105 protein-coding genes, 1 pseudogene and 1 riboswitch (1 of these 107 cut by a window edge) are annotated in these 110,438 nt (G+C 73.1%); of the genes and pseudogenes, 56 read left to right on the top strand and 50 right to left on the bottom strand.

From position 1 onward, the window contains the following. The first annotated feature begins 31 nt into the window (after window positions 1–31). Together WAB15_RS05885 and WAB15_RS05880 are read left to right on the top strand one after the other, a co-directional pair. Window positions 32–2,359: a heavy metal translocating P-type ATPase gene (locus tag WAB15_RS05885; RefSeq protein ID WP_407289175.1), complete on the top strand. Its 2,328-nt coding sequence runs from the start codon at window positions 32–34 to the stop codon at window positions 2,357–2,359. Further along, on the top strand, window positions 2,356–2,829 hold the full coding sequence (locus tag WAB15_RS05880) for a copper chaperone PCu(A)C (protein ID WP_399147391.1): 474 nt from the start codon (window positions 2,356–2,358) through the stop codon (window positions 2,827–2,829). Before WAB15_RS05885 ends, WAB15_RS05880 begins: the two co-directional genes overlap by 4 nt. 77 nt (window positions 2,830–2,906) lie before the next feature. On the opposite strand, the gene WAB15_RS05875 is transcribed toward WAB15_RS05880, so the two are convergent. Then, a complete protein-coding gene (locus WAB15_RS05875) occupies window positions 2,907–3,500 on the bottom strand; it encodes a sigma-70 family RNA polymerase sigma factor (protein WP_399147392.1) in 594 nt (197 codons plus the stop codon). A 49-nt stretch (window positions 3,501–3,549) separates the two neighbouring features. On the opposite strand from WAB15_RS05875, the gene WAB15_RS05870 reads away from it, so the two are divergent. After that, entirely contained in the window at window positions 3,550–3,828 is a 279-nt protein-coding gene (locus WAB15_RS05870; protein WP_399147393.1) for a zf-HC2 domain-containing protein, read from the top strand. 222 nt (window positions 3,829–4,050) lie between these two features. Here the strand turns inward: WAB15_RS05870 and WAB15_RS05865 are convergent, their stop codons facing one another. Both WAB15_RS05865 and WAB15_RS05860 read right to left on the bottom strand, forming a co-directional pair. Further along, window positions 4,051–4,824 (bottom strand): PE-PGRS family protein, encoded by a 774-nt coding sequence (locus tag WAB15_RS05865; RefSeq protein WP_407285569.1) that lies wholly within the window; start codon window positions 4,822–4,824, stop codon window positions 4,051–4,053. Window positions 4,825–5,097: 273 nt separating this feature from the next. After that, window positions 5,098–6,444, bottom strand: a complete 1,347-nt coding sequence (locus WAB15_RS05860; RefSeq protein ID WP_407285568.1) for a hypothetical protein — start codon at window positions 6,442–6,444, stop codon at window positions 5,098–5,100. A gap of 421 nt (window positions 6,445–6,865) precedes the next feature. Between WAB15_RS05860 and WAB15_RS05855 the strand changes: the two genes are divergently transcribed. From WAB15_RS05855 to gdhA, 9 genes are all read left to right on the top strand, one after another. Beyond that, window positions 6,866–8,230 (top strand): tetratricopeptide repeat protein, encoded by a 1,365-nt coding sequence (locus WAB15_RS05855; protein ID WP_407285567.1) that lies wholly within the window; start codon window positions 6,866–6,868, stop codon window positions 8,228–8,230. 126 nt (window positions 8,231–8,356) lie between these two features. After that, window positions 8,357–9,433, top strand: a complete 1,077-nt coding sequence (locus tag WAB15_RS05850) for an ACP S-malonyltransferase (RefSeq protein ID WP_407285566.1) — start codon at window positions 8,357–8,359, stop codon at window positions 9,431–9,433. After that, entirely contained in the window at window positions 9,405–11,285 is a 1,881-nt protein-coding gene (locus WAB15_RS05845; protein WP_407285565.1) for an acyl-CoA dehydrogenase, read from the top strand. The genes WAB15_RS05850 and WAB15_RS05845 overlap by 29 nt, the downstream gene beginning before the upstream one ends. Continuing rightward, window positions 11,282–12,379, top strand: coding sequence for a 3-oxoacyl-ACP synthase III family protein (locus tag WAB15_RS05840; RefSeq protein ID WP_407285564.1), 1,098 nt, complete (start codon window positions 11,282–11,284; stop codon window positions 12,377–12,379). Before WAB15_RS05845 ends, WAB15_RS05840 begins: the two co-directional genes overlap by 4 nt. Further along, on the top strand, window positions 12,376–13,215 hold the full coding sequence (locus WAB15_RS05835; protein WP_407285563.1) for an SDR family NAD(P)-dependent oxidoreductase: 840 nt from the start codon (window positions 12,376–12,378) through the stop codon (window positions 13,213–13,215). Before WAB15_RS05840 ends, WAB15_RS05835 begins: the two co-directional genes overlap by 4 nt. A gap of 33 nt (window positions 13,216–13,248) precedes the next feature. Then, window positions 13,249–14,355, top strand: coding sequence for a beta-ketoacyl-ACP synthase III (locus tag WAB15_RS05830; protein WP_399147401.1), 1,107 nt, complete (start codon window positions 13,249–13,251; stop codon window positions 14,353–14,355). After that, window positions 14,328–14,597 carry an acyl carrier protein gene (locus tag WAB15_RS05825; RefSeq protein ID WP_399147402.1) on the top strand — a complete coding sequence of 90 codons (270 nt, stop codon included), beginning with the start codon at window positions 14,328–14,330 and terminating at the stop codon, window positions 14,595–14,597. Before WAB15_RS05830 ends, WAB15_RS05825 begins: the two co-directional genes overlap by 28 nt. Continuing rightward, a complete protein-coding gene (locus tag WAB15_RS05820) occupies window positions 14,594–15,910 on the top strand; it encodes a beta-ketoacyl-[acyl-carrier-protein] synthase family protein (protein WP_399147403.1) in 1,317 nt (438 codons plus the stop codon). The genes WAB15_RS05825 and WAB15_RS05820 overlap by 4 nt, the downstream gene beginning before the upstream one ends. Next, on the top strand, window positions 15,911–17,290 hold the full coding sequence (gene gdhA, locus WAB15_RS05815; protein ID WP_399147404.1) for an NADP-specific glutamate dehydrogenase: 1,380 nt from the start codon (window positions 15,911–15,913) through the stop codon (window positions 17,288–17,290). Window positions 17,291–17,341: 51 nt separating this feature from the next. On the opposite strand, the gene WAB15_RS05810 is transcribed toward gdhA, so the two are convergent. Then, a complete protein-coding gene (locus tag WAB15_RS05810) occupies window positions 17,342–18,253 on the bottom strand; it encodes an alpha/beta fold hydrolase (protein WP_407285562.1) in 912 nt (303 codons plus the stop codon). Between the two features lie 122 nt (window positions 18,254–18,375). Here WAB15_RS05810 and WAB15_RS05805 point away from each other — a divergent pair, with 122 nt between their 5' ends. Further along, the gene (locus tag WAB15_RS05805) at window positions 18,376–19,014 is read left to right on the top strand and encodes a TetR/AcrR family transcriptional regulator (RefSeq protein ID WP_407285561.1); all 639 of its coding nucleotides are present in this window, start codon (window positions 18,376–18,378) and stop codon (window positions 19,012–19,014) included. Window positions 19,015–19,139: 125 nt separating this feature from the next. On the opposite strand, the gene WAB15_RS05800 is transcribed toward WAB15_RS05805, so the two are convergent. Further along, window positions 19,140–19,883 (bottom strand): SOS response-associated peptidase, encoded by a 744-nt coding sequence (locus WAB15_RS05800; protein WP_399147407.1) that lies wholly within the window; start codon window positions 19,881–19,883, stop codon window positions 19,140–19,142. Between the two features lie 96 nt (window positions 19,884–19,979). On the opposite strand from WAB15_RS05800, the gene WAB15_RS05795 reads away from it, so the two are divergent. Then, on the top strand, window positions 19,980–20,273 hold the full coding sequence (locus WAB15_RS05795) for an ArsR/SmtB family transcription factor (RefSeq protein WP_399147408.1): 294 nt from the start codon (window positions 19,980–19,982) through the stop codon (window positions 20,271–20,273). Next, window positions 20,270–20,659 (top strand): VOC family protein, encoded by a 390-nt coding sequence (locus WAB15_RS05790; protein ID WP_407285560.1) that lies wholly within the window; start codon window positions 20,270–20,272, stop codon window positions 20,657–20,659. Before WAB15_RS05795 ends, WAB15_RS05790 begins: the two co-directional genes overlap by 4 nt. Window positions 20,660–20,702: 43 nt before the next feature. On the opposite strand, the gene WAB15_RS05785 is transcribed toward WAB15_RS05790, so the two are convergent. Next, on the bottom strand, window positions 20,703–21,383 hold the full coding sequence (locus WAB15_RS05785; RefSeq protein ID WP_399147410.1) for a DUF899 family protein: 681 nt from the start codon (window positions 21,381–21,383) through the stop codon (window positions 20,703–20,705). 334 nt (window positions 21,384–21,717) lie between these two features. Here WAB15_RS05785 and WAB15_RS05780 point away from each other — a divergent pair, with 334 nt between their 5' ends. Next, a complete protein-coding gene (locus WAB15_RS05780; protein WP_407285559.1) occupies window positions 21,718–22,206 on the top strand; it encodes an EF-hand domain-containing protein in 489 nt (162 codons plus the stop codon). Window positions 22,207–22,611: 405 nt separating this feature from the next. Here WAB15_RS05780 and WAB15_RS05775 read toward each other — a convergent pair whose 3' ends face one another. Beyond that, window positions 22,612–22,836, bottom strand: a complete 225-nt coding sequence (locus tag WAB15_RS05775) for a DUF6480 family protein (protein ID WP_407285558.1) — start codon at window positions 22,834–22,836, stop codon at window positions 22,612–22,614. Window positions 22,837–23,157: 321 nt separating this feature from the next. On the opposite strand from WAB15_RS05775, the gene WAB15_RS05770 reads away from it, so the two are divergent. Then, window positions 23,158–23,331: a CsbD family protein gene (locus WAB15_RS05770; protein WP_393492834.1), complete on the top strand. Its 174-nt coding sequence runs from the start codon at window positions 23,158–23,160 to the stop codon at window positions 23,329–23,331. Between the two features lie 157 nt (window positions 23,332–23,488). Here the strand turns inward: WAB15_RS05770 and WAB15_RS05765 are convergent, their stop codons facing one another. Continuing rightward, window positions 23,489–23,704 carry a ferredoxin gene (locus WAB15_RS05765; protein WP_399147414.1) on the bottom strand — a complete coding sequence of 72 codons (216 nt, stop codon included), beginning with the start codon at window positions 23,702–23,704 and terminating at the stop codon, window positions 23,489–23,491. A gap of 8 nt (window positions 23,705–23,712) precedes the next feature. After that, complete coding sequence (locus tag WAB15_RS05760; RefSeq protein WP_399147415.1) at window positions 23,713–24,903, bottom strand: cytochrome P450; 1,191 nt, start codon at window positions 24,901–24,903, stop codon at window positions 23,713–23,715. 115 nt (window positions 24,904–25,018) lie between these two features. On the opposite strand from WAB15_RS05760, the gene WAB15_RS05755 reads away from it, so the two are divergent. The 3 genes from WAB15_RS05755 (at window position 25,019) to dacB (ending at window position 27,885) form a co-directional block, all read left to right on the top strand. Next, complete coding sequence (locus tag WAB15_RS05755; RefSeq protein ID WP_407285557.1) at window positions 25,019–25,678, top strand: TetR/AcrR family transcriptional regulator; 660 nt, start codon at window positions 25,019–25,021, stop codon at window positions 25,676–25,678. 54 nt (window positions 25,679–25,732) lie between these two features. After that, window positions 25,733–26,047, top strand: a complete 315-nt coding sequence (locus tag WAB15_RS05750; RefSeq protein ID WP_399147417.1) for a hypothetical protein — start codon at window positions 25,733–25,735, stop codon at window positions 26,045–26,047. 263 nt (window positions 26,048–26,310) lie between these two features. Then, window positions 26,311–27,885: a D-alanyl-D-alanine carboxypeptidase/D-alanyl-D-alanine-endopeptidase gene (dacB, locus tag WAB15_RS05745; RefSeq protein ID WP_407285556.1), complete on the top strand. Its 1,575-nt coding sequence runs from the start codon at window positions 26,311–26,313 to the stop codon at window positions 27,883–27,885. A gap of 6 nt (window positions 27,886–27,891) precedes the next feature. On the opposite strand, the pseudogene WAB15_RS05740 reads toward dacB, so the two are convergent. The 4 genes and pseudogenes from WAB15_RS05740 to WAB15_RS05725 all read right to left on the bottom strand — a co-directional run. Then, window positions 27,892–28,164 (bottom strand): annotated as a pseudogene (locus tag WAB15_RS05740) (PPOX class F420-dependent oxidoreductase); the annotation flags it as partial. Window positions 28,165–28,179: 15 nt separating this feature from the next. Then, entirely contained in the window at window positions 28,180–29,412 is a 1,233-nt protein-coding gene (locus tag WAB15_RS05735) for an SPFH domain-containing protein (protein WP_399147419.1), read from the bottom strand. Window positions 29,413–29,516: 104 nt separating this feature from the next. Next, on the bottom strand, window positions 29,517–29,741 hold the full coding sequence (locus WAB15_RS05730) for a hypothetical protein (RefSeq protein ID WP_399147420.1): 225 nt from the start codon (window positions 29,739–29,741) through the stop codon (window positions 29,517–29,519). 95 nt (window positions 29,742–29,836) lie between these two features. Continuing rightward, entirely contained in the window at window positions 29,837–30,154 is a 318-nt protein-coding gene (locus WAB15_RS05725; RefSeq protein WP_399147421.1) for a hypothetical protein, read from the bottom strand. A gap of 162 nt (window positions 30,155–30,316) precedes the next feature. Between WAB15_RS05725 and WAB15_RS05720 the strand changes: the two genes are divergently transcribed. From WAB15_RS05720 to WAB15_RS05710, 3 genes are all read left to right on the top strand, one after another. Continuing rightward, on the top strand, window positions 30,317–31,432 hold the full coding sequence (locus WAB15_RS05720) for a hypothetical protein (protein ID WP_407285555.1): 1,116 nt from the start codon (window positions 30,317–30,319) through the stop codon (window positions 31,430–31,432). 39 nt (window positions 31,433–31,471) lie between these two features. Then, a riboswitch (ZMP/ZTP riboswitch) is annotated at window positions 31,472–31,560 on the top strand. A gap of 21 nt (window positions 31,561–31,581) precedes the next feature. Next, entirely contained in the window at window positions 31,582–32,436 is an 855-nt protein-coding gene (locus WAB15_RS05715) for a bifunctional 5,10-methylenetetrahydrofolate dehydrogenase/5,10-methenyltetrahydrofolate cyclohydrolase (protein WP_407285554.1), read from the top strand. Window positions 32,437–32,562: 126 nt separating this feature from the next. Continuing rightward, window positions 32,563–33,390, top strand: a complete 828-nt coding sequence (locus tag WAB15_RS05710) for an SDR family NAD(P)-dependent oxidoreductase (protein ID WP_407285553.1) — start codon at window positions 32,563–32,565, stop codon at window positions 33,388–33,390. 29 nt (window positions 33,391–33,419) lie between these two features. On the opposite strand, the gene WAB15_RS05705 is transcribed toward WAB15_RS05710, so the two are convergent. Both WAB15_RS05705 and WAB15_RS05700 read right to left on the bottom strand, forming a co-directional pair. Beyond that, the gene (locus WAB15_RS05705; RefSeq protein WP_407285552.1) at window positions 33,420–34,589 is read right to left on the bottom strand and encodes an NAD(P)/FAD-dependent oxidoreductase; all 1,170 of its coding nucleotides are present in this window, start codon (window positions 34,587–34,589) and stop codon (window positions 33,420–33,422) included. After that, entirely contained in the window at window positions 34,586–34,906 is a 321-nt protein-coding gene (locus WAB15_RS05700; protein WP_399147426.1) for a bifunctional 3-phenylpropionate/cinnamic acid dioxygenase ferredoxin subunit, read from the bottom strand. Before WAB15_RS05700 ends, WAB15_RS05705 begins: the two co-directional genes overlap by 4 nt. Before the next feature lie 168 nt (window positions 34,907–35,074). On the opposite strand from WAB15_RS05700, the gene WAB15_RS05695 reads away from it, so the two are divergent. From WAB15_RS05695 to WAB15_RS05675, 5 genes are all read left to right on the top strand, one after another. After that, entirely contained in the window at window positions 35,075–35,878 is an 804-nt protein-coding gene (locus tag WAB15_RS05695; protein WP_399147427.1) for an IclR family transcriptional regulator, read from the top strand. Window positions 35,879–36,067: 189 nt separating this feature from the next. Further along, on the top strand, window positions 36,068–37,153 hold the full coding sequence (locus tag WAB15_RS05690) for an S-(hydroxymethyl)mycothiol dehydrogenase (protein WP_407285551.1): 1,086 nt from the start codon (window positions 36,068–36,070) through the stop codon (window positions 37,151–37,153). A gap of 87 nt (window positions 37,154–37,240) precedes the next feature. Continuing rightward, window positions 37,241–39,682: an FAD-dependent oxidoreductase gene (locus tag WAB15_RS05685; protein WP_407285550.1), complete on the top strand. Its 2,442-nt coding sequence runs from the start codon at window positions 37,241–37,243 to the stop codon at window positions 39,680–39,682. 86 nt (window positions 39,683–39,768) lie between these two features. Further along, complete coding sequence (gene solA, locus WAB15_RS05680; RefSeq protein ID WP_407285549.1) at window positions 39,769–40,956, top strand: N-methyl-L-tryptophan oxidase; 1,188 nt, start codon at window positions 39,769–39,771, stop codon at window positions 40,954–40,956. 11 nt (window positions 40,957–40,967) lie between these two features. Continuing rightward, complete coding sequence (locus WAB15_RS05675; RefSeq protein WP_407285548.1) at window positions 40,968–42,140, top strand: aromatic ring-hydroxylating oxygenase subunit alpha; 1,173 nt, start codon at window positions 40,968–40,970, stop codon at window positions 42,138–42,140. 173 nt (window positions 42,141–42,313) lie between these two features. Here WAB15_RS05675 and WAB15_RS05670 read toward each other — a convergent pair whose 3' ends face one another. Beyond that, the gene (locus WAB15_RS05670) at window positions 42,314–42,481 is read right to left on the bottom strand and encodes a hypothetical protein (protein WP_407285547.1); all 168 of its coding nucleotides are present in this window, start codon (window positions 42,479–42,481) and stop codon (window positions 42,314–42,316) included. A 786-nt stretch (window positions 42,482–43,267) separates the two neighbouring features. Between WAB15_RS05670 and WAB15_RS05665 the strand changes: the two genes are divergently transcribed. Beyond that, window positions 43,268–43,417 carry a hypothetical protein gene (locus WAB15_RS05665; protein WP_407285546.1) on the top strand — a complete coding sequence of 50 codons (150 nt, stop codon included), beginning with the start codon at window positions 43,268–43,270 and terminating at the stop codon, window positions 43,415–43,417. Between the two features lie 118 nt (window positions 43,418–43,535). Here WAB15_RS05665 and WAB15_RS05660 read toward each other — a convergent pair whose 3' ends face one another. After that, entirely contained in the window at window positions 43,536–45,545 is a 2,010-nt protein-coding gene (locus WAB15_RS05660) for a heavy metal translocating P-type ATPase (protein WP_407285545.1), read from the bottom strand. A gap of 95 nt (window positions 45,546–45,640) precedes the next feature. Between WAB15_RS05660 and WAB15_RS05655 the strand changes: the two genes are divergently transcribed. Together WAB15_RS05655 and WAB15_RS05650 are read left to right on the top strand one after the other, a co-directional pair. Next, a complete protein-coding gene (locus tag WAB15_RS05655; RefSeq protein WP_407285544.1) occupies window positions 45,641–46,018 on the top strand; it encodes an ArsR/SmtB family transcription factor in 378 nt (125 codons plus the stop codon). Window positions 46,019–46,121: 103 nt separating this feature from the next. Next, the gene (locus tag WAB15_RS05650) at window positions 46,122–46,748 is read left to right on the top strand and encodes a GntR family transcriptional regulator (RefSeq protein WP_399147436.1); all 627 of its coding nucleotides are present in this window, start codon (window positions 46,122–46,124) and stop codon (window positions 46,746–46,748) included. A 33-nt stretch (window positions 46,749–46,781) separates the two neighbouring features. Here the strand turns inward: WAB15_RS05650 and WAB15_RS05645 are convergent, their stop codons facing one another. The 7 genes from WAB15_RS05645 to WAB15_RS05615 all read right to left on the bottom strand — a co-directional run bounded on the left by WAB15_RS05645 (window position 46,782) and on the right by WAB15_RS05615 (window position 55,145). Further along, window positions 46,782–47,576 carry a carbon-nitrogen hydrolase family protein gene (locus WAB15_RS05645; protein ID WP_399147437.1) on the bottom strand — a complete coding sequence of 265 codons (795 nt, stop codon included), beginning with the start codon at window positions 47,574–47,576 and terminating at the stop codon, window positions 46,782–46,784. Window positions 47,577–47,744: 168 nt separating this feature from the next. Then, entirely contained in the window at window positions 47,745–49,208 is a 1,464-nt protein-coding gene (aspA, locus tag WAB15_RS05640; protein ID WP_399147438.1) for an aspartate ammonia-lyase, read from the bottom strand. Window positions 49,209–49,293: 85 nt separating this feature from the next. Further along, complete coding sequence (locus WAB15_RS05635) at window positions 49,294–50,340, bottom strand: asparaginase (protein WP_407285543.1); 1,047 nt, start codon at window positions 50,338–50,340, stop codon at window positions 49,294–49,296. Between the two features lie 26 nt (window positions 50,341–50,366). After that, the gene (locus WAB15_RS05630) at window positions 50,367–51,857 is read right to left on the bottom strand and encodes an amino acid permease (RefSeq protein WP_399147440.1); all 1,491 of its coding nucleotides are present in this window, start codon (window positions 51,855–51,857) and stop codon (window positions 50,367–50,369) included. Window positions 51,858–51,930: 73 nt separating this feature from the next. Continuing rightward, window positions 51,931–52,668: a FadR/GntR family transcriptional regulator gene (locus tag WAB15_RS05625; protein ID WP_399147441.1), complete on the bottom strand. Its 738-nt coding sequence runs from the start codon at window positions 52,666–52,668 to the stop codon at window positions 51,931–51,933. A gap of 111 nt (window positions 52,669–52,779) precedes the next feature. Then, complete coding sequence (locus WAB15_RS05620) at window positions 52,780–53,472, bottom strand: response regulator (RefSeq protein WP_399147442.1); 693 nt, start codon at window positions 53,470–53,472, stop codon at window positions 52,780–52,782. Continuing rightward, the gene (locus tag WAB15_RS05615; protein ID WP_407285542.1) at window positions 53,469–55,145 is read right to left on the bottom strand and encodes an ATP-binding protein; all 1,677 of its coding nucleotides are present in this window, start codon (window positions 55,143–55,145) and stop codon (window positions 53,469–53,471) included. Before WAB15_RS05615 ends, WAB15_RS05620 begins: the two co-directional genes overlap by 4 nt. Window positions 55,146–55,369: 224 nt before the next feature. Here WAB15_RS05615 and WAB15_RS05610 point away from each other — a divergent pair, with 224 nt between their 5' ends. Genes WAB15_RS05610 through WAB15_RS05600 form a run of 3 tightly spaced genes read left to right on the top strand, consistent with a single transcriptional unit; the run spans window position 55,370 to window position 58,136 of the window. Next, the gene (locus WAB15_RS05610; RefSeq protein WP_399147444.1) at window positions 55,370–56,185 is read left to right on the top strand and encodes an ABC transporter ATP-binding protein; all 816 of its coding nucleotides are present in this window, start codon (window positions 55,370–55,372) and stop codon (window positions 56,183–56,185) included. Beyond that, window positions 56,175–57,050, top strand: a complete 876-nt coding sequence (locus WAB15_RS05605; protein ID WP_399147445.1) for an ABC transporter permease — start codon at window positions 56,175–56,177, stop codon at window positions 57,048–57,050. The genes WAB15_RS05610 and WAB15_RS05605 overlap by 11 nt, the downstream gene beginning before the upstream one ends. 45 nt (window positions 57,051–57,095) lie before the next feature. Next, entirely contained in the window at window positions 57,096–58,136 is a 1,041-nt protein-coding gene (locus tag WAB15_RS05600) for an ABC transporter substrate-binding protein (protein ID WP_407285541.1), read from the top strand. A 24-nt stretch (window positions 58,137–58,160) separates the two neighbouring features. On the opposite strand, the gene WAB15_RS05595 is transcribed toward WAB15_RS05600, so the two are convergent. From WAB15_RS05595 to WAB15_RS05575, 5 genes are read right to left on the bottom strand one after another with little or no spacing between them, the layout of a single operon-like run. Further along, a complete protein-coding gene (locus WAB15_RS05595) occupies window positions 58,161–59,228 on the bottom strand; it encodes a trypsin-like serine peptidase (protein WP_399147447.1) in 1,068 nt (355 codons plus the stop codon). 27 nt (window positions 59,229–59,255) lie between these two features. Next, window positions 59,256–60,389, bottom strand: coding sequence for a trypsin-like peptidase domain-containing protein (locus WAB15_RS05590; protein WP_399147448.1), 1,134 nt, complete (start codon window positions 60,387–60,389; stop codon window positions 59,256–59,258). Continuing rightward, window positions 60,386–64,492, bottom strand: coding sequence for a hypothetical protein (locus WAB15_RS05585; RefSeq protein ID WP_407285540.1), 4,107 nt, complete (start codon window positions 64,490–64,492; stop codon window positions 60,386–60,388). Before WAB15_RS05585 ends, WAB15_RS05590 begins: the two co-directional genes overlap by 4 nt. Before the next feature lie 7 nt (window positions 64,493–64,499). Next, on the bottom strand, window positions 64,500–65,435 hold the full coding sequence (locus tag WAB15_RS05580) for an alpha/beta fold hydrolase (RefSeq protein WP_407285539.1): 936 nt from the start codon (window positions 65,433–65,435) through the stop codon (window positions 64,500–64,502). Window positions 65,436–65,453: 18 nt separating this feature from the next. After that, entirely contained in the window at window positions 65,454–66,347 is an 894-nt protein-coding gene (locus WAB15_RS05575) for a DNA/RNA non-specific endonuclease (RefSeq protein ID WP_399147451.1), read from the bottom strand. A 198-nt stretch (window positions 66,348–66,545) separates the two neighbouring features. Here WAB15_RS05575 and WAB15_RS05570 point away from each other — a divergent pair, with 198 nt between their 5' ends. Next, window positions 66,546–67,346 (top strand): caspase family protein, encoded by an 801-nt coding sequence (locus WAB15_RS05570; RefSeq protein WP_399147452.1) that lies wholly within the window; start codon window positions 66,546–66,548, stop codon window positions 67,344–67,346. Window positions 67,347–67,436: 90 nt separating this feature from the next. On the opposite strand, the gene WAB15_RS05565 is transcribed toward WAB15_RS05570, so the two are convergent. After that, window positions 67,437–67,628 carry a DUF6381 family protein gene (locus tag WAB15_RS05565; RefSeq protein WP_399147453.1) on the bottom strand — a complete coding sequence of 64 codons (192 nt, stop codon included), beginning with the start codon at window positions 67,626–67,628 and terminating at the stop codon, window positions 67,437–67,439. A gap of 298 nt (window positions 67,629–67,926) precedes the next feature. Here WAB15_RS05565 and WAB15_RS05560 point away from each other — a divergent pair, with 298 nt between their 5' ends. After that, complete coding sequence (locus WAB15_RS05560) at window positions 67,927–69,009, top strand: hypothetical protein (protein ID WP_399147454.1); 1,083 nt, start codon at window positions 67,927–67,929, stop codon at window positions 69,007–69,009. Between the two features lie 97 nt (window positions 69,010–69,106). On the opposite strand, the gene WAB15_RS05555 is transcribed toward WAB15_RS05560, so the two are convergent. The 7 genes from WAB15_RS05555 to WAB15_RS05525 all read right to left on the bottom strand — a co-directional run bounded on the left by WAB15_RS05555 (window position 69,107) and on the right by WAB15_RS05525 (window position 77,618). Then, window positions 69,107–69,457: a PRC-barrel domain containing protein gene (locus tag WAB15_RS05555; RefSeq protein ID WP_407285538.1), complete on the bottom strand. Its 351-nt coding sequence runs from the start codon at window positions 69,455–69,457 to the stop codon at window positions 69,107–69,109. A gap of 16 nt (window positions 69,458–69,473) precedes the next feature. Further along, window positions 69,474–69,734, bottom strand: coding sequence for a hypothetical protein (locus tag WAB15_RS05550; RefSeq protein WP_407285537.1), 261 nt, complete (start codon window positions 69,732–69,734; stop codon window positions 69,474–69,476). A gap of 38 nt (window positions 69,735–69,772) precedes the next feature. Then, entirely contained in the window at window positions 69,773–72,334 is a 2,562-nt protein-coding gene (locus tag WAB15_RS05545) for an ATP-dependent Clp protease ATP-binding subunit (protein WP_407285536.1), read from the bottom strand. Between the two features lie 170 nt (window positions 72,335–72,504). Beyond that, window positions 72,505–74,757, bottom strand: coding sequence for an FUSC family protein (locus WAB15_RS05540; RefSeq protein ID WP_407285535.1), 2,253 nt, complete (start codon window positions 74,755–74,757; stop codon window positions 72,505–72,507). A gap of 7 nt (window positions 74,758–74,764) precedes the next feature. Then, entirely contained in the window at window positions 74,765–75,745 is a 981-nt protein-coding gene (locus tag WAB15_RS05535) for an alpha/beta hydrolase (protein WP_407285534.1), read from the bottom strand. After that, on the bottom strand, window positions 75,742–76,494 hold the full coding sequence (locus WAB15_RS05530; protein ID WP_407285533.1) for a glucose 1-dehydrogenase: 753 nt from the start codon (window positions 76,492–76,494) through the stop codon (window positions 75,742–75,744). The genes WAB15_RS05535 and WAB15_RS05530 overlap by 4 nt, the downstream gene beginning before the upstream one ends. Continuing rightward, window positions 76,491–77,618, bottom strand: a complete 1,128-nt coding sequence (locus WAB15_RS05525) for an LLM class flavin-dependent oxidoreductase (protein WP_407285532.1) — start codon at window positions 77,616–77,618, stop codon at window positions 76,491–76,493. Before WAB15_RS05525 ends, WAB15_RS05530 begins: the two co-directional genes overlap by 4 nt. A gap of 154 nt (window positions 77,619–77,772) precedes the next feature. On the opposite strand from WAB15_RS05525, the gene WAB15_RS05520 reads away from it, so the two are divergent. After that, on the top strand, window positions 77,773–78,393 hold the full coding sequence (locus tag WAB15_RS05520; RefSeq protein WP_407285531.1) for a PadR family transcriptional regulator: 621 nt from the start codon (window positions 77,773–77,775) through the stop codon (window positions 78,391–78,393). Next, the gene (locus WAB15_RS05515) at window positions 78,390–78,701 is read left to right on the top strand and encodes a VOC family protein (protein ID WP_407285530.1); all 312 of its coding nucleotides are present in this window, start codon (window positions 78,390–78,392) and stop codon (window positions 78,699–78,701) included. Before WAB15_RS05520 ends, WAB15_RS05515 begins: the two co-directional genes overlap by 4 nt. Before the next feature lie 40 nt (window positions 78,702–78,741). Here WAB15_RS05515 and WAB15_RS05510 read toward each other — a convergent pair whose 3' ends face one another. Next, window positions 78,742–79,212 carry an SRPBCC family protein gene (locus WAB15_RS05510; protein WP_407285529.1) on the bottom strand — a complete coding sequence of 157 codons (471 nt, stop codon included), beginning with the start codon at window positions 79,210–79,212 and terminating at the stop codon, window positions 78,742–78,744. Window positions 79,213–79,283: 71 nt separating this feature from the next. Further along, a complete protein-coding gene (locus WAB15_RS05505) occupies window positions 79,284–80,060 on the bottom strand; it encodes an SDR family oxidoreductase (RefSeq protein WP_407285528.1) in 777 nt (258 codons plus the stop codon). 133 nt (window positions 80,061–80,193) lie between these two features. Here WAB15_RS05505 and WAB15_RS05500 point away from each other — a divergent pair, with 133 nt between their 5' ends. Continuing rightward, a complete protein-coding gene (locus tag WAB15_RS05500) occupies window positions 80,194–80,862 on the top strand; it encodes a TetR/AcrR family transcriptional regulator (protein ID WP_407285527.1) in 669 nt (222 codons plus the stop codon). A gap of 157 nt (window positions 80,863–81,019) precedes the next feature. On the opposite strand, the gene WAB15_RS05495 is transcribed toward WAB15_RS05500, so the two are convergent. The 3 genes from WAB15_RS05495 to WAB15_RS05485 are packed head-to-tail and all read right to left on the bottom strand — an operon-like array spanning window position 81,020 to window position 84,068. Beyond that, window positions 81,020–82,018, bottom strand: a complete 999-nt coding sequence (locus WAB15_RS05495) for an acyl-CoA dehydrogenase family protein (RefSeq protein ID WP_407285526.1) — start codon at window positions 82,016–82,018, stop codon at window positions 81,020–81,022. Beyond that, complete coding sequence (locus WAB15_RS05490) at window positions 82,018–83,184, bottom strand: acyl-CoA dehydrogenase family protein (protein ID WP_407285525.1); 1,167 nt, start codon at window positions 83,182–83,184, stop codon at window positions 82,018–82,020. Before WAB15_RS05490 ends, WAB15_RS05495 begins: the two co-directional genes overlap by 1 nt. Continuing rightward, a complete protein-coding gene (locus tag WAB15_RS05485; RefSeq protein ID WP_407285524.1) occupies window positions 83,184–84,068 on the bottom strand; it encodes an enoyl-CoA hydratase in 885 nt (294 codons plus the stop codon). Before WAB15_RS05485 ends, WAB15_RS05490 begins: the two co-directional genes overlap by 1 nt. A gap of 269 nt (window positions 84,069–84,337) precedes the next feature. Here WAB15_RS05485 and WAB15_RS05480 point away from each other — a divergent pair, with 269 nt between their 5' ends. From WAB15_RS05480 to WAB15_RS05470, 3 genes are read left to right on the top strand one after another with little or no spacing between them, the layout of a single operon-like run. Further along, window positions 84,338–85,120, top strand: a complete 783-nt coding sequence (locus WAB15_RS05480; protein WP_407285523.1) for an SDR family oxidoreductase — start codon at window positions 84,338–84,340, stop codon at window positions 85,118–85,120. Further along, window positions 85,113–85,697, top strand: coding sequence for a TetR/AcrR family transcriptional regulator (locus tag WAB15_RS05475; protein ID WP_407285522.1), 585 nt, complete (start codon window positions 85,113–85,115; stop codon window positions 85,695–85,697). Before WAB15_RS05480 ends, WAB15_RS05475 begins: the two co-directional genes overlap by 8 nt. Before the next feature lie 36 nt (window positions 85,698–85,733). Then, window positions 85,734–86,891, top strand: coding sequence for an acetyl-CoA C-acetyltransferase (locus tag WAB15_RS05470; RefSeq protein ID WP_407285521.1), 1,158 nt, complete (start codon window positions 85,734–85,736; stop codon window positions 86,889–86,891). Window positions 86,892–86,912: 21 nt separating this feature from the next. Here WAB15_RS05470 and WAB15_RS05465 read toward each other — a convergent pair whose 3' ends face one another. Genes WAB15_RS05465 through WAB15_RS05450 form a run of 4 tightly spaced genes read right to left on the bottom strand, consistent with a single transcriptional unit; the run spans window position 86,913 to window position 90,320 of the window. Further along, a complete protein-coding gene (locus WAB15_RS05465) occupies window positions 86,913–87,956 on the bottom strand; it encodes an NAD(P)H-dependent flavin oxidoreductase (protein WP_407289174.1) in 1,044 nt (347 codons plus the stop codon). An 11-nt stretch (window positions 87,957–87,967) separates the two neighbouring features. After that, entirely contained in the window at window positions 87,968–88,714 is a 747-nt protein-coding gene (locus WAB15_RS05460; RefSeq protein ID WP_399147472.1) for a CoA-transferase subunit beta, read from the bottom strand. Continuing rightward, window positions 88,711–89,550, bottom strand: a complete 840-nt coding sequence (locus tag WAB15_RS05455; RefSeq protein ID WP_407285520.1) for a CoA transferase subunit A — start codon at window positions 89,548–89,550, stop codon at window positions 88,711–88,713. Before WAB15_RS05455 ends, WAB15_RS05460 begins: the two co-directional genes overlap by 4 nt. Then, window positions 89,547–90,320, bottom strand: a complete 774-nt coding sequence (locus tag WAB15_RS05450; RefSeq protein ID WP_399147474.1) for an enoyl-CoA hydratase family protein — start codon at window positions 90,318–90,320, stop codon at window positions 89,547–89,549. Before WAB15_RS05450 ends, WAB15_RS05455 begins: the two co-directional genes overlap by 4 nt. An 82-nt stretch (window positions 90,321–90,402) precedes the next feature. On the opposite strand from WAB15_RS05450, the gene WAB15_RS05445 reads away from it, so the two are divergent. Both WAB15_RS05445 and WAB15_RS05440 read left to right on the top strand, forming a co-directional pair. Further along, on the top strand, window positions 90,403–91,209 hold the full coding sequence (locus tag WAB15_RS05445) for an SDR family oxidoreductase (RefSeq protein ID WP_407285519.1): 807 nt from the start codon (window positions 90,403–90,405) through the stop codon (window positions 91,207–91,209). A 1-nt stretch (window position 91,210) separates the two neighbouring features. Beyond that, a complete protein-coding gene (locus WAB15_RS05440) occupies window positions 91,211–92,122 on the top strand; it encodes an SDR family oxidoreductase (protein WP_407285518.1) in 912 nt (303 codons plus the stop codon). A gap of 118 nt (window positions 92,123–92,240) precedes the next feature. Here WAB15_RS05440 and WAB15_RS05435 read toward each other — a convergent pair whose 3' ends face one another. From WAB15_RS05435 to WAB15_RS05425, 3 genes are all read right to left on the bottom strand, one after another. After that, on the bottom strand, window positions 92,241–93,032 hold the full coding sequence (locus tag WAB15_RS05435; protein WP_407285517.1) for a uracil-DNA glycosylase: 792 nt from the start codon (window positions 93,030–93,032) through the stop codon (window positions 92,241–92,243). 97 nt (window positions 93,033–93,129) lie between these two features. Then, entirely contained in the window at window positions 93,130–94,377 is a 1,248-nt protein-coding gene (locus WAB15_RS05430) for an MFS transporter (protein WP_407285516.1), read from the bottom strand. 46 nt (window positions 94,378–94,423) lie between these two features. Continuing rightward, window positions 94,424–96,106, bottom strand: a complete 1,683-nt coding sequence (locus WAB15_RS05425) for an AMP-binding protein (protein ID WP_407285515.1) — start codon at window positions 96,104–96,106, stop codon at window positions 94,424–94,426. 349 nt (window positions 96,107–96,455) lie between these two features. On the opposite strand from WAB15_RS05425, the gene WAB15_RS05420 reads away from it, so the two are divergent. The 11 genes from WAB15_RS05420 to WAB15_RS05370 all read left to right on the top strand — a co-directional run bounded on the left by WAB15_RS05420 (window position 96,456) and on the right by WAB15_RS05370 (window position 108,491). Then, on the top strand, window positions 96,456–97,718 hold the full coding sequence (locus tag WAB15_RS05420; protein WP_407285514.1) for a condensation domain-containing protein: 1,263 nt from the start codon (window positions 96,456–96,458) through the stop codon (window positions 97,716–97,718). Window positions 97,719–97,912: 194 nt separating this feature from the next. Beyond that, window positions 97,913–100,357 (top strand): ATP-grasp domain-containing protein, encoded by a 2,445-nt coding sequence (locus WAB15_RS05415; RefSeq protein WP_407285513.1) that lies wholly within the window; start codon window positions 97,913–97,915, stop codon window positions 100,355–100,357. 120 nt (window positions 100,358–100,477) lie between these two features. Beyond that, window positions 100,478–101,746 carry a pyridoxal phosphate-dependent aminotransferase gene (locus WAB15_RS05410; RefSeq protein WP_399147482.1) on the top strand — a complete coding sequence of 423 codons (1,269 nt, stop codon included), beginning with the start codon at window positions 100,478–100,480 and terminating at the stop codon, window positions 101,744–101,746. 2 nt (window positions 101,747–101,748) lie between these two features. Next, the gene (locus WAB15_RS05405) at window positions 101,749–102,462 is read left to right on the top strand and encodes a maleylpyruvate isomerase family mycothiol-dependent enzyme (RefSeq protein ID WP_407285512.1); all 714 of its coding nucleotides are present in this window, start codon (window positions 101,749–101,751) and stop codon (window positions 102,460–102,462) included. Between the two features lie 35 nt (window positions 102,463–102,497). Beyond that, the gene (locus WAB15_RS05400; RefSeq protein ID WP_407285511.1) at window positions 102,498–103,424 is read left to right on the top strand and encodes a hypothetical protein; all 927 of its coding nucleotides are present in this window, start codon (window positions 102,498–102,500) and stop codon (window positions 103,422–103,424) included. Window positions 103,425–103,454: 30 nt separating this feature from the next. Continuing rightward, entirely contained in the window at window positions 103,455–103,733 is a 279-nt protein-coding gene (locus tag WAB15_RS05395) for an acyl carrier protein (RefSeq protein ID WP_407285510.1), read from the top strand. Then, window positions 103,730–104,878: an acyl-CoA dehydrogenase family protein gene (locus WAB15_RS05390; protein ID WP_407285509.1), complete on the top strand. Its 1,149-nt coding sequence runs from the start codon at window positions 103,730–103,732 to the stop codon at window positions 104,876–104,878. The genes WAB15_RS05395 and WAB15_RS05390 overlap by 4 nt, the downstream gene beginning before the upstream one ends. After that, window positions 104,875–105,507: a 4'-phosphopantetheinyl transferase family protein gene (locus tag WAB15_RS05385; protein ID WP_407285508.1), complete on the top strand. Its 633-nt coding sequence runs from the start codon at window positions 104,875–104,877 to the stop codon at window positions 105,505–105,507. Before WAB15_RS05390 ends, WAB15_RS05385 begins: the two co-directional genes overlap by 4 nt. Window positions 105,508–105,775: 268 nt before the next feature. Beyond that, a complete protein-coding gene (locus WAB15_RS05380; protein ID WP_399147488.1) occupies window positions 105,776–106,675 on the top strand; it encodes a dihydrodipicolinate synthase family protein in 900 nt (299 codons plus the stop codon). Window positions 106,676–106,686: 11 nt separating this feature from the next. After that, the gene (locus tag WAB15_RS05375) at window positions 106,687–107,688 is read left to right on the top strand and encodes a proline racemase family protein (RefSeq protein ID WP_407285507.1); all 1,002 of its coding nucleotides are present in this window, start codon (window positions 106,687–106,689) and stop codon (window positions 107,686–107,688) included. Window positions 107,689–107,774: 86 nt separating this feature from the next. Further along, window positions 107,775–108,491, top strand: coding sequence for a GntR family transcriptional regulator (locus WAB15_RS05370; protein WP_399147490.1), 717 nt, complete (start codon window positions 107,775–107,777; stop codon window positions 108,489–108,491). 11 nt (window positions 108,492–108,502) lie between these two features. Here the strand turns inward: WAB15_RS05370 and WAB15_RS05365 are convergent, their stop codons facing one another. After that, a complete protein-coding gene (locus tag WAB15_RS05365; RefSeq protein WP_407285506.1) occupies window positions 108,503–109,894 on the bottom strand; it encodes an aminopeptidase P family protein in 1,392 nt (463 codons plus the stop codon). Between the two features lie 149 nt (window positions 109,895–110,043). Between WAB15_RS05365 and WAB15_RS05360 the strand changes: the two genes are divergently transcribed. Then, window positions 110,044–110,438 carry the beginning of a collagenase gene (locus tag WAB15_RS05360; protein ID WP_407285505.1) on the top strand. 1,930 nt of this gene lie beyond the right edge of the window, so 395 of the gene's 2,325 nt are visible here — the first part of the coding sequence; it begins with the start codon at window positions 110,044–110,046; its stop codon lies off the right edge, out of view.

Genomic DNA, 110,438 nt, shown 5'->3' with positions numbered 1-110,438 from the left:
CGACCGCACCACCACCCTCACCATCGGCGGGATGACCTGCGCCGCCTGTGTGGGGCGGGTCGAGAAGAAGCTCGGCCGGCTGGACGGCGTCGCGGCCTCGGTGAACCTGGCCACCGGGCGGGCGACGGTCAGCCACCCCGCGGCGGTCCCCGTCGGCGAACTGATCAGCACCGTCGAGGCGGCCGGATTCACCGCGCGGCTCCCCGAGCCGGTCGCCCCGGAGCCGGGCGACGAGGAACGGCCGCCGTCCGCCGGGCACCCGGACGATGCGGACGACGACCACGCCACCCGCGCCGAGCGCCGCCGGTTGCTGCTGACCGCCCTGCTCGCACTGCCCGTCCTGGCCCTGTCGATGGTGCCCGGCTGGCAGTTCCGCAACTGGCAGTGGCTGTGCTTCGTGCTCGCCGCACCCGTCGCCGTATGGGGCGCCGCGCCCTTCCATGCTCGGGCGCTGCGGGGCCTGCGGCACGGCGCCGCGACGATGGACACCCTGGTCTCCCTCGGCGTCGCTGCGTCCTTCGCCTGGTCCAGCTATGCGCTGTTCCTCGGGGGAGCCGGCGCGCCCGGTATGACGATGCCGCTGCGCCTGCTGCCCACGGCGGGCGACGGCAGCGCACACCTCTATCTGGAAGCCGCCGTCGGCGTACCGCTGTTCGTGCTGGCCGGGCGCCGGATGGAGGCCAGGGCCCGGCGCGGCACCGGCTCCGCCCTGCGGGCGCTGGCCGAACTCGCCGTCAAGGACGTCACCGTACGGGCGCCCGGCGGCGAGCCGGGGCTGCCCCCGCGGGAGGGAGAGGGGCAGTGGCGCAGCATTCCGGTGGACCGGTTGCGGGCCGGTGACCGCTTCCTGGTGCGCCCCGGCGAGCGGGTCGCCACCGACGGCACCGTCGTCGAGGGCAACTCCGCCCTGGACCTGTCCCTGATCACCGGGGAGAGCCGCCCGGTCGAGGTCGGCCCGGGCTCGGCCGTCGTCGGCGGCGCGGTCAACTCGGGCGGTCTGCTGGAGGTACGGGCCGACGCGGTCGGCGCCGACACCCAACTCGCCCGGATCACCCGGCTCGTCGAGGACGCCCAGACCGGCAAGACCCATATCCAACGGCTCGCCGACGCGGTGGCGGCCGTCTTCGTCCCCGCCGTACTGACCGTGTCGGTCAGCGTCCTGGGATTCTGGCTCGGCGCCGGAGCCGATCCGCAGGCCGCGATCACCGCCGCGGTCGCGGTCCTCGTCGTGGCCTGCCCGTGTGCCCTGGGGCTGGCCACCCCGACCGCGCTGCTGGCCGCCACCGGCCGCGGCGCCCAGCTCGGGATCCTGGTCCGCGGCCCGCAGGCGCTGGAGCGGCTGCGCCGGATCGACACCGTGGTCCTCGACAAGACCGGCACCCTCACCACGGGGCGGATGAGCGTCACCGACCTCACCACCCGCACCGACGGCCTCGACGCCGCCACCGCGCTGCGCCTGGCCGCCGCCGTGGAGCAGGGCTCCGAACACCCACTGGGCCGCGCGATCACCGCACACGCCCGCGCGGCCCACCCGCAGGGCGAGCAACTCCTGCCCGCGGTGCGCGACTTCAGCGCCACGCCCGGGTACGGCGTATCCGGCACGGCCGACGGGCGCCGGGTGGAGGTCGTCCGCCCCGGCGATCTCACCGGTCTGCCGGCGCCCCTCCCGGACGCGGTGCGCGCGGCCGAGACCGCCGGCCACACCCCGGTGCTGGTCACCGTCGACGGCACCCCGGAGGCCGTCCTCGCCGTCGGCGACGCGCTGCGCCCCGACTGCTACCGCGCCGTGGACCATCTGCGACGCCTGGGCCTGCGGCCCGTCCTGGCCACCGGCGACCGCGCCGCCACCGCCCGCGCGGTGGCCGGCCGGCTCGCCATCACCGAGATCCACGCCGAGGCCCGCCCCGAGGACAAGGCCGCCCTCGTCACGGCGCTGAAGGAGCAGGGCGGCCGGGTCGCCGTCGTCGGCGACGGCGTCAACGACGCGGCGGCCCTGGCGCTCGCCGACCTCGGCATCGCCATGGGCGGCGGCACCGACGCCGCGATCGGCGCCGCCGATGTCACCCTCGTCCGCGAGGACCTCCAGGCCATCGCCGACGCGGTACGCCTCGCCCGCCGCACCCTGGCGACCATCCGCGCCAACCTCGTCTGGGCCTTCGGCTACAACCTCCTCACCGTGCCGCTCGCCGCCGTCGGCCTGCTCAACCCGATGCTGGCGGCCGCCGCGATGTCCGCCAGCTCCCTGCTGGTCGTGGGCAACAGCCTGCGGCTGCGCGCCTGGCAGCCGGGCGGCGGTGCGCGCAGGTCGGCCCGCCGGCCCGAACGAGCCCGTACCCCGGCCCCTGGAGGGATCGCATGAACCGGCTGCCCGTAGCGGCCGTCGCCGTACCGCTGCTCACCTGCCTGGCGACCCTCGGCACGCTCACCGTGTGGACCGCGACCGGCAACGCGGGGACGCCCGCGCGGCTGAGTGTCTCCGAGGGCCGGGTGCTGGTTCCCACCGGCTCCGAGGCCACCGCCGCGTTCTTCACCATCCGCAACACCGGCGGCGCGGACGACGTCCTGACGGGCGTCACCGGACCCGCCGGCCACCGGGCGATGCTCAGCCGCACCGTCGACATCGGCCACAACGCCCGGAGCATGGCGATGGTCCGGGCCGCCACCGTCCCGGCCGGCGGCACACTGCGGATGACGCCGACGGAACTGGACATCATGATCAGCCCGCCGCCGGCGCTCGCACCCGGCGACCGGCTCACCTTCACCCTCCACTTCCGCGACAGCCCGCCGCGGACCGTCCGGGCACGGGCGGTGCGTCCCGGCGGAAGGTGAGAGGCAAGAGCAGGGGGGCTCATGGACGAGCGGCAGCGCCGTCCATGAGCCCCCTTCGCCGTACCGGGCGTCGACCGTCAGGCCACGGCGCCCGCGAGCGCCCGCGGTTGCTCGGCCGGCTCCGGCCGCTCCGCCTCCGCCAGCAGCGCCACCAGCGTCTCCCGGGCGCGCGCCACCCGGGACCGTACGGTCCCCACGGGGCAGCCCATCACCCCGGCGGCCGCCGCGTACGGCAGCCCCAGCAGCTGGGTGAGGACGAACGCCTCCCGCCGCTGCGGTGCCAGGGCCGCCAGCAACTCGGACAGCGCGACGCCCTCGTCGAAGCCCGGCACCCCGCGCGGCTGTACCCGCTCCGCCGCCGACTGCCAGTCGTCGGTCGCGGCCAGCCGCGGCCGGACCGCATGGGACCGGATCCGGTCCGCCACCACCCGCCGGGCGATGGTCAGCAGCCAGGTACGCGCCGAGGAGCGGCCCTCGAACCGCGGCAGGCTGCGCAACGCCCGTACGTAGGTGTCCTGCACCAGGTCGTCGGTCGCCTGCGGATCGCCGCTCAGATGCGTCACATAGCGCCGCACATCGAGCTGGGTGGCCCGTACGAACTGCTCCACGGCCCGCTCGTCACCCGTCCGGGCGGCCAGCGCCCAGCCGGTCACCGCCTCGTCATCCCGCATACCGCGACCGCCCCTCGCCGCACCGCGGTGCTTCGGGGAGGATGGACCCATGCACTGCTCGCGCATCCGTACGGCCCTCTCCGCCCGCCTCGACGGGGAGGAAGCGCCACCCGGCGTCACCCCCGGCGGGCTCGCCGCGCACCTCGCCGACTGCCGCGACTGCCGGCAGTGGGAAGCCCGGGCGCGGGTCCTGACGGCGCATCTCGACCGCACCGAGGACGACCCGGCGGCCGTCGACGCGCTGCTCGCAGGCCTGCGCTCGGTGTCCGCGGAGCCGGCGCCGGTACGACCCGGTGCGGTGGACACGGACGGCGGACGGGCCGGCTGAGCGGGCGGTGCGCGGGCGCCCGCGCCCACTGACCGATGTGCCGGCGTCGGATACCGGCAGCGGCGCCACCGGCATCCGGACAGGATTCATCATCTGGAGTCCTTCGCATGATCCGGTCGCCGCACGCGGGCGGCGACCGGTGAAAACGGAGCCGGGACCCGGGCGCCCGCGCTCAGCGCTCAGCGCCCGGCCGTCCCTCGGCTCGGGAATTCGACCGTGCTGTCAGCCGACAGCCGACTCATACGGCGGACCCCGTAGCGACATCACATGGGCCAGCAGCAGCTTCTGCACCGCGCGCCGAGGCTCCTGCCGGGCGGCGCGCACGGCGGGCGGCGCCTCGGGCAGCACCCCGCGCAGAACGAGCACCAGCGGGGCGAACAGCCAGGACTCAACGCTCCGCACGAGCCGGAACGCCGCCCGCTCACCGCCCCACAGCCACCACGCGCTGAGCAGCGCGACCAGCAGGTGGGCCGCCAGCATGCCGGTGGCACCGCCGTGCATCCCGGCCATCTGACCGGAGGGATCCAGGTGCGGCATCTGGCCGGCATGCTCCGCCGGGGACATCCCCGGCATCCCGGAGGCGCCGTGCGTCCCGTGCAGGGAGGCCATCTGCCGCTGCATCAGCTGCGTCATCTGCGCGGTGGCGCCGTCGGAGAGCCGCATGCCCTGCGCGCCGCACATCCAGGAGTCCGCCCACTGCCGCGCGAGCGACAGCGGCTCGCCGCCACCGCCGGAGCGGGCCACCGTCTGGCCGAACGAGAAGGCGCTGTGCAGGGCCGCCTGGGTGCCGACGGTCAGCAACCCCACCAGCAGCGGGCCGCGTTCCCGGCCCGCGAAGCACCAGGCGCCGGCCGCGGTTCCCACGCCGGCGGAGAGCAGCATCCACGCGGGCACCGCGGCATCGGACATCACCGCATGCCCCAACGCAGCGAGCAGCACACACACCGCGGCGAACACCGCGGCCCGTAGCCCCCTGAGAACCTGCCCCGCATCCATGACAGGCCCATCGTCGCACCCCGCCTCAGGAGCGGATCACGAGGGGCACCGCAGGCCGGGCGTGCGTATGGGTGAAGCCGGTGGTGAGGCGGGTGTGCCGAGGTTAGAAGTCGGCGCCCGAACGCACGTATAGAGCTGTGACAGACCCTTTTGACGTGGCGATGCTGATGCTTGCCCGCTCAGAGCCTGTTTCTGACCTGACGCGCGACGGCGCGGCTCCGGAGCCGACGACCGTGCGCCCGTCTCCATCGGGGGGAGAGGCCCACGGCGCCGTCACCGCGGCATCGCGCGCAGACGCTCGCGGAAGGCTCTGACGCGGGGATGCCTCTGATAGGGGGCGAGCCGCTGGACCAGCCGGGGGAGCGTGCCGTGCACGGAACCCGTGGCGAGCTGCTGGTAGTGGCCCAGAGCGTGGAAGCAGTGCTCGACGGCCGCCTCCACCTCGTGCGTGCCCAGCAGGACCTGCGCGAGCTGGGCGTGCAACAGCGTACGGGCCTTGTGGTGGTCGGCCGGCCGGCCGGCCAGCGAGCGGGCCAGCTCGGCCGCCGCGCCGTTGTGGTCCCCCAGCCGCGCGAGCACCTCGGCCCGCTGGTAGCGCAGAGCGGTCTCGGGATAGCTGGTGAAGGGGCCCTCCGGACCCGTGGCCAGGGTGAGCTGCCGCTCCGCCGCCACGAGATCCGCGGCCGCCGGGCGGTGTCCGCCGGCGCCGGCGCGCACGACGGCCCGCCCGGCGTGCAGGAAGGCACGGGTCGCGTGGGGCACGGCGGTGCCCGCGACGCCGAGTGCCGCCTCGCCGAGCTCGACGGCCTGGCGGTGGTCGCCCAGTCGATGCGCCTGCACGCTCAGACAGCGCAGGGCGATCGCGTAGGCGCCGCGGTCCTCGGCCGCGTGGGCGAGGGAGAGGGCGACGTTGTAGTAGTGCAGCGCGAGGGCGGTGTGCCCCACGTCGGACGTCATGGCGGCGAGCAGCAGCGTCAGATGGGCCGCGCCGGTGAGCAGGGAGGAGCGGACCGCCGGATCGGCGGGTGCGGTCAGCAGCGGCACCACGTCGTCGGAGAGGTACAGCGCCAGTGCGGGCCGGCCGTGGGCGCCGCCGTATTTCTCCCCCATCAGCGCGCTGTAGGACGCCATGGTCGTCAGCCGTGCCGCGTCCGCCGAGGTCGCCTGCCGCCCGCCGTCGGTGGTCCGTACGACCGGCGGCGGGCTCTTGTCCCAGCCGCGGAGCACGGGAGGCGGGGCGGAGACGACCGAGCGGGCCAGTGGCGCCCGACGGGTGGGGTCGGCGTCCGCTCGGCACAGCGCGGCCAGCCGCCGTACCGGATCGTCGCTGCGCAGCACGGCCGCGACCGTGTCACCGCCCGCATCCGGTGCGTCGAACCCGGTGTCGGCGGGCGTCAGCCGCCGGCCGACCCGGCGGCCCAGCGCCTGCCCCACCAACTCGTCGACCGGTGGCCGGGGGCGCGATCCGTTCAGCCAGTGGGCCACGGAGGTCCGGTCGTAGCGCAGGGTCAGGCCATGTGCCGTGCCCAGGAGGTTGACGGCGCGGGCGAGATCGCCGGCGGACCAGTCGGCTTCGGCCAGCAGAGCGGCCAGCAGACGATTCGGTCGCCGGCCCTTCATGATCCGTCTTTCATGATCCGTCTTCCTTCCCCGGAGCCGACGCACCGCGACCAGGTGCGGGGACGTTCAACACGTTCACGGACCCACCGCGGGACGGACGTTCCCACCCGACCGGATTCATGGTTCCGTTAAGAGGCGGACGTCGGCTATGCCCCAGGTTCTGGAAGGCGGATTTCCGGACACTGGCCGGCTCGCGCGCCGGTGAATTCTGCGCCGAATGCGCTGCGACGGTCCGCACCAGGACCCCTCACGCACAACTGCAGCACCAGGCGCGGCATATGGCACCTCCAGAAACCTTTCGGCAGCAGTATTCCCGCAGTTCCTCCCCCTGCTTCACTCGCGGCCCGTCCGCGGAATTGGCCAGGAACGAGCGGCCCACCACCGTTGGCCGTCCGGTCGACTCTCCGCCTGGGAGCGAAAAGTGCCGCAGACACGACGCCGCAATGAAATCCTGCGGGCCCTGCTGGCGGAGGCCCGCTGGACCCAGGCCGCGCTCGCCCGGTCGGTCAACGCGCTCGCCGCGGAGATCGACCTGGACCTGACCTACGACCGCACGGCCGTCTCCCATTGGCTGAGCGGTACGCAGCCGGCTCCGCCGGTGCCCGAACTGATAGCGGAAGCGCTGACCAGACGCCTGGGCCGGTCCGTCTCCCCGAGTGCGGCAGGACTCGGACGCGCCCCTTCCGGGCCGCCGGGTGGGCGGCTGCCCGACCATGTCTTGCCGGCCGAATCGGCGCTCACCGATCTGTGCAGCATGGAGCGCGACCCCGCCCGCCGGGTGTCCGCACGACTCCAGCCGTACCGGGAATCGGACCTCGCGGGCGCGCAGGCCCAACCCCGCTCCTGGACGACGCGTCCCGCGGTGCGGCGCGCGGAGAACGAGGACGAACTCGCCGTCGTCCGGCTCGCGGTGCGCTTCTACGCGGCGTCCTTCAACGCGCACGGCGGCCGGCGGGCCCGCTCGACGCTGGCCACCTACCTGGCGGACGACGTCGTTCCCCGGCTGCGGGAGACGACGGACCAGGACACCCACCGGGGCCTGCTGGTGGAGACCTCCCGACTCACCTTTCTGCTCGCGCGGATGTACCAGGACGCGGCCGTCCACGGACTCGCCCAGCGCCACTTCCACACCGCCCTGCGACTCGCCGCCGAGTCCGCGGACGCCACCGCCTGGGCCGTCGTCCTGCGGGGACTGAGCGCCCAGGGACTCGCGCTGGGCCACCGGCGGATGGCGCTCCAGGCCGCCGAGGCCGCCGCCTCCACCGCCGTCGCGCCGGACGGCGGCACCCGGGCGTTCCTGTTGTCCCAACTCGCGGTCGCCCAGGCCGCCTGCGGTCTGCGCCATGCGGCCCTCACCTCCCTGGGCACGGCCGAGCGCGCGGCCGAGTCGGGCGCGCGGAGCGGGGGCGCGCCGGGTCCCTTCCACACCTACGCACCCTCGGCGCTGGAGTTCCAGAGCGCCGAGGTCCTCCGACACCTGGGAGATCTGCCGGCCGCGCAGGCGGCCATGCTCCACTCCTTGGCGCGGCGTTCGGGCGACGACCACCGAGGGCTGGCGCTGAGTCATGCCCGGCACGCCGAGATCCTCGTCGGTCTCGGCCATGTGGAGGAGGCCTGCACCGCCTGGAGTTCCTTTCTCGATCAGTACGTCCATGTGCGGTCGGGTGCGGCGGATCTCGCGGTGAGCCGGCTACGGCAGCTCCTCGCCCCCTTTCGCCCGCTCCCCGCGGTGACCGCGATTCTGCACCGTACGTCGGCGCTGACATCCGTTTATCCGCGACCCTGAACTATTCGACCAGCTGTGCGTTTTCACGCCTTTCAACATCTCTGCGTATCGCGGAATCGCCATCCTCGCCAAAGTTCACTGTTCAATCGAAGGGAAGGCACCGCGGGACGGAAAGGGGCGGTGAGAATGCGCCATGCCACCGGCATTTACCCGGGTGAAAGCGAGACGTTACCCCGTCAGGTCGTCCACCTCTTTCCGGGGCAGGGCGACTTCGCCGTCAGCCCACTCGTCCGGGTGGCCCGCGCACACGACTGCGTACGCACGGCGGTGGCCGAGGTGTTCGGGGAAGTGGCGGAGGTGGGCCGGGAGTTCGGTATCGCGCCCCTTGCGAAGCCGCTGCTCGGCGACTCGCCCCCCAGTGGCCGCGACCTCGCCGCCGCCACCGTCGGTACCGCCCAACTCGCCCTGTTCTGCTCCTCGATGGCGGTCCACCGCGCACTGTGCGCCATCGGGAGGGCACCCGACCAGGTCCTCGGGGTAAGTTTCGGGGAGATCGCGGCGCTCACCGCGGCCGGTGTCTTCGACCTCGCCGCCGGAGCCCGGATCGCCTGCCTGCTGGCACAGCAGCTGACGCGCTGCGCGGGCGGGATGACGCTGATCGGCGCCTCGGAGTGCCGCACCCATGCGCTGCTGCGCGAGGCCGGCTCCGTGGAACTGGCCCTGGCCTGTGTGAACGACCCCGGCGAGACCGTGGTCAGCGGGCCCGTGGCGGCCCTTGCGGCCCTGGAGGAAATCGCCCGGCGCCAGGGGCTGCCGGCCTCCCGGTTGCGGCTGCCGTTCTCCTCCCACCACCCGTCGCTGACCGGACCGGCGGACGCCTTCGCGGCCTCCATCCGGCGACTCGCCGCCCGACCCGCCCGGATGCCGGTGCTCTCCGCCGTCCACGGCGGCCCCTACGGGCCCGGCGACGATGTGCACCGCGGACTGGCGAACTGCCTGATCCGCCCGGCACGGCTGCCCAAGGTGCTGCACCAACTGACCACCCGCGGTGCCGCGTTGCTCCTGGAGGCGGGAACCGGCCGCGCGCTGACCCGCAACGCCCGGCACACCCTGCCGCCCGCCGCGGCCACCGCCCACGCACCCCTCGCCGATCCCGGATTCCCCTGGCCGCCCGCCGCCCAGGCCACCACCACGCCGACCGGCCGTCCCCCCACCGCCACTTGGAGCAGTCCCGATGACCACACACCTGCCACCACGCGGTGAACTGCACGACCTGATCAACGGGACGTCTCCGGACCCGCTGCGCGGCCGACTGCGCGCGGCCCTGACGGCCACCGACGAACCCCCGCCAGCGGACTCCGAGGAGCGCGCCCACCGCATCCACCGGCGGCTGCGCCGGCTCGCCGACACCCTGCCGCCGGCCGCCGAGCTGCTGTCCGACCCCCGGCGGCTCGCGCTGCTCGGCGAGTGCGTCGCGGTCGCCGATCCGCCGCTGTACATGGCCACCCTCTCCCACTACGCGCTCTGCCTGGGATCGGTCATCGCGCTGACGGACGACCCGGTCCGCCTCGGAAGCCGGTGGGAGGCGCTGGCGAGCGCCCGCGCCAAGGGCGTGTTCATGGTGACGGAGATCGGCGACGCCAGCAGCCACCTGGGCATCCGCACCACCGCCCAATTCGACCCGCAGGCCCGGGAGTTCCGGCTCAGCACGCCCGACGCGGGGGCGGCCAAGTTCTCCAGCGTCGGCTCCTCGCGGATGCCGCAGACGGCCGTGGTGTGCGCACGGGTACTGGCCGGCGGGGCGGACCGCGGGGTGTTCTCCTTCGTGGTGGACCTCACCGACGAGCACGGCCCGCTGCCGGGCGTGGAGATCTCCCGCAGCGTCGAGCTGCCGGCCCTGCCGATGGACTACGCGCTGGTGCGCTTCCACGGCGTGCGGCTGCGCCACGAGCAGTGGCTCCGGGACCGCGCCCGCATCGACGACGCAGGGGCGTTCCACGATCCGCTCGGCAGCCCGGACGCCCGGCTCCAGCGGACCCTGTGCGTGGGGCAGGTCCTGTGGGCCACGCTGCCCTCGGCGATGGCCGCCATGGCACGGGAGTGCGCGGTACAGGCGCTGCGCTTCTCCGCGCACCGGCGGACCCACGGCCGGCTGGCCCCGGGGGCGAGCGTGCTGACCTACCGCAACCAGCAGCACGCGCTGCTCGGTTGCCTGGCCGAGTCCTTCGCCCTCACCTGCGCCGGCCGGACCGCCCGCGAGATCTGGACCAGAACGCGCGCCGTGGCCGCCCGCCGCACCGCGACGGGGGGCCGGGCGGACGGGATGACCTTCGCGCCGTGGACCGCGGTCGACCGGCCCCTCGCGGTGCTCAAGGCGCTCACCGTGCGCGGCACCGCGCGGGTGGCCGCCGAGTGCCAGCACCGGTGCGGGGTCGCGGGCTTCCTGCAGCCCAACCTGCTGGCGGGGTACCACGGGTTCGCCCATGCCTTCGACAGCGCCGGCGGCGACAGCCAGCTGATCCTGCTGGACGCCGGCCGGGCCCTCGCGGCGGAGGGCGCCCACCACGGGCCGTACGCCGCCGGCCGGGGCACCGCACCGGCACCCACCGTCCCAGCGGATCACCCCGCGTGGTGGCCGGCGGTCACCCGGGCCCAGGAGGCCCGGCTGGCGGGGGAGTTGCACCGGACCCTGGAACAGCGGACCCAGGCCGGACTCGCGGGCCTGGAGCTGTGGAATCCGCTGCTGGACGCGGCCCGCGAACTCGGCGAGGCGTACGGGAGCCGGCTCGTCGCCGAGAGCCTGGCCGGCGCCCTCGCGGCGGTCGACGACCCCGGACTGCTGGCGGTGCTGCGTCCCCTGGCGGCGCTGTACGGGGCGGTCGAGGCGCGCCGCCTGGCCGGCGGCCTCCAGGCCACCGGCGTGCTGGGCGCGGCCGCGGTGCGGGCGCTGCCCGCGGTGCTGGACGGCCTGTGCGACCGGCTGCTGCCCCATCTCCCCCTGCTGGAGGAGGCCATGAGCGCCGTGGGCGGTGTGCTGCCCGTCCCTCTGGGCGCCGACGACTACGCCGCGGCCCTGACCGAGTCCCTCGACCCGCGATCGGAAAGGCCGTCATGAGCCACACCTGCCCGAGGACGCCCCGTATCGGAGTGGTGGGCATGGGCACCTACCTGCCCCGCACCACCCGGACCAACCAGGACGTCGCGGCGGCGGCGGGCGTCACACCCGAGTGGATCAGCCGGCGCACCGGTGTGCACACCCGGCATGTGGCCGACCCGGCAGAGGCCGCCTCCGATCTGGCGGCGGCCGCGGTGCGGGCCGCGGTGGCCGCCGCCAACATCGACATCGACCAGGTCGACGTGCTGATCGCGGCCACCTCCACCCCCGACGAGCTGGGCCCCTCCACCGCCTGCCGGGTCCAGGCCCTGACCGGCGCCCGCCACGCGGTGGCGCTGGACGTCAGCGCGGCCTGCGCCGGCTGGCTGTTCGCGGCCCGGGTCGCCCACGACTGGCTCCGCGGCAACCGCGGCTCCCGGTACGCGGCGGTCGTCGGCGTCGAGGCGTACTCCAAGTTCATCGATCCCGCGGACCGCGGCACCGCGGTGCTCTTCGCCGACGGTGCGGCCGCCGCGATCCTGGGCCCCGTCCCGGGCGGCGGCGGATTCACCGACTTCCGCCTCGGCTCCGACGGTACCGGCGCCCACCACGTGCTCATCCCCGCGGGCGGCAGCCGCATCCCCGCCAGCCCCGCCACGCTCGGTGCGCACCGGCACCACATCCACATGGACGGCCGTGCGGTCCGCGATTTCATCGCCCGGATCTTTCCGCAGCTGGTCAACGAGGCCCTGGTCCGCAACCGGCTCCGGCTGGAGGACATCGACGCCTACATCACCCACCAGCCCAACCCCGTACTGCTGCGCGACCTCGGCGAGCGCATCGGCATCCCGCCGGAGCGGCTGGTCATCGTCGGCGACGAGGTGGGCAACATCGGTGCCGCCAGCGCCCCGTACGCACTGGCCACCGCCGCCTCCCGCGGTCTGCTGCCGCGCGGCGGCCGGATCCTGCTCGCCGTCTTCGGCGCCGGAGTGACCTGGGGCAGCGCCCTGCTGACCTGGACCGGCGCACCCGCCATCCGGATAGCGCCGGCCCGCACCCCGCACACCGCCGCACCGCCCGCCCGCACCCCCGCTGTGCAAAGGAGTTCCCGATGACCGCACTCGCCTCGTTCCGGCTGGACGGCGCCCGCACTCTGGTGACCGGTGCCTCCCGCGGCATCGGCAAGGCCGTGGCCGTGGCGCTCGCCCAGGCCGGCGCCGACCTGGCGCTGTCCGCCCGGACCTCGGCCGCGCTGAAGGAGACCGCCCGACTCGTCGCGGAGGAGGGGCGCACCGTGGCCCTCGTGCCGGGCGACCTCGCCGAGCCGGGGGCCGCGGACGCCGTGGTCGACGACGCCGCGGCGCAGCTCGGCGGGCTCGACGTCGTGGTCCACAACGCGGGCATCCTCTCCTCCCGGCCCGACGGCAGCCCCACCATGGACACGTTGCAGGACTCCGACCAGGACGACTGGAACCGGGTGCTGTCGGTCAACCTCAACGCCACCGCCGCCCTGTGCCGGCGCGCGCACCGCCACCTGGTCGCCTCGCCGCGGGCCGCCGTGGTGCTGATGTCGTCCCTCGCCGGTGTGGTCGGCACACCGAGGATGGAGGCGTACGCGGCCTCCAAGGCGGCGCAGATCTCGCTGGCCCGCAGCCTTGCGGTCGGCTGGGCCCGTGCGGGCATCCGGGTCAACGCGCTGTGCCCGGGCTGGACCCGTACGGACATGACCGCGTTCGCCTACTCCACGGGGCCGCTGTCCGACTGGCTGATGGCCCATGTCCCGCTGGGCCGTTGGGCCGAGCCGCACGAGGTGGCCTGCGCCGCGCTCTACCTCGCCTCGCCCGCCGCGTCCTACCTCACCGGTCAGGCGCTGGTGCTCGACGGCGGCGCCGGTGTCCCCGACGGCGGGCTGGCCGGAATCCCCAAACCCCCCTCCCCGTTCGCCGCCTGACCCGACTACCCCACGACCTGAGGACTGCCGACCATGACCAAGGTGAGCCCCACCGCCGTGATCCACGGCATCGGGACCTGTCTGCCCCCACGCGTGCTCTCCAACGAGGACGTCAAGCGCCGTGGTGTGCTGGACACCACCGACGAGTGGATCCGCTCCCGCACCGGCATCCTCCGACGCCGGGCCGCCGACGACGGCACGAGCACCGGCGACCTCGCGGTGGCCGCCGGCCGGGCCGCGCAGGCCTCCGCGCGCGCCCGCGCGGACCTGGTCCTGGTGGCCACCACCACCCCGGACCGCCGTTGCCCGGCCACCGCCCCCGAGGTCGCCCACCGGCTCGGCCTGGGCACGGTCCCCGCCTTCGACCTGGCGGCCGTGTGCTCCGGCTTCGTCTACGGGGTCACCGTCGCCACCGCACTGGTCCGCACCGGGGTCTGCGCCCGGCCGCTGGTGATCGGTGCCGAGAAGTACTCCAGCATCATCGACCCGCTGGACCGGGACACCGCGGTGATCTTCGGTGACGGCGCGGGGGCGGTCCTGCTGCGCGCCGGGGACCGAGCCGAGCCGGGCGCCGTCGCCGCCGTCGACTGGGGCTCGGACGGCGGGGGCAGCGACCTGATCGCCATCGCCGCCGGCGGCTGCCGCCAGCCCGACACCTCGCGCCATCTGTGCCGCGAGGACCGCTACTTCCGGATGAGCGGCCGCGAGGTGTACGGGCAGGCCGTCCGCCGGATGACCGAATCGTCGCTGGCGGTGCTGGGACGGGCCGGCTGGCAGCCCGACAGCGTCGGGGCGTTCATCGGACACCAGGCCAACCAGCGCATCCTCGACTCGGTCGCCGACCGGGTGGGCATCGCCCGGCGGCACCGCTTCGGCAACATCCGCGACGTCGGCAACACCGCCGCCGCCTCCATCCCGTTGGCCCTCGCCGACACCGCCCGCCGCAAGCTCGTCCGCCCCGGGACGCGCACCCTGCTGACCGCGTTCGGCGGCGGACTGACCTGGGGTTCGATCGCGCTGAACTGGCCCTCCGCGCTGCCCTGGGCGCACGAACCCGAACCTCGCACCACCACCCACACCACCACCCACCCCGCGCACCGGAGGAAGCAGCCATGGAAAGTGTCTACGACCACCTCGTGACCGTACTTGCGGACAAGTTCGAGGTCGACGCCGACGCCATGCGGCCCGACAGCACACTGGCCGGCCTCGAACTCGACTCGCTCGCCGTCGTCGAGCTGTACGTCACGCTCCAGGAGCACTTCGAGATCCCCCTGGAAGAGGACGACTCCGCCGCCGGCCTGACGCTGGAACAGCTCGCCCGGACCGTCGACGCACAGCTGTCCGCGGCCGGCGCACCGTCCGACGGCGGAGCCCCCCGGTGAGCGGTCGCGCCGGGAACGGGGACCTGGCTGTCACCGGAATCGGGCTGGTCACGCCCGCCGGCGCCGGCACCGCGCAGACCTGGGCCGGCGTCTGCGCGGGGCGGGGCACCGCGGCGGAGGACCCCGCGCTGGCCGGCCTCCCGGTCTCCTTCTCCTGCCGGGTGCCCGGCTTCGATCCGCGGATACGGGTGCCCGGAGCCCGGCCCTGGAGACACGACCGGTTCACCCAGTTCGCGCTGGCGGCCGCCGGGGAAGCCGTCGCCGACGCCGGACTCGACCCGGCTGTATGGGACGGCTCCCGGGTCGCGGTCGTCCTCGGCTCGGCGGCCGGGGGAGTGCAGACCTACGAGGACCAGTCGCGCAAGCTGCTGCACACCGGCCCCCGGTCGGTCTCACCGCTCACCCTGCCCGGCTTCCTGCCCAACATGGCCGCGGGGCAACTGGCGATCGAACTCGGGGCCCACGGCGCGGTGCTGCACACCGCCACGGCCTGTGCGTCCGGCGCCACCGCCATCGCCCTCGCGGCGGTGCTGCTGCGCACCGACGCCTGCGATATCGCGGTCGCCGGCGGGGCCGACGCCATGGTCACGCCGCTGTGTGCCACCGCCTTCGCCAGGATGGGGGCGCTCTCCCGGCGCCACGGCAGCCCGGCCGCCGCCTCCCGACCCTTCGACGCCGCCCGCGACGGCTTCGTCCTGGCCGAAGGGGCGGGCGTCCTGGTCATGGAGCGGGACACCGACGCGGCCGCCCGGCGCGCCCCGGTGCACGCCTGGCTCGCGGGTTACGGCCTGACCGCCGACGCCCACCACCAGGTGGTCCCCGACCCCGAGGGGCACGGGCTCCGGCGGGCCATGGAGCAGGCGGTACGGACGGCCGGGGCGGCCCCGCACGAGGTCGACCACGTCAACGCGCACGGGACCGGCACACCCCTCAACGACCGCACCGAAGCCGCCGCCGTACACAAGCTGTTCGGCGCCGACTCCCCGTCGGTGACCTCCGCCAAGGGCGTCATCGGCCACACCATGGGGGCGGCGGGCGCCATCGAGGCGGCCCTGACCGTGCTGACGGCGAAGCACCGACTCGTCCCGCCCATCGCCAACCTCCAACGGCCCGAACCGGAGTCCCGCGGGCTGGACCTGGTCAGCGGCGGACCCCGCCGGCAGGACATCCGCCTGGCGCTCAGCAACTCCGCGGGCTTCGGCGGACACAACGCGGTGCTCGCCTTCCGGCCGGGACCGCCGCCACCCGATCCCTCCCACAACGGAGCCCGCCCCGCCCACGACCGCTCCCACGCCTCTGACCGCGGAGAATAAATGCCGTACCGCGCACCCGTAGCCACGACCCCCGACATCCGGATCCCGGACCTCGAAAGGCTCTACGACGCCGTCCGGCGACGCAATCCCGGGGAGCCGGAATTCCATCAGGCGGTGCGCGAGGTCCTGGATTCCCTCGCACCGGCCCTGCACGCCCATCCGGAGTTCGCCGAGCCGGGCCTGATCGAGCGCATCACCGAACCCGAACGGCAGGTGATGTTCCGGGTCCCCTGGCAGGACGACTCGGGCACCACACTCGTCCACCGGGGATTCCGGGTGGAGTTCAGCAGCACTCTGGGCCCCTATAAGGGCGGCCTGCGCTTCCACCCCTCCGTGAACCTCGGCATCGTCAAATTCCTGGGCTTCGAGCAGGTGTTCAAGAACTCCCTCACCGGCCTCGGCCTCGGCGGTGCGAAGGGCGGTAGCGACTTCGACCCACGAGGCCGCTCCGACCGCGAGGTGATGCGCTTCTGCCAGTCCTTCATGACCGAACTCCACCGCCATGTCGGCGAGCACACCGACATCCCGGCCGGCGACATCGGGGTGGGCACCCGGGAGATCGGCTTCCTCTTCGGCCAGTACCGGCGCATCACCAACCGCTGGGAGTCCGGCGTGCTCACCGGCAAGGGCCGCGAATGGGGCGGGTCCGCGCTGCGTGCGCAGGCCACCGGGTACGGGAACGTGCTGTTCGCCGCCGAACTGCTGCACACCCGGGGCGAGGATCTGGACGGCCGGCGGGTCGCGGTGTCCGGCTCGGGCAATGTGGCCCTGTACTCGATCGCCAAGGCCCGGGACCTGGGGGCCCATGTGGTCACCGCCTCCGACTCAGAAGGCTGCGTGGTGGACGAGAAGGGCGTCGACGTCGAACTCCTGCGCCAGATCAAGGAGATCGAGCGCGGTCGGATCAGCGCGTACGCACAGCGTCGGGGCAGCTGCGCGGTCTACGTCCCCGGCGGCCGGGTCTGGGACGTCCCCTGCGATGTCGCGCTGCCCTCGGCCACCCAGAACGAACTGGACGCCGATGCCGCGGCGACGCTGGTGCGCAACGGCGTCACAGTGGTGTCCGAGGGCGCCAACATGCCCACCACCCCCGACGCCGTCCGCGTTCTGCACAGTGCCGGAGTGGCCTTCGGCCCGGGGAAGGCGGCCAACGCGGGCGGTGTGGTCACCAGCGCCTTCGAGATGCAGCAGAACTCCCGGCGGGAGAGCTGGAGTTCCCTCCGCGTGGCCGAGCGGCTCGCCCTCGCCATGCGCACGATCCACGACACCTGCCGCCAGACCGCGGAGCGCTACGGCGCCCCCGGAAACTACGTGCTCGGCGCCAACATCGCCGGCTTCACCCGCCTGGCCGCCGCGATGCTCGCCCAGGGCGTGGTGTGAACGCGCGGCCCCGCCCGACGCACCGGGCGGGGCCCTCGGCCCGACATCCCGTCAGTCGACGGTGTCCATGAAGTGCAGCATCCGCTGGTTGACCTCCTCCGCATGGTCGATCTGCGGTCCGTGGCCGGTGGCGGAGACGATCTCGGCTCGGGCTCCCGGCACCAGGCGGGGCACGCGCTCCACCTGCCGCTGCGGGTGCACCAGGAGGCTGCGCCTACCGAGCACCAGGTAGAGCGGGGTGCGGATGGTGCGCAGTTCGTCCTCGGACAGGGGGAGCGGAGCCGGGCGGCGGATGCGGTAGGCGCGCACCCCCGCCCGGACCATCGCGCGCAGCTCCGGCACGATGAGGACCGGCTGCTCCAACCAGGCCGCCAGCCGCGGGCGCCACGCCTTGGGCGCGAAGGTCGCGAAGAGGCTGACGAAGATCCAGGTGAAGAAGCGCAGGCCGACCTTCTCCAGCCCGCCCGGGTCGAGCAGCGTGACCGACGCGAGGCGGCCGGGCCTGCGATGCACCTGGTTCAGCACGAGCCATCCGCCGTAGGAGGAGCCGACCAGGTGCACCCGGTCGAGGCCGAGCCCGGCAAGCGCCTCGTCCAACCACTGTGCGGCACGCTCGGGTTGGTGGAGGGACTCGCGCTGCTCGCTGCGCCCGGGGTCGCCCGGTGTGTCGAGGGCGTAGACCGGCCGTTCGGCGCTGAGCGCCGCGGTGTTCGGGTACCACATGGCGGAGCAGGAGCCCGCCCCGTGCACCAGCACCACCGGGGTGCGCGCGGCGGCGGCGGGGTCCGCGGGGGCGTAGCGGTAGACGTGCGTGGTGCCGAAGGCGGTCTCCACGTCCAACTCCTCGCTGGCGGGCGCCCCCAGGGCAAAGACCGCGTCGCAGGTCGCGAAGTAGCGGTCACGCAAGGCATCGCTCACATACCGGCCGACATCGGTCCGGGCGCGGGTCATGGTCTCGGGCACGGTGGCCACCTCCTGGAGCGTCCATCTTTGTGGTACGACGGTATCACCATGATGGTACAGCCGTATCATGAAGGTGCCCGACCGGGCCCAGACCGAGCGAACCCAGAGCGGAGAAGCGGCCGATGCCGAAGCGGGTGGACCACGAAGAACGACGTACCGAGATCGCCGAGGCGCTCGTCCGGGTCGCGGGGCGGTGCGGACTCCACGCCGTGGGGATGCGCGACGTGGCGGCGGAGGCGGGGGTGTCGCTGCGGCTGGTGCAGTACTACTTCCAGACCAAGGAGAAGCTGCTGCTCTACGGGCTGCAGCACCTGACCGAGCGGTTCGGCGAACGGGTCACCGCCCGGGTGCGCGCCGCCGGGGACGACCCCGGGCCGCGGGTGGTGATCGAAGCCGTGCTGAAGGCATCGCTGCCCACCGACGAGGCCGGCATCGGCTTCCACCTCGTCTACACGTCGTACGCCATCCTGTCCGTCACCGACCAGGCGCTCGCCGGCCAGCCCTTCACCGACGACCCCGCCGCGGCCGAGGACGCCGTGACCGGCCTGCTCCAACAGGCGCGGCAGGCCCACCTCACCCCGCCCGGCATGGACGCACGCGTCGAGGCGATCGGCCTGCTCGCCATGGCCGCCGGCCTCGGCACCAGCATCCTGGTCGGCCACCGCACGCCGGAGTCCGCCGCCGCGGTCCTCGACCACCACCTCGACCGGCTCTTCCCGCCCCGCGGCGGCGACGCACCGCCGCGCAAGGCCAAGGAGTGAGATCCGCCCCCACGCGGCTGAGTAGGCCTCCCGATGGCGGCGGGCGTCATCGACGCGTTGACTCGCTCCCCTGTCGGTCACGCCGGTCGCGCGGTGCCTCGGCGTCCCCCTCGTCCCTTCCGGCCTCAGGCCTGGCCGTCGTCGGCGTCGTCCAGCAGGTGGGCACCGTTGTTGCGCACGTTGTTGACCGCGGTGGACACCGCCCGGGCGTCCAGGTGCCCGGCGGCCGGGGCCGCCAGCAGCGCGCGGAGCTCGTCGGCGTCGTGGTGGGCGGGGTCGAGCCAGGCGCTCCAGTCGTCCGGGGCGATGGCCAGCGGCATGCGCGGGTGGACGCGTCCGGCGGCGTCGGTGGCCTCGGTCGTGATGAGGGTGCAGGTCGTCCACCAGGCCCCGGGCGCCTCGTCGTCAAAGACGTCGGGGTCGCGCCAGAATTCGTAGAGGCCGGCGAGGGCCATGACCTGACCGTCCTCGGGGCTGATGAAGTACGGCTGCTTACGGGCCTTGGCGGTCTTGGTCGCGGCGATCGCCTGCCACTCGTAGAAGCCGTCGGCCGGCAGCAGGCACCGTCGCTTGGCGAAGGCCCGGCGGTAGGCCGGTTTCTCCGCGACGGTCTCCACCCTGGCATTGATCATTTTCGCGCCGACGTTCAGGCTCTTCGCCCACGACGGCACCAGGCCCCAGCGCAACGGCCGCAGCTGCCGGGTGATCTCGCCGGTGTCGCGCTCGACGCGCTCCAGCACCGACCACACATGATCGGTCGGGGCCACGTTCCAGCTCGGATCCAGCGTCTGGTCGGCGTCCCAGCGGGCGACGTCGAACGTGGCCGCGAGATCCTCCGGGCGGCGGGTGGAGACGTATCTTCCGCACATGCCCCCACCCTGCCACGCGATCGGCGGCCGGCCGGCACCCATACCGGCAGACCGCTCACCTTGATAGGCAAGTCTCTACTTGCCTATGGTGGGGGTATGTCGGAGGATGTCTTCAAGGCGCTGGCCGACCCCACCCGTCGGCGCATCCTTGACGAGCTGGTGGAACGGGACGGCCAGACCCTGTTCGAGATATGCGCGCGGCTGGTGACCAAGCACGGCCTGGGGCTCTCTCGCCAGGCGATCAGCCAGCACCTGGCCGTACTCGAATCCGCGGGTCTGGTCCGTTCGCGGCGCGAAGGTCGCTACAAGTTCCACGATCTGAACACCGAACCCCTTGAGCGCGTCATGACCCGATGGCTCAGGCCCGACGCACCGGAGAGCACCCCATGAGAATCCATGTGACCAGCGTCTTCGTCGACGACCAGGTCAAGGCCCTGCGCTTCTACACCGACGTCCTGGGCTTCGTGAAGAAGCACGACATCCCGCTGGGCGGTGAGGCCCGCTGGCTGACCGTGGTCTCTCCGGAGGCCCCCGACGGGACCGAACTGCTGCTGGAGCCCTCCGGTCACCCCGCGGTGCCGCCGTACAAGTCGGCGCTGGTCCAGGACGGCATCCCGGCGGCCTCCTTCGCCGTGGACGACGTACAGGCGGAGTTCGACCGGCTGCGCGGGCTCGGCGTGTACTTCACCCAGGAGCCGCTGGCGATGGGCACCGTCACCACCGCGGTTCTGGACGACACCTGCGGCAACCTGATCCAGATCGTGCACAAACTGTAAGGCGCCCCCGCGACCCGCCGGCCCTTCTGGGAAGTGGCACTTCCTAGTAGCCCAGTTCGGCGAACCAGTCGCCTCTGCCTTTACGGGTGAGGTCGAGGAGGTGCCATACGGGGCTGAGCAGATCGATGCCTCGCTGGTCGATGTCGTCGGACATCCGGGGGTGCACCGAGTAGAAGTGGCGCACCGACCCGTCGTCGTCGCGGGTGAACACCGACACCGTCGAGTCCTGGTTGCCCTCGGCGTCCTCGCTGCCCAGGTCGTACTTGAAGGTGCCGGCCCCGGCGCTGAGCAGCCGCAGATCCGTCCACTTCCGGTTGCGGGCGTGCGCGCGGAGCGTGGGCAGATCGGCTGCGGCGACGATCGCCAGGTCGACGTTCTGCGCCACGTGGCGGGCCACGCCGTTGAACCCGTCGCACCACATCGTGCACATGGGGCACGGCTCGGTCTGCTGCTTGCCGTACATCAGGTGGTAGACGACCAGATCGCGTCCGGGCCGGGTGAACAGCTCGCCCAGGCGCACGGTCCGCGTCGGCGCGTCGCCGGCCCCCAGATCGGCGGGGCCCTCCTCGAACACGTAGTCGTCGACGACCGGGCCCAGCGGCAGCCGGCGACGCAGGTCGGCGACGCGTTCACGATGGCGCATCAGCTCGATCTCGGCCTGCCGCAGCTCCTCGCGGGCGCCGAGGTACTCGGCAGACTCCCCGGTGAGATGGGTGAGACGCATCGCTACTCCCGGCCTGGCCGCTGTCTGGTGGTCATGGTCGCCATCCGCTCTGGCCGACCACCGTATGCCGCGCACCAAGGCTCGCCGGGCAGTGCACCGACCAGGACGTGATCAGTGCACTCCGATGGATCAACCAAGATCCGCTGTGGCCGGCCCCGGTGCGCGTATGCGGCCACCGAGGTGGCAGGCGTGGCGCGGTCGCGTGATCGCGAACGTTGATGACGGTCGGTCAGGGAATCGCCACTTAGTGTGCACTTGGCGGTGATCGCCCTCCACGCGATCGGCCGCCCCTCCGGGCTCCGCCGGGAGCCACCACGTCCAGAAGGGATGACGCATGATCACCGATGCGCTGCGCACGGAGTACGAGCACCGTTTCTCCCTGTACGACACCGACGGCGACGGCTACCTGACCGCGCAGGACTTCACCGAGCGGGCGCGCCGTATGGCCGACGCCGCGGGCGAGCCTCCGGAGTCCCCCAAGGCGCAGGCGGTGCACGCCGGGATGCGCAACATCTTCGAGCAGCTCGCCGCCCTGACGAACGTCGACGCCGAGGGGCGACTGGACCGGGAGCAGTTCATCGCCGCGTTCGTCCGCGCCGGCGAGTCGGGGGACATCGGTCGGATGGTGTGGCCGTCGATCGCGGCGACGGTCGCACTGGCCGACACCGACGACGACGGCGTGGTGAGCCGTGCGGAGTTCACCGCCCTGCAGCGGGCGACCGGCTTCTCGGACGCCCAGGCGGAGCAGGCCTTCGCGGCGCTGGACCGTGACGGCGACGGCCAGTTGAAGGTCGCGGAGTACCAGGCCGCCCTGCACGAGTAGACCTGGGGCGCGCGCCGACTGCCCACCCGCGCCCCAGGGTCTGACCCCTCGGCCAGACCCTGGGGGAACGGGTCGTGGGAGGGTCGCTCCCCGTCGGCCACGAGGCAGCCGTCCAAGGCCGCTCGCAGCGCCTCGGGCCGCAGGCCGGTGCCGATGAAGAGCAGCTCCTGGCCCTGCGGGTCGTCGGCCGCGCGGGCGCCGGACCACCGGTCTGGGCGCGACGGTGGCGGGTGTTGCTGCGGGTTCCGCTTGGGTACGGCCATGGGGGATCTCATCACCTCGGTGCGGCGCGGTGACCACCCGCTATATGAAAATGGATCCCATTATCAAGTGCGCGTCTGGACCTGGTGGTGCGCAGGGTGTGGGGCGGAGCCCGCAGGCCAGATCCCCCTGGGGGCGCCCCCGTCACATCGCCACGATCACCGCATAGGCGATGAAGAACATCGCGCAGAGCACGACGAGGATGCCGAGGATGATGACCGGGCCCTTGGCCCAGCCCTTCGTCTGGACGTCGCGGGGGCCGGTTTCCGAGCCCGTGCTGCCCTCGCCCGCCGGGGTCTCCCCGGGCGGTACCCCTCCGACAGGGCCGAGGCCGGGAGTGCGGTCCGGATCCGAATTCTGAATGCCCATACCTCAAGACTGCCCGATATCGGAGGAAACGGCCGCTCCAGTCGTGGGTGATTTCGCGCGCCGCCGAGTCGGCGGTGGGGCGGTGGTGAGTCGGCGCCGAGTCACGGGCGTCGACGGGGTATGGGGCTGTCGCGCGGCGGGCCGGTGCGGGGGACCGCACCTGGGGGCGGCGGGGCGCCCGGGAGTCATGCTGATGCTTCCGCGCGACCGTATGATGGGACTCTGCGCTGGATACGAGCTTTCCAGACGGGATCCGAAGGCGGATCTCGGTCCTCTCGGAGCTCTGCTGCCACCATCCGAATGACCCTCAAGGAGTACGGCATGGGCATCGGAAAGAAGGCCAGGAGCATCGGCCAAATTGCCGAGGGAAAGGCCAAGGAAACGGTCGGTAAGGCCGTGGGCAACGCAAGCCTGGCGAGAAAAGGCAAGGCCGAAAGGGTCAAGGGGAAAGTGAATTACGCGATGGAGCGGGGCAAGGACAAATTCCGGCACTGAGCAACCCGCTCACGCGCCGACGATCACGGCCCGCCGGCGCACTCCGCGCCCCCGCCGCCCGCGCCCGTGCCGCTCCCCGGAGCCGCGGCCGCACGCACGGCCGCGGCTCGCCCCGCCGCGGCCGCGGCCCGTCCCACGGCCCCACCCCGCTCCCTGACTACGGCCGCGGCCCGACGACGTCCTCCCCGTGCCGGACGGTGATCGCCATGGCCGGACACACGTCGGCGGCGTCCAACGCGCGCTCGTCCTCCTCGATCCGGTCGTTCACCGGCCGGGCGTGGACGCCGTCGAGGACGAAGAGGTCCGGTGCGATGGCGGCGCAGGAGCCCGACGCCAGGCACTGGTGCGGGGCGATGTCGACTTCCCATGTCATCGGCGCACTCACCACCCCACCGGCATGACCCGCGGGCCGCGTACCAGCATCTGGCTCTTCCACTCCGGATCGCCGGCCAGGTGCAGCTTCGGGAACCGTGCGATCAGGGCGCCGAGCGCCTCCTGGAGTTCCAGGCGGGCCAGCGGGGCACCCAGGCAGTGGTGGGCGCCATGGCCGAAGCCGAGGTGCTGGTTCCCCGCCCGCGAGATGTCCAGCGTGCCGGGTGAGTCGAAGCGCAGCGCATCGCGATTGGCCGCGCCCACCGCCACCAGCACGGGGGTGCCGGCCCGCACCAGGGTGCCGCCGACCTCGATGTCCTCCTTGGCGTAGCGGGCCTGGCCCGCGCCGCTGCCCAGCGGGACGAAGCGGAGCAACTCCTCCACCGCGCCGTTGATCAGACCGGGCTGTTCGCGCAGGAGGGCGAGCTGGTCCGGGTGGTCGAGCAGGGCGAGGACGAAGTTGGGGATCTGGGTGGCGGTGGTCTCGTGCCCGGCGACGAGGATGCCGACGCACAGGTCGACGAGTTCGAGTTCGGACAGGCGGTCGCCGACGTCCCGGGCCTCGATGAGCGCGGTCATCAGGTCGTCCTGCGGGGCGCGCCGGTGTTCCTCGATCAACTTGCCCATGTAGCCGCGGAGTTCTTCGAGGTTGGCGTCGAGCTCCTCGGCGGTCAGTGAGCTGGTCGACAGGGCGGCGTCGCTCCACACCCGGAACCGCGGCCGGTCCTCGGTCGGGACGCCGAGCAGCCGGCAGATCACGGCGACGGGGATGGGCAGCGCGTAACGGTCCACCAGATCGGCCGGCGGTCCGGCGCTCTCCAGCTCGTCGAGGAGTTCGTTCGTCAGCTGCTTGACCTGAGGCCTGAGCTTCTCGACCTGGCGGACGGTGAACGCCTTGGCCACCAGCGCCCGCAGCCGGGTGTGGTCGGGCGGGTCCATGCCCAGGATGCCGCTGTCGCGGCGGCCCTCGGACTGCCGGGGCTCGTCGTGCCGCGCGCCCTCGGCACGGCTGAAGCGCTGATCGCCGAGGACGAAGCGGGCCTCGGCGTAACGGGTGACGAGCCAGGCCGGCTCGCCGTAGGGCATCCGTACCTTCAGGAGCCCCGGACGATGGCGCGCGCGCTCGTACTCGTCGGACAACTCAAGGCTCTCGGCGATATTGAAGGGGTAGGAGAGGGGTGCTGTGTCTGCTGTGGTCACGGCGACCTCCCTTGTGTAAGCACCTGCTTACAAGGTAGGCCGCTCCCTCGGGGCGGTCAACGACGCGATGTGGCCGTCATGGTGACGGTCCGACAGAGAGGAGCGTGACGAGACGATGGGGGAGACCCCGCAGCGCGGCACGGCGGGCGCGCACCGCAGGGATGCGCAGGGCACCCGGCTGCGTCTGCTCGATGCGGCGTCGGAACTCTTCGCCGAGCGCGGCTACGAACGGGCGACGGTACGGGACATCGCGGCCCGGGCCGGGGCCAACCAGGCCCTGCTGTTCCGCTACTTCGGATCGAAGAAGGCCCTGTTCGGAGAGGTGATGGCGCGCGGCGGGCAGGAGCAGCTGCGGACCACCCCCGCCGACCGGCTGTTCGAGGTCGCGCTGCGCGGCATGCTGGCCGGCGGCGCGGAATCCGACCGTTCGCTGGAGGTCTGCCTGCGCTCGATCGGTGGCAGCGACGAGATCGGGGACGCGCTGCGGGGGCTGGGGGAGGAGTACGCGGACGTCCTCGCCACGCTCTCCCGCTCCGAAAACGGCGGACTTCGCGCCGATCTGGCGCTGTCCTGGCTGCTGGGAATTGGCTTGATGCGTGTGGTGGTCGCCAAGGAACCTCTGGCGAGCGCCGACCCCGACACGGTCTGCGCGCTCGTCACGGGCGCGCTGGGAAGCCTGCTGGAAAGCCTGCCGGACGGCGGGGAGGAGGCGGACGTGCTGCGTTCCAGTGACTCCGCGGCGGGGCACCACCGTCGGGGTGAAACGCCAGCCTAACGTCGCGTTTGCAGAGGATATTCCTTTTCTGCAGATTCGAGTGAAGGTGGGAACATGCTCCGTTCGATCCCTCGTGGCCTCGCAGTGGCCGGGTTGACCGCGGCCGTCCTGGTCGTGCCGGCTGCGGGCGCCGCCACCGCGTCACCCAGCGGCACGCAGCGCGCCATGTGCGACATGCACTGCGGCAAGGCACACGCCGCCAGCCAGGGCCACATCGGCAACAAGAGCAAGGACCACAAGGGCAAGAAGGGCAAGGGCCACAAGAAGGACGGCTACGAGTACGGGCGTCACCTCTTCCACCCCCACGGATTCCCCTACGGCCTGGGCAGAGACGGCCTGCTCGGCTTCGGGCTGCTCGGGATCCTCTGACACCCACCAGCTCGTCCACCCAGTGGGCCCGGGAACTCCCCTCCCGGGCCCACTGCCGCGTGGCCAGGGCGTGTCGGAGTCGACTGCCGGGGCGTATCGGATGCGACGCAGCGTCACATCCCGCCCTGATGTCCGGCCCTTCATGCCCGTACCCGGCGACCACCCCCGGCGGCCGCCGGCCGGCGGGGGCGTCGAGCGCGATCCGTCCTCGTGGAGTCCGTATGTCACCATCCGTCACGTGTAGGAGGAACCGTCGGCGCACCGTGCGCGCCCTGGCCCTCCTGGTGGCCGTCGGCGCCGTGCTCGCCGGCCTCGTCCAGGCGACCCCGCCCACGCCCACGGACCACGAGACCCTCGATCCGCGCATCACCGCGGTCCTGCGCAAGCCCGCCTACCGGCACGCCGAGTGGGGCCTGTTCCAGCAGGACGAGCAGACCGGAAAGGTGACCCGGTCCCGTAACGCCGATCAGTTCTTCATCCCCGGATCCACGGCCAAACTGTTCGGCGTCAGCGGCACCTGGCACACACTGGGCGGCGACCACCGCTTCGTCACGCCGATCCACGCCGTCGGCAAGCGCCGCAACGCGACGCTCCAGGGCGATCTCGACCTGGTCGCGCAGGGGGATCTGACGCTCGGCGGCCGGACGCGCAAGAACGGCACCGTCGCCTTCACCACCATCGACCACACCTACGCCAACGACCTCCCCGGCGCCACCCTCACCCCGCAGAACCCGCTGGCCGGTGTCGACCAACTCGCCCGGCAGGTGCGGGCCGCGGGAATCCGCCGGGTCGAGGGCGATGTGGTCGTCGACGCCCGGCTGTTCCGCCCGGACCCGACGCTCGATCCGACGCCCACCCCACTGATCATCAACGACAACGTCATCGATCTGTTGACCTCCCCCGGCAGCGGAGCGGGCGCACCGGCCGGCCTGGAGGTGCGCCCGAAGGTCGCGCCGTACCGGGTCACGTCCGCCGTCCGCACCGTCGCCGCCGGCAAGCCGACCGACATCGCCGTCAAGGGCTCCGCCGACGGCACCCGGATCCAACTGTCCGGCACCATCGCCGCCGGCTCCGCCCCCGTCCTGCGAGTGTCCCCCGTCAAAAACCCGAACGCCTTCGGCCGGACGGCGATGATCGAGGCGCTGAAGCGGGCCGGGGTCGAGGTCACCGCCCCCGCCGTCGGCCCCAACCCCACCACCCGGTTGCCGCGCTCCTACCAGGGCGCGCCCACCGTGGCCCGGTACACCTCCCCGCCGTACGCCGAGTACGCCGAGCTGATCCTCAAGGTGAGCCACAACCTCGGCGCGAACCTCGGGATCTGCCTGATGGCCGTGAGCCGGGGGAAGACCGACTGCCAGGACGGATTCCCCGTGCTCGCCGCCTTCCTGGACGGTGCGAAGGTGGACCGCCGGGCCGTCCAGCTCGCGGACGGCCGGGGCGGCAGCCCGGTCGACCGGACCACGCCACGGGCCGTGGCCCAGCTCCTGACGTACTGGCAGCGCACCGCCGACGCGGAGCGCTTTCGCACCTCGCTGCCGATCCTGGGCGTCGACGGGACCCTGGCGGACTCCTGCCGTGACTGCCCGTCACGCGGGAAGGTCTTCGCCAAGACCGGCACCGTGGCGGGCGGTGACGCCCTCAACGACCGGCTGGCCGTGGGCGCCGAGACCGCCGCCGGCTATCTGGAGACGGGCAAGGACCGCTTCGACGTGTTCTTCGCCGGCGTCAACGGTGCCTCGACGGCGGGCGCGAACATCGGCGGTGTCCTGGCGATCGCGAACGATGTGGCCGATGTCGCGGCCTACTTGCAGCAGACGAGCGGACCGGCCGAGCGGTAGCCGGGCTCACCCCGCCTGGCTGCTGTCCTTCAGGCTGCCCCAGCCGTGCCAGCGGTCGATCTCGATCCAGGCACTGACCCGGCGGCGGTCCCGCTGGGGGTACGGCCGCCGGAGGTACTGCCGGGCCAGCCGGTCGATGTCGGCCAGCTCCGGGTCGCCCCGGAGTTCCCCGACCCGGCCGATCAGGCTGAGGTGGGTGTACCAGTTGCCCTCGTCGAGCACGATGAGCGTGACCCGGGGATCGCGGCGGACGTGCTCCAGCCGCTTGCGGCCCTCGTTCGCGCTTTCGGCCCGTCACCTTCCGGGAGGCGCGACCTTCTGCGGGAGGGAACCGTCCCCGTCGGCGATCGGGGGAGCGCCGGCGGCGGGGGCGGTGGTGGGCGCCGTGGCGGGTCCCTGCTTCAGGGTGTCGAGGATGGCCAGGCCCTGGCCGACGACGGCGGAGGCGATCTCGTTGATGCCGTCGGTGCCGTTGAGGACGGTCAGCCGGGAGCCGGAGATGCCCTCGGCGGCGGCCTGGGCCAGCGCCGGGAGGTTCTCGACCGTGCGGTTGGCGGCGATCAGCTCCTGGTTGCCGTCCCGGAGCGAGCCGGCGAGCGCGGTGTTGGCGTCGGCGCGCGCCTGGGCGAGGGTGCGTTCGGTGTAGGCACGGGCGTCCGCCTCGAAGCGGACCTGGTCGCGCCGCGCCTCCGCCAGGGTGCGCAGCCGGTAGGCCTCGGCGTCCGCGGGGCGGCGCACCTCGGCCTCCAGGCGCTGGGCGGCCAGCGCGGCCTGCCGCTCGGCCAGTGCGGTCTGCTCCTCGATGACCTGCTGCGAGGCCCTGGCCTGGGACAGCGGGCCGGACTGGGCGGCGCTGGCGTTGTACTGCTCGGTCTCGGCGAGGAACCCGGCCCGCTTGATCGCGGTGTCCCGTTCGTACTTCGCCTTGAGCGCCGCCGCCTCCTGCTCCCGCTCGGTCGCTTCCTGGTCGGCCTTCGCCTCGGCGATCCGCGCGGCGCTGGCGACCGCCGCGGCGTGCGGGGCGGCCAGGTTGGTGATGTAGCCGGAGGTGTCGCCGATCTCCTGGATCTGCAGGGCGTCGACGACGATGCCGAGCTTCTCCATCTCGGAGTGACTGCCGTCCTTGACCTCCTGGGCGACCCGGTCCCGCTCCCGGATGATCTGCTCGACGGTCAGCCCGCCGACGATCGAGCGCAGGTGGCCGGCGAAGATCCGCCCCACCAGATCCTCCATGGTGTCCTGCTCGCTCAGGAAGCGTCGTGCGGCGTTGGCGATCGACGTGGAGTCGTCGCCGACCTTGAAGACGGCGACCGCCCGGACGGCGAGTCGGATGCCCTGCTGGGTGACGCAGTCCTCGGAGATCTCCGCCTCCCGCAGCGACAGCGACAGCACGCTCGCCTTCTGCTTGACGGGCATGACCCAGCAGCCATGGCCCGTGACGATACGGAATTGCGCGTCCCCCGCACGGCGCTTCGAGCCGGAGATCAACAGCGCCTCGTTCGGCGCGGGAACATGCCAGAACAACATCACAAGGCTCCTGGTCCGGTGCGGCCGGCCTCGGGCACTCCGGGCGGGGACCGCGCAGCGCGGGGGAAGCACCCTCGGCTCGGCCGTACGGGCTCCGGTCCGGGTCAGTCGGTCGGCAGCGGCGCGACGATCACCGACCGCGCCGAGGTGTGGTCCACCACGACGACCTGCGTATGGCGGGCGATGGGCTCTCGGGACCAGGCGGCGAAGGCCTCGGTCCCGCCGCGTACGGGCAGCAGCACCTCGCCCGGTCCGTCGCTCGGAATCGAGACGGTCACCCGCCCGATCGCGCCGATCGGGTCGAAGTCCGTGTCATCCCTCGCGCTCACCCGGGCTCCGTCGCTGGTCAAAGCCGCTGTCGGCCCGGAAGCCGGACAGCGGGAAAACTCGACAACTCAACGGTACTCCGGGCGATCCGGCCGGCTCAGGAGTCCAGCCGGGCGGGCCGGGCGGCCGGGACCGGGCGGCGCGCGGGCAGCACGTCGGGCGCGCGGTGCGGCCGGAGGGCGGCCAGCGCGGTCTCGGTCTCCTCCATGAAACAGCGGTACGAGACCAGCCGCTGCCATTCGGGGTCGGCGACCCCGGGTACCGTGGCGGCGCGCTCCGTCCACGTCCGCACCAGAGTGGCGTACAGGGGCGTCTGCCGGGCGACCTCGGCGGTGATCCACCGGGGCATGGAGCCGGGGCGGGGGAGGGAAGTCTGTCCGTGACCTGCCACGGTGCCGGAGGTAGGAGCGCTCATGGCCGTTGAAACGATCCTGGGGGCCTGTGGTCACTGCGTATTTTTGCGGCTCCCCGCACATGCGTCCTTCCGTGGGGGGCGAAACGCCCTCGAATATCACCCCATGCAGTGATCTATTGCCGGGAAGCAGTCCAATCCGGACGGAGGAACGTTGTCGCAGTCATGGAACCGAGGGAGTTGTGGGAGCGCCACGCGGTACTCGCACAGGCGTTTTGCAGCAGCGATGACGAGGTCCGCCGGACGCAGGGACTCCTCGACGAGGCCGAGGTCCGCCGGTCGCGGACGCTGGCCGCCTTCGCCGTGACCGTGGGCAGCGATGCGGTGGTGGCGGACCTGCTCGGCCTGGACGAGCGCGAAGTGCGCCTGGCCCGCCGCACGGTGGGCAAGGACGACGCCCGCGCGGTCGCCAAGAGCCTGCTCGCCCAGCCCGCCCAGCCGGCCCACCCCGCCACCGAGCAGCCGCTCGCGGGCGAGCAGACCGTTGCCCGGGAGCACGTCCCCGCACAGCCGGCCGCCGCCCACCAGCAGGGGCAGACCGCCCACCCCGCCGCGCACCCCGCGGGCCAGGCTGCCGCGCCCGGCCAGGCCCCGACGGGCCACACCGGCGCACCGGCGACCGGCCCGCTCCAGGCCGCAGCGCCCCAGGCCACTCCACCCCAAGCCGCCCCACCTCAGGCGCCCCCGACTCAGGCCACCGCACCCCAGGGCACCGGGCCCCTGTCCACCGAGTCGGCCTGGGCGCCGGCCCTGGACGCGATCCTGATGAGCAGCTGGCACACCGGGGTCGACCTCACGGCCCTGGCCACCGAACTCGGTCTCGACGTCCGCTTCCTCGTGGCCCGCGCCCAGCAGCTGTCCACCGAGAACCGCCAGACCCCGCAGGCCACTCCACCGGACCGCATCGGCCGCCACCGCCGGATGGCCACCCTCCAGTCCTCCCCGCAGTCCGAGACCCCTCATCTGACCTGGCGCGAGCGACCATCGCAGCCCCCACGGGAGACGTACGAGCACGAACCCTGGAAGCAGCAGCAGTACGCCGGCTACCAGAACAACGCGGAGTACCGGGGCTACCAGGAGTACCAGGGCTATCAGAATTTCCAGGGCAACCAGAGCTACCAGGACTACCAGGTGTACCAAGGGCAACAGCCCTCTCCTGCCACCTGGGACCCCAGCGCCATTACCACCGCCCAGCACGACTGGGACGGCATTCTCAGCCAATGGGAAGCCACCACGCCCCCCACGCCCACCCCGGCCCCGGGCGGCCACGGGGGCACCTGACGCCGGCTCCCAGGAGCGTTCCGCCGTCGATTACAGTGGTCGGCGGGCCGTGACTGGCGCTTGGGTGGAGTACCACCGGGGAGCGGCCCGGCCGCATCCGGCCACTGCCGCGCGCCTGGGCGATCCCGCACGACGCTCAGGAGCACCCGATGTCCCCGACCGCCCGCCTCATGGACGGCAGCGCACTGGCCCGCAGCATCGTCGAGCAGGCCGCGAAGCGCGCGACGGCCCTCACCCGGCAGACCGGCCAGGCCCCCTGCCTGGCGACCGTGCTGGTCGGTGACGACCCCGCCTCCGCGACGTACGTACGGATGAAGCGCGCCCGCTGTGAGAAGGCCGGCATCCGGTCGCGGCATATCGCACTGCCCGCCGAGACCACGACCGCGGAGCTGGTCGGCACCCTCACCGAGCTGTCCGACGACCCGACGGTCCACGGCATCCTCCTCCAGCACCCGGTCGGCCCGCACATCGACGAGCGCGCCGCGTTCGAGGCCATCGCCCCCGAGAAGGACGTCGACGGCGTCACCTACCACTCCTTCGCCACGATGAGCTTCGGCGCCGACGGCTTCGCCTCCTGCACACCGGGCGGCATCCTCCGCCTCCTCGACCACTACGACGTCGAACTGGCCGGCAAGCACGCCGTCGTCGTCGGCCGCAGCGCGATCCTCGGCAAGCCCGTCGGGATGCTGCTGCTCGGCCGCAACGCCACCGTCACCTACTGCCACTCCCGCACCGCCGACCTCGCGTCGATCACCCGGCAGGCCGACGTCCTGATCGCCGCGGTCGGCCGGCCCCGTCTGCTCACCGGCGAGCACATCAAGCCCGGCGCCGTCGTCATCGACGCCGGCTACAACCCCGGCAACGTCGGCGATGTGGACTTCGACTCCGCGAGCGGCCTCGCCTCCCTGATCACCCCGGTCCCCGGCGGCGTCGGCCCCATGACCATCGCGACCCTGCTCACCCAGACCGTCGACGCCGCGGCCCGTCAGCTGAAGGCGGCCTGACGGCGCGGCACCGTAGTCCCGCGCGGGGCGGGGTGGGAGGGGGCCGGAAGTGTGCGGCGGCCGGGCGAGCGCCCTCCGTATGATCGCCAGGGCGGTAAGCGATCATCAAGCGGAGGGCGAACGACCATGGCGGAACAGCGCGTTGTCATCGTGACGGGCGGCGGTACGGGCATCGGTGCCGCCACCGCCCGGCTGCTGCGGGCGGCCGGCCACCAGGTGGTGATCTCCGGTCGCCGGCCCGAACCGCTGCACCGCCTCGCCGAGGAGACCGGCGCCCTGGCCCACCCCTCCGACACCGCCGACCCCGAGGCCGTCCAGGGCCTGGTCGATGCCGCGGTGTCTGCGTACGGACGGCTCGACGGTCTGGTCCTCAACGCCGGTATCGCCCGCAGCGGCTCCGTCGGCGATCTGTCGATCGAGGACTGGGAGGCCGTCATGACCACCAACGTCACCGGCCCCTTCCTCCTCCAACGCGCCGCCCTGCCACACCTGTTGGCGGCACGTGGTGCCGTCGTCGCGGTCGCCTCGGTCTCCGCCCTGCGCAACGGCGACGGCAACGCCGCCTATGCGACCTCCAAGGCGGCCCTGCTCCAGCTCTGCCGCTCCCTCGCCGTGGACTACGGACGCGAGGGGCTGCGCGCCAACATCGTCTGCCCCAGCTGGGTACGTACCGAGATGGCCGACCGGCGGATGGCGCGGTTCGCCGACGAGTCCGGTCTCGACGGCGGCGTCGACGCCGCGTACGAGGAGGCCACCCGGCTCCTCCCCGTCGGCCGCCCCGGCGAGCCACGTGAGGTCGCCGAGGCCATCGACTGGCTCCTGTCGCCTGCCGCGTCCTTCGTCAACGGCGCGGTGCTCACCGTCGACGGCGGCGCCACGGCCGTCGACACCGGCGGCGCCGCGTTCAACTTCCGCCTGGAGCCCCGCGAAGGCGCGGAGGACCGAGGCCGCTGACATGGGGCGGCGCCTTCCTGGGCGGGAGGTCAGGTGGTGGCCGGCTGGGTGGCGCGGGCGAGTTCGCGGCGGTGTCGCATGAAGGGGCGGGGCCGGTTGAGGGCGAGGACGGCGGTGGTGCGTCCGTCGCGTTCGTAGCAGGCCAGGAAGCTGCGGTCGTCGGGGGAGCCTTCGAGGACGCGCGGGGTGTCGGTGGGGCCCCGCCGGCCGGCGAACTGGATGCGTACGCCGTACTGGTCGGACCAGAAGTAGGGCAGCGCGCGGTGGGTGGCGACGGTGCTGCCGGCCAGCAGGTTCCGGGCCGCCACCGCGGCCTGCTCGGTCGCGCTGGTCCAGTGTTCGGCGCGGGTGCCGGCCACCCTGGCGACATCGCCGACGGCCACGACGTTGGGGAGCGGGGTGACACAGCCGGCGTCGCAGCGCACACCGTCGTCGAGCGGCAGCCCGGAGCCGGCGAGCCAGTCGGTGTTCGGGCGTACGCCGATGCCGGTGACCACGACCTCGGCGGGCAGCAGCCGGCCGTCGGACAGCTCGACCGCGGTGACCCGCCCGTCGGTGCCGCCGCCGTGCAGGCGGGCGACGCCGGTGCCGGTGAGGAGGGTGACGCCGTGGTCCGCGTGCAGCGCGGAGCAGATCCGGGCCATCTCGTCGCCGAGTGGGGCAAGGAGGGGCAGCGGCGCGGCCTCGACGACGGTGACGTCATGGCCGAGGGCGGCGCAGGAGGCGGCGACCTCGGCGCCGATGAAGCCGGCACCGATCACCACGACCCGGACCGGGCCCCGGACGAGGTCCGCGCGCAGCGCCTGGGCGTCGTCGAGAGTGCGCAGGGTGTGCGCTCCGCCGGGCGCGGAGCCGGCGAGGCGGCGGGGGGCGGCGCCGGTGGCGATGACCACGCCGTCGGCGCTCAGGGCCCGGTCGCCGTCGAGCAGCACCGCACCCGCGGCGGTGTCGAGCCCGACGGCCCGGGTGCCCAGCAGCCATTCGGCGTCGAGTTCGGCGATCTCCTCGGCGTCGGCGAGGGCCAGTTGTTCCTGGCCGGCCGAGCCGGTGAGGAAGTCCTTGGACAGCGGCGGCCGGTCGTAGGGGCGGTGCCGCTCGACCCCGACGATCACCAGGCGGCCCTCGAACCCCTGGGCGCGCAGGGCCCGCGCGGCGTACAGCCCCGCCAGCGAGGCCCCGATGACAGCGACCGAGTTCATGCGGCGGTGCCCTCCTCGGCGGCGTGGTGGACGTAGATCATGCCGTCCTCGACGGTGACGGGATGGGTGCGTACCGCCCGGCGTGCGGGCAGGCAGGTGGGCGCTCCGGTGCGGAGATCGAATGAAGCGGCGTGCAGCGGGCATTCGACCAGACACCCCTCCAGCCAGCCGTCCGCGAGCGAGGCGTCCTGGTGGGTGCAGGTGTCGTCGATGGCGTACAGCTGCCCGTCGGCGTTGAAGACGGCGATCGGAGGTGCGGTGTCGATGCGTACGGACTCGCCTGTGGGCAGGTCGACGAGGTGGCAGACAGGAATCACAGGACCCCCCTGTTACTGTTCGGTATCATCGAGTTTCGCGTTGCGCACGATGAAGCGCTATGCGCAACAGAATCCAGACGGGGAGCGTATGCGTCAAGGGATCCCCGGAAATGCCGAGCGCACGGAATCGGACCCGCGAGCGGGTTCCCAGGTGGTGAGATCCAACAGATGACGGACAACGTGGAGGGGCGGGCGGAGGGCCGGCCGCCGAAGGGGCCCGCGAGCGCCGTGCAGTCCGTGGACCGGGCGGTGACCGTCCTGGAGATCCTCGCGCGGCTGGGCGAGGCCGGGGTGACCGAGGTCGCCGACGAGCTGGGTGTGCACAAGTCGACCGCGTTCCGGCTGCTCGGCGTGTTGGAGAACCGCGGGCTGGTGGGGCAGGAGCAGGAGCGCGGCAAGTACTACCTCGGTGCCGGTGTGCTGCGGCTGGCCGGTGCGGCGGCCGTACGGCTGGACATCTCCCAGGAGGGCGCGGCGGTCTGCAAGCAGCTGGCCGACGAGCTGGGGGAGACGGTGAACATCGCGGTGCTGGAGAGCGATGCCGCGGTCAACATCATGCAGGCGCGCGGCCCGGCCTCGGTCACCGCGCAGAACTGGCTCGGCCGGCGTACGCCGCTGCACGCCACCTCCAGCGGCAAGGCGCTGCTGGCGTACCAGCCCGCGCCGGTCCAGGAGGCGGTCCTGGGGCGGAAGCTGCCGCGGCTCACCGAGCGGACGGTCACCTCGGCAGCCGAGCTGCGCCGGCAGCTCGGGGAGGTCGTCGAGCGGGGATTCGCGGTGGCGGTCGAGGAGCTGGAACTCGGGCTGCGCGCGGTCGCGGCGCCGGTGCGGGCGCACGACGGCTCGGTGATCGGGGCGATCAGCGTCTCGGTGCCCGCCTACCGGCTGGACGAGGAGCGGCTGCCCGAGGTCGTCAAGGGCACCGTTTCCGCGGCCGAGGAGCTCTCGCGGCGGATGGGGTACGCCTGTTGAGCGACTGACGGGTACGGGTGCGCGGGCGGGGCCGGAGCGGTTGTTCCGGCCCCGCGGTCGTGTCGGGACGCGTCACAGGCCTTTTACCAACAGCTAGCCCGCACCCCCTTGACGGTGCCGATGCGGCGTTCCCACTATGTCTCTCATCGCGCAACCAGTCGTGCAGTGCGCAACACTGAGGGGTAGGGCATGCCACACGAAGTCCATGCCGTCGTCGCGGCGAAACACGGCGCACCGGTCGAGCTGCGGACGATTCTGGTGCCGGATCCCGGTCCGGGCGAGGTGCTCGTCGCCGTGCAGGCCTGCGGCGTCTGCCACACCGATCTGCACTATCGGGACGGCGCGATCAACGACGCGTTCCCCTTCCTGCTCGGCCATGAGGCGGCCGGCGTCATCGAGTCGGTCGGCCCCGGCGTCACCGAACTCTCCCCGGGCGACTACGTGGTACTCGCCTGGCGGGCGCCCTGCGGCAGCTGCCGGTCCTGCCGCCGCGGCCGGCCCTGGTACTGCTTCGACTCCCGCAACGCCGCCCAGCCGATGACTCTCCTGGACGGCACCCCGCTCAGCCCCGCGCTCGGCATCGGGGCGTTCGCCGAGAAGACGCTGGTCGCCGCCGGGCAGGCGGTGAAGGTCGACCCCTCGGCGCGCCCCGAGGCGGCCGGGCTGATCGGCTGCGGGGTGATGGCGGGGTACGGCGCGGCCGTGCACACCGGGGCCGTCGGCAGCGGTGACACCGTCGCCGTCATCGGCTGCGGCGGGGTCGGCAACGCCGCGATCGCCGGCGCCTCGATCGCCGGGGCGCGCCGGGTCATCGCGATCGACATCGACGAGCGGAAGCTGGACGGCGCCACCCGCTTCGGCGCCACCCACACCGTCAACTCCCGTGGTGCGGACGCCATCGAGGCCGTACGGCAACTTACCGGCGGCAACGGCGCCGATGTCGTCATCGACGCGGTCGGCCGCCCCGAGACCTTCACCCAGGGCTTCTATCTGCGCGATCTGGCCGGGACCCTGGTCCTGGTCGGCGTCCCCGACCCCGAGATGCGCATCGAGCTGCCGCTGATCGACCTCTTCTCGCGCGGTGGCGCGCTGAAGTCCTCCTGGTACGGCGACTGCCTGCCCAGCCGCGACTTCCCCATTCTGATCGACCGTTACCTCAGCGGACGGCTCGACCTCGAAGGGTTCGTCACCGAGACGATCGGCCTGGACGAGGTGGAGTCCGCCTTCGACAAGATGCGCGACGGCCAGGTGCTGCGCTCCGTCGTGGTCCTGTAGCGGCGTCCCTGGGGGTGCCCCGCACCCCACCGATCCGGTAACGGCACAGCACCCCCGTCGACCACCCCGACCAGCAGGAGGAGGGGCATGTCCCGTACGCCCGCCAACAGTTCCCGTGTGGTTGTCATCGGCGCCGGCATCGTCGGCTGCTCCCTCGCCGATGAGCTGACCGCCCGCGGCTGGACCGACGTCACCGTCCTCGAACAGGGCCCGCTGCCGGCCCCCGGCGGCTCTACCTCGCACGCCCCGGGCCTGGTCTTCCAGACCGGCCCCTCCAAGACCATGACCGAGTTCGCCGCCTACACGGTGCGGAAGTTCGGCTCCCTGGAGGCCGACGGACTGCCCTGCTTCCACCCCGTCGGCGGCCTGGAGGTCGCCACCACAGAAGCCCGCTGGGCCGATCTGCACCGCAAGGCCGGACTCGCCGCCTCCTGGGGCGTGCGGGGGGAACTGCTCACCCCGCGGCAGTGCAAGCAGCTCTGGCCGATGCTCGACGAGACCAGGCTCCACGGCGGCTTCCACACCCCCGACGACGGGCTGGCCCGCGCAACTCTCGCCTGCCGCGCCCAGATGGAGCGGGCCGCGCGGCACGGCGCCCGCTTCCTGGAACGGCACACCGTCACCGGCATCGAGCGGGAGGACGGTCGCGTCACCGGCGTCCGCACCGACCGGGGCACCTTCCCCGCCGACCATGTCGTCTCGGCCGCAGGCTTCTGGGGCCCGGTGATCGGCGCGATGGCCGGGGTGGACGTGCCCCTGCTCCCGCTCGCCCACCAGTACGCCACGACCGAACCGCTCCCCGAACTCGCGGGCGTCAACGACCCCCGCACCGAGGCGAGCCGGCCGATCCTGCGCTTCCAGGACCGCGATCTGTACTTCCGCGAGCACACCGACCGCATCGGCATCGGCTCCTATGCCCACCGCCCGATGCCCGTCGACCCCTTCACCGTCCCCGCCTTCGACGAAGCTCCCGTCATGCCGTCGTCGCTGCCCTTCACCGAGGACGACTTCGCGCCGAGCTGGCAGGACAGCGTCACCCTGCTGCCCGCGCTGGGCGCCTCCCGCGTGGCCGAGGGCTTCAACGGCGTCTTCTCCTTCACCCCCGACGGGATGCCGGTGCTCGGCGAATCCCGTGAACTGCGGGGATTCTGGCTCGCCGAGGCGGTCTGGGTCACCCACTCCGCGGGCGTCGCCAAAGCCGTCGCCGAGTGGATGACGGACGGCCGGCCCACCACCGACATCCACGAGTGCGACCTCTACCGCTTCGAGGACGCCCAGCGATCGCCCGCCTATATCGCCGACCGCGGCGCCCAGAACTTCATCGAGGTCTATGACGTCATCCACCCCCTGCAGCCCATGGAGCAGCCCCGACCGCTGCGCACCAGCCCCTTCCACGCACGCCAGCAGCAGCTCGGCGCGTACTTCCTCGAAAGCGGCGGCTGGGAGCGCCCCCACTGGTACGAGGCCAACGCCCCGCTCGCCGAGGGGCTTCGGCTCCCCGAACGCGACGCCTGGTCCGCCCGCTACTGGTCGCCGATCGCCGCCGCCGAGGCGCGGGCGACCCGCGAGAGGGTCGCGCTGTACGACATGACCCCGCTGCGCAGGCTGGAGGTCACCGGTCCGGGCGCGCTGGACTTCCTGGACCGTATGACCACCAACAACCTCCGCAAGAGGCCGGGCGCGGTCACCTACACCCTGCTCCTGGACGAGTCCGGCGGCATCCGCTCCGACCTCACCGTCGCCCGTCTGGCCCCCGACCGCTTCCAGATCGGCGCCAACTCCCCGGCCGACCTCGACTGGCTGCTGCGGCACGCACCGGACGGCGTCGAGGTCCGTGACATCACCTCCGGCACCTGCTGCATCGGCGTGTGGGGGCCGCTGGCCCGCGACCTCGTCCAGCCGCTGGCCCGCGACGACTTCTCCCACGAGGGCTTCGGCTACTTCCGCGCGAGGCGCACCCACCTGGGCCATGTACCGGTGACGGCGATGCGCCTGTCGTACGTCGGTGAACTGGGCTGGGAGCTGTACACCACCGCCGACCTGGGACTGCGGCTCTGGGACACGCTGTGGGAGGCGGGTCGGGGGCTCGGCGTGATCGCGGCCGGCCGCTCGGCCTTCAACAGCCTGCGCCTGGAGAAGGGCTACCGCGCCTGGGGCGCCGATATGACCGCCGAGCACGATCCGTACGAGGCGGGGGTCGGCTTCGCGGTCCGGGCGGACAAGGAGTTCGTGGGCCGGGCCGCCCTCGACGCGAACCGCCCCCTCACCCGCAAGCTGACCGCGCTGCTGCTCGACGACCCCGCCGCCAACGTCCTGGGCAAGGAGCCGGTGTACCTCGACGGTGTGCCCGCCGGCTATGTGACCAGCGCTTCGTACGGCTACACGCTGGGCCGCTGCGTCGCCTACGCCTGGCTGCCGCCGCTCGCCACCGGTACCGGTGTGCACATCGAGTACTTCGGCGAGAAGGTCCCGGCGACCGTCGCCGAGGAGCCGCTCTTCGACCCGAAGATGACCCGCATCCGCCGCTAGCGAGACACCCTTGCGGGCCCCGTCCGGTGGATCGGGGTCGGACGGGCCCGCACACCTCAGACGCGCCAGACACGCAGGAGGCCACTGTGTCCCCCACGTACGACGTCATCGTCCTCGGGCTCGGCGGCATGGGCAGCGCCGCGGCCCACCATCTCGCCGCCCGCGGCGCACGGGTCCTGGGCCTGGAGAAGTTCGGCCCGGTGCACAACCGCGGCTCCAGCCACGGCGGTTCGCGCATCACCCGCCAGTCCTACTTCGAGGACCCGGCCTACGTACCGCTGCTGCTGCGCTCGTACGAGCTGTACGACAAGCTGGAGCGGGACACCGGCCGCGAGATCGCCACCCTGTGCGGCGGGGTGATGGTCGGCCGCCCCGACAGCCGCACCGTCAGCGGCAGTCTGGAGTCCGCCCGGCAGTGGGACCTGCCGCACGAGATGCTCGACGCCAAGGAAATCCGCCGCCGCTTTCCCACCCTCACCCCCGCCGACGACGAGGTCGCGCTGTACGAGGCGCGGGCCGGACTCGTCCGGCCGGAGTACACCGTCGCCGCCCACGTCCAACTCGCCACGCAGGACGGCGCCGAGCTGCACTTCGAGGAGCCGGCCACCCGCTGGGAGGAGCTTCCCGGCGGCGCCGGTGTCCGCGTCCACACCCCCGAAGACACCTACACCGCAGGGCAGTTGGTGATCTGCCCGGGCGCCTGGGCGCCGGCACTCCTGGCCGACCTGGGCGTACCGTTCACCATCGAACGGCAGGTCATGTACTGGTTCGCACCCGACGGCGGCACCGCGCCGTTCGTCCCCGAGCGGCATCCGATCTACATCTGGGAGGACGCGCGGGGCGTCCAGATCTACGGCTTCCCGTCGATCGACGGCCCCGACGGCGGCGCCAAGGTCGCGTTCTTCCGCAAGGGCACCGTCTGCACCCCCGAGACCATCGAACGCGCCGTGCACGACCACGAGGTACGCGCCATGGCCGACCAGCTCGCCCCCCGGATCCCGGCCCTGCCCGGCCGCTTCCTCAAGGCCGCGACCTGCATGTACTCCAACACCCCCGACGAGCACTTCGTGATCACCCGGCATCCCGCGCACCCGGAGACGGTGACCGTCGCCTGCGGCTTCTCCGGGCACGGCTTCAAGTTCGTACCGGTGGTCGGCGAGATCGTCGCCGATCTCGCGCTGACCGGCGCCACCGCGCACCCCGTCGAGCTGTTCGACCCGTCCCGCCGCTTCGCCGGGGAGACCCCCGGCCGGCCCGCCGCCGCGGCCGTTTGAGGAGAGCACCCATGACGACCACACCCACCGAGTCCGTGCCGGCGGCGCCCGCCGGGCCCGCGACCGGCGTCGCTCCCAGCCTGATCACCACCCTCGCCGGCCACTACTACACCGACCCCGAGATCTTCCGCCAGGAGCAGGAGAAGATCTTCGAACGCCTGTGGTTCTGCGCGGTACGCAGCGCCGACCTGGGCAGGCCCGGCGCCTTCCGTACGGTGCGGGTCGGCCGGGAGAGCGTACTGATCACCCGCAACCGCGCCGGCGAGCTGCGCGCCTTCCTCAACATCTGCCGCCACCGCGGCGCGCAGCTGTGCACCGAGGAGTCCGGCGAGGTCCGCCGCAACCTCCAGTGCCCCTACCACGCCTGGACCTACGACCTCGACGGGCGCCTGATCGCCGCCCCCAACCTGCAGAAGATGCCGGACATCGACCGCACCGAGCGCGGCCTGGTCACCGTCCCGCTCCGCGAGTGGCTCGGCTACGCCTGGGTGTGCCTGGCCGACGAACCGCCGTCCTTCGAGGACACCGTGATCGGCGCGGCCGTCGAGCGGCTGGGGGACCCGGCCGCCATCGACCGCTACCGCACCGAAGGCCTCGCCCTCGGCCGGCGCATCGCCTATGACGTGCGCGCCAACTGGAAGCTCATCATCGAGAACTTCATGGAGTGCTACCACTGCGCCACCATCCACCCCGAACTCACCGACGTCCTCCCGGAGTTCGCCGACGGCTTCGCCGCCCAGTACTACGTCGGCCACGGCGCGGAGTTCGCCGACGAGGCCGCCGGGTTCACCGTCGACGGCAGCGAGGGCTTCGGCCGGCTGCCCGGTATCGAGGACGTCCAGGACCGCCGCTACTACGCGATCACCGTCCGGCCGCAGGTGTTCGTCAACCTCGTCCCCGACCACGTCATCGTCCACCGGATGTTCCCCACGGCCCCCGACCGCACCCTCGTCGAGTGCGACTGGCTGTATCTGCCCGAGGTCGTCGACTCCGGCGCCGACGTCTCCCGGTCCGTCGAGCTCTTCCACCGGGTCAACACCCAGGACTTCGACGCCTGCGAGCGCACCCAGCCCGCCATGCACTCCCGCGCCTACCGCGACGGCGGGGTGCTGGTGCCCAGCGAGCACCACATCGGCGCCTTCCACCGCTGGGTCACCGACCGCCTGGAGGGCGAGCATGGCTGATCTGTCCATCGACGGCCGCTGGCGGCCCGGGCACCGAGGACGGCCGGGTCGTCGCCCCGGGCACCCCGGGCATCGACGGCCGCGTCGTCCATGAACCCATCGGGGTGCACCCTGATCCCCCTGGAACTACCCATGCCCCACTCGACGACCAACCGACCATGTAGGACACAGTCTTAGTCGGCGTCGAGGACGAAGCTGGCCTGTGTCCGCAGGGACGACAGCGCTATGAGGGTGCCAGTGGCAAGGTAGGTGCCGGCGGGTGCCTTCGCCGTTTCATGGCAGGAAGTGAGGCGGTGGCGGTTCCATCGGTAGGTGAGGGTGGCCGGGGCGCTGGGTGACACGGCGATCCAGCGGTCAGGGACCCCGGCGGCGCAGGGGCTCGAGTCCCACATCGGTGGTTTTCGGCGGATGCAAGGGTGAGCCGGACCGACCGGGGCGTGACGTTGATCCGGCATTCGGACGTGCTCGTGACGGTGAGCACGAGGACCGGATCTTCGTTCCCGCGGTAGCTGTTGTGTTGTGACCTCAGCCGCGCCGTGACCGGTCCGGTCGGGCTGGCCGCCGTGCAGCGTGGAAGGCCTTTCACGGCGGGGGTGTTGACGGCCTGTCCGCCCAGGTCTGGCGTGGTGCCCGGCAGTGGCGCAGGGGCGGTCCGGAGGCCACTGGCCGGGACAGACGGCGAGGCACTGGCCGTGGAGGACTTCCCGGCAGTTCGGTCGGTCCGGTTGCCGCTCGGCTCGTAGGACGCCCAGATGCCGTAGCCCAGTCCGCCGATCAGTAGGGAGGCGGCGCCGACCATCAGCACGACCCGTCCCCAAGCGATCCGGCCCCGCATGATGCGCTTCCACTGCCTGTCCAGCCGTTTGGACTCCTTCTGTAACTCCTTCTTGCGCCGCTCGAACTCCTTCTGCCGTTCTTTCGGTCCGGCCGTCACATCGCCCGACGGGGCGCGGCGTCCGTTCGGCGCGGACGGTTCCTGCCCGCCCTGGGGGGGTGACCGCCAGTGCGGGTGCGCCGACGCTCATCACCGCATTCTCGTACCGGTTGGTATGCCCCGGCGCTGCGGACGAGGCGGTCCGGGACGGCCGTGGGGCCGGCAGGTGCGGCGAGGGCAGGAAGAGGAACTCATGCTTCTTGATGTCGGTGTCGATTCGCACGGTCTGGGGCTGCCCGGACTTGCGGTACGCGCGGTGCAGGAGGTCGACCCGGTCCTGCACGGCGTCCTCGAACGGCGGACGGTTCGCTCGCTGAATTCACAGGCCCCCCTTGGACAGTGACGCCGTCATCACTGTACGGACAACGGGGCTCGTGTGGGGCTCGAATCAACCTCAGCAGCCTCCTGCGGACATGCTGCGCGAGGACGCGCTGCGCGGCGTCGACTGACCCGGCGCGCCCTCACCCGGCCCGGGCCGCCCGCCGCCAGGCCGCATCGCGCAGCAGCCGCAGGCCGTTGAGGCCGACGAGGACCGTGGAGCCCTCATGGCCGAGGACGCCCAGCGGCAGCGGGAGGTCTCCGGCGAGGTCCCAGACGACCAGGCCGCAGAGGAAGACCGCGGCGAGGCACAGGTTCTGGACGACGAGTCGGCGGGCCGCCCGGGACAGCGTCAACACGGCCGGAACGGTGGCCAGTTCATCCCGGACGATCACCGCATCGGCGGTCTCCAGGGCGAGGTCGCTGCCGGCCCGGCCCATGGCGACACCGGTGTGCGCGGCCGCCAGCGCGGGGGCGTCGTTCACCCCGTCACCGACCACCAGCACCCGCCGCCCGGCCGTCTGCTGTGCGCGTACCGCCTCGACCTTGTCCTGGGGCAGCAGTCCGGCGCGTACGTCGACGATGCCGGTCTCGGCGGCCGGCCGGGCCGCGGCGCGCGGGGTGTCGCCGGTCAGCAGCATCGGCATCCGGCCGGTGAGCGCCTGGAGGGAGGCGACGGTGGCGGCCGCGCCGGGGCGCAGCCGGTCGGCGAGTCCCAGCACCCCGGCCGGCGTGCCGTCCCGCAGGACGAGTACGGCGGTGAGTCCGTGCTCCTCCAGCGCCGCGACGAGTGTCCCGGCCGTCGCGGATGCCGGGTGGTCGGCGGGCAGCAGCCGGGCCGGGGCGCCGACCTCGATGCGCGCGCCGCCGACGGTGGCGCGGACGCCGATGCCGGGGGCGGCGGTGAACTCGTCGGCGGCGGGCAGCGGCAGGCCCCGTTCGCGGGCCGCGGCCACGATCGCGCGGGCCAGGGGGTGTTCGCTGCCGTGCTCGGCCGCGGCCGCCCAGGTCAGCAGCGTCTCCTCGGCCGGGCCGGGGCCCGGCAGCGGACGGATCGCGGTGACCTGCGGGGCGCCCTCGGTCAGGGTGCCCGTCTTGTCGAGCGCGACGGTGTCCACCTCGCCGAGGCGTTCCATCACGACGGCGGACTTGACCAGCACACCGTGCCGTCCGGCGTTGGCGACGGCCGCCAGCAGCGGTGGCATGGTCGCCAGCACCACCGCACACGGCGACGCGACGATCATGAAGGTCATCGCCCGCAGCAGGGCGCCGGTCGGCTCCGCGCCGAAGAGGAGCGGGACCGTGAAGACGGCGAGGGTGGCGGCCACCATGCCGACCGAGTAGCGCTGTTCGACCTTCTCGATGAACAGCTGCGTCGGTGCCTTTGTCCCGGAGGCCTCGGCGACCATGGCCACGATCCGGGCGATGACCGAATCGCCCGCGTCCCGCTCGACCTCGACCCGTAGCGCGCCGGTGCCGTTGAGGGTGCTGGCGAACACCTCGTCACCGGGCTGCTTGGCCACCGGAAGCGGCTCACCGGTGATGGTCGCCTGGTCGACCTCGCTGCTCCCGTCCAGCACGCGGCCGTCCGCGCCGACCCGCTCGCCCGGGCGGACCAGGATGACATCGCCCACCACGAGGTCCGCGGCGGCCACGTTCTCCTCTGCGTGGGGACCGGCGTCGGGATCGCCGTCGTCGCCGGTCAGCCGGGTCGCGGTGCTCGGTGCGAGATCGAGCAGACCGCGCACCGAGTCCTCGGTACGGGCGGTGGCCAGCGCCTCCAGGGCCCCGGAGCCGGCGAAGATGACGATCAGCAGTGCCCCGTCCAGCACCTGGCCGATCGCGGCCGCCCCGATCGCGGCGAGCACCATGAGCAGATCGACGTCGAGGGTGCGGTCCTTCAGCGCCCGCAGTCCGGACCAGGCCGGCTCCCAGCCGCCCGTCGCATACGCCAGCGTGTACAGCGGCCCCCAGGTCCACGCCGGTGCGCCGGTGAGGTGGAGCGGCAGCGCGAGCAGGAAGGCGACGGCGGCCGCGGCCGCCCAGCCGACCTCGGGCAGCGCGAAGAGACGGGTGCGCGCGGAGGGGTGCCGGCGGGGCGGGGACGGCTGCGGTGGACGTCGCAGTACTGCGGAGGGCGCGGCAGAAGGCATGGCGGATCAACCGTTCACGGGAGCGGGGCCGGCAACCCCACCACCGTACAGGAACAAATGAAGAGGCATTCATCTTTCGTCGCTAGGATGGCTCCATGGGCCACGGAATGGACAATCGCAGCACCACCCGCGAACGCCTGGACGCCGTCGGGGCCGCCGATGTCGCCGCGACACTCCAGGCCCTGTCCACCCCCTCCCGGCTGCGCATCCTCGCCCGCCTCCAGGAGGGCCCCTGTGCGGTCGGCGACCTCGCCGCCGCCGTCGGCATGGAGCAGTCCGCCTGCTCCCATCAGCTCCGGCTGCTGCGCAACCTCGGTCTGGTCACCGGCGAGCGCAACGGCCGCTCGATCGTCTACGCGCTCTACGACCACCATGTCGCCGAGCTGCTCGACCAGGCGCTCTTCCACGTGGAACATCTGCGCCTGGGGCTGCGTGACGCTCCATCAGAAGCATCGGACGCGGTGCGCCGCTGACGGGCACCCGCCGTGTAGCCTTCACATACCACGCGCATTTCACATACAGCTCGTATGCCGTGCCGTCGATGTGTGTGGATCTTCAGGAGTGGGGGAGCGGGCGATGCAGTCGGGGCGCGAGAAGGCCTACGCGTATCTCAAGGACAGCGTGCTGAGCGACCCGGAGATGCAGGACCGCTTCCTGTCCGAGCAGGAGATCGCCGACCGGATCGGCGTCTCGCGCACCCCCATCCGCGAGGCCCTGCTGCTGCTCGCCGCCGAGGACATGGTGCGGCTGGTCCCCAAGCGCGGGGCGCATATCGCCCCGCTGTCCGGCCGGGAGATCGCCGAACTGATCGAGATGCGCGGCCTGATCGAGCGCTTCGCCGCCGAGCGCACGACGGCCGAAGGCACCGTGCCCGTCGACGAGTTGACCGGCATCCTCGCCCAGCAGGACGCCCTGCGCGGCGCCGGCAGCGTCCAGGAGTTCCTCGCCGCCGAACTGCGCTTCCACGCCGCCCTGGTCGCCGCCGCCGGCAATGCGCTGATGAGCCGTCAGTACGCCGCCCTGCGCAGCCGCCAGACCAGGGCCGGCGCGATCCCGCTCTACCGCTCCGACCAGCGCCGGCACGAGGTCCTCGCGGAACACCGCCGGATCCTCGACGGGCTGGCCGCCGGCGACGCCGCGGCCGCCTGCGCGGCCATCGACCGCCACCTCCAGGCGACCCAGCGCATCCTGCTGGCCGCCTGACCGGCCGCCGCCGCGCGGGCCGGGAAGCCCCCTCTACAGCCGGCGGTTGTCCAGCACGGCCACGGCCCGCCGCACCCGCTCGGTCTCCTCGATGTCCGCGTCGGCGACCAACAGTTCCGGCGCGCTGCCCAGTTGGGCGCGTACCGTCCCGTCGGGGCCCACCAGCACGCTGCGCCCGACGCCGGTCGGCGCCTTGGTGCGCTCCTCCGGATCGGCCGCCGGGTCCGGGGCGGCCTGGCCGACGGCCGCCAGCCACACCGTCGCGTCCAGGGCGCGGGCCCGCACCAGCAGGTCCCACTGCGCGCGCTTGCCCGGTCCCGCGCCCCAGGCGGCGGGCAGCACCGACACCGTCGCCCCGGCGTCGGCGTGGGCCCGGAAGAGCTCCGGGAACCGCAGGTCGTAGCAGGTCGCCAAGCCCACCCGGACCCCGTCGACGTCGATGGTGACCACGCGGGTGCCCGCGGCGACCGTGTCGGACTCCCGGAACCCGAAGGCGTCATAGAGGTGGATCTTGTCGTAGGACTCCTCGACATCGGGTCCGGTGACCAGCAGGGTGTTGGCGACCCGCCCGTCGGGCGCCGGGGTGAACATCCCGACCACCACCGTCACCCCCGTCTCACGGGCGACCGAGCGCACCCCCTCCGCCCACGGCCCGTCCAACGGCTCGGCCACCGGCCCGAGCGGTACCCCGAACCGCGCCATGGAGGCCTCGGGAAGTACCGCCAGCCGTGCCCCCTCGCGGGCCGCGCGGCGCACCTGGTCCGCCACTGCCGCGAGATTCTCCTTCGGGTCGGTCGATGCCGTCATCTGGCACAGCGCGATACGCATGCGGTCTCTCTTCCCTCTTCCCTCGTACTTCCCTTGTGACCATCCTGCCCGGCGGTTGCCCGGATGCGCGATGCGGAGGCCGCCCGGCCGGCCCGGGGCACGGCGACGGCCCGGCCCGCGGAGTGCGGGCCGGGCCGTCGTGGTACCGGGAGTGCTACCGCTTCCGCCTTACGCGGGACCGGTGCCGACGCGGGTCCGGGCGGACGGCTCGTCGTCGGCCGGCCGCTCGCCGCCGGTTCCCGCGAGCACCTCCGGGCGCAGCAGGGCCGCGAGCCGCTCCGCCGGGAGCAGCCCCTGCTCCAGGACCAGTTCGGCGACCCCGCGCCCGGTGGCGAGGGCCTCCTTGGCGATCGCGGTGGCGGCCGTGTACCCGATGTGCGGGTTGAGGGCGGTGACCAGCCCGATGGAGTTCTCCACGCTCGCGCGGAGGGTCTCGGTGTTGGCGGTGATGCCCGACACGCAGCGCTCGGCGAGGGTGCGGCAGGCGGCGCCGAGGTGGGTGATGCTCTCCGAGAGGGAGTGCAGGATGATCGGCTCGAACGCGTTGAGCTGGAGCTGGCCCGCCTCGGCGGCCATGGTGATGGTGACGTCGTTGCCGATGACCTCGAAGGCGACCTGGTTGACGACCTCCGGAATCACCGGGTTGACCTTGCCGGGCATGATGCTCGAACCGGCCTGCACCGGCGGGAGGTTGATCTCCGCGAGCCCGGCGCGCGGGCCGGAGGACAGCAGCCGCAGATCGTTGCAGCTCTTGGAGAGCTTGACGGCGATGCGCTTGAGGACGCCCGAGAGGTGGACGAACGCCCCGCAGTCCTGCGTCGCCTCGACGAGGTTGGCGGCGGTGACCAGCGGCAGGCCGGTCAGCGCGGCCAGGTGGTCGCGGGCCGCCGCTGCGTAGCCCTTGGGGGCGTTGAGCCCGGTGCCGATGGCGGTGGCGCCGAGGTTGATCTCGTGGATGAGCAGGACGGCCTCGGCCAGCCGGCTCTGGTCCTCCTCCAGCATCACCGCGTACGCCGAGAACTCCTGGCCCAGCGTCATCGGCACCGCGTCCTGGAGCTGGGTGCGGCCCATCTTGAGGACGTCGCGGAACTCCTCGGCCTTGGCGGCGAATGCCTCGCGCAGCACGGTCATCGCGTCGAGCAGCTCCCGTACGGCGCTGATCGTGGCGACGTTCACCGCGGTCGGGTAGACGTCGTTGGTCGACTGGCTGAGGTTGACGTGCTCGTTGGGGTGCAGATGGCGGTAGTCGCCCTTGTCGTGGCCCAGGATCTCCAGGGCCCGGTTGGCGATCACCTCGTTGGCGTTCATGTTCGTCGAGGTGCCGGCACCGCCCTGGATGACGTCGACGATGAACTGGTCGTGCAGCCGGCCGTCGGCCCGGATCTCGCGGCAGGCGTCGGCGATGGCGTCGGCCCGCTCCGCATCGAGCAGTCCGAGGTCCTGGTTGGCGCGGGCGGCGGCCTCCTTGACGGCGGCGAGCGCGTTGATCAGGTGCGGGTAGGTGGAGATCGGCGTACCGGTGATGGGGAAGTTCTCCACGGCGCGCAGGGTGTGCACGCCCCAGTACGCGTCGGCGGGTATCTCGCGGTCGCCGAGCAGATCGTGTTCGCGGCGGTGGGCGGCGGCGGTCATGGTGCGGGTGGTCCTTTGCGGGGTGGGTCGGCGACGGGCGCCGTAAGGGGTGAGTGGGTGCGGCCCGGGTGGAGTTGACGTGGTGTCAGGAGTTGGTGGGTCGAGCGTCGGCGGCCGGCGGGGCGAGTGCGCCCGCCGCCCGGAGCGCCCCGACCGGGGCGCCGCCACCGATGACCGGCGTGGCGGCGAAGGCGGCGAGGACCTCGGGATCGACTCCGCAGCGGGCCAGGGCCGCCGCCGTCACCGGCATCCGGGCGCGGTCGGCGCCGTCGGCGATCTTCACGCCGACGGCCCGCCCGTCCGGCAGCGCCGCGATCTGCACGCCCTCGAAACCGTCCTTGGCGAGCAGCCCCGGAACGGCCCGCACCAGCCGGGCGACGTCCCGTCCGCTGCCGGAGACCATCTCGGGGTGCTGGCGCATGGCATGGGCGACCCGGCCCTCGTCGGTGCCGGGAGCGGCGGTCGCGAGCCGGGCGGCGGCCCGGGTCAGGCCGTGCAGCGAGACGGCGAACAGCGGTGCGCCGCAGCCGTCGACGGTGACGCGGGCGATGCCCTGACCGGTGAGGTCCTCGACGGTCGCGGCTATCTCCGTCTGCAGCGGGTGCCCCGGGTCGAGGTAGTCCGCCAGCGGCCAGCCCCGGGTCCGGGCCGTCAGCAGCATGGCGGCGTGCTTGCCCGAGCAGTTCTGGGCGAGCCGGGTGGGGCCGAGGCCCCGCCCGATCCACTCGTCCCGTACGGCGCTCCCGTACGGCAGGTCGGGGACGTTGCGCAGGTCGTCCTCGGTCAGCCCGGCGGTGGTCAGGATGCGCCGGGCGGTGGCCAGGTGCCGCTCCTCGCCGGAGTGGCTGGCCGCGACCAGCGCCATCGCCTCGTCGTCCAGGGGCGGCAGCCCCGCGCGCAGCAGGCCGACCGCCTGGACCGGCTTGAGCGCCGAGCGCGGGTAGAAGGCGGCCTCGATGTCGCCCGTCTGGAACGCGACGCTCCCGTCGGCCGCCAGGACCACCACCGATCCGTGGTGGACGCCTTCGACGATGCCGCCGCGCACCACATGGGCGACGGGAGCGTGGGCCGGTTCGCGGACCTCGGGCGGTGCCTGGGGAACGCGGCGCGGCAGGGTGGTGCTCTGACTCATGATCGGTTCTCGGTGCTTTCGGTGCTCTAGGTGTTGTCGGTGTGGTGGGTGCCCGCGGCGTTCGCCCGTTCGGCGGCGTCCCGTACGGTCCCGACCCGGCCCCGTACCAGGAACCAGCCGCCGACCAGCGCGGCCACGATCAGGGGCAGGGAGAGGATGGTGGTCCGGCCGGCGCCGCCGTCGGCCCACATCAGGACCAGGACCATGGCGAGGAAGACCAGGGTGACGATCTCGGTCCACGGGGAGCCGGGGAGCCGGTAGCCGGGGCGGACGAGCTGCCCGGCCTTCGCCTTCCGCCAGAAGAGCAGATGGCAGAGCATGATCATGGCCCAGGTGCTGAGGATGCCGATCGCCGCGAAGTTCAGCACGATCTCGAACGCCTCGCTGGGCACGACGTAGTTCAGCCCCACGCCCAGCACACAGACCCCCGACGTGAGCAGGATGCCGCCGTAGGGGACATGGCTGCGGCTCATCACGCCGGTGAACCGCGGCGCGGAACCGGACATCGCCATCGAGCGCAGAATGCGACCGGTGGAGTAGAGGCCGGAGTTGAGGCTGGACATCGCGGCGGTGAGCACCACGAGGTTCATCACGCCGCCGGCCGCGGGCACCCCCACGTTGGACAACACGGTCACGAAGGGGGACTCGTCGGCCGAGTACGCGTTCCAGGGCAGCAGCATCGTCAGCAGGACCACCGAGCCGACGTAGAACACGCCCACCCGCCACATGATGGAGTTGATCGCCTTGGGCATGACCTTCTCCGGCTCCGCCGTCTCACCCGCCGTGACACCGACCAGCTCGACCGAGGCGTAGGCGAAGACGACACCCTGGACGACCAGCAGCATCGCCAGCGTTCCGGTGGGGAAGATCCCGCCGTTGTCGGTGATCAGGGAGGGGCCGGGGGAGTGGCCGGCGACCGGGTGCTGGGTGACCAGCAGGAAGATGCCGATCAGCATGAAGACGACCAGCGCGCCGACCTTGACGATCGCGAACCAGAACTCCAGCTCACCGAAGATCTTCACGGAGATCAGGTTCACGGACAGGACGACCGCGAGCGCGATCAGGGCGATCACCCACTGCGGGATGTCGGAGAACATGCCCCAGTAGTGGGTGTAGGTCGCCACCGCGGTGATGTCGGCGATGCCGGTGGTGGCCCAGTTCAGGAAGTACATCCAGCCCGCGACGAAGGCCCCCTTCTCGCCGAGGAACTCCCGGGCGTAGGAGACGAAGGCGCCCGAGGACGGCCGGTGCAGCACCAGCTCTCCCAGCGCGCGGACCACGAGGAAGGCGAAGACACCGCAGACCGCGTAGGCCACGGCCAGCGAGGGCCCGGCGCCGGCCAGCCGGCCGCCCGCGCCGAGGAACAGCCCGGTGCCGATCGCGCCGCCGATGGCGATCATGTTGACGTGCCGGGACTTCAGCGCCTTGCTGTAACCGGCGTCTCCCGCGTCGACGTGCTGCGGTGCGGGCCGCTGCTCGGGCTGCCGTTCCGCCGTCCGGAGGTGCTGCTCGCTCATGCCGAAACCTCGCTTCGCTCGGCCTCGGATGCGCCGGACGCGCACCTTGCCATGGTGATCTCGCTGCGGTGGCTCACGCGTGATCCTCATTTCCTGTGGAGGGGCTCGTACGGTCGGGCGGCCGCACGATGGTGGTCAGCGTCGACTCGACGCGTGCGAGGTGGTGCTCCATGGCCTCGGCCGCATCGTGCTCGGACTGGTCGATCAGCGCCTCGACGATCGCCCGGTGCTCCCGGTTCGCCTGCTCACGCCGACCGCCGAGCTCGTTGAGGAAGGCCGACTGCCGGGCCAGCGCGTCGCGGATCTCCTCGATCACCCGCCGGAAGACCGGGTTGCGGGCCGCCTGGGCGATGGCGAGGTGGAAGAGGGTGTCCATGGCGACCCATGCGGTGGTGTCGGTCTCCCGCTCCATCCGCTCCAGCAGGTGACCGAGCTGGTCGAGGTCCTCCGGGGTGCGGCGCACCGCCGCGTACCCGGCCACCGGGATCTCCACATGCCGACGCACTTCGAGGAGGTCGCTGGCCGCGTAGTCGCCGAAGGTGGGGTCGGCCACCGCGCCGTCGGAGACGACGAAGGTGCCCTTGCCGGTACGCGACACGGTCAGCCCCATCGTCTGGAGCGCCCGCAGGGCCTCGCGGAGCACGGGTCTGCTCACTTCCAGGCGACGGCAGAGCTCTGCTTCCGAAGGGAGCTTCTCCCCGACCGCGTAGTCGCCCCGCTCGATGGCGCCGCGCAGATGGTTCAGTACCGCTTCCATCGCGCTGACCCGCCGGGGCGGATCGCCAGCTGTCTGGCTGTCTGACAGGTTCACCCCGGGATCGTCGATTCCGGCAGGGGGCGCTGTCAAGAGGTGTGACGCGCTTCGCCGAAGTCCGGCCCGGGACGTACGTCGTACCCGGTCACAGTCGGCGACCCGGCGGTGTCACTGCGCTTCCGCCCACTGGTAGCGGTGCTCGGGCCGCCCGGTGTCGCCGTATTTGAGCGTCAGGGCGATATGGCCGCTGCGTTCCAGATGCTTGAGGTAGCGCTGGGCGGTGGAGCGACTGACGCCGGAGCGCTCGGCGACCTCGTGCGCGGACAGCGGGCGCCCGGCCTCCGCCAGGACGCGCCGTACCAGGTCGACGGTGGCCGCCGAGTGGCCTTTGGGCAGCTCGGTGTGCGGGGAGCCGGCGGTCCGGAAGGCGCCGAAGATCCGGTCGACCTGCTCCTGGCCGGCCTCGCCGCGGCCGCCCACCCCCTCGACCGTGCGGCGCAGCGCGGCATAGCCGTCGAGCTTGGCCCGCAGTCCGGAGAAGCCGAAGGGCTTGACCAGGTACTGCAGCGCGCCGGAGCGCATGGCGTCCTGGATCGTGTGCACATCGCGGGCCGCCGTCACCATGATCACGTCCGCGCGGTGGCCCAGCTGCCGCAGCCGCCGCACCAGGGTCAGGCCCGTCTCGTCCGGGAGGAAGTGATCGAGCAGCACCAGGTCGACCGGGGTGCGCTCCAAAGCGGCCAGTGCCTGGGCGGCGGTGTGGGCGCGGCCGGTGACGCGGAAGCCGGGCACCTGGGAGACGTACGCGGCGTTGATCTCGGCGACATGGAAGTCGTCGTCGACGACCAGGACATCGATCATCGTCCCGTTCCGATCGCCGTGGTGGTGCGCTCATCGCCGTTCAGGGGCGTGGCGAGCGCGTCGGGCAGGACGACGGTGAACACCGCACCGCCGCCCGCGCGGGCGGCCACCCGGGCCATCCCGCCGTGGCGCTCGGCGAGCCGGCGCACCAGCGCCAGGCCGATGCCCCGGCCGCGGCGGAAGGCCACCGGCCCCCGGGCGGCGCGCTCGCCCCCGGCCGGCACCGCGGCCTTCGTGGACCAGCCCTCGGCGAAGATCCGCTCGCGCAGCTCGGGCGGCACCCCCGGCCCGGTGTCCGAGACCCGCAGCACGGCCGTGGTGCCCTCGGCGCGCAGCTCCACCTCGACGAACGGCTTCTGGCGGCGGCGCTCGGCGGTGGCGTCCAGCGCGTTGTCGAGGAGATTGCCCAGTACGGTCACCAGGTCGCGCGGGTCGACGACCGCGTCGGGCAGCAGCGTCGAGGGCGACACCCGCAGCGACACCCCGCGCTCGGCGGCGATGGCCGCCTTGCCGACCAGCAGCGCCGACAGCAGCGGGTCGTGCACCCGCTCGGCGATCTGCTCGGCGGACGCCCGGTGCGCACTGGCCACTTCGGCGACGAACTCCACCGCCTTGTCGTGCCGACCCAGTTCCAGCAGCCCGCGCACGGTGTGCAGCTGGTTGGCGTGCTCGTGGTCCTGGGCCCGCAGCGCGTCCAACAGCCCCTGGGTGCTGTCCAGTTCACGGCCCAGCAGCTCCAGCTCGGTGCGGTCCCGCAGCGTCACCACGGCCCCGCCGTCCCGCGTCGGCACCCGGTTCGCGATCAGTACCCGCCCGCCGGACACGGCCAGCAGATCCTTCCCGTCCACGCGTCCGGCCAGCACATCCGTCGTCCGGCCCGGTGGCAGCACCTCGTCCAACGCCCGTCCCGCGGCCCCCGCACCGATCCCGAGCAGCCGCCCGGCCTCGTCGTTGACCAGCCGGATCCGGCCCCGCCGGTCGAAGGCCACCACGCCCTCGCGGATGCCGTGCAGCATCGCCTCGCGCTCGTCGAGCAGCGCGGAGATATCGGCGAACGCCACCCCGTGCGTACGGCGGCGCAGACGGCGGGAGAGGGCGACCGCGGCCAGCACGCCGACGGCCAGTGCCGCGCCGGCGTACCGCAGCACGGTGGGGATGGTGCCCAGCAGCCGGCTCCGGACGCTGTCGTAGGCGATGCCGACCGAGACCGCGCCGACGATCCGGCCGCGGGAGTCGCGCAGCGGTACCTTGGCGCGGGCCGAACGCCCCAGCGTCCCGGTGTCGATCTGCCGCACCTCCCGACCGGCGAGGGTGCGGCTCGGGTCGGTGGAGACATGCCGGCCGATCTCGGCGGTGCGGGTGTGCGACCAGCGCACCCCGCGGGTGTCCATCACCACGATGTACAGCGCGCCGGTCGCCCTGCGGATCCGCTCCGCCTTCGCCTGCACCGGCCCGCGGGCATCGGGCTCGGTGGCGACGAGCCGGGCTGCGAGGTCCGGATCGGCGGCCGCGGTCTGGGCGATGGACAGTGCCCGCCGCATCGCCTGGTCGTCCAGCTCGGAGCTGAGCGGGGCGAGGAACAGGCTGGTGGCGAGCACCAGCACGCCGGTGGTGAGGGCCACCTGTGCCGTCAGCACCTGCGCGAAGACGCGCCGGGGCCAGTGGATCCGCATGGGTCTCCCTCGTCTCGGGCCCTCCGCGCCCTCGCGGAACCGACGCCCTCTTCTCACGCCGCACGGTCCGCGACGTAAGCCGTTCGTGAGCAACTGTGCACCCCCTGTATCGCGGTTGTCGTTTCTAGCGTGAGCAAAACGAGCACAACAGGGTTTGCGCGCAGAAAGGCAGCTTGTGCCCACAAGGCGGGCTGTGGTCCGGATCACTCCTAGCCTGCCGGGCCATGAGCAGCCACACGAGCCCCGCTATCGAACTGCGGGGAACGAGCAAATCGTTCCGGACTCCGTCGGGGGCGCTGCACACCGCCGTCCGGGATCTGGACCTGGTCGTCGGGCGCGGTGAGTTCGTCGCCGTGGTCGGCCCCACGGGGTGCGGCAAATCCACCACCCTGACCCTGATCAGCGGGCTGGAGGAGCCCACCGAGGGCGAGGTGCTGGTCGCCGGTGAGCCGGTCCGCGGCATCGGCGAGAAGATCGGGTTCGTCTTCCAGCAGGACGCGGTCTTCCCCTGGCGCACCGTGCTGTCGAATGTGATGGCCGGCCCCCGCTTCCGCGGCGTACCCAAGCCCGAGGCCCGGCGGCGGGCGCGTGAATGGCTCGCCCGGGTCGGTCTGGCGGCCTTCGAGGACCGCTATCCGCATCAGCTCTCCGGCGGTCAGCGCAAACGGGTCGCGCTCGCCGCGACCTTCGTCAACGACCCCGAACTCCTGCTCATGGACGAGCCGTTCTCCGCACTCGACGTGCAGACCCGGGCGCTGATGTCGGACGAGCTCCTGGAGTTGTGGTCGGGGACCGGCGCCTCCGTCGTCTTCGTCACCCACGACCTGGAGGAGTCGATCGCGCTGGCCGACAAGGTCGTGGTGATGACCGCCGGCCCCGCGACCGTCAAGGAGGTCTTCGAGGTCGATCTGCCGCGCCCCCGCCGGGTCGAGTCGGTGCGGCTGGAGCCACGGTTCATCGAGATCTACCGGGAGATCTGGTCCTCGCTCGGCGAAGAGGTCCGGATCACCCGCGAGAGGGGTGCCGCCGATGCCGCCTGAGACCGTCCCCGCGCGGCGCGTCGGGGTGACCAAGTCCCCTGCGGGAGTGGACCGTTCGCGGCAGCGGGCGCGCACCGCACGCAACCACCGGCTGCTGGTCCACGGCGCGCGGGTGCTGCTGCTCGTCGGGCTGATCGCACTGTGGGAGTGGCTGGCCCGGGCCGCCGTGATCGATCCCTTCAACTTCTCGATGCCCTCCAAGATCTTCGACCAGATGACCCAGTGGGCACTGCACGGCACCCCGCAGGGCTCGTTGTGGGAGCAGGTCTGGTACACGCTCTACGAAGCGCTGCTCGGTTGGGTCATCGGGGTGACGGGCGGGGTGGTGCTGGGCATCGCGCTCGGCCGGATCCGCTTCCTCGCCGATGTCCTGGGCCCCTACATCAAGGTGCTCAACGCGCTGCCTCGGATCGTGCTCGCCCCCATCTTCCTCATCTGGTTCGGCCTGGGACCGGCCTCCAAGGTCGCCTCCGCCGTGGTCCTGGTCTTCTTCCCGGTCTTCTTCAACGCTTTCCAGGGCGCCCGGGAGGTGGACCGCAACCTGGTCGCCAACGCCCGGATCCTCGGCGCGAGCAGCCGCCAGGTCACGCTGCGCGTCGTGATCCCCTCCGCCACCTCATGGATCTTCACCAGCCTGCACGTCAGCTTCGGCTTCGCGCTGATCGGCGCGATCGTCGGCGAGTACATCGGCGCGACCAAGGGCCTCGGCCTGCTGGTCGCGGCGTCGCAGGGCACCTTCAACGCGGCCGGCGTGTACGCGGCCATGGTGATCCTGGCCGTCGTCGCGCTGCTCGCCGAGGGGCTGCTGGCCTTCCTCGAACGGCGGCTCTTCCGCTGGAAGCCGGCCGACGCCGCCGACCGCTGAACTCCCCGTCTCCCACCACACCTTCCTTCGCTTAAGGACGTCACCATGCCTGCGCACCGCAAGCTCCCGGCCGTCGCGGCCGCCGCCCTGCTCGCCCTGACCACCCTCACCGCGTGCGGCGGCGGTGGCGCGACGAACTCCGCCGCCGACGGCGGGAACGGCAAGATCAAGATCATGGTGGGAGGCCTCGACAAGGTCATCTATCTGCCCGCCAGACTCACCCAGCAACTCGGCTACTTCGAGGACGAGGGCATCCACGTCACCCTGCTCACCGAACCGGCCGGTGTGCAGGCCACCACCTCGCTCGTCTCCGGCGACGTCCAGGGCGTCGTCGGCTTCTACGACCACACCCTCGATCTGCAGGTCAAGGGCAAGCAGGTGGAATCGGTGGTGCAGCTCGCGCACGCCCCCGGAGAGGTCGAGGTGGTCTCGAACCAGGCGGCCGCCGACCTCACCTCGGCCAAGGACTTCAAGGGCAAGAAGCTCGGGGTCACCGGCCTGGGGTCGTCCACCGACTTCCTGACCAAGTACCTCGCGGTCAAGAACGGCGTACAGACCGACGAGTTCACGCCGGTGGCGGTCGGTGCCGGCCAGACCTTCATCTCCGCCATCCAGCAGGGCTCCGTCCAGGGCGGGATGACGACCGATCCGACGGCCGCGCAGATCGTCGACAAGAAGCTCGGCAAGGTCCTCATCGACATGCGCACCCCCGAGGGCTCGAAGGAGGCGCTCGGCGGCCCGTACCCCTCCTCCAGCCTCTACATGAGCACCGACTGGGTGAACAGCCACAAGAAGGAGGTGCAGAAGCTGACCAACGCCCTGGTGAGGACCCTCAAGTGGATGTCCACGCACACCCCCGAGCAGATCGCCGCGAAGATGCCGTCCGACTACGCCCAGGGCGGCAAGCAGCTCTACGTCCAGGCGATCAAGGACACCCTGCCGATGTTCACCAAGGACGGGGTGATGCCGGCCGACGGCCCCGCCACCGTCGAGCGCGTGCTGAAGTCCTTCAACCCCAACCTCAAGAACGCCACGGTGGATCTGAAGAAGACCTACACCACCGAATTCGTCAAGAAGGCGGGCTGACCGGCAGGCGGCGGGCCACCCCGGTCAGACGAAGTTGATCTCCGCCCGGCCCAGCAGCGGATCGTCGACCAGCTGCCACAGCGGTACCGCGTAGTTGCCGAAGCCGTAGCGACCGCCGAAGTGCAGGCCCAGTACGCGGTGGTCGGTGAGGTCGATGACCGGGGAGCCGCTGTTGCCGCCCAGGGTGGAGCAGTCGTGCTGGATGACGTTCCGGTCCGGCACCAGCTCGGTCGTGGTGCCGGGCTGGAGCCGTTTGACGTTGTAGATGTCCATGAAGATCCGGCGCATCGACTCCGGTTCGTTGCGTCGGCCGTCGTACGCCGGATAGCCCACGCAGTACACCGGACGCCCGGGCAGATCGCCCGGCGCGTCGGCGGCCACCGCCAGGGGAGAGGGCAGCGCGCCGCCGCCGTCCGGCGGCGCGACCCGCAGCAGCGCCAGATCGACGTCCTCGTGGATGCCCAGGATCTCCACGACGTCGAAGGAGGGGCCGCCGCCACCGGGCGCGGCGCCGCCGTACTCCTCACCCATGTCGACATTGACGCTGACGCCCGGCTGGAAGGTCCAGCCTGCGCCGCCGCCGCGGGCGAACTCCGCCGCCACATGACGGTTCGTCAGCACCACGTCCGGGCCGACCAGGAACGCCGTGCCGAGCCAGTCCAGGCTGATGTGCCCGGTCAGCTCGACCCGCCCCACCCGGGTCAGCGACTCCCGGATCGCGGCCCGGTGCCCGTCGAGCACCGCCCAGTCGCCCTGCTGCGGTGCGAAGTCGTGGTTCTGGACGAGGATGGCGGGCCGGCCCTCCAGCAGCACGATGGCCTCCATGCCGAAGGACTCGTCGTCGCTGATCTCGTCGTCGCGGCCCTCGGCGAGCTTCTCCAGACCGCTGACGCCGGCCGACAGCACCCGGGTCCGCTCCTGCTGGGCGAACTGGGAGATCTGCCCGGCCGGCAGCTCGTCCGCCGGCAGCTCCTCCAGGGACTCGGGGATCTCCCAGGACAGCCCGTCCCGCACCCGCGCCGCGACCTCCCGCAGGTCCGAGAAGACCCGCTCGGGCCCCGCCGCGACCGGTGATCTGTTCCCTCTGCGCATCTTGCCCTCCTTGGACTGTGGCCCCCGCTAGACCGCTGCCTGTGCCGCGGCGATCTCGGCATGGACACCTGGACTGGTGGTCTCCAGATGGCGCATCACGCTGCGCATCTGGGTGCCGACGTTGACGAACGCTGTGGTCCGGCCCTGGAACTGGACGTTCTCCACCCGCCGCGTGCCCCGGTGGAGCGCCACCACCTTCCAGTCGTCGGTCAGCACGGGCGAGCCCGAGGAGCCGCCGCGGGTGTCGGTGAAGTAGCGGATGTCGTGCTCGTCCGCCTCGTAGACGAGGTTGTTGCGCAGCGCCACCCGCTTCGGTCGGCCGCCCGGATGCTGGATGATGTTGACCGCCACGTAGTCGCCCCGGGCGACCGCCAGCGGCCCGTCCGCCAGCTTCAGCACCGGCCGGGCCGGGCCGGGAGCCAACCGCAGCACCGCGTAGTCGAGTTCGGCGTCCGCGGCGACGAGCTCGCCGACGGTGGCCTCCTCCGTCTCCACCTCGTCGGTGTCGAAGTCGAACCGGGCGGTGGTGTGCCGGGCCTGCAGTTGCAGATCCGCGCCGTCGGCCATCGGCCGCCCCGTGCCGGTCCCGGCCCTGGCGTTGACCACATGGTGGTTGGTGACCAGCAGGTCCGGGGCGATCAGCCACCCGGTACCGGAGTGCGGGAAGCCGTTCGGCTGCAGCGGCGCGCCCCCCTGGTAGGGCGGCACCTTGAGCCGGGCCACCGCCCCGCCGGCCAGCTCACCGCCCCGCAGAAACCCGATCGGGACGGTGTCGTCCCGATGGATGATCTCCTCCTTGATCTCCGCCGCCGGAGTGGGCAGACCGGCCAGCACATCCGGTTCACCGCCCGCCTTGCGGGCCACCTCGTCCAGGGCCCGCTGGAAGACGGTGAGCGGATCGGCCTCGGTGGTCTCGGCGACCGCGTTGCGCAGCCAGATCTCCAGCGGCACCGAGCCGTCCACCAGCCGCTCCACCCGGTTCATCTCGTTGAGGTCCGAGCGCACCTGTCGGCCGGGGGCGGGGTTGAGCGGCAGGGTGCCGCGGTAGCGGGGCATGATCCCGTCGAGCAGCAGCGGCCGGACGGTGGGGTCGGCCAGCCCGGTCTCCACGGCGGCGTCCAGCAGCTGCTGGATCTCGTCGGGCGAGAGATAGGTGTTCACCGGTCACCGCTTTCCGCTGGGGCGCGCCCGGGCACCGGCGCGTGCTGGACGATCCGGGAGGTGGCCGCCGGGCGGCCCGTGCTGCCCACTCCCATGGCCGCCGCCACTCCGGCGACGATCTCCCCGCTCTCGTCGGGCGTGTCCAGCAGCCGCCGGGCCAGCTCGTCGAGCGTGCCGCGGTCGCGGGCCAGCCGCAGGATCCCCGCGATGCTGCTGGGCGCCCCGCCCGTGTCCGGCCGGGTCGGCCCCGCGGCCTGGTTCAGGATCTCCATCACGGCGCCCAGCAGCGCCGGTTGGCGGAGGGTCGCGCGGCGCATCGCCGCTCCGAGCGCGTCCAGCGTCTCGTCGTCGGCGGACAGGCCCACCACCTCCAGCGCATGGTCGAGCGCCCCGGGCTCCAGCTCGTAGATCTGCGAGGCGACCGCGCGCACGAGCACGGGCTGATCGGCGAGTACGTGGTCGGGCAGCTGCCGCAGCCGCTCGGCGAGCTGCTGATCCGCCTCCTGTGTGCCGCCGTTGCCCGCGGTCAGCTGCGCCCGCGCCAGCAGCGCGCCCATCGCCTCCAGATCCTGCCCCAGGCCGACCGCGACGTCCTCCGCCACCCGCAGGTCCCGGCCGGCGCTCTCCCCGTCGCCGGCTTCCTCCGCGAGCCGGGCGGAGAGCAGCAGCAGCTCCAGATGGCGCTCCTCGCACCCCGCGTGCTCCGCCGGGCCGAGGGCCTGCGCCACGGCCGCACGGGCCTCGGCCAGCCGTCCGAGCCGGCTGAGCGTCTCGGCGAACAGCGCGTGCAGCGGGCTGCACGGCGTCCACGGCCGGCGCCGGCCGATCCGCTCGAACGCCGCCTCCGCGAACCCCTGCGCCAGCAGGTCCTCCACCTCGCGGGCGGCGATCCGCTCCCAGTCCTCCTGGTCGGCGCCCGCCGCGACCTGGTCGGGCGTGCCACCGCCGAGCCGTGCCGTGAGCAGCCCGGCCGCCCGGGGGGTCATGTCCTGCTGCGCCCCGGCCAGATACCGCTCGACGCCCGGCAGCCACCGCTCCTCCACCGAGCGCGGGTTCTCGTCCAGCCGCAGCCGGTGGTAGATCTCCTCGGCCCGCGCCTCCAGCCCCTCGCGTGCGGCGTAGTAGTCGACGGCGCGCCGCTCGACGGCCCGCATCACCTCGGTACGGTCGCCGCCCGGCAGCCGCAGCATGATGGCGCGGACGTCGCCGCGGTAGCGCACGGCGTCCGGGCCGGCCGGCTCGACCAGGTCCAGTCGGCTCAGCGCGTCGAAGAGCGCACGGGCCCGCTCCATGGTCGCCGCCGGCAGCCCGCAGGGTTCGGCGAGCACCTCCTTGATGACCTCCGGTGTGATGACCCGCAGCACCAGGCCCGGGTGGGCGAGGCGGCGGACGTCCTCGTCGACGATGTGACTGAGGATCCGGTCGTAGAGGATGCCCTGGACCAGCAGCTGGTCGACGTTGCGGAAGACCTCGCGGCGGCGTTCGGGCAGGCTGCGGATCAGCTCGCAGGTCCGCTCGGGCTCCGGCCCGGCGAGGGTGGCGGCCCGGGCGGCCAGCTTCAGGCTGAGTGGATGGCCGCCGACCCGGTCGGCCAGTGCCCGCGCCATGTCCGGGTCCTCGACCCCGCAGGACATCAGCACGTCGACGGCCGCCTCCGGGGCGAGTTCGCCGAGTTCGATGTCGAGCGGGATGGTGGCCCTCGCCGGATGCTCGACCGACGCCCGCCCGGAGACGATGAACCGCAGCCCCGGATAGACGCTCTGCAGCGTGAGGAAGATCGCCCACATCCGTCCCACCACCGGTGATCCGCGGTACTGCGCCTCCTCGAACGAATCGACGGCGATCACGAACGGCGGGTCCGGCTCGTTCGTGTCGGTCTTGCCGTCCGCGACCGCCCGGACCACGACGTCGGCGACCCGCCGGATCAGATCGGTCTCCCGTCCGGCGGCCAGCATCTGGAACTGCTGGGAGGAACGGCGCCCCAGCACCGCCCGAGTGGTGGCGAGTTGCCGCAGCTGGGTCACCCGCTCCTGCCCCTCCCGCTGGCTGCGGACGACCTGCTGGGACTCGTCCGCCAGCGCGTCCAGCTCGGCGCGGTGGGCCGGGTACTGGACCCCGAGCTGCCGGGCGGCCTCGGCGATCAGGGTGACCGGCTCCCGGAGGGAGAGGGTGGGCCGCTCGAAGTCGATGTACGCGAAGGGGAAGCCGCCGCCGGAACCGTGGACGCCGTCGAGCACGAACTTGGCGAGGAGCGTGCTCTTGCCCATGCCGTCGGCGCCGTGGATGACCAGCGGCGGCGCCGGCTCCAGGCTGCCGCCGGCGGAGGTGCCGGAGTCCTGCCGCCCGGACGCCGCGGGCAGGCCGGCATAGCGCCGCAGCTCCGCCAGTTCGCGGTCCCGGCCCTGGAACGGCCGCCGCGCCAGGCGTTCCAGCGGCTCCAGCAGCCGGGCCCGCTCCAGGGAGTGCTGCAGCGCGGCGGGGTCCGGCAGGCCGGTCGTGCCCGGCACCCGGGACAGCCACAGCACCGCCTGGAGGACATCGGCCAGTTCGTCGACGGTCATGCGGTCGGTGGCCGGCGGGCTGCCCGACAGGAAGGCCAGCGCGAAGCGCTCCGGTCCCGGCCCGGTGGGAAACTGGTCGAGGTTGCACTCCAGGACCCGCCGGGCCACCGCAGGTCCGGCCAGGCCGCGTAACGCCTCCTCCCGGACGTCCGACGCCAGGGCCCACTCGGCCCGGTCCGGCATGCCCAGGGTCGTGCAGTCGTCGACCAGCTCCAGGGCCGCGGTGCCGGCGGCCCGCTCCTCCCCGGGCAGCTTGAGCCGGCGGGGATCGAAGCGGGCCAGCAGACAGGCCGCCTCGCGGTAGGCCCGGCGGGCCGCGGGCACATCCGGGGCCCGGTCCTCGCCGGTGCACAGCGCCGCCCGTAACCGGGTGGCGAACAACTCCCGTACGCCGCCGGGCGGTTCGGTGAACCGCTCAGCGGATCGATAGACATGGATCGCCCCCTCCGCGGCCGTGCACATCCTGCGCATATAGCTTTCGCCGTGCCCGGTGTCCGCGGTGGAGGCGTGCAGCACCTCCGCTACGGCCACGTCGACGAGTTCGGCGATGGTGGCTTCCCGGGCGTCTCCGCTGCCGAGGAACGCGGGCGGCGATTCGTGGAAGACCTGGTCGAAGAAGGCGCGCAGATCGCCGGGCTCGGCCACCCGCGCGGTGTCCCAGCAGATGTTTCCCCGCAGGTCGTGGGGGAGTTGGCGCATCGAGGGCCCGTATCCCAGGAGCACCAGCCGGGGTGCGTCGTCGCCCCGTACGTCGGCGTGCTCGTAGATGGCCATCGCCAGCTGCCCGATGAAGTCCCACACATCGGAGCTGGGGTCGAGCTTGTCGCACTCGTCCAGGACCAGCCACAGCCGCTCCTCGACGGCGGTCGCCCGCCCGGCCACCCAGTGCGCCGCCTCGTCGATCGACGGGAGCAGGTCGTTGAGGCCGGTGGGGTTCAGCGGGGAGGCCCCGGCGTGCGGACCGGCGACGAAGTCGGCCAGCCGCCGGACGACCCGGGCGGCGGTGGAGGTGCGCGTGAGGGTGACCCGTACCGGACGGAATCCGCAGTGCTGTCCGATGTGGCGCAGGAAGCCGTAGGTGTAGGACCGGCCGCTGTCCGGTTCGCCGTCGACCAGCAGGATGAACTTGTCGGGGTCCGCGATGAACCGGCGCAGGGTCTCGCGCAGGTCCTGGCGGTCGATGAAGGCCTCGGTGCCGTTCTTGAGGACGCAGGTGCGGAAGTTGTCCCGCGCGTTGTGGGCGCGTAAGTCCTCGCGCAGCCGGTCCCGGAACTCCTCGGCCTTGCTCACCTGCGGCAGCACCCGCAGCCGGTCTTCCGCGGTCAGCACCTCGACGAGCCTGAGCTGCCGCTGGATGTCCGTACGCGACTGGTGCACGAGGGCGCGGGCGTTGTCGGAGCTGACCTTCCCCAGCGGCAGCGCGGCGATGAATTCCGGGGGGAAGCCGAGCTGGGCGAGCTGGATGTGCGGCTCGGTGGTGTCGACCAGATAGGTCTGCACCCAGTCGGTGACCAGGTCCCACTCGGTTTCGTCCAGCGGCACGTCGCACCTACCCCGCACCGTCGAAGATCCGCTGGACCGGCTCCCTGACCTGGCGCTGGGACAGGTACTCGGTGACGCCGTGGTGGTTCCTGCTGTCGTTGGTGACCAGCAGATCGGTGACCTTCTCCTGCGGTGCGTACTCGGGCCGCAGGGTGTGGTCGAGCGCCACCAGGTCCCGCAGGTCGGAGGCGTTGCGCCAGGCGGTCACGCCTGCCGGAACCGCCGGTGGCCGCGCCAGATGGTCCTGCACCTCCGAGATCGCCAGCGGGGAGCCGAGGGTGACCAGCAGTTCCACGTCCCGCCCCTGCTCCATCAGCACCTCGTAGGCGATGATCGTGCCCAGGCTGTGCCCGACGACCACCAGCGGACCGCCGTCCAGGCCGTCCAGGGACCGCGCGACCACCTGCCGCATCGCCGGCCCCGACCCGCCGAAGAAGTAGGCGTGCACGTCCTGGAACGCGTGCTTGACCAGCAGCCGGAACAGCGCTGTCCGGCCCGGCTGGGGCAGCGGCAGCGCCTCCAACGGCAGCTCCTCGCTCGGCTCCTCGCGCTCACCGGCGTGGGCCAGCGTGTCGGCGAGGTAGGTCATGTCCCGCAGCCAGTCGGCCAGTGCGCGCTCCTCCAGGCCGGCCCGCCCCTCCAGCCCGAGGTCGCCGGCCTCCCGCCGCGCCTCGTCGAGCGTCCGGGCCACGAACTCCTCGGGCGGCTCGGCCTCGGCCCGCTCCGCCATGGCGGGCAGTTCCTCGACCAACTCCGGCCCGCCGTCCAGCGGGTCCGGCCGCAGATCGGGCAGCGGTGCCGGATACCGCACCGGGGCCCAGTACGCCATCCGCGATGCCGCACCCATGTCCCGGCCGAACAGCGCCGTGTCCCACTGGGACTTGAGCAGCTCCGCGCGCGGCTTGTTCCCGTTTCCGTGGACGTAGACAACCGTGGGTGGCATCGCGCTTCCCTCCGCGCCTCAGCGCTGCATCATGATGTCGTCGTGGGAGGCGAGGCGCTTCCAGCGCTCGCCCGGGGCGCGTACCGCCGGCATCAGATCGGCGGCCGGCAGCGGCCCGAGGTCCAGCGAGGTCAGCTCGACGACATCCGACACCGGTACCTGGAACGTCCGGAAGGCGCCGAGGGGAGGCGGCGCCCCCGGCGTCGCGCCGGCCAGCGCCCGCTCGGCGTCCCGGGTCAGGTCCGGGCTCTGGTCGAGGACGTACGCCGTCGCCGCCAGCGACCCGTCCTGCACGAACGCCGCCACCTTCCAGAAGCGCAGCGGCACTTGTACGCCCCGGTACGGCGGGTCCGAGTCGTGCAGCACCGGTCCGGTCAGCACGGTCAGCTTGCGGTCGAACGTCGCGGCGTGGTCGAGCAGGAAGTTCTCCAGCCCCTGCCACAGCTGCTTGCCCTGGTTGAACACATCGGCCTGCGGGGCGGCGTTGGTGTAGTGGAAGGTGTCCGCGTTGGCCTTGTTCGCCTCCGTCGCCTCGCCCCATACGGGATCGAGCCGGCGCACCAGATGGCCCTTGTCCAGGGAGTTGTCGCGGTACACCTCGTCACCGGACTGGTGGCGCTCGTCCAGCCGCGGATCGAAGCGCCAGCTGCTCTCCCGGGGTACGTGCTCCACCAGGAGGCGGCCGTCGATGCACACCGCGGTGGCCGCCGCCATCCGCCGGTCGGGGCGCAGCACGACGGTGAAGTGGGTGTACGGCAGGACCACGGACGGCACGTCGGGGCTGCTCGGCGTCGGCAGCGGGACCGGGACGCCGAGGAAGTTCTCGTCGTAGCCCGCTCGGTCGGGTAACGGATCCCGGGACTCGGTCCGGGCCGTCGCCCCACCCGACTGCGGGGAATCTGATGGGATCATGTGACCACCGGTTCCCGGTGGCGCGGACCGCCGAATCGGTGCCCCACGGAAGCCACTCGAACAGCCGGGGGCGTCCCCGGCGCACGGCCCGGAGGGGCCCGTTCAGGCGGTTGGGCACCACGCCGCGTTCAGCGGTGGACGAGCCACGGAACGCATCCAGGCGTTGCCCGTCACCCCGCCGTCTCCAAGGAGCCCCCCATGCCGACCGGCCTCTCCCTCCACGTCGGACTCAACCAGGTCGATCCGGACAGGTACGGCGGCTGGGACGGCCGGCTCGTCGCCTGCGAGAACGACGCACACGACATGGCGCGGCTGGCACACGGAGCCGGGTTCGACGACACCACCCTGCTCACCTCCGACGGCACCGTGAAGAACATCACCGCCGAGCTGCGCGCGGCGGCCAAGGCCCTCAAGAGCGGCGACATCCTGCTGTTCACCTACTCCGGACACGGCGGACAGGTGCCCAACACCGACGGCCGCGACGAGGAGCCGGACCAGTTCGACGAGACCCTGGTGTTCTACGACCGCGAATTCCTCGACGACGAGCTGCACCGGGAATTCGGGCGCTTCGCCCAGGGCGTCCGCATCCTGGCCTTCCTGGACTGCTGCCACAGCGGCACCGGCACCGAGCTGCCCGGCGGGAACGAGCAGCACGCACGCCTTATGCCGGTCCCCAAACAGCAGGAGATCTACCAGCGGGACAAGGAGTTCTTCCAGGAAATCCAGCGCGATCTGGCCGCGGGGAAGAGCCGCGCGCGAGGCGCCGACGCGCTTCTCATCTCCGCCTGCCAGGACGATCAGCTGGCCTCCGACGGCGACGTCAACGGAGAATTCACCGGAACTCTGCTGAAGGTCTGGAACAACGGGGCATTCCGCGGTGGCTATCGCAGCTTCCACCACGACATCCAGCGCAATATGCCGGCCACCCAGATCCCCAACCTCTTTGTGACCGGAGCGCCCGCCGACGCGTTCCTGGAGCAGCAGCCCTTCACGGTGTGACGGCGTCCCGCGTGCGCCTGCGCGCGGGCACACACGGACGGGACGCGGCCCGAGGGCCGCGTCCCGCACTCATATTTCTCTTTCGCTCACTCACTCCGCGGGGTAGATGTCCCCGCCCCGCATCATGCTTTCCTGCTCGCTCTGGGACTGCAGCCTGCGGGCCTTCTCCTGCAGCCGCTTCCGCTCGTCCGGGTCGCTGGTGCGCTCCGCGGCCGCCTTCAATTCCTGAGCCTTGTCGCGCATCTGCTGGATTCGTGCGCGTGTTTCTCCTGAGGCATTCATGATCTGTCCTCGCACGGTGTAGGGGAGTCGCCTCTACCAGCGAATCAGGCTCGGCGGCCGTCGGCACCTCGAAGGGCCACTCGCCCCGCCGCGGAAAACCGCCGACCGCAACGAAGCCGGATCGTAGGAACGCCCCGACCGCGGCGCGCCCGGGCGTCTCGGCGTGTCTCCACCGGATGGCCTTCCTGAATGGCGAGGGCGCCCCAGAGGGACGTTGGCTGAACCACAGCAGCACAACGTCCGCTGAGTGTCAGCGCTTCTGGTGTTTGACGCTCTCCTCGTTCAGTGGAGACCCTCCATGACATCCGAACCAGCACTTTGTGGGGGCGACGCCGAACTGTCATCGACAGAACACGGCGAGCACATTCCGCCCGACACCCCTGAGAAGAACTCGGCCCGCACCATTCTGTGGGAGGCAGTCACCCATCGGCCCCTGGAGGAGGTCGCCGCCCTTGTGGAACTGCTCAAGCGCAGCGACGACGTTCCCAACCCCGGTGACGAGGCCCTGCGAGTGGCGGTCGTGTCCCGTCCGGTGAGCGAGGTCGCTGCGCTCTGCGAACTGCTCCGGGCCGCCCCGAACACCGTGGACTCGAGCCATGACGCGCTGCGCGCCGCGGCCGTGGGCAGGTCGGTGGAGGAGGTCGCGCAGCTGATCGAGCTGTTCGACCGCACGAAGCAAGGCGGTGCCGACCTCTTCGGCGCCGACCCCTACGGCGGCGACTCCCCGCATCTGTCCGACCACTTCCCTCCCGGTCCCGGTGGCCCCATGGAGCCGGAGCCCACCACGGCCATGCACGTCCTCGACCCCGACGTACGGCCCCTGGGCAACGCCGGGCCGCCGCACACCGCACGTCGCGAGGCCCCGCCGCAGCACCCCAACCGCCCGCCCTGGGCCCAGCAGCAGGCCGGCCACGCGCCGCAGGGCGGCCCGGCGTGGCACGCCGCGCACCAGGAGCCCCGGCCGCCCGGCTACGCGCTGCCCGGTGTGCTGCACTCGGTACTGCGCTGGCCGGCTGCCGCGGCGCTGGCGCTGTGCGGGCTGAGCCATCTGCCCGTGAACTCCTCGCACATGCAGGGCGCGCAGGCCGCCGCCGGGCTCTCGATGGCCATCACCGTCATCTACCTGCTGCTTGCGGGCTGGCTGGCGATGCGCGACACCGCCATGGTCTGGACGGTGAGCGCGGCCGCGGCCATGGTCATCGTCGCCCTGCACGCACTGTCCCGGGCCGGTGTCCTCACCCCACTGGGCAGCGGACTGGGCGACACCGCGATGTGGCCCGAAGTCATCGCGGTGGGACTGGCCATCGTCAGTGCGGGACTCGCGGGGGCGGCGCTGCTGGTCCGCCCGCGCCGGGCAGACCCGGTCACGGCCGGAGCATGAGCGGCCGCCGTACACATGGCGCCGTGGGCGCGGGCCGGGACCCCGACCGGGGTCCCGGCCCGCGCCCTTCGCCCGCCCGGTGGACGGGCGTGGCCCCTCAGGAGTGCGGAGCGCCGTAGTGCCCGGCGAGCCGCCGGCGGTACTCGTCGTCGCCGATGTGCTTCTCCCGCTCGAACTCCGGTGCGTCCTCGATGTCCTTCTTCGTACGGGCGAGATAGATCGTGCCCCGCTCGTGGTCGATCGAGGAGACCACGCCGGCCGGCAGCAGGACGTGCCGGCCGAAGACCCACACATGGGTGTCGACGACCAGACAGGCGGCGCCGGCCTCGTCGACCTGCGCCTCGACCGTCCCGACGGTGCCGTCGATCGCCTCGACCGAGTAGCCGGTGAGATCGGTCCCGGCCCGGCGTTCCACGGAGTCGTGGTAACGCCAGATGCTGTCCGTCACAGCGACACCTCCCCTCTCACTTCTTCGGTGCGGTGCGGGTGTAGCGGCGCAGGGCCCAGGCGGGCAGCGCGAACCAGCACACCATGAACCAGGCGGCGAGTCCCGCGACGATCCACGGCACCGCGGTGTCGTCCATCGCGACGCGCAGGATCAGCAGCAGCGCCGAGGCGACCGTCGCCAGCGGCAGCAGTTCGACCCACCGTCGGTCGGCGCGCTCCTCCGGCGTCTCATGACGGCCCTCGGCCGTCCGACGCGGCCCCAGCGGCCCCGACTCCACCCGGCCTCACCTGCCTCCGTGTCCGCCCGGCCGCTTCGTCACGCCCGCTCGCTCTTCTCGGTGGTACGGAACGCCAGCTTGTTGTCCCGCATCTCCACCAGCACCTCGTCCCCGGCCGACAGCGCACCGTCCAGCAGCAGCCGCGAGAGCGCGTTGTCGACCTCGCGCTGGATGATGCGGCGCAGCGGCCGCGCTCCGTACTCGGGCTGGTGGCCGCGGTGGGTGAGCCAGTCCACGGCCTCGGGGGCGAACTCCACGGAGATGTCCTGGGCCTCCAGCCGGCGCCTGGTGCCCTCCAGCAGCAGACCGGTGATCTGCTGCAGCTGGGCGTCGCTGAGCCGGTGGAAGACGATGATCTCGTCGAGCCGGTTGAGGAACTCCGGCCGGAAGTGCTCGCGCAAGCTGGCCAGCGCCCGTTCCCGGGCCGCGTCGCCGCCCGGTGCCCCCGAGGTGTCCGCGCCGAATCCGAGCACTCCGCGACCGCCGCTGAGCGCGTCGGAGCCGAGGTTGCTGGTCATCACGATGACGGTGTTCTTGAAGTCGACCGTACGGCCCTGGGAGTCGGTCAGATGCCCGTCGTCGAGCACCTGCAGCAGCATGTTGAAGATGTCCGGGTGGGCCTTCTCCACCTCGTCGAGCAGCAGCAGCGCGTACGGGTGGTGGCGCACCGCCTCGGTCAGCTGGCCGGCGTCCTCATGACCGACGTATCCCGGAGGGGCGCCCACCAGCCGGCTGACGGTGTGCCGCTCCTGGAACTCGCTCATGTCCAGCCGCACCATGCGCTCCTCGCTGCCGAACAGGGCCTCGGCCAGCGCCCGGGCCAGTTCGGTCTTGCCCACCCCGGTGGGGCCGAGGAAGAGGAAGCTGCCGATCGGGCGGTTGGGGTCGGCGAGCCCGGCCCGCGAGCGCAGGATCGCCTCGGAGACCGCCGTGACGGCGTCGTTCTGCCCGATGACGCGGGTGTGCAGCCGGTCCTCCAGGCCGAGCAGCAGCTCCTTCTCCTCCTGCGTCAGACTGCTCACCGGCACACCGGTCTGCCGCGACACGATCTCGGCGATGTCCTCCGCGGTGACCATCACGATCCGGCCGTCACCGCTCGGCGCCGCGCCCCGGGCCGCCTCGATCCGTGTGGTGAGCGCGTTGATCCGGTCCCGCAGCTCGGTGGCCCGCTCGTACTGCTCGGCGGCGACCGCCTGGTCCTTGTCCACGGCCAGCTGCTCCACCTCGCGCTCCAGGGCCCGTACGTCGGTGGTCTTGGCGCCCGAACGCAGCCGGACCCGGGCGCCCGCCTGGTCGATGAGGTCGATGGCCTTGTCCGGCAGGAAGCGGTGCGGGATGTAGCGGTCGGAGAGTTCCACCGCCGCGAGCAGCGCCTCCTTGGTGTAGCGCACCTGGTGGTGCGCCTCGTAGCGGTCCTGCAGTCCGCGCAGGATCTGCACCGTGTCGGAGACGGACGGCTCGGGCACCAGGATCGGCTGGAAACGGCGGGCGAGGGCGGGGTCCTTCTCGATGTGCCGCCGGTACTCCTCCAGCGTGGTGGCGCCGATGACATGCATCTCGCCGCGGGCCAGGGCCGGCTTGAGCATGTTGCTCGCCTCCAGCGAACCGCCGTCGCCGCTGCCGCCGCCGGCCCCGACGACCGTGTGCAGCTCGTCGATGAAGACGATCAGCGATTCGGGGCGCGTCCTGACCTCCTCCATGATCCCGTTCATCCGCTCCTCGAAGTCACCGCGGTACCGCGTGCCGGCGAGGACGGCCGTCAGGTCCAGGGCGACCACGCGCCGACCCGCCAGGGTCTCCGGCACGTCCCCGTCGGCGAGCCGCTGCGCCAGGCCCTCCACGATCGCGGTCTTGCCGACGCCCGCGTCGCCGACCAGCACCGGGTTGTTCTTCCCCCGGCGGGAGAGCACCTCGATGGTCTGCTCGATCTGCTCCTCGCGACCGATGACCGGGTCGATCCGGCCGGCCCGGGCCAGATCGGTCAGATCGCGGCTGTACTTGTCGAGGGTGGGGGTGTCGTGCTTGGGCACGGCGCCGTGCTCGGGTCCGCCGTGCTGGGGGCCGTGGCCGCTCTGCGCGGCGGACTGCGGGTCGAAGTGGGCGAGGTTCAGGATGCGTCCGGCCGCCGAGTCGGGGTTGGCCGCCAGTGCGTCGAGCACATGCTCGGGACCGATGTACGACGCCCCGTTGTCCCGCGCCAGGTCGTGCGCGCCCAGCAGCGCCCGCTTGACCGCGGGGGTGACCGCGACGCTGGACTGCTTGGGGCCGTCGCCGGCGCTGCGGTCGATCTCGGCCGCGAGCGCGTCGGGGTCCGCGCCGGCCTGCCGCAGCAGCGTGCGGGTCGGCTCGGCGGACAGCGCCGCCCGCAGCAGGTGCTCGGTACCGAGCTCGGGGCTGCCGTGCTCGGCGGCGTAGTTGGCCGCGGAGGTCACCAGGTCCCGGGCGGGCCCGCTCATCAGGCGCGCGATGTCGGCCTGGCGGGGTACGGGCTGCCCCGGCTCGCCGCTCCCGGACGTCGCGCCACCGCCGAGGAAGCGCGCGAGGAATTCACTGAACGGGTCCGGGCCGTAACCCTCCGGACCCATGAATCCATTGCTCATGTGTGTCCGTTCCGCTGTCACGGCGGTACCGCGACATGCTGCCTTGCCGGGTTCCTTGGGTTGCCCACGGGCTCCTGCCTGGCGGGTGCCCGGGGGACGAGACGTCACACGCCATTGCTCTGCTTCAGGATCAGCTCCAACAGACCCATCCGCACCCGGACGGCGCCATGTCAGACCTCCTGGTGGATGCGGGTCAGATCGGCGGTGAGCGCATCGAGCCAGATGACCGAGTCGAGCAGGAGGGCGGCGGAGCGCGCGCGGGCCTCCCGGTCCGGGCTGTCGCGCGGGATGGGCGGGGCGACGGCCAGCAGGGCGCGGATGTCGAGCGACGGGCGCGGCGGGGGCCGCTGGTCCTGGGCGTCGGCGTCGTCGGCGCACAGGCGATGGGCCAGGGCGCGGTAGCCGGCCGCGGTGTCGCCGGCCGCCCGTTGCAGCCAGGCGCCGACCTCGTGGTGGGTGATCCGCCCGGGGCGGCCGGGCAGCAGCCGTTCGCCGCGCCGGGCGTCCGCCCCGGCGACCAGCACCGCGGGCCAGTCCGGCTGCCGGGCGGTCTCCTCCCGCGGCTCGCTCTGGTACTGGGCCAGGCCCTCCTGCGCGAGCGCCAGCGCACGGTTGATCGCGAGGATGCCGCCGGTGCCGGCCGTACCGGTGGCACCGGCGACGGCCGCGGTGCCCCGTACGTCGGCCGTCCCGGGCTCCACGACGCAGGCGACGGTCCGCCCGATGGCGTCCGCGACGGCCGAGCACACGCCGGCCATGCTGCGGCTGACCTCCCGCCCCGCGCCCCGCGGCCAGGCCACCAGACCGCAGGCCAGCCCGATGAGGCTGCCGGCCAGCACATCCAGCAGCCGCACCGGGGCGAGCTGCCAGGTGACCGGGGAGACCTGAGCGAACAGCGTGGCGACGACCAGGGTGAAGCCGCCCTGGGCCCAGGCCAGCCCGCGCAGCGGTCCCACGATGAAGGCCGGCAGCATCACCAGCGGCAGCAGCACCGCGTACACCGCCGCCCGGTCGTGGACCACGGCGAGCAGCCCGCCGGCCAGCAGCGCGCCGACCAGTGTGCCGATCAGCGCCTGCCGGACCGCGGAGCGGGTCTCCAGGCTCGTCGTACGGGTGAGCGTCAGCGTCGCGAGCAGGACCCAGAAGCCGTGCTGCAGATCGAGGAGTCCGGCGACGGCACGGGCCGCCGCCAGGCCGAGCGCGAACCGGCAGGCGTTCTGGAAGATCACCGAGCGCGGGGTGAGGTGGGTGGTCAGCCGCCACCACCACAGCTCGGGGGCGTGCGACCGGGCGTAGCCGAAGGCGTGTCCGGCAGGGTTGCGGTCCACGGTGCGGTCGCCGAGCAGCAGCCGGGTGGCCAGCACCAGGACGACGGCGGCGTCGGCGGCCTGGACGACCTGGGACCTGCGGCGCAGAAAGACCAGCCGGTCGTCGCCGCTCAGCAGCTCCAGGGAGTCCAGGGCCCGGTGGGCGCGGGCCGGCGCCAGCTCGCGCTGCAGCGCCTCGGGCGACGGCCCCTCGCCGGGCCGCAGCCGCCCGCCCCGCCGCAGTGCCACGGCCGCCGCACGGGCCGCGCCGCTGATGCCCTGGAGCAGCGCGACCGTCTCCGGGCGGTAGGCGTGCCGTCCCCCGGCCACGGCGTGCAGGGCGACGAGCCGGGCCAGCAGGGTGCGGACCGCCTCGGCGGCGTGTGCCATCGCCTTGTGGGCGAGCGTGGGGGAGGAGGGCAGGTCGGCCGGCGGTACGCGGGAGGGCCGCAGGGCGTCGGCGGCCGTGCGCGCCCGGGCGAGCGCCTGCCCGGGGACCGGCCCGCCGTGGTGGTCCGCCAGGCCCGCGGCCGCGTCGGCGGCCTCGGTCAGCAATCGCCGGAAGGACGGGGTGTCCGGTTCGGGCAGCACCAGGCGCTCGGCGAGCGCGAGCAGCACGGCGCCCAGCAGGAAGCCGGACAGCCGCTGGCCGAGGGTGTCCGGGGCGTACGGCGGGAAGCACGGGAGGATGTACAGCAGCTGCATCCCGGGAGCCGCGCCGGCGATCCGCGGCCCGGTGGTGCCCGCGTAGGCGACCAGGAAGCCGATGACGAGCATGCCCAGGACGGCCGCCCAGGTCTCGACGGCCAGCAGGGTGCCCAGCGTCAGCAGCGCCAGGCCCGCGGGGATCGCGGTGAGGACCGTCGCGGCGCGCTGCCGCCCGGATCCCGGGATGCGGGCGAGCGCCCCGAGCGCGACCACGGTGAAGGTCGCGTACACCGACATCACGACCAGGTCGAGTCCGTAGCGGCAGACGTAGAAGGCGACGCACGACGCGGCCGTCACCCGCAGCGCGTTGCCGACCACCGCCCGGTGCGCGCGCAGCACCGCCGCGCCGGGCCCGCCGGCCGCACGCCCCGGCCCACGCCGTGCGGAGACTTCCTGCCGCGGCCTCACCTCTCCACTATTGGCCAGCGGCCCGGGGCTCGCACCGCACGGAGCCGAGCCAGCCCCCGGCCGCCTCGAACGCCCGCTCCGCGGCCGGCAGCGCCCCGAGCGCACCCAGGAATCCGTGGAAGGTCCCGCGGTACTCCTCGATCCGGGCCGGTACGCCCGCCGCCCGCAGCGCCCGGCCGTGGGCCCGGCCCTCGTCCCGCAGCGGATCGCACTCGGGCAGGACCAGCAGCGCGGGCGGCAGCCCGGTGAGGTCCGGTGCCAGGCCGGGGGAGGCGTACGGATGGCAGCCGTCGCCGTCCGGGCCCAGATACTGCTGCCAGTACCAGCGCATATGGGCCGTGGTGTGGAAGAAGCCGGTCGCGTAGTCGGCGGCGGACGCGCTGGTCAGGCGATGGTCGAGAGCCGGGTAGAGCAGGAGCTGGGCCGCGAGCGGGGGGCCGCCGCGGTCCCGGGCCATCAGCGTGACCGCGGCGGCGAGCCCGCCCCCGCTGGAGTCGCCCCCGACGGCCACCCGCGCCGGGTCGCACCCCAGCCGGTCCGCCTGCGCCGCGGCCCACACCGCGGCCGCGTACGCGTCCTCCACGGCCGCCGGGAAGCGCGCCTCGGGAGCCTTCCGATAAGCCACCGAGACCACCAACGCGCCGCTGTGCAGGGTGAGTTGGCGGCAGGTCGCGTCATGGGTGTCGAGGTCGCACATCACCCATCCGCCGCCGTGGAAGAACACCAGCAGCGGGCCGGGCCCGGTGGCTTCGGCCCGCGGGCGGTAGAGGCGTACGGGGAGGTCGGGTGCGCCGGGCGGCCCGGGGACCCGGCGGTCGAGGGTGTCGACACCGTCCGGCGGGCCGGGGCGGGACCCCGCCCCGGTGCCGGAGGCACGGCGCAGCGACGCGACGTCCAGCGGCCCGCGGGCGGGGTCGGGGAACCGCGCCGACATCGCCTCGGCGATCCGGCGCGCGAGGGGCGGGAGCGGGTCGGGGGAGGCGGTCATCCCGTGGTCAGCCCTCCGTCCACCGCGAACTCGGCGCCGGTGATGTACGAGGCGGTGTCGCAGGCCAGGAAGCGGACCAGGTGGGCCACCTCGTCCGGCCGGCCGACGCGTCGCCACGGCACCCGCGGCCACTCCCGGTCCCCGGGATCCGTGCCCAGCGCGTTCGCCACCATGGGGGTGTCGATCACTCCGGGGTGTACGGAGTTGACCCGGATCCGATCGCCGGCCAGATCGAGGGCGGCGGACCTGGTCAGCCCGCGCAGCCCGAACTTGCTCGCCCCGTAGGCCGCGTGCCCCGCGATCCCCCTGAGCCCGGCCGTCGACGAGATGGTCACGATCGACCCGCCGCCGGCCCTGCGCAGCTCCGGGACCACCGCCTTGATGCCCAGGAAGGAGCCGACCAGGTTCACCCGCAGCAGCCGGGTGAAGTCCTTCTCGGTCTCCTCGTCGACGGGGGTGGCGTGCCACACCGCCGCGTTGTTGACCAGGATGTCGAGCCGTCCGAAGGACGCCGTCGCGGCCTCGGTCACGCGCCGCCAGGCGCCCGCGTCGGTCACGTCGTGCGGGACGAACACCGCGGCGTCCCCGAGTTCCGCGGCGACCGCCCGGCCCTCCGCCTCCCGCACGTCGCCGAGCACCACCCGCGCCCCGGACTCGACGAACAGCCGCGCCTCGGCCGCGCCCTGGCCCCGCCCGGCACCGGTGATCACCGCGACCTTGCCGTCCAGCCGCTCCCCGCCGGCGCTCATGCCCGCTCCTGACGCGCGCGGAAGTGCGGGATGACCGTCTCGCCCCACTGCCGGATGGTCTCCAGGCACACCTCCTGCGGCACGGTGCCCATCTGGATCAGGCACATCACCTCGTCCACCCCGATCGCCCGCAGCCGCTCGACGTAGGCGATGGCGTCCTCGGCGGAGCCGTACGCGTGCCGGGCGTTGTACGGACCGGTGTCGACCGGCCGCGCCGGGATGTTCGCCTCGTGCAGTTTGGCGACGAGCTGCGCCCGGCGCCGCGCCAGCGCCTCGACATGGTCCTCGTCCGCCGCACAGGCCCGCGGCGCGGGCCCGTCGCCGTACCAGTGGGCGATCGCCTCGGCGAAGAACCGCTGACCGCGGGTCCCGATCCGGTACGCGTCGTCGGCGTCGTCCAGCACGATCGTGGGACACAGCGCGGACAGATGGTCGTTGGGCCGCTCGGTGACGAAGTGCGCGCCGCTGCGGGCGGCGATCGCCTTGTCGTAGAGGGTGCGCATGGCGCGTACGTCGTCGGCGCCCGCGAAGCCCATCACCAGGGCGCCGACGCCCAGTTCGGCGGCGCGCCGGAGGCTCTCGTGCTTGCTGCAGGCCATGAACAGCGGCGGGTGCGGTGCCTGAACGGGCCGGGGGAGGACCGCGCCGGGGCCGATGTCGATCGACCCGTGCCACTCGAAGGTCTCCGCGCGCCAGGCGCCGGCGAGGATCCGCAGCGCCTCCTCCAACTGCGGCTGGGTGTCCTCGGGCCGCACCCCGAACATGGCCATCTCCTGCCGGGTGGCGCCCCGGCCGGCGCCGATGTCGACGCGTCCGCCGGAGAGTACGTCGAGCATCGCGGCGCGCTCTGCGACCCGGACGGGGTGCTGGTAGCCGAAGGGCATGGTCACCACGCCGTGACCGATGCGGATCCGTGCGGTCCGCGCGGCGACCCAGGTCAGAAAGATCTCGGACGCGCTCATGTGCGCGTACTGGCGGAGTGCGTGGTGTTCGACCGCCCAGATCCGGTCGAAGCCCATCGCCTCGGCGTGCACGGCCTGTTCGACGCAGTCGTGGAGGACCCGGCGTTCGTGTTCGGGGGCGGGGTCGGCGAGTTGCGCCTCGAAGATCATCGAGAATTTCACGAAACTCCCTTCAGGGTATTTCGAATAGAAATATGTCTAGCAGTAACACCCGTACATCGGAAGGGAGTTGAAGTCGGCCGTCCCGCGCGCCCAGGACCCCTCCGCTCCGGCCGCACCCCGGGCGCGGGCGGATGCGGACCGTAGACTGCGGCTCGTGACGGAGACGAGGGCGGGCGCGGTGAACGCCGGCGATGCGGACCGGCCGGCGCTGCCGGCGACCAGCTGGGCGGTGCTGGGGTTGCTCTCCTTCGGTGAGGAGCTGTCCGGCTACGACCTGAAGAAGTGGTCGGACGGCTCGCTGCGTTTCTTCTACTGGAGCCCGTCCTTCAGCCAGATCTACGGCGAGCTCAAGCGCCTGGAGAACGTCGGCTACGTCAGCTCGCGGATGGTCGCCCAGGAGACCGGCAACCGCGACAAGCGGGTCTATGTGATCACCGACGAGGGGATGGCGGCGGTCCGGCACTGGGCGCGCGAGGCGCCGGTGGAGCCCCCGGTCCTCAAGCACGGAGTGATGTTGCGGCTGTGGCTGGGCCATCTGCTGGAGGCCGACCGGATGCGTGAGGTGCTCGGCCGGCACCGGGAGTACGCGGAGGCGATGCGCCGGCGCGCCGAGGTGGACGTCGAGACCGCCCGCGCCGAGGAGGCCTGGGCCTACCCCTCACTCGTCCTGAAGTGGTCCGAGCGCTTCTACACCGCCGAACGGGACCTGGCCGACGCGATGCTGGCCGACCTCGACGAGATGGACGGCAGACGAGGCTGTTCTGGAGCAGGGTGACTGGCCGTCCGCTGCATCCGGAGGACGAACCGGGTGATCCGGAGGTTCAGGTGCTGCTGGCGGAGGGCCCGGTGCTGCACTTCAACCAGGTGCCCGAGGCCAAGACGATCAAGAACCGGATCCATCTGTGTCTGCGCCCAGAGGTCTCGCGTGATCAGGAGGTGGAACGGCTACTGGGCCTCGGCACCACCTTTGTCGCCGACCACCGGAATCCCGATGGCTCCGGCTGGGCGGTCCTCGCCGACCCCGAAGGCAACGAATTCTGCGTTCTGCGCAGCGAGTCCGACCGAGCCGCCATGACTTCCTGACGCTTCCCGGGGCGGGGTGGTCAGCCTCGCCGCCATCCGGCTATGGCTCAGACGAGGACCTGCCGGACAGTCCCTGAGCGGGCCGGGCGAAGCGTTCTTTGAGGGCCTCCAGCCCGGTGGCGTAGATGGTGTCGCCGAAGTGCTTCTCGATCTCGGGGACGAGTTCGTCGGCGGCCTCGTATGTCGCGGCCCAGCGGATCTCGGCGCCCGCGTCGTGCGGGTGGACGGACAGTGTGGAGACGTAGTCGGAGACGGGGACGGCGGATTCGTGGATGGTGTAACAGAGCATCCGGCGCGAGTCGTCCTTCTCCAGGAGCCGTTCCCGGATGAGCACTTGGCCGTTGACGGAGAACGCCTGCACCGCCCCGGGCGTCTCAGGGTCGGCGCCGTCCTCGATCACCGACGGCGGAAGCAGGGGGTGCCAGTCGGCGAGGCCCCCGAACCTGCCGATGACCTGCCAGACGGCATCGGGGTCGGCGGTGACGACGGTGGTGCGGATGAGCGTGTGCACGGGTGAGCCTCCGATGACTGTGGCCGGCGATGACTGCGGGATGCCTGCGATCGGCCGTCTCCCTCGACGGCTCACCAGGTGCCGTCGCCGCGCAGTACGGCGTCGGCGCCGCCGTCGATGAAGACGACCTGGCCGGTGACCAGTTCGTTCTCGGGAGAGGTGAGCCAGGTCAGGAGGGGAGTGATCTGTGCCGGCCGGGCGTGGCCGTGGAGCGGCATGGGGACGGTCGCATCGACGATCTTGCGCAGGTCCGGGCTGGCCAGCATGGGTTCGGTCATGGGGGTGACGACGGTTCCGGGGGCGACGGCGTTGAGCGGGATACCGGCGCCCGCCCAGTCGGCGGTCACGGCGGTGCGGCGTATCCATCGGGCGATGGCGGCCTTGGTCGAGCCGTAGATCGCATAGCCCTCTCCCCGGTCGACCGCCGCCTGAGCGGCGGTCAGCGCCGCTTCCTCGTCACCGGCGAGCGCCGCGTCGGCGATGGCCGTGTCGTGAGGGTGGACGGAGGCGACCGAGGCGATGACGACGGCACGCGGGGCTGTACTGGCGGACAGCAGGGGGCGCAGCCCTTCCAGGGTGGCGACCGCGCCGAAGTAGTTGACGCTGACGGCTCGGGGATCGAAGCCGGCGAGGCCGGCGCCCGCGATCACCGCGTCGAGTCGCCCACCGCTCAACTCGTCCGCCTGCCGCACCAGATGGGCCCGGCCGTCGGGGGTGGCGAGGTCCGCGACGATATCGGCGTCCTTGAGGTCGGCGCCGATGACCGTGTGCCCCTGCTCCTCGAGGCCGGCAGCGGTGGCCTTGCCGATGCCGGAGGCGGCTCCGGTGATGAGGTAAGTGCGCGACATGGTCCGCTCCTTCGTTGACGTTGTGTGTTCACCGGACACGGCGGATGTATCGACCGCGGGCCGGTCGACGCCTGATCGGTCGTCACTCAACATACGCTTTTTTGGCGCAGCGTGCCAATAAACATCTGGGAGAATGAAGGCCAAGGTGAAGCACGGTGAGGAGCACACGATGTCGGCAGCGCGGGGCCGTCCGTCCCTGACGGAACAACGGCGCCTTCAGACTCGGCTGGAGATCGCGGAGGCCGCGGCGGCCCTGTTCGCCGACCGCGGTTACGAGGCGACGACGGTCGAGGACATCGCCTCGGCCGCGGGCATCTCCCTGCGCACCTTCTACCGCTACTCCCCGACGAAGGAGGACGCCCTCACCCCCCTCTTCGCCTCCAGCGTCGGCCATCTCGTGGACGTCCTCGCGGCACATCCGGTCGACGAACCGCTCAGCGCCGCCATCGAGGCGTCCTTCGGGACGGCGACGGCCGAGCGGCGCCTGGAGGACGCCGCCCGGGCCCGGCGGCTGGTCCGGGTCCTGGGAACCGTCCCCGTCCTGAAGACGCGCTGGCTCGCCGCGGGGCGGGAGATGCACGAACGGCTCGCGCCCGCGCTGGCATCCCGGGCGGCCGCCCCCGTCGACAGCCTCGAAGTGCGCCTGATGACCACCGCGGTGCTGGATGCGTTCACCGTCACCATGGAGTACTGGGCCTGGCAGGACGAGCCCGAGGACCTCGTCGACCTGATGCGCCGCGCCCTGGCGTTTCTGCGACTCGACGAGCTCCAGGCGAAGCCCGCGCCCTCCGCCGACAACTAGTCAGCACGCCCACTGGGACCTGGCCGATGGGTCTGACGTGCACGAGCTGTGGTGGAAGGGCGCCTGGCACCACGACGACCTCACCCTGGCCGCGTCCTGAACGCCGTGGGCGGCCGTCCTTCTGTGTGAACGCAGCGCCTCCGCAAGGAATGTGACGCTAGCTCAGAGGAAGGCCCGCCAGGACCAGCGCCCGGCACTCCGACGGCGTCCCCCAGGCGTCCCGCAGTGGGCGGGCCTTGCGGATCCACAGGGAGAGGTCCAGTTCCTCCGTGTACCCCAGGGCGCCGTGCAGTTGGAGCGCGGTGCGGGCCGCGGCGTATCCGGCCTCGCCCGCGGCGACCTTCGCCGCCGCCACCTCCCGGCGCGCCGACGCGGCGCCCGCCGCAACCGCCAGCGCCGCCGCGTGCACCAGCGGCTGTGCGAACTCCAGCCCGATGAGGGTGTCCGCCAGCCGGTGCTTGACCGCCTGGAACGAGCCGATGGGCACCCCGAACTGGGTGCGCTGCTTGACGTAGGCGACCGTCTGGGCGAGCAGGGCGCGGCCGAGGCCGAGCGACTGGGCGGCGGTGAGCAGCCGCGCGAGGTCGACGGCGTGGGCGGCGGCCGCCGCCACCGCCGGTCCGTCGGCCAGGATCGTGCCGCCGCGCGGGCGGGCCGGCCGCCGGGTCGGATCGAGGCAGGGCTGCACGGGGCCGTGCGCTTCGGCGCGGCGGAGCGTGTCGCCCTGGACGGCGAGGACGGTGTCGGCGGCCTCCGCGTCCAACGCGTACGGCGTGTCGGCGCACAGGCTGACCACGGCGTCGCCGGAGGCGATCCGCGGCAGCCATTCACCGGCCCCGGCCTCGGCGTCCTCGCCGAGCCGGTCCCACAGCGCCGCCGCGGCCACCGTCTCCGCCAGCGGGCCGGGCACCGCATGACGCCCCAACTCCTCGAAGGCGACGATCAGTTCGACCGGTAGCGACCCCATCCCGCCGTGCTTCTCCGGTACGGCGAGCCCGAACACCCCCGCCGCCGCGATCCGCGCCCACAGCGCCCGGCCGGGGCCGGTGTCCCCGCGCGCCCAGGCCCGTGCCGCCGCCGCGGTGCCGGACGCCGCCAGCAGGCCGTCCAGCGTACGGGCGAACTCCCGCTGCTCCTCGGTCAGGAGGAAGCGCATCACCGGCGTCCCTTCGGCAGGCCGAGCAGCCGCTCGGCGATGATGTCGCGCTGGATCTCATTGGTGCCGGCGTAGATCGGCCCGGCGAGCGAGAAGGTGTAACCCTCGGCCCACCTCCCGTGCGCGGGCGCCTCGTCGGCGTCGTCGGCGAGCGCGCCGTACGGGCCGAGCAGGTCCAGCGCGGTCTCGTGCAGCGCGATGTCCAGTTCGGACCAGAAGACCTTGTTCAGACTCGATTCGGCGCCCAGCTCCCCGCCGTCCGCGAGCCGGGTGGCGTGGGCGTAGGTGTGGAGCTGGTACGCACGGGCACCGATCAGCGCATCGGCCACCCGGTCGCCGAGGGGACCGGCCGCGTCGGGGGCCCGGCGCCACAACGCGGCCAGCCGCTCGGCGGCCGCCGTGAAGCGGCCCGGACTGCGCAGCGTCAGCCCGCGCTCGTTGCCCGCGGTGCTCATCGCCACCCGCCAGCCCCGCCCCGGCTCGCCGATCACCTCCTCGTCGGGCACGAACACCCCGTCCAGGGCGAGTTCGGCGAAGGCGGGCTTGCCGTCGAGGCGACCGATGGGGCGCACCGTCACCCCGGGCGCGTCCAGCGGGAACATCAGATACGTCAGGCCCTGGTGCGGCCGGGCGGTGTCCGGGTCGCTGCGGAACAGGCCGAAGGCGCGGTCGGCGAAGGCCGCCCGCGACGACCAGGTCTTCAGGCCGTGCAGCAACCAGCCGCCGTCGGTCCGTACGGCCGTCGCGCGCAGCGATGCCAGGTCCGAGCCCGACTCCGGCTCCGACCAGGCCTGCGCCCAGATCACCTCGCCGCTCGCCATGGGGCCCAGGATCCGGGCGCGCTGCTCCTCGGTGCCGTGCGCGAAGAGGGTGGGGGCCAGGAGGCTGATGCCGTTCTGGCCGACCCGGCCGGGGGCGCCCGCTGCGTAGTACTCCTCCTCGAAGATCAGCCACTGTAGGATCGAGGCGCCCCGGCCGCCGTACTCCTCGGGCCAGGAGACCGCCGACCAGCGGTCCGCGAAGAGCCGGCGCTCCCACTCCCGGTGGGCGGCGAAGCCCCGCGCGGTCTCCAGCGACGGCAGCGGGGTGGCGGGTACGTGCTCGGCGAGCCAGGCCCGGACCTCGGTCCGGAAGGCGTCCTCGGCGGCGGTGAAGGCGAGGTCCATCAGGTCCCGGCCTCCCGGGAGGAGGGGTGCGGCTCCGCGGCGCGCCGCCGCATCGCGTGGATGTCCATCCCGCCCAGCGGGTCCGCGGCCGTCTCGGCGTTGTGCGCGTGCGCGAGATGGTGCAGGCCGAACACTGAGTCCAGGCCGCCGTGCAGCCCCTGGAGGTCCTCGGCCTGGTTGACGGCGCGCTTGGTCAGCGCCAGGCCCATCCGGGGCATCTCCGCGATGCGCAGCGCCAACTCCCTTGTCTGATCGGCCAGTTCGGCGCGCGGCACCACGCGGTTGACCATGCCCACCTCGTACGCCCGCCGTGCGCTCATCCGGTCCCCGGTGTAGAGGAACTCCTTGGCGATCCGGGGCGGCATCACCCACGGGTGGGCGAAGTACTCGACGCCCGGTATCCCCATCCGTACGACGGGGTCGGCGAAGAAGGCGTCATCGGCGGCGACGATCAGATCGCAGATCCAGGCGAGCATCAGTCCGCCGGCCACACAGGCCCCTTGGACCGAGGCGAGCACCGGCTTGGGCAGCTCCCGCCAGCGGCGGCACATCCCGAGATAGACCTCCGACTCGCGGGCGAACCGGCTCTCCGCGCCCGCCTTGTCCGAGTGGTCCCACCACAGTCCCGCCCTGCGGTCGAAGGGAAGGTGCGCATCGCGCCCGGGGGTGCCGATGTCGTGGCCCGCGGAGAAGTGCCGGCCCTCGCCGGCGAGTACGACGACCTTGACCTCGTCGTCGTCCGCGGCGCGGTAGAAGGCGCGGTCCAGGGCGTAGGTCATCGCGGAGTTCTGGGCGTTGCGGTAGTCCGGGCGGTTCATGGTGACGGTCGCGACCGGGCCCTGGCGTGCGTAGCGCACGGGCTCGTCGTCGTGGGCAGTGGGCATCCGCCCCTCCTTCCCTAACAAGTGTTTGGTAGGTTAACGTACGGCCAGGAGCAGCGTCGAGGGCTAGGCCGTCTCTTCCGGATCTTGCCTGACCCGTGGTGTCTGACACGGCACCTCGCCGCGTTGTCGGGTCGCCCGAGTACGTCCAGTACGCGGGCGACCCTCCGCCTTGCGATGCACCGCGCCAGACACCACGGGCTTAACCGGCAAGATCCGAAAGAGACGGCCTAGGCCCTGATCCACCGGACAGGCCCCAAGGAGGCTCGCGTATGCCACCGCCCCGCTATGTGCCCGGCCACGATCTGCTCGCCGGCCGCGGCGCCGTCATCACCGCGGCCGCCGGGGCCGGCATCGGCGGCGCCACCGCCCGCCGCTTCCTGGAGGAGGGCGCCCGGATCGTCCTGGGCGACAGCCACGCGCGGCGGCTGGCGGAGAGCGCCGAGGCGCTCGCCGCGGAGTTCGGCGCGGACAGGGTGGCGGCACTGCCCTGTGACGTCACCGACGAAGAGCAGGTGGGCGCCCTGCTGGAGCTGGCCGAACAGCGCCACGGCCGGCTCGACATCGTGGTGAACAACGCCGGGCTCGGCGGCACCGCCGACCTCGTCGAGATGACCGACGAGCAGTGGAGCAAGGTCCTCGACGTGACCCTGAACGGCACCTTCCGCTGCACCCGCGCCGCGCTGCGCCGGATGCGGCGCACCGGCCGCGGCGGCGTGATCGTCAACAACGCCTCCGTCGTCGGCTGGCGCGCCCAGCGCGGCCAGGCCCACTACGCCGCCGCCAAGGCCGGGGTGATGGCGCTGACCCGCTGCGCCGCCGTGGAAGCCGCCGCGTACGGCGTACGGATCAACGCGGTCGCGCCCAGCCTCGCCATGCACCCGCACCTGGTGAAGGTCACCACGCCCGAGCTGCTCGCCGAACTCACCGAGCGGGAGGCGTTCGGACGCTACGCCGAACCCTGGGAGGTCGCCAATGTCATCGTCTTCCTGGCCGGCGACTACGCCTCGTACATGACCGGCGAAACCGTGTCCGTCAGCTCCCAGCATGCCTGAGGAGCGCCGCCGCGAACTCCTCGCCGCCGCCGCGGAGGTGTTCGCCGTCCAGGGCTACGACGCGACCACGGTCCGGCAGATCGCGGACGCGGTCGGCATGCTCGCGGGCAGCCTCTACTACCACTTCGATGCCAAGGAAGCGATGCTGGACGAGATCCTGTCCACGTTCCTGGACGAGCTGTGGGACGGCTATGACGCGGTGCTCGCCGCGCGGCTCGGGCCGCGGGAGACGATCGAGGCGCTGGTCACCGAGTCCTTCCGGGAGATCGACCGGCACCGCGCGGCCGTCGCGATCTACCAGAAGGAGGCCAAGCACCTCGCCGCCCAGCAGCGCCGCTTCGGCTACCTCGCCGACTCCCGGCAGAAATTCGAGAAGGCCTGGCTGGGCACGCTGGAGCGGGGTGTGGCCGACGGAGTCTTCCGCGCCGACCTCGACATCCGGCTGACGTACCGGTTCGTCCGCGACACCGTCTGGGTGGCCGCCTCCTGGTACCGGCCGGGCGCACGGCACCGCGCCGAGGAGATCGCCCGCCAGTACCTGTCGATGGTGCTGGACGGCATCGCCTTGCGGAACTGACCGTTCGATCCGCAGAATCTGACCAAGGAGACCACCATGTCCGAGGCCTATATCGTCGAGGCGGTCCGCACCCCCGTCGGCAAGAAGGGCGGCGGTCTGTCCGGCGTCCACCCCGCCGACCTCGGCGCCCATGTGCTGCGTGCGCTGATGGCCCGCACCGGCGCCGACCCGGCCGCCGTGGAGGACGTCGTCTTCGGCTGCCTGGACGCCGTCGGGCCGCAGGCCGGGGACATCGCCCGCACCTGCTGGCTGGCCGCCGGGCTGCCCGAGGAGGTGCCCGGGGTCACCGTCGACCGCCAGTGCGGCTCCTCCCAGCAGGCCGTCCACTTCGCCGCCCAGGGGGTGCTCTCCGGCACCCAGGACCTGGTCGTCGCGGGCGGCGTCCAGAACATGTCGCAGATCCCGATCGCCTTCGCCAGCCGGCAGGCCGCCGAGCCGCTGGGACTCACCGAGGGCCCGTTCGCCGGTTCCGCGGGCTGGCGGGCCCGCTACGGCGAGCAGCCCGTCAACCAGTTCCACGGCGCCGAACTGATCGCCGCGAAGTGGCGGCTCACCCGCACGGACATGGAGGAGTTCGCGCTCCGCTCCCACCGGCGGGCCGTGCGCGCCATCGACGAGGGCCGCTTCGACCGCGAGATCGTCCCCTTCGGTGACGTCACCGTCGACGAGGGCCCGCGCCGCACCACCTCGCTGGCGCAGATGGCCGAGCTGGCACCCGTCGTCGAGGGCGGCCGGCTGACCGCAGCGGTCTCCTCGCAGGTCTCCGACGGTGCGGCCGCCATGCTGCTGGCCTCCGAGCGCGCGGTGGCCGAGCACGGCCTGACCCCGCGGGCCCGTATCCATCATCTGTCGGTACGGGGCGAGGACCCCATCCGGATGCTGTCCGCGCCCATCCCCGCGACGGCGTACGCGCTGAAGAAGGCGGGCATGACGATCGACGACATCGACCTGGTCGAGATCAACGAGGCGTTCGCGCCCGTCGTGCTGGCCTGGCTCAAGGAGACCGGCGCCGACCCCGAGCGGGTCAACGTCAACGGCGGCGCCATCGCGCTGGGCCACCCGCTGGGCGCGACCGGCGTCCGGCTGATGACGACGCTGCTGCACGAACTGGAGCGCACCGGCGGCCGGTTCGGGCTGCAGACCATGTGCGAGGGCGGCGGGCAGGCCAACGTCAGCATCATCGAGCGGCTGTGACCGGCCGCGCCGGCGGGTGACTCAGCGCGGCAGGGTGGCGAGGGTGCCGTACGCCTCGGTCATGATCCGGTCGACGAGTTCCGCGCAGGACGGCAGATCCTCGATCAGACCGGCGACCTGGCCCGCGGCCATCACCCCGAGGTCGGTGCGGCCCTCGACCATCGACGCCCGTAGCAGCATCGGGGTGTTGGCCGCGAGCAGGACCTGGCTCCAGGACAGCTCCTTGCCGTGCTTCATCGCCAGGCCGTCCCGGACCATCCGGGCCCAGCTCACCCCGGACAGCTTCCGGAACGACGCGGCATGGCGCACCGCGCGCAGCAGCGCCGCGGTGCGCCCGGACCGCTCCAGCGCCGCGACCAGCTCGCTGCGCAGCATCCGGTGCGGCAGCCCGTCGACCTTGGTGGTGACGGTGATGTCCTGCACCGCCGCCTGCAGATAGCGGGCCTGTACCGCCGGCGGCACCGTGCTGTCCGACGTCAACAGGAAGCGGGTGCCCATGGCGATTCCGGCCGCGCCGTAGGCGAGCGCCGCGACCAGGCCCCGGCCGTCGAAGAAGCCGCCCGCGGCGATCACCGGGATCTCGACCGCGTCCACGACCTGGGGCAGCAGCACGCTCGTGGCGACGCTCCCGGTGTGGCCGCCGCCCTCACCGCCCTGCACGATGACCGCGTCCGCGCCCCAGGCGGCGACCTTCTCGGCGTGCCGGCGGGCCCCGACGGACGGGATGACGAGCACACCCGCCTCCTTGAGCCGGGCGATCAGCTCGGGGGACGGGGCGAGGGCGAAGGAGGCGACCCGTACGCCCTCCTCCACGATGACCCGTACGCGCTCGGCCGCGTCGCCCGCATCGGCCCGCAGGTTGACGCCGAAGGGCGCCTGGGTACGGGACCGGACCTCGCGGACCGCCGAACGCAGTTGCTCGACGGTCATGGTGGCCGAGGCGAGGATGCCCAGGGCCCCCGCGTTGGCGGCGGCCGAGACCAGCCGGGGCCCCGCCACCCACCCCATGCCGGTCTGGACGAGCGGGTGCCGCACGCCGACCAGCTCGGTCAGAGGGGTGGTGATCCGGGGGGCCGTCATACCGTCGGCACCTCGCGTTCGCGCAGCCCGTCCGGGTCGATGACCTCGCGGATCAGCCGCAGCTCCGCCTCGGAGGGCTCACGGGTGCGGGGCACCTCGTCGGGCAGTACGAGCGGGAATCCGGTGGCCTGTCGGACCTCCTCGACGGTGACACCGGGGTGGACCGAGGCGAGCCGCATCGCGTGGTCCGCCGTCGCGAAGTCGAAGACCCCCAGGTCGGAGACCACCCGGGGGAGGTGGTGGTAGCGGGTCGCGGACGGTCCGGCGGCCGCCGCGCTGTCGTAGCCCACCCCGCTGATCATGTCGACCTTCTCGACGAAGACCCGGGTGGAGTGCCTGGGCACCCAGTAACTGACGGGATTGTTGAGGGTGTTGACGGGCGCCCCGCGGACGCCCAGCAGCTGGCGGGCCGGCCGCCGCCAGTCGCCGATGCAGGAGATGTTCTGGTTGCCGAAGCGGTCAAGTTGGCTAGCGCCCATCATGACGTGCCTCCTGCCGCCGGTGACCATGGCCAGGTGCTGACGGTAGGGCAGCCAGCCCTCGGTCTCCCCGTCGAGGCCCACCAGCCTCGCCTCGCCGTCGGTGAGCAGCAGGTCGGGCGAGAAGGTGCGCTTGGCGAGCCGGGCGCCGATGGACGGGATCAGGCCCATCGGGCTGGCCAGCACCTCGCCGTTGTCGCGCCAGGCGTCGGCACAGGCGATCACGCAGTACTCGGCGCGGGTCGTCGTGGAGGTCGTGCTCACCGCTGCTCCTCGTGCCAGGTCTGGACCGCGGACTGGTAGCCCTTGTCGTCCCCGTGCAGGAACCGCTCGGCGAACTGCGGCCAGGGCGTGGTCGCATAGAGCTTCTGGAAGGGCTCGTCGCGGTCGTAGTCGGGGGCACAGGAGGTGAAGTGGGCGCCGTGGGGGGCCTCGACGACCCCGGTGACCGAGTACCGCTTGATGAGCAGGGTCTGCGGGACGGCCGTCGCGAAGCCGTCCACCAGCCGCTCGCACGAGACGTAGGCGGTGTCCGCGGCCTCGCAGAACAGATCGTCGAAGTACGGGTCGGGGCCCAGGTACTGGCCGTTGCCGAGCCGGTCGGCGCGGTTGACGTGGACCAGCGCCGCGTCCAGCCGCAGCGCGGGCATGGCGACGAACGTCTCCGCGTCGTCGTAGGGCGAAGTGACCGTCCGCAGGCCCGGGTTGACGCGCATCACGTCCGAGCCGATCCCGGCCCGTACGGGAAGGAACGGCAGCCGGTTGGCGGCGGCCCGCAGCCCCCACATGAACATCGCCTCGTCGACCTCCGTCAGCTCGAACCTCCCGCGCTGGCGGGCGGCGCGGAAGTGCGGTTCGAGCGGGATGGAGTCCAGGGTCGCGAACGGGGCGACCAGCTTGCGGATCCGGCCCGCGGCGGCGAGCAGGCCGACATCGGGCCCGCCGTACGCGACGACGGTCAGATCGCTGATCGGGGACCGGAGCAGCGCCCTGACCAGCGCCATCGGCTTGCGGCGTGAACCCCAGCCGCCGATGCCGACGGTCATACCGCTGCGCAACCGGGAGATCGCCTCGTCGGGTGTCATGGTCTTGTCGGTCATGGCTTTCCGGCCCCCTGCCCGGTCTCGGTGCCGAAGGTGTCGCGGATCCGGTCGGCGACTCCGCTGAGGTTCGCCTCGAAGGTGAACCCCTGCTCGAAGCGGTAGCTGCGGCGCACGTCGACGGGGTCGATGCCGTTGATGGCGGCCTTGGCGAGCCGGAGCAGCGCGCCGTCCTTCCGCGCGATCTCGCACGCCAACTCCACTGCCGTGTCGCGGAGTCGAGCGCGCGGGACGACCTGCCAGACGGAGCCGTGCGCCCGCAGTTCGTCGGCGGTGGCGGTGCGCGAGGTGTAGTAGAGCGCACGCATCAGATGCTGGGGGACCAGCCGGGCCAGATGCGTGGCCGCGCCCAGCGCGCCGCGGTCCAGCTCCGGCAGGCCGAAGGACGCGTCGTCGCTCGCCACGATCGCGTCGGCGTTCCCGGCGAGACCGATACCGCCGCCGAGGCAGTGGCCGTGCACCGCCGCGACGACCGGCACCTCGCACTCGTAGACCGCCGAGAACGCCTCGGCGCAGCCGCGGTTGGCGCCGATCAGCGCGGCGTGGCCGCCCTCGGCGGTGTCCCGCTGCAGCTCCTTGATGTCGACGCCCGCGTTGAAGCCGCGCCCCGCGGCGGCGAGCACCACGCAGCGGATGCCGGGGTCCCGGCCGGCGGCGCGCACGGCGTCGGCGAGGTCGTACCAGCCCCGCACGGGAAGGGCGTTGACGGGTGGGAAGTCCACGGTGACGACCGCGACGCCCGGCTCGGGCCTGGAGGTGGAGACACCCATGAGCGGATCAGCTACCTTTCCACCAAGCGTTTGTTAGGTAGCGAAGTTAGCAGCGGATCGCGCGCTGCGGGAGGGGTACCGGTTGAGCCTGACCCTCGATCTGTCCGGGCGGGTCGCCGTCGTCACCGGCGGTACCCGCGGTGTCGGCGCGGGGATCGCCCGGTCGTTCCTCAAGGCCGGGGCCGATGTCGTGGTCTGTGCCCGGCGGCCCCCGGACACCCCCGTCGCCGCGGCCGGCCGCACGGCCCGCTTCCGCCGGCTCGACCTGCGCGATCCGCCCGCCGTAGGGGAGTTCTTCACCCATGTCGCGGCGGAGTACGGCCGCCTCGACTGCCTGGTCAACAACGCCGGCGGTACGCCCTACCGCCTGCTCGGCGCGGCCGGCCCGGAACGGCATGCGCGGGTCCTCGAACTCAACCTCACCGCCCCGCTGACCGCCTCCCTCGCCGCGTACGAGGTCATGCGCGGCCGGCCGGCCGGCGGTTCGATCATCATGATCGGCAGCGTCAGCGGCGCCCGTCCCTCGCCCGGCACCGCCGCCTACGGCGCGGCCAAGGCGGGCCTGGAGAGCCTCGCCCGCACCATGGCCGTCGAATGGGCCCCTCAGGTCCGGGTCAACACCCTGGTCCTGGGCATGGTCCGCACCGAACTGACCGCCCTGCACTACGGCGACGAGGCGGGCGTCGCCGCCGTCGGCGCCACCGTACCGCTCGGCCGGCTCGCCGAACCCGACGAGATCGGCGACGCCGCGGTCTTCCTCGCCTCCGACCGGGCGGCGTACCTCACCGGTGCGAGCCTGCTCGTCCACGGCGGCGGGGAGCGCCCCGCCTTCCTCGACGCCGCCACCGCCAACCACCCCGCCACACCCCCGTCCACCGAGGAGAGCTGAGATGACCGGAATCTGCGCCGGCCGCGCCGTCGCCGTCACGGGGGCCGGCCGTGGCCTCGGCCGCGCCCACGCAACTGCCCTCGCCGCCGAAGGGGCCGCCGTCGTCGTCAACGACCTCGGGGTGACCGCGGACGGCTCCGGGGCCTCGCCCGGCCCGGCCCAGCAGGTCGTCGAGGAGATCGAGGCCCGTGGCGGCCGGGCCGTCGCGCACAGCGGCGACATCACCACCACCGACGGCGCCGCCTCGCTCGTCGCCGCCGCCCTGGACTCCTTCGGCCGCCTCGACGCCCTCGTCAACAACGCCGGGTTCCTGCGCGACCGGATGCTGGTCAACCTCGACGAGGACGGCTGGGACGCCGTCATCCGCGTCCACCTCAAGGGCCACTTCCTGCCGCTGCGGCACGCCGCCGCCCACTGGCGGGCCGAGGCCAGGGCCGGCCGCACGCCCCATGCCAGGGTGGTCAACACCAGTTCGGGCGCCGGACTGCTCGGCAGCGTCGGCCAGGGCAACTACTCCGCCGCCAAGGCGGGCATCCTCGGCCTCACCCTCGTCGCCGCCGCCGAGCTGGGCCGCTACGGGGTGCAGGTCAACGCCATCGCCCCCGCCGCCCGCACCCGCATGACCGAGCAGACCTTCGCCGAGACGATGGCGGCGCCGGCCGAGGGGGAGTTCGACACGATGGCCCCCGGCAACGTCTCCCCGCTGGTGGTCTGGCTCGCCTCCGCCGCCAGCGACGGCGTCACCGGCCGCGTCTTCGAGGCAGAGGCGGGCCGGATCACCGTCATGGAGGGCTGGCGCCGCGGCCCCACCGCCGACAAGGGCGGCCGCTGGACGCCGGCGGAGGCGGGCGAGCACGCCCGCAAGCTGCTGGCGGCGGCCGGGGATCCGCACCCGGTGTACGGGGCGCGGTGACACGGTCGCCGGAACGGCGCGGTCGCCGTCCTCCACCCGGCCGCCGAGGTCCTCGACGCCCTGGGCGACACCCTGCCCGACACGCTCCGGCTCCGCGCGGAAGGCGACGGGCGCTACCTCACGGCCGTTCGGTACGCAGCCCCGCGAGAGCGGCTGCCCGGGTGAGCACCTCGACGAGCATGCCGGAGGTGAGCCGGCCGGTGAACGTGTTGCGCTGGCTGGGGTGGTAGCTCCCCAAGAGGTGCAGCGGCTGGCGCCGTTCGGTGGCGGGCAGGGCCAGTTGTACGCCGTGGCCGAACGCGGGCCGGGGGCGGGGCGGTTCCCACCCCGCGTCGCCGAGCACCGGCAGCAGCGCCTGCCATCCGAAGGCGCCCAGCACCACGACCGCACGGAGACCGGGGCCGAGCAGCCCGAACTCCGCGGCCAGCCAGGGCCGGCAGGTATGCCGCTCGGCCGGCGTCGGCTTGTTCGCCGGCGGGGCGCAGTGCACCGGAGCGGTGACCCGCACCCCGTACAGCTCCAGCCCGTCGCCCGGATGCATCGCGGTGGGCTGGGAGGCGAGACCCACCTCGTGCAGCGCGGCGAACAGGAAGTCGCCCGAGGCGTCCCCGGTGAACATCCGGCCGGTCCGGTTGCCGCCGTGCGCGGCGGGCGCCAGCCCGACGACGGCCAGCGCCGCGTCCGCGGGACCGAACCCCGGGACCGGCCGCGCCCAGTACTCCTGGTCCCGGAACGCCGCCCGCGGATGTGCCCCGACCTGTTCCCGCCACTCCACCAGCCGGGGGCAGGCCCGGCAGCGCACCAGATGCGCGTCCAGCTCCGCCAGCCCACCGCAGCGCGCCGCGAAGTAGGCCGGGTAGCCGGCCTCGCCGCTGTCCGGCGGCGACTGCGCCGGCCCCGTCTCCTCCATGCTCAAAAGGTAGGCCACCGGTTGACGAGGGCGAGCTGCCGGCGGTGTCGGCGCCGGTGGCGTGCGGCGTGTCCGCGAGGTGGCTCAGGACCGCCGCTCACGTTCCGGCGGCGGCCTCGGTGCGGCGGCGCAGGGACGGGGCCAGCGCAAGCTGGCCCGCGGCGGCGGCCAGGCACAGGGCGGTGCAGGTCAGCCAGAGGGTGGTGGAGCCGATGACGAGGAGTCGGGTGCCGACGATCGGCGCGATCAGGAAGCCGGTGCCCCACGCCATGCCGATCAGCCCGTTGTAGCGGCCGCGCAGGTGGGCGGGCGCGAGGTCGGCGACGACGGCCGCGGTGACGGCGAAGACCAGGATCTCGCCGAGCGTGGAGACCGCGACGGCCAGCGCGTAGCCGGCGGTCGCCGAGGCCGCGGCCGCCACCGCGTTGCCGGCGGCCGCGATCGTGAAGCCGGTGGCCAGCACCCGGCTCTTGTCGAAGGCGGCCAGCCGGTGGCCGATCAGCGGCTGCACCGCGATGACGATGAGGCCGTTGACGCCCATGACGAGGCCGTAGGCGCTGCTGGACAACGCGGTGCCGGTCATCGCCAGCGGCAGGGTGGCGAAGGCCTGTTGGAAGACGATCGCATAGCCGACGATGAGGCCGGCGAAGGCCAGCATCGCGCGGTCGCGCAGGACGGTGCGGTAGCTGCCGGCGGTGCGTTCCCGGGCGGCCGGGCGGGTCTCCGGGATGGCCAGCCACACCAGCAGTCCGAAGAACGCGCAGGCTCCCGCGTCGAGCCAGAAGAGCAGTCGGCCGCCGTGCGAGGCGAGATGGCCGCCGAGCACCATGGCGACCGAGAAGCCGAGGTTGACGGCCCACAGCAGCAGGCCGTAGGCGCGGGTGCGGTCGGCGGCCGGCACCGCGTCGGCGACCAGGGCCTGGGCGGCGGGGCGGAACAGGTCGATGGTGATGCCGAGGACGAAGCAGCAGGCCACCAGCAGCGTGAGGCTCCGGGCGTGGCCGAGCGCGAGCAGGGTCGTGCCGTTCGCCAGCATGCCGCCGGTCAGCGCCACCCGGCGGCCGAAACGGTCCGCGAGGAATCCGCCGAGCGGCTGGGAGACGACCGAACCGATGCCGACGACGGCGAGGACGAGGCCGGTGGTGGCGACGGACAGGCCCCTGACCCCGGTCAGATACAGGCTCAGGAACGGATTGACCATCGAGCCCAGGCGATTGACCAGGGACCCGCCCCACAGCACCCAGAACGCGGCGGGCAGCCCACCCGCCCGCACTCGGACGTACGCCCGCAGCCGCCCTGGGCGGGGCTCGCCGATCGCCGGGCCGGACGTGTCGATTCTGCTCATGGTCCCAGTTCCCTCCTTGGCTCTCTCCTTCGGGACGTATGGATCGTCAGTGGCCGCAGCCACGGAGCACGGCGGGGGCCGGGGGCGCGGGGGCCTGCCGGGCGGGGGGCGGTGCCGGGGCCGTCCGGGTGCCGTCCTCCGCTGCCGGCCGGGCGCCCTGCGCCAGGGCCGCGCGGTCGACCTTGCCGTTCGGGGTCGTGGGCAGGACGTCCAGCAGCCGGATCTCCTGCGGGACCATGTACGGGGGCAGTGCGCGGGCGCAGAAGGCGCCCAGGTCCGCGGTGTCCACGGCCGGCCGACCGGCCGTCAGGACGACGAAGGCGGTCAGCCGGAGTCCGCCGCCCTCGGGCTGCGGCAGGGCCGCCGCGGATGCCGCGGCGACGCCCGGGTACTGGGTCAACCGCCGCTCCACCTCGGCCAGTTCCACACGGTTGCCGTTGATCTGCACCTGGGAGTCGGTCCGGCCGCGGAAGTAGAACTCGCCGCCCGCTCCCCGCACGGCCAGGTCTCCGGTGCGCAGCACTACCTGGCCGGACTGCGGGCACAGCGGGTCGGGGACCAGCGTCCGGCGGGTGGCCTGCGGATCGTCCCAGTAGCCGGAGAAGAGCGCGGGGCTGCGCAGATGGATCTCGCCGGGTACGCCGGGCTCCGCCACGATCTCGCCGTGCTCGTCGACGAGGAGCATCTCCGCTCCGGGATGGGCGACACCGATGGAGAGCCGGTGCGCGTCCGCCGGGAGGGGGTTGGGGACGTCGTCGAAGGAGCAGGCCATCGATTCGGTGGCCCCGTAGCAGTTGATGACGCGCGCCTTCGGCAGCAGCTCCTGGAGCCGGCGCAGTTCGGGCAGCGGGAACTCCTCGCCGCAGAAGAGGATCGAGCGCAGCCGGTCGAGGGCGGCCAGCCGACCGGGCTCGTGGCGCAGCGGCTGCCGCCAGATCGACGGTACGCCGTTGACCTGGGTGGCTCCGGTCTCCCGCAGCACCCGCAGCAGATGCCGGGGCCAGCGCACCAGGTCCGGCGGTACCGGCACCACACTGGCGCCGCTGCCCAGCGCCAGGCCGATGTTGAGCAGCGAGAAGTCGAACTGCAGGGGCGAGGTGCTGGCGATGCGGTCCTCGGGCGTGGCGATGCCGTACGCGAGCATGCCCCGGTAGAACGCGACCACCGCCCGGTGGCTCATCACCACGCCCTTGGGCCGTCCCGTGGTGCCCGAGGTGAAGATGATGTACGCGGGGTCGGTGACACAGGGCACCCGGCGCCTCGGCCGGGGCTGCTCGGGGGCGTGCTCCACGGTCAGTCCGCCGGGGCCGAACCGCGCGGTGGCGAGGGCACGGGGGAGATCCGTGCGCTCGCCGTCGGACGCCTGGAGGTGGAGGGCGGGCCGGGCGGTGCCGATGAGGGAACGCAGCCGCTGCCCGGGTGTCTTCGGGCTGACCGGGATGAAGGTGAGGCCCGCGCGGGAGGCGGCGAGCAGCATCGCGAGGGAGTGCGCGGTGGTGTCGGCCTCCAGGATCACCCGGGCGCCGGTCTCCAGGCCGAGGGTGAGCAGGCCGTCCGTGTACGCGTCCGCCAAGGCGCCCAGTTGCGCGTAGCTGGTGACGGTGGTCAGGCCGGGCCGGGCGGACTCGATGACGGCGGGGGCGTCGGGGGTGTGCCGACCGGCGGCGAGCAGGAAGTCGTGGAGGAACTCCCCGGCGGTGCCGGCCGGGGCCGGTGGCTGCTGACTCACGTGGCGAAGCCCCCTCGTGGTGGTCGGGAACGGTGATCCGGGGCGGGCCGGGCGGAGTCGGCGGTGCCGGTGCTTCCGGGCGGCCGGTGCGGCGGTGTCCGGTCGGTGGTCGGCGCGGCCGCCCCCGTGACCGCCTCACTCCCCACCAGGCTTCCGTTGAGCGGAAGTTGAATTCCGTAGAGCGGTGGTCAGGCTCTCATGTCCGCGACGGGGGTGGGGTGTGAGGTGGGTCACTTCCGGGGGTGCTCGGTGCCGGTGAAACCTGGACAGGTCGCGGCGAGTTGTGGCAGCGTCCCTCCTGTCTGGAATTCATCTTTCGCATGGTGGAAGTGTGTTGATGGGGGAGCGTATGTCCGGGGCAGGACCGCTATCGCTGGGCCAGCTCTCGGTATGGCACGACATCCGGGGGCTGCCGGCGCCGCGCCGGCACGAGCCGAACAACGCGGCGGCCTGGCCCCTTCCGCCCGGCGTCGGGGCGGAACAGGTGCGTACCGCGCTGCGCGCCGTCGCCGCCCGGCACCCGTCGCTGCGCACCCGCTACGACCTCCAGGACGCCGACGCGCCAGGGCAGTTGCCGCCCGACCCCGACGTCGACGACCAGCTGCGGATCACCGAGAGCGCGGCCGACGAACCCGCGCGGCTCGCCGCCGAACTGGCCACCGAGCCCTTCGACCTCGGCCGCGAACACGCCTGGCGGGCCCGGCTGCTGACCCACGCGGGCACCCCCGCCCAGCTGCTGTTCGTCAAGCACCACATCGCCGCGGACGCCTGGGCGCAGGAGCTGCTGCACCAGGAGTTCCGGCGGGCGCTCATCGACCCCCGAGGTCTCGGCCCCACCCCACCGGGCCCCGCCGACCTCGCCGCCGAGCAGTACGGCGCCGCCGGACTGCGCCGGCAGGCCGCGGCCCTCGACCACTGGGCGCAGACCCTGACCCACGCCCCCTCGGCCGCCCTGCCGCGCGGCGCCGACACGGCGGACGACGTCGTCCAGTGCACCCTGCGCTCCGCGGCCGCCCGCCCGGCCGCGCACACCGTCGCCGAACGCGCGCGGGTCTCCGTCGCCAGCGTCGTGCTGGCCGCCTACGCCCGCAGCGTGGCCCGCAGATGCGGCGTCGACGCCCTGGTGGTGCAGCTGATGAGCGCCAACCGCTTCGCCGGCCGCTGGCGGGGCGTGGTGACCTCGATGAACCAGTGGGTGCCGGCGCTGATCGCGGACGCCCGCAACGACGACCTGGTCAAGCTCGCCGACGCGGTGCACTGGAGCGGCCTCGGCGCCTTCCGGCACGGGATGCACGATGTCACCGCCGTCGCCGCGCTGCGCGCCCGTATGCCCGAAGCCGCCGAACCGGCCTGCGCCTTCAACTATGTGTCCGTGCCGGACGACACGGTGCCTAAGGCCGCGCCGCACCAGGGGCCGCGGACCGCCGCTCCGCCCACGCTCACCTGGGAGGAGCCCTTCACCACCATCGGCCCGCGATGTTATGCCCGCGCCGTGGAGAGCGAGGACGCGCTCTCCCTACGGCTCACCGCCAAGGACCTCGACCGCGCCCACTGCGCCGAACTGCTGTGGGATCTGCACGAGAGCCTGCTGACCGCTGCCGGGCGCCCCTGACGGGCGTCCGCCCGGCCGGCTCCCAAGCCGCCGCACGGCCGAGAAACCGGCCTGCACCCGCGCCGTCCGCCCCCGGTGATCCCGGGTGCCGGGCCACGCCGTCCGCCCCCGCCCGGCGCCACGCCGCCGCACCAACCGGCCGCCCCCTGCCGCCCCTTCCCTACCCGCGCTCGTTCCTGTCCCAGGAGGCCGCCGTGCCCGAACACGTGATGATCATCCACCGCTGGACCGACCGCTACGCCGACTACGCGGCCTACCTCGACCACCGCGCCCACCGCGTCAGCTACCTCACCACCGAACGGGCCGCCCGCCATCTGCCCACCGAACAGGCCGCCGGCGTACGGCTGGTGGACAGCACCGAGGACGTCAAGGCGGTGCACGAGGCCGTCGACGCGCTGATCGAGCGGAGCGGACCGCCGACCCGGATCGTCGCCCTGCAGGAGACGGACCTCGACCTGGCGGCCGAGCTGCGCGACGCGTTCGCGCTGCCCGGGCAGCGCACCGGGGACCTGCTGCCGCTGCGCGACAAACTGCTGATGGCGCGGCGGCTCGCGGCCGCGGGCGTCGCGGTACCGGCGACGGCCGCGGCGCCGGACCACGAGGCGGTGGCCGCCTTCGCCGCCCGGCACGGCTGGCCGGTACTGGTCAAACCCCGGCGGGGCACCGCCAGCGCGGGCATCACCCGGCTGGCGTCCCCCGGCCGGCTTCGCGCGCAGGTCTTCCCGCACGACACCGACCTGCTCGTCCAGCAGTGGCTGCCCGATCAGGTCCTGCACGTCGACGGCGTCTTCGACGGCGCGGAACTCGGCCCCTGGCGGGCGTCGCGCTACCTCAACACCTGCCTGGAGTTCACCACCGGCAGCGCCCTCGGCTCGGTCGAGATCGACGACGCCGAACTCCTGGCCCGCATCGGGGAGATCACCGCCGCCGCAGTCGGCGCGCTGTTCACCGGCCCGTCGGTCTTCCACCTGGAACTCTTCGCGGGCGACGGCGGCGCGCTGACCGTGCTGGAGATCGGCGCCCGGCCGGGCGGCGCCGAAGTGCCCTTCATCTGGCGCGAGGTGCACGGCATCGACCTGATGGCCGCGGCGTTCGCCCACCAGACCGGCACCCCCGACCCCACCCCCCGCCGCCTCGCCGAGCCCGCGCAGGTGGCGGGCTGGCTGCTGGTGCCGCCGTCCGTACCACCGCCCTGCCGGGTGCGGGCGCTCACCCCGCCCCGGGCGGACGGCCCCCGCACCGGACCGTACGCCCAAGTCCTCCCCGTGGAGGGCGCGTTGCTGACCGGCGGGGGATACGAGCACGCCGGGGCGAGGTTCCGCTTCCGGGGGAGTGGCAGCGCGGAGGTGACGGCCGCCGTCCGCCGCGCGATGCGCGAGGCGTCGCTGGAGTGCGAACCGGTCGATCCGCGGGCACCCGGCCGGCTCGTGGTGATCGGCTGCGGCAATCCCCCCTACCGCGAGTACGCGCTGCGCACGGTCGCCGGGCGGGTGCGCACCGCCCTCGTCCAGGGCACCGCCGTCGACTGGCAACGGCGGTATGTCGCCGACCGGTTCCGGGTCACGGACACCTCCGACGCGGCCGCCACCACCCGCGCCGTCGCCGCCCTGCTGGCCGGCAATCGAGGCCCGGGAGCGGTCCTGACCTGGGACGAGACGCTCCTGGAGACCGCCGCCGAGGTCGCCCGCCGGCTCGGCCTGCCGCATATGAGCCCCGAGGCCGCGCACCGCTGCCGCGACAAGCTGGCCACCCGCCGGCTGCTCGGCGCCGCCCAGGTGCCCTCGGCCGGCTTCCGTCATGTGGGCACGCACGCCGAGGCGCTGGCGGCGGCGGAGGCGCTCGGCTGGCCGGTCGTGGTCAAACCCCGTGCGCTGGCCGGCAGCATCGGCGTCGCCCGCGCCGACGACCCCGGACAGCTCGCGCGCGCCTACGACCAGGCGCTCGGCGCCTCCTTCCCCGGCATCCGCGCACCGGCCGGCGCGATCGTGGAGGAGTATCTGCCCGGCCCCGAGATCAGCGTGGACTGCGCGGTGTCCGACGGCGCCGTGCGGATCGTGAACGTGGCGCACAAGCGGCTGGGGTTCGCGCCGCACTTCGAGGAGGTCGGACACCTCGTCGCGCCCTGGCGGGACGAGCCCTGGGCCGACGAGGTGCGGTCCGTCGTCACCGACGCCCACACCGCACTGGGCATCCGTACCGGACTCACCCACACCGAGATCCGCCGCACCCCCACCGGGCCGCGCGTCGTCGAGGTCAACGGCCGCCTCGGCGGCGATTTCATCCCGCTGCTGGGCACCCTCGCCACCGGGGTCGACCCGGTCGCGGCCGCCGCCGACCTCGCGCTCGGCCGCGCCCCCGACCTCACCCCGGTCCGCGACCGCTGCGCGGAGGTGCGCTTCGTCTACCCCGAGCGGGACGGCACCGTGCGCTCCCTCGACCTGACCGCCGCCACGGCCGTGCCCGGCATCGTCGAGGCCGTCCCGCTAGCCGCGCCGGGCACCGAACTGCTGCTGCCGCCCCGGGGGATCGTGCCCCGGCTCGCCGCCCTGGTGGCCGTCGGCGACACCCCCGAGGAGTGCGCCGCCGCGCTCGACCGCGCCCAGCGCTCGGTACGGCACTCCCTGGCCCCGCTCCTCTGATCCGCACCGGCCGACGAAGAGAGACAGCACCATGACCCGGACACCCGGTGTCCCCGCGGCGGCCACCGGCCTGCCCGGCGGCACGACCCGCGGGGACCACCGCACGCAAAGGACTTCGAGATGACCGCCGTGACCGTCGCCCCGCCCTCCCCGAACCTGGCGCTCAACCAGCTCGTCGACCGGCGCCGCGCCGAGGGGGCCTCGCTGGTCCATCTCGCCTTCGGCGAGGCCCGGCTGCCGGTGCTGCCGCAGCTGGCCGAGCAACTGGCGCTGGGCGCGGCGCGCGCCTGCTACGGGCCGGTGGCCGGCGCCGAGGGCGTACGCGACGCGGTGGCCGGCTACTTCACCCGCCGCCGGCTGCCCACCGAGGCCGACCGGGTGATCGTCGCGCCCGGCAGCAAGCCCCTGCTGATGGCGCTGCAGCTGGTCATCCCCGGCGATGTGCTGCTGCCGCGCCCCGCCTGGAACACCTACGCCCCGCAGGCCCGCTACGCGGGCAAGAAGGTCTACGGCGTACCGATCCCCGCCGAGTGCGGCGGCGTCCCCGCCCCGGGCGCGCTGCGCGAGACGATCCGGCGGGCCCGGGCGGCCGGCGCCGACCCCCGGCTGCTGGTCCTCACCCTCCCCGACAACCCCACCGGGACCCTCGCGCCGCCCGCGCTGATCCGCGAACTGTGTGCACTGGCCCGGGCCGAGGACCTGCTGATCATCTCCGACGAGATCTACCGCGACATCGTCCACGACCCCGAGTCCACCCCCTTCCTCAGCCCCGCCGAGGCTGCCCCCGAGCGCACCGTCGTCACCAGCGGACTGTCCAAGACGCTCGGGCTCGGCGGATGGCGGATCGGCGTGGCGCGCTTCCCGGTGGGCGAGACCGGTGCGCTGCTGCGCGACGCGGTGACCGCGGCCGCCAGCGAACTGTGGTCCACGCTCGCCGGACCCATGCAGCAGGTCGCGGAGTACGCCTACGCCGAGCCGCCGGAGGTCCTCGCGCGGATGCGGGCCAGCGCCCGGCTGCACGGCGCGGTGGCCCGGGCGGTGCACCGCATCGCCCTGGAAGCGGGCGCCGAGTGCCGCCCGCCCACCGGAGGGTTCTACGTCTACCCGGACTTCGCGCCGCTGCGCGACCGGCTGGCCGCACGCGGCGTCACCGACGCGGCCTCGCTCGCCGGCCGGCTCCTAGACGACTCCGGGATCGCCGTGCTCGCCGGCCATCTGCTGGGCGACGACCCGCAGGCCCTGCGCTTCAAGGCCGCCACCAGCCTGCTGTACGGCGACGAGCGCCAGCAGCACCAGGCGCTGCGGGCCGACGACCCCGCCCGCCTACCGCACATCACCCGCGAACTCTCCAGGATCGCCCAGGGCTTCGCCCGTCTGAAAGGAGCATGACGATGAAGGAGATACCCCCCACCACCGCGTCCTTCGAGCAGCTCACCGCGGCGGCCGACCGGCTGCTGGCCGGTCTGGCGGGCCTCGACGACCAGGCCGTCGCGGAGCCGTCGCACCTGCCCGGCTGGACGCGCGGACACGTCCTGAGCCACCTCGTGTGCCAGGCCCCCGCACTGGAACGGCTGCTGGAGTGGGCCCGTACCGGCGTCGAGACACCCCAGTACGTCAGTCGCGAGGCCCGGGACGCCGAGATCGAGGCGGGCGCCCGCCGGCCGGCCGCGGCGCTGATGGCGGACGTCCGGGCGAGCGCCGCGCACTTCCAGCGCACGGTCGAGCGGCTGCCCGCGCCCGCGTGGCGGGCCACCGTCCGGCCCTTCACCGGTGAACTGTGCACGCCCCAGCGGATATTGGTGATCCGGCTCCGCGAGCTCGAACTGCACCACGTCGACCTGGACCTCGGATACGGCTTCGCCGACATCCCCGAATCGGCGCGGCAGATCATCCTCGACGACGTCCTGGGCTACTACGCCGCCGCCGAGGGCGTACCGGACTGCACGCTCGGCGACCGCGAGGGCGCACTGCTCGGCCGCTTCGGCACCGGCGGCCCGGTCGTCTCCGGCGAACCCGCGGACATCCTCGCCTGGCTGGCGGGGCGCAGTACCGGCGCGGCACTGGAGTCGACGGCGGAGCTGCCCGCACTGCCCGCGTGGCTGTGACCGGCGGCCCCACCCCGAGAGGAAGACGAACGGCAATGGCAGTCACCGTCGAACCGGAGCGGTTCGACCTCGGTTCGGTCCGCAGCGCTCTGCTGGACCGCATCCAGGTCAACCTCGCGGTGCTCGCGGACCACCACCACGGCCCCGGAGCACACCTCCGCCTCGGCGCTCCCCTGCGGTTCCGTACCTGGGACGGGGCGGACGGTCTGCCGACGGTCGATGCGCCGCTGCCGGAACGGCTGGCCGTGGCGCCGAAGCTCCTGGGGCTGCGGGTGGTCCGGCAGGAACGGCCGGCCCGCGGTGAGCTGTGCCGGGCGATCCGCGCCGCCGTCGGCGTGCGCTACATCGTCGCCGACGCCTTCCAGCTGCCCTGGCTGCCGTACTACGGCCGGGCCCACACCGCGCACGGCTTCCTGCTCGCCGCGGGGCCCGACGGCTGGCACGTCACGGACGCCTACCTCAGCGAGACCCCGTGGGGGACGGCGGCGCCCGGCCACTGGGTGCTGTCCGCCGACGAACTGGCGGGCATCGAGTCGGCCGAGGTCATCGAGCTGGCGCCGGCCGGTGTGTGCCCGGTCGCCGAACCGCCGCCCACCCAGGAGGTCGACGAGGCCGCGGTGACGGCGTACCTCGCCGCCTACGACGCCTGCGCCGACCGCGCCCGAGCCGTCGAACGGCTCACCGGCGAGACCTGGTTACTGGTGCGGGCCCGCAAACTGCACGCGGCCTACCGCGCGTTCGCCCGCCGGACCGGTGAGACCGAGGCCGAGCGCGCACAGCTGCGCGCCTGGGACGAGGCCCTGGAGTGGACCCGCCTGGCCCACCGCCGGGTGTCCCGGGGCCGCGCCGAGCCACCGGGAGTCGTCGACCGCCTGCGGGCGGTCCTCGCGGCCGACCGCACGGTCTTCGGCGCCGCGCCCGCCACCCCCGCCGCCTCCCCGTCCCCCGACGAGGACCGCTGACCACCCGCCCACCACCGGAAAGACCACACCATGGACACCCGATTCACCGCACTGCTGCGCCCCTTCCTCAAGCTCGCCGGCCCCGAGGAGCCCGTCATCACCCCCGACACCGACCTGCGCAGGCTCGGCGTCGACTCCATGCAGGCCATCGAGCTGCTCTTCGTCATCGAGGACACCTTCGGGATCTCGCTGCCGGACGACGAGCTCAACGACGCCACCTTCGCCACCGCCGGCAGCCTGTGGCGCGCGATCCGCGCACAGCTGCCCGACGGGACCGGCGGCCGCGCCGACGCCCAGGAGACCCCATGAGCACCGAGGCCCCGAGCGCCGTGTCCCACCCCTCGACCGGCCGGCAGTCCGCCGATGCCGCGCTCGACGCCCTGCCGCGCACCGCCGGCGGCGAGCAGGTGTGGGCCGCGCTCGGCCGGGCGGGCCTGATCACCCGGGCCTATCGCGACGGCACGGTCGGGGCGGGAGTCGACCCCGCGGGACTCGAAGGCCTGCTCACCGCCGTCGACGCCCGCTTCTCGATCGCCGCCACCCTGTCGGTCAGCGTCCAGCTGGCCACCGCGTTGCCCGTTCTCGCGGCGGGCCGCACGCCGGTCGCGCAGCGGGCACTGGACCGGGCGCTCTCCGGTAGGGCGACCGTCGCCCTGGCGGCCACCGACGTCACCGCCGGCACGGACCTCACCGCGCTGCGCACCCGGGTGCGGATCGAGGACGACGGCCTTGAGCTGTCCGGCGAGAAGAACTGGATCGCCAACACCACCACCGCCGCGTCCGTCCTCGTCCTCGCCCGGCACCGGCCCGGACGGCACTTCACCCACTTCACCTGGGTCCTGGTGCCTGCCGACGCCCCGGGCGTCAGCGTGCGGCCCGCCGACTCCGCCCTCTTCGCCGACTCCGGCGTCGGCCATCTCACCCTCGACGGCGTACGGCTGGGCCGGGACCACGTGCTGGGCCGGACCGGCTTCGGACTGCCGCTGTTCGCCCGGCACATCGGGACCGAACGGCTCGCCGGTGCCCAGTGGGGTGTCGCGCTGTGCCGTCGCGTCCTCGCGGACACCCGGCGCCACCTGTCCGGCCGTGCGCACGGCGAGGGCACCCTGTGGGACCTGGACGTGGTGCGCCAGCGCTTCGCGTCCTGCCTGCTGCGAGCACGCGAACTCCGTGCGCTGGTCACGGAGTTCGAGGACGCGGTGGCGGTGCACCACGATGTGACGGCCGCCGCCACGCTCAAGGCGGCCGCCGGCGCGACCGTCCAGCACGTGCTGACGGAGTGCGGCCAGCTGTGGGGCGCGGCCGGCTTCGCCACCGGCGGGATCCAGGAACTGCGCGCCCAGGCCGCACTGTTCGGCATCGGCGGCGGTGCGAACGAGGTGGTGCTGGGCACCCTCGCGGACGCCGCCGAGAGCGTACTGGACGGCCTCGTGCGGCCCGGTACCCCGCCGTGACCACACCGATCGAGGTGGCCGACCATCTCTGGGTGGCCACCGCCGCCGCGGAGGGGGTGGCGCCCAGTGAGCACCGCGACGATCTGCGTCGGGCACAGCGGATGCCCGGGTGGCGCGCCCGGGAGTTCCTCACCGGGCGCGCACTGCTGAGGGAGCTGCTCGCCACCGTACGGCCGGCCCTGGCCGGTGCGGACGTGGTCGCGGACCGGCGCGGCAAGCCCTGGCTGCGGGGGCATCCCGGCATCGGCATCAGCGTCTCGCACAGCGCGGGCGCGCTCGCCGCCGGTGTCGCCGTCGGGTGCGTCCTCGGCGTGGACCTCCAGTGCCCCGGCGCCCGCGTCAGCGCCTCGTTCGCCGGCCGACTGCTGGGCGAGCACGCCGAACGGATCGCCGCACTGCCTCCGGCGCGGGCCGCCGAGGAGGTGGCCTGGGTGTGGACCGCCCAGGAGGCGTGCGTGAAGGCCACCGGGGCGGGGTTCGCCGACCGCCCGTGGACCATCGACGTACCCCCGGGCGCCCGCTCCGGCCGCTGGCGCGGCTACCGCTGGATGGCGCTGCGCGAGCACTCCACCACCCCCTTGAGCTGCGCATTCCCTCTGGAGAGGAGATTCGGCCACGGCGAGCGCTGATCGACCGGTCCGGTGAAGGGCCCAAGTCCCCTTCTCCGGACCAGTGTTGTGTGACATATTACTGGCGTGCCCATGAGACACGGACGCTGCCTGGATACCTCCGACGTGGTCGTCTTCGGGGCCAGCGTGGTCGGCGCGGCCGTGGCGCGAACTCGCCGCCGAACTCCCCTCGGAGATCGAGTACGCCCCGCGCACCGTGTTCCTCGACCAACTCGCCAGTGAATAAGGACCGTCACCGCACCCGTTCGCCTTCCTGAGGAGACCTCGTATGGCCCCGCGCACCCGCCCCTGGCACGGCATCATGGTCGCCACCGCCCTTCCCCTGCGGGACGACCTCTCCATCGACTACGACGCCTACGCCGCCCAGGTCGCCCGGCTGCTCGCCGCCGGCTGCGACGGCGTCGTACCCAACGGCTCCCTCGGCGAGTACCAGACCCTCACCGACGAGGAACGCACCCGTGTCGTCCGTACCGCCGTCGAGGCGGCCGGCGGTGACGGAGACCGCGTGATGCCCGGGGTCTCCGCCTACGGCAGCGCCGAGGCGCGCCGCTGGGCCGAGCGGGCCGCCGACGCGGGTGCGGGGTCAGTACTGCTGCTGCCGCCCAACGGCTTCCGCGCCGAACCGGCCGCGGTCCGGGCGCACTTCGCCGAGGTGGCCGCCGCCGGGGTCCCCGTCGTCGCCTACAACAACCCCTTCGACACCAAGGTCGACCTCACCCCGCGGCTCCTGGGCGAGCTGTACGGCGACGGCAGCATCGTCGCCGTCAAGGAGTTCAGCGGCGATGTCCGCCGGGCCTACGAGATCGCCGAAGTGGCCCCGGAACTCGACCTGTTGATCGGCGCCGACGACGTCCTGCTCGAACTCGCCGTCGCCGGGGCGGTCGGTTGGATCGCGGGTTACCCGAACGCGCTGCCCGAGTCGTGCACCGCCCTGTACCGGGCCGCCGTCGCCGGCGACCTCGACACCGCGCTGCCCCTGTACCGCGCGCTGCACCCGCTCCTGCGCTGGGACTCCCAGCCCGCCTTCGTCCAGGCGATCAAGCTCTCCATGGACCTCGCCGGACACCACGGAGGCCCGACCCGCCCGCCCCGCTTCCCGCTCCCCGCGGAGCAGGTGACGGTGCTGCGCGCCGCCACCCAGAAGCTGCTCGCCGACGGCCACCGCTGAGAGAGGCCCCCATGCGTACCCGCCATGTCTTCCACGCCGTCGACTCCCACACCGAGGGCATGCCCACCCGCGTGATCACCGGTGGCATCGGCACCATCCCCGGCGCCACCATGGCCGAACGCCGGCAGTACTTCGCCGAGCACCGCGACGACGTCCGTACGCTGCTGATGTACGAGCCGCGCGGACACGCCGCCATGAGCGGCGCGATCCTCCAGCCGCCGACCCGCCCCGACGCCGACTACGGTGTCCTGTTCATCGAGGTCTCCGGCTTCCTCCCGATGTGCGGACACGGCACGATCGGGGTGGCCACCGTGCTCGTCGAGACCGGCATGGTGGAGGTGCGCGAACCCGTCACGACCGTGCGGCTCGACACCCCCGCCGGGCTGGTCACCGTCCAGGTGGCGGTGGCGGACGGCCGGGCCACCGCCGTCACCCTCACCAACGTCCCCGCGTTCTGCGCCGCACTCGACCGCAAGGCCGTCGTCCCCGGCTACGGCACGCTGAGCTACGACCTCGCCTACGGCGGGAACTTCTACGCGATCCTGCCGCTGGAGAGCGTCGGCCTGCCCTTCGACCGGGCCCGCAAGGACGACATCCTCGCGGCCGGGCTCGCGCTCATGGGCGCGGTCAACGCCACCGACCGGCCGGTCCACCCCGAGGACGAGCGGATCGGCGGGCTCAAGCACGTCTACTTCGCCGCGCCCGGGTCGGACGCCGCCCGCTCCCGGCACGCGATGGCCATCCACCCCGGCTGGTTCGACCGCTCACCGTGCGGCACCGGCACCTCGGCGCGAATGGCGCAGCTGCACGCCCGCGGTGAACTGCCGCTCCACCAGGACTTCGTCAACGAGTCGTTCATCGGTACCGAGTTCACCGGCCGGCTCGTCGAGGAGACGACCGTGGGCGGGCGGCCGGCCGTCGTGCCCACCGTCACCGGCCGGGCCTGGGTGACCGGGACCGCGCAGTACTTCCTGGACCCGGCCGATCCGTTCCCGGCGGGGTTCCTGCTGTGACCCCGGGGCACGAAGACCCTGCCTGCCAGGCGGTTTGCACAACGTGACATTGTACGCTGGCACTCCGCGTCAACTCGGAGGACCAGATGGGTGAGCTCAAGCATCGCAGCCTGATCACCGCTCAGGAGCGGCTGCGCGATCAGGTCGCCCATCAACTGCGCGCCGCGCTGATCGCGGGGGAGCTGCGCCCGGGTTCGGTCTACTCGGCCCCGGGCCTCGCCGCGGACTTCGGGGTCTCGGCCACGCCGGTGCGCGAGGCGATGCTCGACCTGGCCCGGGAGGGCCTGGTCGAGCCGGTACGGAACAAGGGCTTCAGGATCACCGAGGTCAGCGAGCGCGACCTCGACCAGTACACCGAGATCCGGGCCCTGATCGAGGTCCCGGTCGTCGGCCGGATCACCCGGACCGCCACCCGTGAGCAGCTGGCGGCGCTGCGCCCGATCGCCCTGGAGATCGTCGCCGCCGCCCGCGCCCACGACCTCATCGGGTATCTGGAGGCCGACCGCCGCTTCCACCTCGAACTGCTCGGCCTGAGCGGCAACGACCGCCTCGTCGAGACGGTCGGCGACCTGCGCAAACGCTCCCGCCTCTACGGCCTCACCCGCCTCGACGAGTCGGACCGGCTGCTGCCCTCCGCCGAGGAGCACGTCGAGCTGCTCGATGTGATGCTGACGGGCGACGCCGAGGCGGCCGAGGCCTGTATGGCCCGCCACCTCGGCCATGTCCGCTCCCTGTGGGCCCAGGGCCGCGAGGAACCGCGGGTACCGCACCCGCAGCGCAGGCGGGCCGCACGGCACGGCTGACGGCCGCCGGATCAGTCCCGGGCGGGCCCGGACAGCAGCCCGTCCATCCACTCCTCCACCGCGTCGGCGGTGCGCGGCAGCGCCGACGACATCAGCCGGGCACCGTCCGCCGTGATCACCAGGTCGTCCTCGATGCGGACCCCGATGCCGCGCAGCTCCCTCGGCAGGGTCTCGTCGTCGGGCTGGAGGTACAGGCCCGGTTCGACGGTGAGCACCTGGCCCTCCTCCAGCACACCGTCCAGGTACTGCTCGGCCCGCGCGCGGGCGCAGTCGTGGACGTCGAGCCCGAGCATATGGCCCGAACTGCACAGCGTGTAGCGCCGGTAGAGGCCGCTGCCGGCGCTGAGCGCCTCCTCGACGGGGACGCGCAGCACGCCCCAGTCGGCGAGGCCCTCCGCCAGGACGGACATACAGGCCTGGTGGAAGTCCCGGAAGCACGCGCCCGGCTTCAGGGCGGCGATCCCGGCGTTCTGCGCGGCGAGGACCAGGTCGTAGACCCGGCGCTGGACGGGGGAGAAGCGGCCGGACAGCGGCAGGGTGCGGGTGATGTCGGCGGTGTACAGCGCGTCGGTCTCCACGCCGGCGTCGAGCAGCAGCAGTTGGTCGGGGTCGAGCGGGCCGTCGTTGCGGATCCAGTGCAGCACGCAGGCGTGGGCGCCGGCGGCCGCGATGGTCTCGTAGCCGGTGCCGTTGCCCTCGGCGCGGGCGCGCAGATTGAACACGCCCTCGATCCAGCGTTCGCCGCGCGGGTGGCGCAGGGCGTCGGGCAGCGAGCGGACGACGTCCTCGAAGCCGGTGACGGTGTGGTCGACGGCCTCCTGGAGCCGGGCCACCTCCCAGTCGTCCTTGATCAGCCGCAACTCGCTCAGCACGGCGGCCAGTTCGGCGTCGTGGGCGGCGTTCCGGCCGGCCGGGAGGTGGGGGAGGGCGTCCAGGTCGGCGCAGCGCAGGCCGGTCGTCCGGGCGGCCTCGGCGAGGTCGGGGCGGCGGCCCACCCAGAACTCGCCGTACCTGCGGTCCCGGTAGAACGCTCCGTCGCCGTCCCGCGCCGACCGCGGCCGCAGATACAGCACGGCCTCGCCGTCCGGCTCCAGCACCAGGACGTGCCCCGGCTGGTCCTCGCCGGTCAGCCCCGTCAGCCAGGCGTAGGCGCTGTGCGGTCGGAAGCGGTGGTCGCAGTCGTTCGAGCGGACCGTCAACTCGCCGGCCGGGATGAGCAGTCGCTCGCCGGGGAAGCGCGCGGCCAGCCGGGCGCGGCGTCCGGCGAGTTGCTCGAAGCCCGGGACACGGGAGTCTGTGGGCGGCGGGGTGGCGGCCCACCGGTCCGTCATGAAGCGGGCTAGGGCGCTCGACACGGGCAAGTCGTGGCTGCCGGTGTGGAGTTGGGCGGCACGCGCGGTCACGGACACCTCCGGTGGGGAAACCTCGGACTGCTTTTTCCTGAAGCCTTGTCAGTGCAATTTCACATTACTATGTTACGGGTCACACCTCGTGGAGTGAAGGCTATGGCCTCGAACCCCACTCCAACCCCACCCCCCTCACGGAGGTTCAGGTGTCACACCCGCGCCTGCCGCGCAGCATCCTGCTGGCCGCGTTCCTCTCCACCACCCTCGTCCTGCCGGCCGTCCAGACCGCCCAGGCCGTACCCGGGCGCTTGGCACCGTCCACCCCCACCCGGCAGGCCGAGCCCCGGCCGCCGGCCGCCGACAACCCCCACGACCGGGTCCCGCACCTCGCCAAGGCGCCCAAGCCGGGCGCGATCCCCATGGCGGCGCCCCGGTCCGTCACCGACAAGGGCCGCGTACCGGGCCCGCAGACCAAGCCCGCCAAGGCTCACCACGCGCGTCCCGCCGTCGCTCCCTGCACCCTCGACGGGATCACCGGGCTGAGACCCGAACAGCTCGCGGACTTCCTCGCCGACCCCGCCGTCACCGCCGACGGCTGTCT

Source organism: Streptomyces sirii (assembly GCF_045690365.1).
Lineage (GTDB): Bacteria > Actinomycetota > Actinomycetes > Streptomycetales > Streptomycetaceae > Streptomyces > Streptomyces sirii.
The sequence above is the reverse complement of the archived record's forward strand: the minus strand, read 5'-3'. Positions and strand labels throughout refer to the sequence as shown.

What these genes read in the sequence shown, in the direction of transcription:
- WAB15_RS05885 (WP_407289175.1), top strand. Translation starts at nt 32, where the DNA reads ATGACCTGCGCCGCCTGTGTGGGGCGGGTCGAGAAGAAGCTCGGCCGG.
- WAB15_RS05880 (WP_399147391.1), top strand. Translation starts at nt 2,356, where the DNA reads ATGAACCGGCTGCCCGTAGCGGCCGTCGCCGTACCGCTGCTCACCTGC.
- WAB15_RS05875 (WP_399147392.1), bottom strand. Translation starts at nt 3,500, where the DNA reads ATGCGGGATGACGAGGCGGTGACCGGCTGGGCGCTGGCCGCCCGGACG.
- WAB15_RS05870 (WP_399147393.1), top strand. Translation starts at nt 3,550, where the DNA reads ATGCACTGCTCGCGCATCCGTACGGCCCTCTCCGCCCGCCTCGACGGG.
- WAB15_RS05865 (WP_407285569.1), bottom strand. Translation starts at nt 4,824, where the DNA reads ATGGATGCGGGGCAGGTTCTCAGGGGGCTACGGGCCGCGGTGTTCGCC.
- WAB15_RS05860 (WP_407285568.1), bottom strand. Translation starts at nt 6,444, where the DNA reads ATGAAGGGCCGGCGACCGAATCGTCTGCTGGCCGCTCTGCTGGCCGAA.
- WAB15_RS05850 (WP_407285566.1), top strand. Translation starts at nt 8,357, where the DNA reads ATGCGCCATGCCACCGGCATTTACCCGGGTGAAAGCGAGACGTTACCC.
- WAB15_RS05845 (WP_407285565.1), top strand. Translation starts at nt 9,405, where the DNA reads ATGACCACACACCTGCCACCACGCGGTGAACTGCACGACCTGATCAAC.
- WAB15_RS05840 (WP_407285564.1), top strand. Translation starts at nt 11,282, where the DNA reads ATGAGCCACACCTGCCCGAGGACGCCCCGTATCGGAGTGGTGGGCATG.
- WAB15_RS05835 (WP_407285563.1), top strand. Translation starts at nt 12,376, where the DNA reads ATGACCGCACTCGCCTCGTTCCGGCTGGACGGCGCCCGCACTCTGGTG.
- WAB15_RS05830 (WP_399147401.1), top strand. Translation starts at nt 13,249, where the DNA reads ATGACCAAGGTGAGCCCCACCGCCGTGATCCACGGCATCGGGACCTGT.
- WAB15_RS05825 (WP_399147402.1), top strand. Translation starts at nt 14,328, where the DNA reads ATGGAAAGTGTCTACGACCACCTCGTGACCGTACTTGCGGACAAGTTC.
- gdhA (WP_399147404.1), top strand. Translation starts at nt 15,911, where the DNA reads ATGCCGTACCGCGCACCCGTAGCCACGACCCCCGACATCCGGATCCCG.
- WAB15_RS05805 (WP_407285561.1), top strand. Translation starts at nt 18,376, where the DNA reads ATGCCGAAGCGGGTGGACCACGAAGAACGACGTACCGAGATCGCCGAG.
- WAB15_RS05800 (WP_399147407.1), bottom strand. Translation starts at nt 19,883, where the DNA reads ATGTGCGGAAGATACGTCTCCACCCGCCGCCCGGAGGATCTCGCGGCC.
- WAB15_RS05795 (WP_399147408.1), top strand. Translation starts at nt 19,980, where the DNA reads ATGTCGGAGGATGTCTTCAAGGCGCTGGCCGACCCCACCCGTCGGCGC.
- WAB15_RS05790 (WP_407285560.1), top strand. Translation starts at nt 20,270, where the DNA reads ATGAGAATCCATGTGACCAGCGTCTTCGTCGACGACCAGGTCAAGGCC.
- WAB15_RS05785 (WP_399147410.1), bottom strand. Translation starts at nt 21,383, where the DNA reads ATGCGTCTCACCCATCTCACCGGGGAGTCTGCCGAGTACCTCGGCGCC.
- WAB15_RS05780 (WP_407285559.1), top strand. Translation starts at nt 21,718, where the DNA reads ATGATCACCGATGCGCTGCGCACGGAGTACGAGCACCGTTTCTCCCTG.
- WAB15_RS05775 (WP_407285558.1), bottom strand. Translation starts at nt 22,836, where the DNA reads ATGGGCATTCAGAATTCGGATCCGGACCGCACTCCCGGCCTCGGCCCT.
- WAB15_RS05770 (WP_393492834.1), top strand. Translation starts at nt 23,158, where the DNA reads ATGGGCATCGGAAAGAAGGCCAGGAGCATCGGCCAAATTGCCGAGGGA.
- WAB15_RS05765 (WP_399147414.1), bottom strand. Translation starts at nt 23,704, where the DNA reads ATGACATGGGAAGTCGACATCGCCCCGCACCAGTGCCTGGCGTCGGGC.
- WAB15_RS05755 (WP_407285557.1), top strand. Translation starts at nt 25,019, where the DNA reads ATGGGGGAGACCCCGCAGCGCGGCACGGCGGGCGCGCACCGCAGGGAT.
- WAB15_RS05750 (WP_399147417.1), top strand. Translation starts at nt 25,733, where the DNA reads ATGCTCCGTTCGATCCCTCGTGGCCTCGCAGTGGCCGGGTTGACCGCG.
- WAB15_RS05735 (WP_399147419.1), bottom strand. Translation starts at nt 29,412, where the DNA reads ATGTTGTTCTGGCATGTTCCCGCGCCGAACGAGGCGCTGTTGATCTCC.
- WAB15_RS05725 (WP_399147421.1), bottom strand. Translation starts at nt 30,154, where the DNA reads ATGAGCGCTCCTACCTCCGGCACCGTGGCAGGTCACGGACAGACTTCC.
- WAB15_RS05720 (WP_407285555.1), top strand. Translation starts at nt 30,317, where the DNA reads ATGGAACCGAGGGAGTTGTGGGAGCGCCACGCGGTACTCGCACAGGCG.
- WAB15_RS05715 (WP_407285554.1), top strand. Translation starts at nt 31,582, where the DNA reads ATGTCCCCGACCGCCCGCCTCATGGACGGCAGCGCACTGGCCCGCAGC.
- WAB15_RS05710 (WP_407285553.1), top strand. Translation starts at nt 32,563, where the DNA reads ATGGCGGAACAGCGCGTTGTCATCGTGACGGGCGGCGGTACGGGCATC.
- WAB15_RS05705 (WP_407285552.1), bottom strand. Translation starts at nt 34,589, where the DNA reads ATGAACTCGGTCGCTGTCATCGGGGCCTCGCTGGCGGGGCTGTACGCC.
- WAB15_RS05695 (WP_399147427.1), top strand. Translation starts at nt 35,075, where the DNA reads ATGACGGACAACGTGGAGGGGCGGGCGGAGGGCCGGCCGCCGAAGGGG.
- WAB15_RS05690 (WP_407285551.1), top strand. Translation starts at nt 36,068, where the DNA reads ATGCCACACGAAGTCCATGCCGTCGTCGCGGCGAAACACGGCGCACCG.
- WAB15_RS05685 (WP_407285550.1), top strand. Translation starts at nt 37,241, where the DNA reads ATGTCCCGTACGCCCGCCAACAGTTCCCGTGTGGTTGTCATCGGCGCC.
- WAB15_RS05675 (WP_407285548.1), top strand. Translation starts at nt 40,968, where the DNA reads ATGACGACCACACCCACCGAGTCCGTGCCGGCGGCGCCCGCCGGGCCC.
- WAB15_RS05665 (WP_407285546.1), top strand. Translation starts at nt 43,268, where the DNA reads ATGCTTCTTGATGTCGGTGTCGATTCGCACGGTCTGGGGCTGCCCGGA.
- WAB15_RS05660 (WP_407285545.1), bottom strand. Translation starts at nt 45,545, where the DNA reads ATGCCTTCTGCCGCGCCCTCCGCAGTACTGCGACGTCCACCGCAGCCG.
- WAB15_RS05655 (WP_407285544.1), top strand. Translation starts at nt 45,641, where the DNA reads ATGGGCCACGGAATGGACAATCGCAGCACCACCCGCGAACGCCTGGAC.
- WAB15_RS05650 (WP_399147436.1), top strand. Translation starts at nt 46,122, where the DNA reads ATGCAGTCGGGGCGCGAGAAGGCCTACGCGTATCTCAAGGACAGCGTG.
- WAB15_RS05645 (WP_399147437.1), bottom strand. Translation starts at nt 47,576, where the DNA reads ATGCGTATCGCGCTGTGCCAGATGACGGCATCGACCGACCCGAAGGAG.
- aspA (WP_399147438.1), bottom strand. Translation starts at nt 49,208, where the DNA reads ATGACCGCCGCCGCCCACCGCCGCGAACACGATCTGCTCGGCGACCGC.
- WAB15_RS05635 (WP_407285543.1), bottom strand. Translation starts at nt 50,340, where the DNA reads ATGAGTCAGAGCACCACCCTGCCGCGCCGCGTTCCCCAGGCACCGCCC.
- WAB15_RS05630 (WP_399147440.1), bottom strand. Translation starts at nt 51,857, where the DNA reads ATGAGCGAGCAGCACCTCCGGACGGCGGAACGGCAGCCCGAGCAGCGG.
- WAB15_RS05620 (WP_399147442.1), bottom strand. Translation starts at nt 53,472, where the DNA reads ATGATCGATGTCCTGGTCGTCGACGACGACTTCCATGTCGCCGAGATC.
- WAB15_RS05615 (WP_407285542.1), bottom strand. Translation starts at nt 55,145, where the DNA reads ATGCGGATCCACTGGCCCCGGCGCGTCTTCGCGCAGGTGCTGACGGCA.
- WAB15_RS05610 (WP_399147444.1), top strand. Translation starts at nt 55,370, where the DNA reads ATGAGCAGCCACACGAGCCCCGCTATCGAACTGCGGGGAACGAGCAAA.
- WAB15_RS05605 (WP_399147445.1), top strand. Translation starts at nt 56,175, where the DNA reads ATGCCGCCTGAGACCGTCCCCGCGCGGCGCGTCGGGGTGACCAAGTCC.
- WAB15_RS05600 (WP_407285541.1), top strand. Translation starts at nt 57,096, where the DNA reads ATGCCTGCGCACCGCAAGCTCCCGGCCGTCGCGGCCGCCGCCCTGCTC.
- WAB15_RS05595 (WP_399147447.1), bottom strand. Translation starts at nt 59,228, where the DNA reads ATGCGCAGAGGGAACAGATCACCGGTCGCGGCGGGGCCCGAGCGGGTC.
- WAB15_RS05580 (WP_407285539.1), bottom strand. Translation starts at nt 65,435, where the DNA reads ATGCCACCCACGGTTGTCTACGTCCACGGAAACGGGAACAAGCCGCGC.
- WAB15_RS05575 (WP_399147451.1), bottom strand. Translation starts at nt 66,347, where the DNA reads ATGATCCCATCAGATTCCCCGCAGTCGGGTGGGGCGACGGCCCGGACC.
- WAB15_RS05570 (WP_399147452.1), top strand. Translation starts at nt 66,546, where the DNA reads ATGCCGACCGGCCTCTCCCTCCACGTCGGACTCAACCAGGTCGATCCG.
- WAB15_RS05565 (WP_399147453.1), bottom strand. Translation starts at nt 67,628, where the DNA reads ATGAATGCCTCAGGAGAAACACGCGCACGAATCCAGCAGATGCGCGAC.
- WAB15_RS05560 (WP_399147454.1), top strand. Translation starts at nt 67,927, where the DNA reads ATGACATCCGAACCAGCACTTTGTGGGGGCGACGCCGAACTGTCATCG.
- WAB15_RS05545 (WP_407285536.1), bottom strand. Translation starts at nt 72,334, where the DNA reads ATGAGCAATGGATTCATGGGTCCGGAGGGTTACGGCCCGGACCCGTTC.
- WAB15_RS05535 (WP_407285534.1), bottom strand. Translation starts at nt 75,745, where the DNA reads ATGACCGCCTCCCCCGACCCGCTCCCGCCCCTCGCGCGCCGGATCGCC.
- WAB15_RS05530 (WP_407285533.1), bottom strand. Translation starts at nt 76,494, where the DNA reads ATGAGCGCCGGCGGGGAGCGGCTGGACGGCAAGGTCGCGGTGATCACC.
- WAB15_RS05505 (WP_407285528.1), bottom strand. Translation starts at nt 80,060, where the DNA reads ATGTCGCGCACTTACCTCATCACCGGAGCCGCCTCCGGCATCGGCAAG.
- WAB15_RS05500 (WP_407285527.1), top strand. Translation starts at nt 80,194, where the DNA reads ATGAAGGCCAAGGTGAAGCACGGTGAGGAGCACACGATGTCGGCAGCG.
- WAB15_RS05495 (WP_407285526.1), bottom strand. Translation starts at nt 82,018, where the DNA reads ATGCGCTTCCTCCTGACCGAGGAGCAGCGGGAGTTCGCCCGTACGCTG.
- WAB15_RS05490 (WP_407285525.1), bottom strand. Translation starts at nt 83,184, where the DNA reads ATGGACCTCGCCTTCACCGCCGCCGAGGACGCCTTCCGGACCGAGGTC.
- WAB15_RS05485 (WP_407285524.1), bottom strand. Translation starts at nt 84,068, where the DNA reads ATGCCCACTGCCCACGACGACGAGCCCGTGCGCTACGCACGCCAGGGC.
- WAB15_RS05480 (WP_407285523.1), top strand. Translation starts at nt 84,338, where the DNA reads ATGCCACCGCCCCGCTATGTGCCCGGCCACGATCTGCTCGCCGGCCGC.
- WAB15_RS05475 (WP_407285522.1), top strand. Translation starts at nt 85,113, where the DNA reads ATGCCTGAGGAGCGCCGCCGCGAACTCCTCGCCGCCGCCGCGGAGGTG.
- WAB15_RS05470 (WP_407285521.1), top strand. Translation starts at nt 85,734, where the DNA reads ATGTCCGAGGCCTATATCGTCGAGGCGGTCCGCACCCCCGTCGGCAAG.
- WAB15_RS05455 (WP_407285520.1), bottom strand. Translation starts at nt 89,550, where the DNA reads ATGACCGACAAGACCATGACACCCGACGAGGCGATCTCCCGGTTGCGC.
- WAB15_RS05450 (WP_399147474.1), bottom strand. Translation starts at nt 90,320, where the DNA reads ATGGGTGTCTCCACCTCCAGGCCCGAGCCGGGCGTCGCGGTCGTCACC.
- WAB15_RS05440 (WP_407285518.1), top strand. Translation starts at nt 91,211, where the DNA reads ATGACCGGAATCTGCGCCGGCCGCGCCGTCGCCGTCACGGGGGCCGGC.
- WAB15_RS05435 (WP_407285517.1), bottom strand. Translation starts at nt 93,032, where the DNA reads ATGGAGGAGACGGGGCCGGCGCAGTCGCCGCCGGACAGCGGCGAGGCC.
- WAB15_RS05430 (WP_407285516.1), bottom strand. Translation starts at nt 94,377, where the DNA reads ATGAGCAGAATCGACACGTCCGGCCCGGCGATCGGCGAGCCCCGCCCA.
- WAB15_RS05420 (WP_407285514.1), top strand. Translation starts at nt 96,456, where the DNA reads ATGTCCGGGGCAGGACCGCTATCGCTGGGCCAGCTCTCGGTATGGCAC.
- WAB15_RS05410 (WP_399147482.1), top strand. Translation starts at nt 100,478, where the DNA reads ATGACCGCCGTGACCGTCGCCCCGCCCTCCCCGAACCTGGCGCTCAAC.
- WAB15_RS05405 (WP_407285512.1), top strand. Translation starts at nt 101,749, where the DNA reads ATGAAGGAGATACCCCCCACCACCGCGTCCTTCGAGCAGCTCACCGCG.
- WAB15_RS05400 (WP_407285511.1), top strand. Translation starts at nt 102,498, where the DNA reads ATGGCAGTCACCGTCGAACCGGAGCGGTTCGACCTCGGTTCGGTCCGC.
- WAB15_RS05395 (WP_407285510.1), top strand. Translation starts at nt 103,455, where the DNA reads ATGGACACCCGATTCACCGCACTGCTGCGCCCCTTCCTCAAGCTCGCC.
- WAB15_RS05390 (WP_407285509.1), top strand. Translation starts at nt 103,730, where the DNA reads ATGAGCACCGAGGCCCCGAGCGCCGTGTCCCACCCCTCGACCGGCCGG.
- WAB15_RS05380 (WP_399147488.1), top strand. Translation starts at nt 105,776, where the DNA reads ATGGCCCCGCGCACCCGCCCCTGGCACGGCATCATGGTCGCCACCGCC.
- WAB15_RS05375 (WP_407285507.1), top strand. Translation starts at nt 106,687, where the DNA reads ATGCGTACCCGCCATGTCTTCCACGCCGTCGACTCCCACACCGAGGGC.
- WAB15_RS05370 (WP_399147490.1), top strand. Translation starts at nt 107,775, where the DNA reads ATGGGTGAGCTCAAGCATCGCAGCCTGATCACCGCTCAGGAGCGGCTG.